We start from the raw sequence: 115,343 nt of genomic DNA, 5'->3' as shown, positions 1-115,343 counted from the left end.
CGCTCGGTCAGGTATTTGCGCGCCTCGGCGGCCTCATCCGAGGTCAGCGCCTCGGCGTAGAACTCCTGGGCGGCGGCATTGGCGGCCAGCAACCGGCTGCGGCTGCCCCGGTCGCGCTGCACATTGGTCGTCGACGAGCCGGTGTAGGTGACGGTGTAGCCGACCTTGTCGGCCAACAGCTCGACCGCCTCGACGAACGTGACGTGCTCGATCTTCTGGATGAAGGCGTAGACATCGCCGCCCTCGCCGCAGCCGAAGCAGTGGAAGTGACCGTGATTCGGCCGCACGTGGAACGACGGCGACTTCTCGTCGTGGAACGGGCAAAGACCCTTCATCGAGTCGGCCCCGGCCCGCCTCAGCTGGACGTAGTCACCGACGACATCCTCGATGCGGACCTTTTCACGGATGGCCGCGATATCGCGATCTGAAATCCGGCCGGCCACCGGCTCATTCTAGGGGTCTGGGCGAACGGGCCTCATGCACTCGCTCCAACCGGCTCTCGGTGTAGGACGCAATCTGGTCGACCACCACGCGCAACCGGGCGCCGTCGTCGGCGGCCGCGTCGAACTCTGGCGCGAACTGCGGGTCCAGGCTGCCCGGCGCCTGCGCCCACAGCGCGAGGGCGACCTCGTGGATGAGGGTGCGCTGATCAGCCTGGATCTGCAGATGCCGGTGGTCGGACATGATGAACTGCAGCGCCAGCATCTTGAGCAGGACCACCTCGGCGCGCACCAGCGGCGGAACCGTCAGCTCGGCGTCGAAACGACGTAGCGGTCTGGCCCCGGCAACGGCCCGGGTCTGGGTGATCGCCGCATTGGCAAAGCGCCCGACCAGTTCGCTGGTCAACGTCTTCAGGGCAACCGAGGACGCCAACGTTCCGTCGTAGCGCCCCACCGCGGCCACCACGGGCACGTGCGACAGTCGCTCGGCGGCGGCCAGCAGATCGTCGTGGGTGACGCTGGGAAAGTTCTTGGCCCCCAGGTCCGCCAGCGAGGACGCCGCATCGGGATCGCCGAGCACCCGCAGGTCGATGCGCCCGGAGATCACGCCGTCCTCCACGTCGTGCACCGAATAGGCGACGTCGTCGGCCCAGTCCATCACCTGGGCCTCCAGGCACGGCCGCTCGGCGGGCGCACCGGCGCGCATCCATTCGGCGGCCTCGACGTCGTCGTCGTAGAAACCGTATTTCTTACGGGTGCCGAAGCTCGGCCACGGATACTTCGCCACCGCGTCCAGCGCGGCCCTCGTCAGGTTGAGTCCGGCAGAACGTCCCTCGGCGTCAAGAACTTTGGGCTCCAACCGGGTGAGTATCCGGAAGTTCTGGGCATTACCCTCGAACCCGCCGAACGGTTTCGCGATCTCGTCGAGCGCACGCTCACCGTTGTGCCCGTAGGGCGGGTGCCCGATGTCGTGGGCCAGACCGGCCAGGTCCACCAGGTCGGGATCACAGCCCAACCCGATCGCCATTCCGCGACCGATCTGGGCCACCTCGAGTGAGTGGGTGAGCCGGGTGCGCGGGGTGTCTCCATGTCGTGGCCCGACGACCTGGGTCTTGTCGGCCAGCCGCCGCAGCGCTGCACTGTGCAACACGCGGGCCCGATCACGGGCGAAGTCGGTGCGGTGCTCGGTGTCGGTCCCGGGCAGCGCGGCACCCTTGGGCGACTCGACCACCAGACGTTGCCCGTCGAAGTCGTCATAGCAGGCCTGCGTATCCCCGTTCACCGACGCACAGTCTGCCAGGAACCGACGCGCCAACCCCGCAGCGCATTAGATTGGCGGTCATGCGTATCGCCCGTCTGCTGTCCGCGCTGCTCGCGATCCTGCTCACCGGACTGTTGGTTGCCCCCTGCGCCGCGGCCGAGCCGCCACTGCGGTTGGCCACCCAACTCACCGACCACGCCGGGGTCTTGTCGGCTCCTCAGCGCGCCAACGTGGAGCGTGCCCTCGACCAGCTCTACGACACCAAACGTATTCAGCTGTGGGTGGTTTTCGTCGACGACTTCTCCGGCCAGAACCAGTCGGGCTGGGCGCAGAGCACGATTCAGCTCAGCGATCTCGGCGACGACGATGCGCTGCTGGCGGTCGCAACCAACGCGCGGTCCTATGCCTTCCAGGTGCCGAGCACCGTCCCCGGCGGCAACGCCCGCGCCGACGACATTCGGCGCAACAGCGTCGAACCGGCCCTGCGTCGTGACGACTGGGCGGGTGCGGCCATCGCCGCCGCCAACGGTTTGAAGGCCAATCCTCCCGCCGCGGCGGCGGGAGCCGGGATCTCGTGGCCGGCCCTGCTGATCGCCCTCGGCGTGGTGCTCGTGCTGGCCGGGTTGTTGTGGTGGTGGTCGCGCCGGCGCCGGGCCAAGCGCCGCCGCGCCGAGTTCGAGGCGGCCAAGCGAGTCGATCCGACCGACCCCAACGCTTTGGCGTCGGTGCCGCTGGATGCGCTCGATGAGCTGTCCCGCTCGATCGTGGTCGACGTCGACAATGCCGTCCGCACCAGTGCCGCTGAGCTGGAACTGGCGGTCGAGGAGTTCGGCACCCACCGCACCGAACCGTTCAGCATGGCCCTGGAGAATGCGAAAAAAGCTCTGGCCCAAGCATTCACCGTGCGGCAGACACTCGATGACGACGCCCCCGAGACACCGCTGCAGCAGCGTCAGCTGTTGACGCAGGTGGTGGTGTCGGCGGCCAGGGCCGACCGCGAGTTGGACGCACAGAGCCAGGCCTTCGAGCAGTTGCGCGATCTGGTGATCAACGCCCCGACCCGGCTCGACGCCATGACCCAACAGATGGTCGGCCTGACCGCCCGCCTCGAACCGAGCGGCCAGACACTGAACACCCTGCGCACCCAATTCGACGCCACCGCATTGAGTTCGGTGTCGACCAATGTGGACACCGCCAAGGAACGCCTGGCGTTCGCCGACCGCAACATCACCACGGGCCGCAGCCTGGTATCCCGGCCTGCCACCGATCAGACCGCGCTGGTGGATGCGGTGCGCTCGGCCGAATCCGCCCTCGATCAGACCCGGACCCTGCTCGACGCCGTGGACAGCGCCGCCTCCGACATCAACCGGGCGCTGGCCGACCTGCCCGCCGCGATCACCGATATTCAGGCCGGTATCGACCAGGCGAATTCACTTCTGGCGCAATCCGGTACGCCGCAGGCCGACAAGCTGAGTACCGCCCGTGACATGGCCAGGAAGGCCGCCGACGACGCTACGACCAACGGCAAGGCCGACCCGCTGGGCACCTTCACCCGGCTGACCAAGGCCGACGCCGAACTCGATCAGCTGCTGGCCGGCGTGCACGAACAGCAAGAGGCCGCCGAGCGACTGGCCCGCGCGCTCGAGCAGGCGCTGTTCACCGCCCAGTCACGGATCAAGGCGGTGTCGGACTTCATCGAGACGCGGCGCGGCAGCATCGGACCGGAGGCCCGTACCCGGCTGGCCGAGGCGCAACGGCAACTACAGGCCGCCGCCGCCAAACGCACCGAGAATCCCGATGAAGCGGTGGCACATGCCAACGGCGCGTCGACGTTGGCCGCCCAGGCGCAAGGCCTGGCCAACGACGACGTGCGAGCGGCACAGCGGTCCTACACCTCCCAGTACGGCGGAGGCGGAGGCGGAGGCTCGGACATGGGCGCGGTGCTCGGCGGCATCCTCATCGGCAACATCCTGCGCGGAGGCGGCGGTTTCGGAGGCAGCTTCGGCGGAGGGTACGGGGGCGGCTACGGCGGTGGCCGCAGCATGGGACGCCCGACATCCTATGGCGGATCGTCGCGTTCGTCGGGCCGCAGCTACAGCGGAGGCGGCGGCCGCTTCTAGTAGCGGGGAAAGTCAGCAGCCCTTGAGCCGCACGGCCAGGTAGTCCGACACCTTGTCCAGTGCGATGCGCTCCTGGGTCATGGCGTCGCGCTCACGGATGGTGACTGCGTTGTCCTCCAGGGTGTCGAAATCGACTGTCACGCAATACGGCGTACCGATCTCGTCCTGACGGCGGTAGCGCCGGCCGATCGCACCGGCGTCGTCGAATTCGACGTTCCAGTTCTTGCGCAGCTCGGCGGCCAGATCGCGGGCCTTGGGTGACAGATCGGCATTGCGCGACAACGGCAACACCGCCGCCTTGATCGGGGCCAGGCGCGGGTCGAGCTTGAGCACGGTGCGCTTGTCCACCCCGCCCTTGGAGTTGGGGGCCTCGTCCTCGGTGTAGGAGTCGACCAGGAACGCCATCAGCGAGCGGGTCAGGCCGGCCGCGGGTTCGATCACGTACGGCACGTAGCGGGTGTCGGTCCCCTGGTCGTAGAACGACAGGTCGGCACCGGAATGCTTTGAGTGCGTAGTCAGGTCGAAGTTGGTGCGGTTGGCGATGCCTTCCAACTCACCCCAGGGATTGCCGGCGAAACCGAACTTGTACTCGATGTCGACGGTGCCGTCGGAGTAGTGCGACAGCTTCTCTTTGGGATGGTCGTACAGGCGCAGGTTGTCCCGGTCGATGCCGAGGTCGACGTACCACTGCAGCCGGGTCTCGATCCAGTACTTGTGCCATTCCGGAGCCGTGGACGGCTCGACGAAGAACTCCATCTCCATCTGCTCGAACTCGCGGGTGCGGAAGATGAAGTTGCCCGGGGTGATCTCGTTGCGGAAGCTCTTGCCGATCTGGCCGATGCCGAACGGCGGCTTGCGACGCGCGGTGGTCACCACGTTGGCGAAGTTGACGAAGATGCCCTGGGCGGTCTCCGGGCGCAGGTAGTGCAGACCCTCCTCCGACTCGATCGGACCGAGGTAGGTCTTGAGCATCATGTTGAAGTCACGGGGCTCGGTCCACTGCCCCTTGGTGCCGCAGTCGGGGCAGACGATCTCGTCCATCGACACGGTGTCTGGATCCACGGCGGTGTCGCGCGTGCTCTTCTTGGCGGCGTACGCCTCCTGCATGTGGTCCTGGCGATGACGCTTGTGGCAGCTCAGGCACTCCACCAGCGGGTCGTTGAACACGTCGACGTGACCGGAGGCCACCCACACCTGGCGCGGCAGGATGATCGCACTGTCGAGGCCGACGACGTCGTCGCGGCCGGTGACCATGGACTTCCACCACTGGCGCTTGATGTTCTCCTTGAGCTCAACGCCGAGTGGGCCGTAATCCCACGCGGACTTGGTGCCGCCGTAGATCTCTCCGGACTGGAAGACAAGGCCACGGCGTTTCGCCAGGTTCGCAACGGTGTCGATGATGGATGCCACGGTGCACAAGAGTAGCCACCGGCGTGCGGGCAACCCTAATCCGCCGCGGCGCCGAAGTCGGTTGACATGCGATATCGCGCATGTATTCTGGCCCGTAATGAAAACGATTTCCAACTTGGCGGAGAACCAGCACGACGACGCGCGCGAGCCCAACGCTGCCCCGGCACCCGAAATGCCTTCGCGCGATGTCCTCGCCACCGCGGGCGAGTTGCTGCGCGCACTCGCCGCCCCATTGCGGATCGCGATCGTCCTGCAGTTGCAGCAATCGGCGCGCTGCGTGCACGAATTGGTCGACGCACTGGACGTGCCGCAGCCGCTGGTGAGCCAGCACCTGCGGATTCTCAAGCAGGCCGGAGTCGTGGCCAGCGAGCGGGCCGGCCGCGAGGTCCTCTACCACCTGGTCGATCACCACCTGGCCCACATCGTCGCCGACGCTGTCGCCCACGCCGGTGAGGATCACCCATGACCGGGGCAGTCCGGTCCACCCGCCAGCGCGCGGCGATCGCGGACCTGCTCAACGAGACCGAAGGCTTTCGGTCAGCCCAGGAATTGCACGACGAGCTGCGCCGCCGCGGTGAGGGCATCGGTCTGACCACCGTGTACCGCACCCTGCAGACCATGGCCACCGCCGGCGTCGTCGACACGTTGCGCACCGACACCGGCGAGTCCGTCTACCGGCGCTGCTCGGAGGACCACCACCACCATCTGGTGTGCCGGGCCTGCGGGGCCACCGTCGAGATCTCCGGCGGACACGTCGAGGCCTGGGCCGCCGATGTAGCTCGCGAGCACGGTTTCTCCGACGTGAGCCACACGATCGAGATCTTCGGCATGTGCCGCGGCTGCGGCGACGGGGTCAACTGACCGACTTTCCGCCATTGCGCTTCACACGCGCGGACGCTAAGCCCGATCGCGTACCAGCGCGGACACGATGTCACGTGTGAGCGGCGCCAACTCGATGTCACCGGGCGCGTCAGGATCGATCCAGGCCATCTCGGCGATCTCGGCCTGTGGCCGCGGCTCGCCATCGAGTCTCACGAGATAGAGCCACGCGTCCACGGAGTGGCCGGGTTCATTGGCGGCGGCGGCGGTGAAACGGCCGAGCTCGTCAGCAGCCGCAGCATCGAATCCGACGCCGAGTTCCTCTCGAACCTCACGGATCAGCGCCTCGATCGGCTGCTCCCCCGGCTCGATCTTCCCGCCGGGCTGCATGAACGCCGCGGTCCCACGCTTGCGGACGAGGAGCAACCGGTTGTGCTCGCCCACCACGACGGCCGCGACGATCCGGATGACCGGAGGGGTCACGACATCAGGTCTCGACGCACATCGCCGCCGGTGGCCAGCACCATGAGGATCAGGGTGCGCAGCGCGTCGTCGGTGAGTCCGGCGGCCGGGAAGTTGTAGCGCAGCATCACATCGGCGACCTTCTTGGCCGGCCGCGTGCGCGCAGCACCTTTGGGTGTCGCGCCGTTGGTGGGTGTCTCGACCAATTTGTCCACCAAGACCACCGTGCCCAGCATGGTCTTGCCGGCATGGACGGAGACGCGTTCGCGGATCTTGTTGTTCAGCGGCAGATCCCAGGCCAACGGCTGGGTCAGCGACACCAACTCCAGGTCCTCGGCGATGGCGACCACCCGCACCGAGGCCACCGAACCGTCGACGGTCACGGTCAGCGCGTCGTCGTCTTCCTCGACGACGGACATCACCTCACCGAGTACCGAGGACAACCGCTGCAGCAGGCCGGGCATGTCAGGCTCTGCCGAAGCGACGGTTGCGGTTCACGTACTCCTCGCAGGCGTCCCACAGGTCGCGCCGGTCGTAATCGGGCCACAGCTTGTCCTGGAACACGAACTCGGCGTAGGCCGACTGCCACAGCAGGAAGTTGCTGGCGCGCTGCTCCCCTGACGTCCGGATGAACAGGTCCACGTCGGGGATGTCGGGACGGTGCAGATGCTTGGCGAAAGACGCCTCACTGATCCGGTGCGGATTGATCTTGCCCTCGACGGCCTCGGCCGCCAGTGCTTGCGCGGCCTCGACGAGTTCGGTGCGACCGCCGTAGTTGACGCAGTAGTTGACCGTGATGACGTCGTTGTCGACGGTCATCTGCTCGGCGATGTCGAACTCCTTGATGACGCTGCGCCACATCTTGGGCCGCGATCCGACCCAGCGCATGTTCACGCCCATGGCGTTCAGGTTCTCCCGGCGGCGGCGCACCACCTCCCGGTTGAACCCCATCAGGAACCGGACCTCCTCGGCGCTGCGCTTCCAGTTCTCGGTGGAGAACGCGTAGACGCTCAGGTGTTTGATACCCAATTCGATGGCGCCGCAGGTGATGTCGATCAGCACCGCCTCGCCCATCTTGTGGCCTTCGGTGCGGCCCAGGCCGCGTTGGGTGGCCCACCGACCGTTGCCGTCCATCACCACGGCGACGTGATTGGGTACCTGATCGGCAGGGATTCGGGGTGCGACCGCCTTGGACGTGTGTTGGGGCGGGCGGGCGAAGCGGCCGTTGGTGCCGGCCGGGATCTCGGGGAAGACGACGGGCCAGGTCGAGGTATCCGGGAAGACCGGATAGTCCTCAGGCGCCGGGGGCAGCTGTGGGTAGGTTGTCTTGCCCCGCTTCCCGTCCTTCGTCAATGCCATGGGTCATATCCTGCCTGACCAGCGTCGCGCGCTGTTCGGCGACTGTCCGATCGATCCGGTACGCCCGCTCGACCAGAGGCAATGTCCGCAGCTGACGCTCCAGGTGCCACTGCAGATGCGCCGCGATCAGCCCGCTGGCCTGGCTGCGATGCCCCGATGTGGATGCCTCGGCGTAGTCCCAGTCACCCTCGTGCAGCGCCGACATCAGTTCCAGTACGGGCTGGGGCGGAGTGCTGGATCCGCTGGGCCGACAGTGCACGCACACACTGCCGCCGGCGGCGACGTGAAATGCCCGATGCGGACCAGGCGCAGCGCAGCGGGCGCACTCGGTCAGCGCCGGCGCCCAACCGGCGATCGTCATCGCCCGCAGCAGGTAGGAATCCAGCACCAACTCGCGGGCCCGGCGGCCATCGGCCACCGCACGCAACGCAGCCACCGTGAGCCGGTGCAGGTCGGGCATCGGTGCCCGCTCCTCTCCGGCCAGTCGCTCGGCGGTCTCCAACATCGCGCAGGCACTGGTGTAGCGGCCGTAATCACTGACGATGTCGGCGGCGAACGCATCGATGGCCTGCACCTGGGTGACGATGTCGAGGTTGCGCCCCGGGTGCAGCTGCACGTCGATGTGGGCAAACGGTTCCAGCCGCGCGCCGAACTTGCTGCGGGTACGCCGGACTCCCTTGGCCACCGCGCGCACCAAACCATGGTCGCGGGTGAGCAGGGTGACAATCCGGTCGGCTTCGCCGAGCTTGTGCTGGCGCAGCACCACCGCCCGGTCCCGGTACAGCCGCATCGTGACAGTGTCGCACCATGGCCGGACAGGTTCCGTTACGCACCGCCGATATCCTCGAAAGTGATGGCCAAATCTGCGACTTCCGACCCTCTTTCCCCTATGCCCCCGACCCGGTTCCCCACCCTGACCAACCAGCTCTATCAGCTTGCCAGCGGCGCAGTCACTTCTGCGGAACTGGTAGCGCAGTCGCTGCAGGCCATCACAGCGAGCCAGTCCACCCTCAACGCATTCCGCGTCGTACTGACCGAGCAGGCGCTGGCCGACGCCGCCAAGGCCGACACGGCTCGCGCCACCGGCAAACAACTCCCCCTGCTGGGAATCCCGATCGCGGTCAAGGACGACGTCGACGTCGCGGGGACGCCCACGCGTTTCGGCACCAACGGCACGACGCGCATCGCCACCGACGACGCCGAGGTGGTGCGCCGCCTGAAGGCGGCCGGCGCGGTGATCGTCGGGAAGACCAATACCTGCGAGCTCGGGCAGTGGCCGTTCACCAGCGGGCCGGGGTTCGGCCACACCCGTAACCCGTGGTCGCGCGAGCACAGCCCGGGCGGATCCTCGGGCGGCAGCGCCGCCGCCGTCGCCGCGGGCCTGGTGACCGCCGCCATCGGATCCGACGGCGCGGGCAGTGTCCGCATCCCCGCCGCGTGGACGCACCTGGTCGGCATCAAACCGCAGCGCGGACGCATCTCCACCTGGCCGCTGCCCGAGGCCTTCAACGGGATCACCGTCAACGGGGTGCTGGCCCGCACCGTCACCGATGCCGCGCTGGTGCTCGACGCCGCCTCCGGAAATGCCGAGGGCGATCTGCACCAGCCGGCACCGATCCGGGCCGCCGAATATGTCGGCCGTGCCCCCGGCCCGCTGCGGATCGCCATGTCGACCAAGTTCCCGTTCACCGGTTTCCGCGCGAGGCTGCACCCCGAAATCCGCGATGCCCTGCAGGGCCTGGCCGATCAACTCGGACAGCTGGGCCACACCGTGGTGGAAAAAGACCCCAACTACAGCCTGCGGATGTCATGGGACTTCCTGGCCCGCTCCACCGCCGGCCTGCTGGACTGGACCGACCGGCTCGGCGACGTGGCCTACGACGAGCGCACCGTGGCCAACATGAGGATCGGCCGCTTGTTGTCACAGGACGTGTTGCGCAAGGCCCGGGCACACGAGGCCGCCGCGCAGCGTCGCATCTCCTGGATCTTCAACCTCGTCGACGTCATCATCGCGCCGACCACCGCCCAACCTCCGCCGCTCACACACGAATTCGACCGTCGCGGGTGGTCAGCCACCGAACGCGCCTCGATCGCCGCCTGCCCGGTGACCTGGCCGTGGAACCTGCTGGGTTGGCCGTCGATCAACGTGCCCGCCGGCTTCACCTCCGACGGACTGCCGATCGGAGTCCAGCTGATGGGGCCGGCCGACAGTGAGCCGCTGCTGATCTCGCTGGCCGCCGAGTTGGAGGCGATCACCGGGTGGGCCGCCAAGCAACCCGAGATCTGGTGGACTACCCCCCGTTAGAAACCGAGCCGCCCCAGCTGTTTCGGATCGCGCTGCCAGTTCTTGGCGATCTTCACCCGCAGGTCGAGATAAACCTTTGTGCCGAGCAGCTTTTCGATCTGAGTACGGGCGGCTGTCCCGACCTCACGCAAGCGGGCGCCGCCCTTACCGATCACGATGCCCTTCTGGCTGTCACGCTCGACATAGAGGATGGCGCGCACGTCAATAAGGTCGTCTCGGTCTGCTCTTTCCTCGACCTCCTCGATGACGACGGCCAGCGAGTGTGGCAGTTCGTCGCGCACACCTTCGAGAGCGGCCTCCCGAATGAGTTCGGCCATCAGGACTTCCTCGGGCTCATCGGTGAGCTCGCCGTCGGGGTAATAGGCAGGCCCCGGCGGCAGTTTGGAGACGAGGACATCGGTGAGCACATCGAGTTGTTCACCCGCGGTCGCCGAAACCGGAACGATGTCGGCATCCGGTCCCAGAAGTTCACTGACGGCCATCAACTGTTCGGCGACGCGATCCTTGGGCACCTTGTCGATCTTGGTGACGATGGCGATCAGCGTGGTCCTTGGTGCCACGGCCCGGATCTGCTGATAGATCCATCGGTCACCGGGGCCGATGCGCTCATCGGCTGGGAAACACATACCGATTACGTCCACCTCGGAGTACGTGTTCTTGACCAGCTCGTTGAGCCGTTGTCCGAGCAGGGTGCGCGGACGGTGCAGGCCGGGGGTGTCGACCAGGATGATCTGGAAATCCTCACGGTGCACGATGCCGCGGATGGTGTGCCGGGTGGTCTGCGGCCGGTTCGAGGTGATCGCGACCTTCTGCCCCACCAGGGCGTTGGTCAGCGTCGACTTGCCGGTGTTGGGCCGGCCGACGAAACAGACGAAGCCGGAACGGAATTCACTCATACCGGAGCTCCTGCCCGGTCGGTGACAATCACCGCGGCGTCGGCGGACAGTTCCCGCACGGCGGCGACGCCTGCGTCGTCGGCGGAGCCGCCCAACAGCACCGCGGCCTCCAACCCGGTGGCACCGCTGGACACCGCAGCGGCCACCGCCGCCTGCAACGCGGTCAACTGGAGCGCCGCCAGGGTCACCGGGGCACCCGCGTAGGTGCGGCCGTCCTGGTCACGCACCGCTGCACCGGTGGAAGCCTCGGCGCGGCCCATCGCGCCGCGGGCCAGCACCACCAGCTTGTTGTCTTCTGCGTCGAGCTCACTCATCTGTATCTCGGGTCTCCTGTTTCTCGGATTCAGCCGGGCTGACCAGAACTGTGCCGATCCGCACCCGTCCGCGGTGGTCGGAACCACCTTCAGCGCGCAACCGCAGGCCTTCCCACGTGACTTCGGCTCCGGGCAGCGGCACCCGTCCCAGCTCGAACGCGACCAGACCACCGACGGTGTCCGGTTCGAGGTCTTCGTCAGGCTCCCTCTCGTAGAGCTCGCAGAGGTCTTCGATCGGTAGCCTCGCCGACACGCGGTATTGGCGCTCACCGAGGTCCTCGACCGGAACGACCTCGCCGGCGTCGTACTCATCGACGATCTCGCCCACGATCTCCTCAAGCACATCCTCGATGGTGACCAGACCGGCGATCGCGCCGTATTCATCGACGAGCAGCGCCATGTGGTTGCGGTCGAGCTGCATCTCCTTGAGCAGCTCGTCGAGTGGCTTGGAGTCCGGGACGAAAACCGCCGGACGCATCAACTGCGCCACGTTGGTGTCGCTGCCGCCGTTGGTCGAGTAATAGGTCTGCTGGACAAGGTCTTTCAGGTAGACCACGCCGACGATGTCGTCGACGTTCTCGCCGATCACCGGGATGCGGGAATGTCCGCTGCGCACCGCCAACGACGTCGCTTGACCCGCTGATTTATCACTTTCGATCCACACCATCTCGGTGCGCGGCACCATGACCTCGCGGGCCGGGGTGTCGCCGAGTTCGAATACCGACTGGATCATCCGGCGTTCCTCGTCGGCCACCACGCCGCGCTGCTGCGCCAGGTCGACGACCTCACGCAACTCGATCTCGGAGGCGAACGGACCGTTGCGGAAACCGCGGCCGGGAGTCAGTGCGTTACCGATCAACACCAGCAGGCGGCTGATCGGCGTGAGTAGCACCGAGATCGCCTGCAGCGGCAGAGCCGAGATCAGCGCGATGGAGTAGGCGTTCTGCCTGCCGACCGTGCGGGGACCGACGCCGATGACCACGAAACTCGTCACCACCATGATCGCGGCGGACGCCACCAGGCCCCACCCGACACCGAGATGCCCGTCAAGGTAGGACGCCAGCAGCACGGTGGCGGTGATCTCGCAGGTGATGCGGAGCAGCACGACAAGATTGATGTAGCGAGGCCGCTCGGCGACTACCCGGCTGAGCCGCGCGGCACCCGGACGCTCGTCGCGGACCAGTTCCTCGATCCGGGCGATCGAGACCGTGGACAGGGCGGCGTCGATGGCGGCGAACAGGCCACCGAACCCGACCAGCACCACGGCGCCGAGTAGCGGAAGTATGCCGGTCACGATTCGTCGAAATATCGGGATTTGTCCAGCAGTCGCTGGTCTTTCTCGCTCTGTCGGTCGGTGTGATATGCCTCGACCTGATCAGCCACCCACTCCTCGAGGAGCTGACGCTGCAGCGCGAACATCTCCTTCTCCTCGTCCGGTTCGGCGTGGTCGTAGCCGAGCAGATGCAGCACGCCGTGCACCGTCAGCAGCGCCAACTCCTGACCGAGCGAGTGCCCGGCCTTGGCGGCCTGCTGCTCGGCGAACTCCGGACACAGCACGATGTCACCGAGCATCGCCGGACCCGGCTCGGGCGCATCCGGACGGCCCCCTGGCTCCAGCTCATCCATCGGGAAACTCATCACATCGGTGGGGCCGGGCAGGTCCATCCACCGCATGTGCAGGTCCGCCATCGCCGCGCTGTCCAGCAGCACCATCGACAGCTCAGCCGCCGGGTGCACGTCCATCTTTGCGATGACGAAGCGCGCGACGCTGATCAGCTCGTCCTCCGAGACATCGATGCCCGACTCGTTGGCTACCTCGATGCTCATGATCGGCGGGGCCGTCCGTTCGATGAACGGCGTTGGGAACGGTTGAGCAAGGCCGGCTCCTCATGTCGGGCGTAGGCGTCGACGATCTCGGACACCAGACGGTGCCGGACCACATCGGCGCTGGTGAGCTCGGCGAAGTGGATGTCGTCGACCTCGTCGAGGATGTCCATCGCCGCGCGCAGGCCCGATCGCGCCCCGCCGGGCAGATCGACTTGCGTGATATCGCCGGTGACAACGATTTTTGAGCCGAACCCCAGTCGGGTCAGGAACATCTTCATCTGCTCGGCAGTGGTGTTCTGCGCCTCGTCGAGGATGATGAACGCGTCATTAAGGCTTCTCCCGCGCATGAACGCCAGCGGTGCGACCTCGATCACCCCGGCGGCCAGCAGGTTCGGAATTGCGGCCGGATCCATCATGTCGTGCAGCGCGTCATAGAGCGGCCGCAGGTACGGGTCGATCTTCTCGGTCAACGTGCCGGGCAGAAAACCAAGGCGCTCACCGGCTTCCACCGCGGGCCGGGTCAGAATGATTCGGTTGACCTGCTTGGATTGCAGGGCGCTGACCGCCTTGGCCATCGCCAGGTAGGTTTTGCCGGTACCGGCCGGGCCGATGCCGAACACGATGGTGTGCGCGTCGATAGCGTCAACGTAGCGCTTCTGGTTCAGCGTCTTGGGCCGGATGGTCTTACCGCGGCGGCTCAGAATGTCGAGCGTGAGCACCTCGGCCGGCGACGCGTCCTCGGTACCGGTCAGGATCGCGACGCTGTGGCGCACCGCCTCAGGAGTCACCGCCTGCCCGCGGGAGGCGACGGCGATCAACTCGGCGACGACGCGTTCGGCGAGTGCAACGTCAGCGGGCTCGCCGGTGAGGGTGATCTGATTGCCGCGGGCGTGAATGTCGGCGGTCAGAAGTCTTTCGAGTGCCCGCAGATTCTCATCGGCGGAGCCGAGCAGGCCCACGATGATGTCGGGCGGAACAGTGATGCTGCTGCGGACCGATTCCGATGCGGTGGCCGACGAGTCAGCGGTCGTGTCGCGGGGCGTCACGTGGAGTTTGTGCCTGCTTTCGTGTTCTGGAACGGCCGGATGCCGTCGTACTGTTGTCAGTTTACCGCTGGTCAACGACACGCCCCAATGGTTGAGCAGGCCGGCGGTGATCGGTGCGGCACGGTTGCTGGGCCGGGTTCGCTGACTGGACAAACACACAGGTCAGCCTGGCGGGGGTGGGGAACTAGCCTGCGAACGCGCCCAACTTGGCCTGCACCGCATCACCGTCCGGAGCGGCATACATCTTCTTGGACCGGCGATCGTAGGAGGCGATGAACGGACAGGAATCAGCAGTACCTGACACGGTGCCCAGGTCCTGGATGACTTTGCCGGTCTTCGCTTCACGGAGTTCGATCCCGTATTCGGCGGAGTAGTAATCGACGGTGATCTGGTTCCCGTCGTCGTCATAGACACACGAAGTGGATTTCACCTCACTGCCCTGCTTTCGCTCCAGGCAGGCGACGACATTGATCTCGGAGAACTCGTCTGCCATGGCCCATTTGTCGGAGGGAACCGGCAACCACGTTTCGTCCATGATTCCGAGGCCCTTGTAGAAAGCCGCGATGTTGTAGGGCTTGCCGTATTCCGGGGCGGTGCTGATCCAGTTGTTCTCGCAGATATCGGAAAAGCTGGACGCCGAGTATGCCGTCCGGTCCTGCCCCTCACCGGACACCTTGAAGAGTCCGTAGCCAACCAAGGCGAGCACCGAGACGCTCAGGACAACCACGACGCCGACGATCACCTTGCCGAGTCCTGATTTCCTCGGCTGAAGTGGCGGTCCGGCCGGAGACCAGTTCGGAGGCTGACCGTATGAGGGCTGCCCGTATGGGCCTGGAGCACCCGGCGCCCCGGGCCACTGGTGCGGTTGCGGTGGCGGTGGCGGCCAGTGCGGGGGCTGCTGCCCGTAGGGCGACGAACCTTGGGGCGACGGGCCCTGGGGCGGCAAACTCACGATTGGAGCGTAATGCGAAGCGGGGCAGGCCGTGGGCGCTAAATCGCCCAGCGGTCCGTCAGCACACCGATCGCCCCCAGTGCGACGGCCGCGGCCGTCGACGTGCGCAGCACCGTCGGGGCCAGTCGGACCGCCTTCGCGCCGGCCCCGATCAGGGCGGCGATCTCCTCATCGGCGATCCCGCCTTCGGGCCCGACGATGAGCGTCAGTGAATCCGCTTGGGCCAGAGGCAGTTCGGCCAGTGGCTCAGTAGCCGATTCGTGCAGTGCCAGCACCACTGCCCCGGCGGCCACGGCGTCGGTCACCTGCCGGGTCAGCGCCGCCGAGGAGACCACGCCCTCGACGCCCGGAATGTAGGGACGGCGGGACTGCCGGGCCGCCGAGCGAACCACCGCTTCCCAACGCCGCAAGCCCTTGTCCACCTTCGGGCCCTCCCAGCGGGCCACGCACCGGGTCGCCTGCCAGGCGACAAACCTGTCCGCACCGGCTTCGGTCGCCAGCTCGACGGCCAGCTCTGAGCGATCCGACTTGGGCAGCGCCTGAACCACGGTGACGGTCGGACGCGGGGCCGCGATGGCGATCCGCTCGGTCACCCGCGCCGACAACCGGCCCTTGGCGGTGTCCTCGACGACACAGTGGGCCAGCGTCCCGCGACCGTCGCTCAGATCGATGTGCTCGCCGGCTCGGATGCGGCGCACATTGGACGCATGAAAGCCCTCGTCGCCGTCGACGACGGCGAGTTCGCCCGCGCCCGGCAGCGCGTCGACATAGAAAAGCGCTGTGCTCATGGGGTAACCCGCAGCGTCAGCGGCCGGAGAACGTCTCGCGCAACCGGCTGAACAAACCGCCGGAACTCGCCGAGGCCTGCGTCGAACGCACCTCCGCCGCATCGCGGCCGCGGTTCTCCTTCAGCTTGCGCAGCAGGTCGATATCGGTGTTGTCCAGCCGCGACGGCACCACCACGTCGATGTGGGCGTGCAGATCACCGCGCACCCCGGAACGCAGATGCGGCATGCCGTGGCCGCGCAATGTGGTCACCGCACCGGGTTGCGTACCCGCGGGGATGGTCAGCTCGGTGGGTCCGTCGATGATCGCGTCGACGGTGACCGCGGTGCCCAGCGCAGCGTCGACCATCGGCACCGAGACCGTGCAGTGCAGATCGTCACCGTCGCGGACGAAGAACTCGTGCTGCTTCTCATGGACCTCGACGTACAGATCGCCTGCGGGTCCGCCGCCCGGTCCGACCTCGCCCTGCGCCGCCAGCCGCACCCGCATGCCTTCGCCCACGCCGGCCGGGATCTTCACGCTGATCTCACGACGGGCGCGCACCCGGCCGTCACCACCGCACCGGTTGCACGGATCGGGGATGACTTCGCCGACTCCCCCGCAGACCGGGCACGGACGGGTCGTCATCACCTGTCCGAGTAGCGAGCGCTGCACTGTCTGGATCTCACCACGACCGTCGCAGGTGTCACAGGCGACCGGCGTGGAATTTCCGTTGGTGCCTTTGCCCTGACACAGATCGCACAGCACCGCGGTGTCCACGGCCACCTGCTTGGTGACGCCGGTGGCGCATTCGGAGAGGTCCAACCGCATGCGCAGGAGTGAATCCGCGCCGGGCCGGACCCGGCCGATCGGCCCGCGGGAAGAGGTTCCGCCACCGAAGAACGCCTCGAACACGTCGCCCAGACCACCGAACCCGCTGAATCCACCGGGCGCTCCACCGACCGATTCCATCGGGTCGCCGCCCATGTCCACGATGCGGCGCTTCTCCGGATCCGACAGCACCTCATAGGCGACCTGGATCTCGGTGAACCGGCTCTGGGCTTCCTCGTCGGGGTTGACGTCGGGATGCAACTCACGCGCCAACCGCCGATAGGCGCGTTTGATCTCTGAATCGCTCGCGCCTTTGCTCACTCCGAGCAAGCCGTAATAATCGCGTGCCACGCTGATGTGCCTGACCTTTCTATGCCGGATCGACCGGCTGCATTACCGAGTACCGAGGACTTCGCCGATATAGAGAGCAACCGCCGCAACATTGGCGATCGTTCCCGGGTAGTCCATTCGGGTGGGACCTACCACACCCATTCCGCCGTACACCTTGCCCGAGCTGCCGTATGTGGTGGACACCACCGACGTTCCCAGCATCTGCTCGGCCTCGGTCTCGTGACCGATCCGTACGGTTACCTTGCCCGCTTCCTGCCGGGCCGCCAACAGCCGCAGCACCACCACCTGTTCCTCGAGCGCCTCCAGCACCGAGCGCAGCGATCCGCCGAAATCGGCGGTGTTGCGGGTCAGGTTGGCGGTACCGCCCAGCAGCAGTCGTTCTTCGGAGTGCTCGACGAGCGTCTCGACCAGGACGGTCGCCGATCGGCCGACGGCATCGGCCAGCGCCCCGTGGCCGTTGAGGTGCGTGGCCAGATCACTCACCGCGATCGACGCTGCAGTCAGTGGCTTGCCGTCCAGGGCCTGCCCCAACATCTCGCGCAGTTTGGACAGCTCATGCTCGTCGATGGCGTCGCCGAGTTCCACGATGCGCTGATCGACCCGCCCCGAATCGGTGATGACCACCAGCAGCAACCGCGCCGGCGTCAGCGCGACCACCTCAAGGTGGCGGACCGACGAGGCGGACAGCGTCGGGTACTGCACGATCGCGACCTGCCGGGTGAGCTGCGCCAACAGCCGCACCGCGCGCCGCAGCACGTCGTCTAGGTCAACCCCGGACTCCAGGAAGGACAGAATCGCCCGGCGCTCCGACGAGGACAGCGGCTTGACGTTGTCGATCCGGTCGACGAACTCCCGGTAGCCCTTCTCGGTGGGCACCCGGCCCGAGCTCGTGTGCGGTTGGGTGATGTAGCCCTCGGCTTCCAGCACCGCCATGTCATTGCGGACGGTGGCGCTCGACACACCGAGGTTGTGACGGTCCACCAGGGTCTTGGAACCGATCGGCTCCTTGGTGGCCACGAAGTCGGCGACGATGGCGCGGAGCACCTCGAAACGACGCTCGTCGGCACTCCCCACCTGTTCACCTACCCTTCGCAGCAGCGTCTGAGTGTTTTGCTTGGTTCATTTTACTGACCAGCAGCGGGTTTACCGATTCAGCGGTGAAACGCTCCAGGCCTTCACTCCGGATGGCACCGGCGCGGGCGATTCCCCACCAGGGTATTAACCTAGGCAACTATGCCGATGGCAACACCGCGCACCACTGCGACGGAGGCGGGCCGGCGATGATCTTCAAAGGTGTCCAGGAGGGCAAGCCCTACCCGGAGCACGGCTTGTCCTATCGGGACTGGTCCCGCATCCCGCCACGTCAGCTGCGTCTCGACGAACTGGTCACCACGACCACGGTGCTCGCGCTGGACCGGTTGCTGTCCGAGGACTCGACGTTCTACGGCGACCTGTTCCCGCACGCGGTCAAGTGGCACGGCGACATCTACCTGGAAGACGGCCTACACCGTGCGGTGCGCGCGGCGCTGCGGAACCGCACCATCCTGCATGCCAGGGTATTCGACATGGACGCGCTGACGCCGAGTCCGACCTGACTCAGTTTCTCGTCGCCTCACGCAGGCTCCTGGGCCGAATATCGGTCCAGGTCTGCTCGACGTAGCTCAGGCACTCGTCCCGACTGCTCCCGCCGAAGGCCACCCGCCAGCCCGACGGAACCTCGGCGAACGCCGGCCACAGGCTGTGCTGGTCCTCATCGTTCGCCAGGACATAGAACGTGCCGTTCTCGTCATCGAACGGATTGGAACTCATCGAGTCTCCTCATCGAAGGGTGGGCCAGGTCGGCACCCAGCACCCGGTCGGACAACAGGCCGAGGCAACTCAGGTTCGGGAAGCCCGGACCCTGGGTGAGCCCGGCCAGACCAGGCAGGAACAACTTCGGGAACACGTCGGTCAGGGCCAGGTCGTGGCCGATGTGCTCCTGCAGGGTGTCCCCCGTCAGCGGACCACCCAGACCCAGCTCGAGCAGGTCCAAGGCGTCCTGGCTGAACAACGGGGCGAACCACAGGGCATCGGCCCCGGACCCGTCGATCACCAGGTCGAAACCGTGCACCGTCTCTGAAGGTTCCCCCGACGCTTCGCTCCTGGGACTGGTCGACAACGTCAACCGGATCCGTTCATCTTTGGCCACTGCGTGCGCGACCCGGCCACGAAGGTGACGGATCCGGTCGTCGGCCAGCAGCGCGTCCTGCACCCGCGCCGAGAACACCCCACGGTCAGTGCGGGCCAACGCATCCCGGCGTTCGGCCAGGGTCAGCCCGGTCCATCCGGTCGGGTCGGAGAACAGGGTGTTCTCGAAGAACCCCTCGCCGCGGGTGAACAGAGTGACGGTCGGCGAGATCACCGTGATGGTCGAAACCCGATGGCGGAAAAGCTCGTTGAGCATCGACGCGGCAGTCTCACCCCCGCCGATCACCGCTACCCGTTCGGCGGTGATCAGCTCGTGCTTACCGGCCTGATGCCAGAACTGGGCGATCGACATCACCCGGGGGTTTCCGGGTAGCACCGAACGTTCGGCCTGACCGGGTCCGGTGATCATCAGTCCGTCGGCACAGACGGTGTCCTCCGCGGTGTGCAGTAGCCACCGATGGGTGTCCGTCGAAATCCGTTCCACCTCACCGGAAACCACCTTCATCCCGATGTCATCGGCCACCCAGCCCAGATACTGGCTCCAGCGCTTGTGGGTCGGTGCGGGCCGGCCCCGGTCCACCCATTCGGCGAAACCGCCGGTGGCGATCAGGTAGGCCTGCCAGCTGTGCCGGGTCATCCGCTCGTCGAGTTCGGCGTTGCGCCGCGACACCAGCGACGACCGGTAGGGAAAGCCGACGTCCTTCTCGGGGCCGGTACCGAGGCGATGGTTGCCGTCGGTCCAACCGCCTACGGCCTGCCAGTTGGCGGCCACCCCGGCACGTTCGACGACGACGACTTCGGGGGCGGGCACACCCATCGCCCGCAACTCGGCAGCCTTGGCCGCCACTGCGATGGCTTTGGGCCCGGCACCGATGACGGCCAGGGTGGGAGCCGATGGGGCACTCATGTGATCACCTCTCGCAAAACCTCTTGCAGCGCCTCCGCCCACATCGCCTGCAGGGTGGCGACGTCCTCGGCGGAAAGAATGTCGGGCAGGGTCCGCCATTGAGTACCGAGCACGGCCGACCCGCCGCGGTCGATCACCGCGGCCATGATCGTCAGTTCATGGCGCACAGCGACATTCGGTTCCGGAATCGGGGTCACCCCGGCCTGCAACGAGCGGTCCTGCAGCAGGGCGTGATCGGCCGCATCCAGTTCGATCCGGCCCAGATAGTTGAGCAGCACCTGCGGATCCCGGTGGGCGCCGAGCCGTTCGGCGGTGTCCTCGCGCAGGTACCGCAGCAGCCCGTAGTCGATCGCGTCGCCAGGGATCGCGGCCACCTGCGCGGCAACACCACGGGCGTCGTCGGCGGTCAGCCGCAACGGGTAGATCATGCTGAGCAACCCGACGGTGTCGCCGGTATCGACCTCGTCGTCATCGGACACCACCGCATCCGAGCGGCCGTGGGTTTCCAACGCCAACAGCGGCGCCGATATCGACTGGCCGCGATGGCGACGCCAATTGCTCAGCGCACGACCCGTCGCCGCGGCCAGCACCTCGGTCACCGGTACCGCGCCGTTGAGCAATCGGGCCGTCACATCGGGATCGGTGAAAGCCATGGTGATCGTCACATCGGCCATCCGGTCAGCGGACGGATCGACCCGGCGAGCACCGATTTCCGGATCGTCACCATCGAACTGCCGTTCCCAGAAGCCGCAGGTGTCGAGTGTGGCCGCCCGCCCCGACAGCATCCGTGACCACTGCCGCAGCGAGGTGTGCTCCCGCACCGGCAGCGGTGTCCGCCCGGATGCCAGTGCATGCCAGGTATTTTCCAGCTCACCGACCAGAATCCGCCACGATGCCGGATCCAGCGCCAGCACGTGCGCGGTGAGGATCAACAGGCCGCCGTCCGTCTGCGGGTGGTGCAGCCACACCGCGTCGAGCATCGACCCGTTCTGCGGATCCAGGCGTTGCACAGAGAAGTCGGCCTGCTCGGCCACCGCGGCGTCGAGGTCACCCGACCGGTTCGCCTCCCAGAGGACATCAGCCGGCGCATGGGGGGCCAGGGTCAGGGTCTCGCGGTCCAATCGGGTGCGCAGCATCTCGTGCCCGTCGATCACGTTGCGCAGCAGGCCTTCCAACTGCGCTCGGGTGATCCCGGCGGGCAGCCGGAACACCTCCGTCTGCGCGAGCCGGCGCGGATCGCCGTACTGGTAGAGCCAGCGTCCGTTGGGCAGCAACGGGATCGGGCTGGTCTCGGGTGCGGTGTCGTCGGCCGCGTGGTGAGCATTCACGGCGGCGGCGGCATCGGCATCGATCGCGGCCGCAAGCTCACGAACGGTCGCGCAGTCCAACATCAGCCTGGCGCGCAACGCCACACCACGGCGCCGCACCGCCTGCACCACCGACAGGGCCACGATGCTGTCCAGCCCGAGATCGAGGAAATCCGCGGTGACATCCACACCCACGCCGCCGGGGGTCCCCAGTACCTCGGCCAGCACCTGGGCCAGCAACCGCTCTGTCTCGGTGCCGGGATGCTCGGCCCCCTCGGAGCGTGCGCCGGTACCCAGCGCCGCCAGTGCGGCGTCGTCGACCTTGCCGTTGGTGGTCAGCGGGATCTCGTCGACCGCCACGATGTGGTGGGGCACCAGATGCCTTGGCAGCGTGTCGGTCAGCATCCCCCGCAACTCGGTGACCGGAGCCTCGGTCACCACATACGCGATCAGGCGCGGTCCGCTGCGGTGCTGCCTTACCGCCACATGGGCGTGCCGCACCCCGGGATGGGAGTGCAGTGTCGCGGCCACTTCTCCGGGCTCCACCCGGAAGCCACGGATCTTGACCTGATCGTCGCTGCGGCCAAGAAACTCGAGAGCATTCGAGTCCGGATTCCGACGCACCACGTCACCGGTGCGGTACATGCGGGCGCCCGGGGTAAACGGATCGGCGACGAACCGTCCGGCCGTCTCCCCGGGCCGGCCGAGATAGCCACGGGTCAATTGACCACCGGCCAAATATAATTCACCGCACACACCGTCAGGCACCGGGCGCAGCCAGCTGTCGAGCACATAGGCCGCAGTCGACGCCGTGGGACGCCCGATGCACGGCTGCGCGAACTCGGTGATCGTCGCGACGACGGCTTCCACTGTGGTCTCGGTCGGGCCGTAACAGTTGTGCGCCGACATCCACATTCGCTCGCACTCGGCCTGGATCCCGCGCCAGGTGGCGGTGTCGATCGCCTCACCGCCGAGCGCCAGGACCGCCAGCGGCACCCGGGTGAGCAGGCCCGCGGCCCGCAATGAGGCGAACATCGACGGCGTGGTGTCGATCATGTCGATCGCGAAGTGCGCGATGGTCTCCACCAGCGCCTCGGCGTCGCGCTGCACCTCGTCGGACACGATGTGCACGGTATGCCCGTCGAGCAGGGCCGCCAACGGCTGCCAGGCCGCATCGAAGGTAAAGGACCACGCGTGGGCCACCCGCAACGGACGGCCCAGGCGCTTGGCCGCCGGCTGCAGCACCTGGCGGGCATGATCCGCCGCGTAGGCCAGCAGCGCCTGATGGGTTCCGATGACGCCCTTGGGTTTTCCGGTGGTCCCGGAGGTGAACACGACGTAGGCGCCCTGGCCGGGGTACACCGGCACCGACGGGTATTCCGTATCCGACTCGGTACCGGCGGAGGCCAGCAGCGCCTCGTCGACGACGACCGGTGCCGGGCCGCCCGCTCCGATCTGGCGGACGATCTCGGCCACCCGCTCCTCGGGCACGGCCGGGTCGAGCGGCACAATCATCGCGCCCGCCTTGAGCACTGCGAGCATCGCCACCACGTAGTCGGGTCCACGCCGCAGCCGGATCGGCACCGGAGTCTCGTCGCCTACGCCGCGCCGGATCAGCTCGACGGCCAGGCGACCCGCAGCATCGTCGAGTCCGCGATAGCTGAGTTCTCCCCCGTCCCAGCTCAATGCCACCGAACCGAGCCGCTCGGCGGCGATCTCACTGAAGGCGGTGTGGAAACCATGGTGGAAAGCACTGTCCTGCTGAGTAATCTGCGGTGCACCGACGGGTTGCGGCTCAGCAGCGAGGGTGACCGCGACGTCGCGCAGCGGACGCTCCCAGCTTTCCAACAGCCGTTGCACGACGGTCAGCACCCGCAGTCCCAGAGCGCGCGGATCGAGCTGTCCCAGCGCCCCGTCGAGGGTTTCGACCAGCACCGTGAGCCGGCCGTGGGTGGGATGCGCGGCGATGGTAACCGGGAAGTGCGACAGGCTCTCCAACGCCGCGGGCCGCAACACCGCCCGACCAAGAGCGAACTCGTCGCTGCCGACCAGCCCACCGGGTGGGAAGTTCTCGTAGACCAGCAGCGTGTCGTACAACTCCCCGATCCCACCGAGCGAACGCAACTCGGTGTGGCTGAGGTAGCTGTGCTCGCGCAGCTCGGCGGCCTCGCGCTGCAGAGCCAGGCACTGACTCCCCACCGGCAGCACGGGATCGACCCTGACTCGCAGCGGCACGGTGTTGATGAACAGACCCACCATCGACTCGACACCGGCCAGCTCGTCAGGGCGGCCCGACACCGTGACGCCGTACACCACGTCGGTGCGGTCGGTGAAGGCCGAAAGAATTGTCGCCCAGGCCATCTGGAACAGGGTGTTGACGGTGACGCCCCGGCGCCGGGCAGCCTCGAAGATTTCGGCGGACTGCTGCTCGTCGAGGGTCACCTCGGTGCGTGCGGGCAGACCCGGCTCGACCGCCCGTCCGGACAGCACCGGCGACAACAACGTGGGGGCATCCAGGCCGTACAGATGGGCCTGCCACCGCGCCCGGCCGACCGCCTGATCGCGTCCGGCCAGCCAGCCGATGTAGTCGCGGTACGGGCGCACCGTCGAGGACAGCGCGGCCACGTCGCCCTCGGCCCCGTAGAGCGCAATCAGCTCACCGACGAAGACGGGCAGCGACCAACCGTCGATTGCGATGTGATGGGCAACGATCACCAGACGCCAACGCTGCCCGGGCTTTTCGATGAGCAGAAACCGGATCAGCGGACCGTGTCCGAGGTCGAAGCGCCGGGCGCGTTCCTCGGCTTCGAGGGTGACGGCCTGCCCGTCATCGGCCTGCACCTGCCGCCACGGCAATTCGACGGCCGACGGGACCACCGCCACCGGGCGGCTCAGATTTCCCTGGAAGAAGCTGGCCCGCAGGTTGGGATGGCGCACCAGCATCGCCTCGGCACAGGCCCGCAGCAGCTCGGTGTCCAGTGCTCCGTCGATGTCGGCGGCCATCGCGATGACATAGGGGTCGGGCCCGTCGTCGCCCTCGGTCAGGCCGGCCAGCGAGTACAAGCCCTGTTGCAGCGGGCTCAGCGCCAATACGTCCTCGACGCCGGGTGGCGTTCCGGTGGTCGTCACGTCGAGATCCCTTGATCTTGGCCCCATCCCGCGGTCAACGCGGCCAGCTCGTCGGGTGACAGGCCCGATGCGGACATCGGCTCATGGCGGACGTCGGCGGCCACAGTGCCCGCGCGGTCTATCGCGGCAGCCAGATCGGCCAGCCCGGGATGCTCGAACACCATGCGGGCCGTCATCGCTACGCCGGTATCCCTGGCCCGTGCCGCGAGTTGCACCGCCAGGATGCTGTCGCCGCCGAGTGTGAAGAAGTCGTCATACCGTCCCACGTCGGTGACGCCGAGCAGAGCCACCAGCATCGCCGCCAGGGTCTCCTCGGTCGGGGTGGCCGGCGGCTCGGCCGGTGCCGTCGTGGTGACGCGCGGACGGGTCAGGGTGGTGGGTTCGATGCTGTCGACCAGCCTCAGCACGGCCCCGGAAAACTCATCGGGTAGCGCGACCCGCGCTGTCTCCAGAACGGATTCGGTGTCGACGATGCCTGGCTCCGGCACCAGGTAGCCGGCGAGCGTCGTGGTTCCGCGGGCCTCCCAGTGCCGGGTCGCGGCGGCGGCGACCCCGTCAAGTGCTTCCAGCAGCCCTTGCAGACGCGGCTCACCGCTGGTGATCGGCTCGAGCCGGCCGTCGGTGGTCCAGCGGGCCCGGTCCCCGGTGCGGTACAGCTGCCCGTCCCCGAACGGACTGGGCACGAAGCGATCTGCGCCGACCCCGGTGGCCGCAGCAGCGGCCTCGTCCACCGCACCACCTGCGTAGTAGGCGTCGCCCACGACACCGATACCCACCGGCTGCCGCCATTCGTCGAGCACGTAGACGCGGGTGGCGCCCTCGGTCTGCGGCAGTCCGGCCGGTGGAACCGCCTTGCGACTCCAGTCCCCGACCAGCAGGTCCTGCTCGCCTGCATCGACCACCGCGATGTCACGCACGGTCTGCTCGGCGTCGGTGGCGAATGCCGCGACGATGCGTCCCAGCCAGCCGACGAGGCGTTGCGCGGTGGCCGCCTCATAGAGCTCGGTGCGGTAGATGAGGGTGCCCCGATAGCCTGCGCCGGCTTCGGCGAAGAAGTTGAGCGACAGGTCGGCGTGAGCCACGTCGAAGGTGGGTTCCAGTGCGGTGAAGCGTGTTTCACCGTCGGCACCGGTATCGATGACCTGCTCGGCAGGTATGTCCTCACGCACGTGCACCACCACACCGAACAGTGGGTTGCGCGCCAGCGAACGCACCGGGCTGACCGCATCGACGACCCGGTCGAACGGCAGGTCCTGGTGCTTGTAGGCGGCCAGCGCCATGTCGCGCGAGCGGCGCAGCACCTCACGCAGAGTCGGATTACCGGACAGGTCGTTGCGCAGCACCACGATGTTGATGAAAAACCCGATCAGCGAGTCGAGTTCGGGCGCGGTGCGCCCGGCCACCGGGGTACCCAGCGCGATGTCGGTACCCTGGCCGGCCTTGTGCAGAGCGATCGCGACGGCTGCCTGCAACACCATGAACTCGGTGACCCCGAGCTCACGGCTGAGCTCGACGAGCTTGCCCCGCAATGCCGCGTCGATGGTGAAGTCGAGTGCCTTGCCCTCGCCCGTCGGTACCGGCGGCCTCGGGAAGTCCGGCTGCAGGCCGTTCTCGACGTCCGACTCCCCCGACAGCCCCGCCAATTGCTGTGTCCAGTAGGCGCGTTGCTCCTCGACGCGCTCGCCATCGCCCGAGAGCACCTCGGCCTGCCAGTCCGCGAAGTCGGCATACTGCACGGGCAGCGGCGCCCGGTCCGGCGCCTGTCCGGCCCGGCGGGCGTGGTAGGCGGTCAGCAGATCGGTGAACAGCACTGTGCCCGACCAGTGGTCGGCGGCGATGTGGTGCACCATCAACGACAGCACGTGCGCGCCTGGAGTGGACAGCACCGCGGCCCGGATCGGCCACTCGTTCTCCAGGTCGAAGCAGTAGCGCCGCTCGTCATCGAGTTCGCCCTGCACCCAGTCTTCGCCGGAGCCGTCGGCACGGCGGACCGTCACCGGACCCGCGGGGTGGATGACCTGGTGTGGCACACCGTCGATTTCGCGGTAAGTGGTGCGCAGGATCTCGTGGCGGGCCACCACATCGCTGACCGCGGTGGCCAGTGCCTCGACATCGCAGGGCCCGGTCAGCCGTGCCGCGAACGGCACGTTGTTGACCGGGTTGGGTCCGTCGATGCGGAACTGGAACCACTGCCGGTGCTGCGCCGCCGATATCTGCGACGGGCCTTCGTGGGCGGTGGCCACGATGGCGGGCAGGCCGGCGCCGAGGCCCGAATCGCGCAGTTCGTCGACCTTGGCGGCCAGCCCCGCCACCGTGGCATTCTCGAAGACATCGGCCACACCGAGTTCGACACCGCAGTGGGCCCGAACCGCGGCAACCAGTTTGGTGGCCAGTAGCGAGTGACCGCCGAGGTCGAAGAACGAATCGTCGGCCCCGATGCGGTCCCGCTCGAGCAATTCGGCGAACAACTCGACGATCTCATGCTCGGTGTCGGTATCCGGGGCACGGAATTCGTTGGCCGACTGGATCTCCGGCTCGGGCAGTGCTCGTCGGTCGATCTTGCCGTGGGCCGTGATCGGGATCTCCGCCAGCTCGACGAACGCGGCCGGGATCATGTATTCGGGCAGCGCAGCCGTCACCCTGGCCCGGATCCGTTCGGTCTCGACACGCGCGCTATCGGCGGCCGGCGTGATGTAGGCGACCAGGCTCTTGCCCAGCGACGGCAGGTCGCTGACCACCACCACGGCCTGTCCCACCGACGGGTCGACGGAGATGGCTGCGGAGACCTCCCCCAGTTCGATGCGGAAGCCACGGACCTTGACCTGCTCGTCGGCGCGGCCGACGAATTCGATGTCACCGTCGGCGTTACGCCGGGCCAGGTCGCCCGACCGGTACATCCGTGCACCGGGATTGAACGGATCGGCGACGAACCGTTCGGCGGTGAGTCGCGGGCGGTCGTGATAGCCGTGCGCGACATGTGTTCCGCCGATGTAGATCTCACCGATCACACCAACCGGAACCGGCTGCAGTGCGTCATCGAGCAGATGGATCGTGGTGTTGATCTTCGGCGTGCCGATCGGAACGATCCGGGCGCCCTGCTTGCCTTGGACCTTGTAGCGGGTGCAGTTGAGCACCGTCTCGGTGGGCCCGTAAAAGTTGTGCAGGAGAGAGTCGAACGTGGCGAGGAACTTGTCGGCGATCTCCCCGGGCAGCGCCTCACCACCGATCGGCACCCGCTGCAGGGTGCGCCACTCGTTGACGCCCGGCAGGGACAGGAACAGACCCAGCAACGACGGGACGAAGTGCATCGAGGTGATGCCCTCATCGCGCAGCAGATCGGTGAGATATCCGATGTCACCCAACCCGCCCGGCTTCGGGATCACCAGGCGTGCACCGGCGGCCAGCATGCCGAAGATCTCGCCGATCGACACGTCGAAGCTCTGCGAGGCCACCTGAAGCAGACGTTCGGCCTCGGTGACCTGATAATCGCCACCGAACCAGACGAAGTACTCCGCGATTGGCCGGTGCGGTACCGGCACACCTTTCGGCAGGCCGGTGGACCCCGACGTGTAGATCAGATACGCGGTGTTGTCCGGGCGGAGCGGCCGGATCCGCTCGGCATCGGTGGGGTCGGTGGCCGGATAGTCGGCCAAACCGTCGACCGGTTCGCGCAGAATGGTTTTGGGGTCGGAGTCCGAGAGAATGTAGGTGAGTCGATCTTCCGGATAGGTCGGGTCGACGGGTAGGTACACGGCGCCGGCCTTGACGATGCCCAGGGCGGTGATGACCAGTTCGGGCGATTTCTCCAGCAGTACGGCGACGCGGTCCTCGGTGCCGATACCCTGCCCGATCAGCCAGTGCGCCAACCGGTTCGCCGACTCGTTGATCTCGCGGTAGCTGTAATGGCGCCCCTGGTAAACCACCGCGATGGCATCGGGAGTGCGGGCAGCCTGCTCGGTGACCAGCTCGGCCAGGGTGGTTCCCGGCGTATCGAACTGCTCACCGGTCGATACGGCGCGCATCCACTCGGCGTCCTCGGCGGTGAACAGCTCCAGCCGCGACAGCGGTCGGTCCGGCTCGGCGAGCGCACTGTCCAGCAGTACGACGAAGTGCCGCAGCATCTGCGCGGCCAGTTCGGCGTCCATCACCTCGGTGAGATGTTCGGCCTCCACCACCGCACCCGCGGCGTCCAGCTCGACCATGAAACCCAATGGGAGCTGGGTGTGCTGGCCGCGCAGGTCGGCTCGTTCACACGTCACACCGTCCGGACGGAACCCGCCGCCGTCGGACTCGCGGAACCCGAAGCTCACCCGCGTCATCCGCTCGGCGCCGTGGCGCCGGTCCGGGTTGAGTTCGGCCACCACCCGATCGAGGTTGACGCGTTGATGCGCGAAGGCACCGATGGCGGTGTCCCGGGTGGCCGCGACCAGATCGCGGAACCCCAGTGTGCCCTGGGGCCGCAGCCGCATCGCGACCGTGTTGCCGTGATAGCCGATGGTTTCGTCGGAGTCGCGATTCAGCACCGGGGTGGCGACCAGGAAATCGTCGGCGTGCGTGTAGCGGTGGACGAGCGCGCCGAACGCTGCCAGCAGCACCATGTACGGCGTGGCGCCGGTCTCGCGGGCCAGTGCCGACACCTGCCGGACGGTCTCGGCCGGCAACCGCACGGTGCTGCGCTGAGACCGAAAACCGTTGGGGACCACCGACCCCGCCGGACCGGGCAACTCCAGCGGCTCCGGCAGGTTCGCCAGTACCTCACGCCAGTACGCCAGATCCTCGTCGCGGTCGGGAACATCGGCGACCGTCGCACGCGGACCGGCGGGAAGCTGCGCCCCGGAATAGGCCCGGGTCAGGTCGGTGAAGAACACCCGCCAGGAACCGTCATCCCAGGCGATGTGGTGCGCGACGAGCAACATCATGTGCTCGGTCGGCCCGGTCTTGATCAGGGTGATCCGCAGCGGCGAGTCGCCGGCCAGGTCGAAGGCCGTGCCGAACTCCCGCTGGGCCAGCACCTCGACGCGTAGTTTTCGCGCCCGCTCAGATTTGTCCGACAGATCGTGGACAGACCATCCGGGGACGAGGTCGTCGTGGACCTTCGCCGTCGGCTCGCCGCTCTCGTCGGCGTGGTAGGTCGTGCGCAGGATCGGATGTCGTTGCGCCACCGTATTGAGTGCGTCATGCAGTCGCTCGGCATCGATGACCCCACCCACCCGGTAGGACAGGCAGATGTTGAGCAGTACCCCGCTCGGGTCGAGGCCCTGCACGAACCACATGCGCCGCTGCCCGTCGGACAGCACGGTCGGATCGACCGGTGAGCTTTCGCCGCCTACCGCAGCGTGCCCGGGTTCCCCTGATGCTGACGTGAGGCCCCGCTCGGCAAGCCTGCGCCGCATCAGCTCCAGACGCGCATCGGAGGTGCGGGGGGCCGCCGGATCGGCACTAACCATGTCAGTCACGCGAAAATGTTTCCTTTTCAGGTCTTTCCAAATGCTCGATCAATTCGGCAGCGGTGGCGCCACCGAGGATGGTGGCCAGCGGCACAGCACGGCCGGTGGCCCTCTTGAGCTTCTTGCGCAGGTCGATCGCCAACAGGGAGTCGACGCCGAGATCCAGAAGCGACGTGTCCAGATCCAGTCCGGTGGTGTCATCGAGCTTCAGGACGGCTCCCAGTGCGATCCGCATCGCGCCGATGGCGTCGGCGGCGTCGGCCGCGTCGGCGGTGTCGACGACCGGATCGGGGTGGGCGGCCGCACGGAGGAAGGTCTGCAGCCGGTCGGCATCAGCGGTGAACGCCAACGGATCGGCCGGGTAATCGCACAGTCCGGCCTCCACCGCAAGGTCCGGTTCCATGGCTCGCAGACCGGACCGCTCGACCCGGCTGATCTCACCGGAATCGATGATGCCGTCCCCCGGCCACAGTCCCCACCGCACCGAGGCGCAACGCCGGCCCTGTTCGCGCAACTGCGCGGCCAAGGCATCGAGCAGCCGGTTGGCCGCGGAGTACGCGGCGTGACCGTATCCACCCCACAGGCCGGACACCGAGGAGCACAACACGATCCGGGTATCCGGCCGCATCGGCCAGACCGCCGTCAGGTTGGCCAGGCCGCTCACCTTGGCCGCCAAGGTATCCCGCACGGTCGCGCCGGACAGTTCCCCGCCCGGGGCGATGATGGCGGATGCGGCCGCGTGGATCACCAAGGACGCCGGGCCGACTGCCCACTCGGCAGCCGTCGCGGTGATCTGTGCCGGATCGGTGAGATCGCACCGCGGAGCGACGATCTCGGCGCCGTGAGTGGCCAGTTCGGCCAACTGTGCCTCGTCGAGGCCGCTGCGGCTGAGCAGCACGATGCGCCGGGCCCCGTGTTCGGCCAGGTGGCGGGCAAAGTGCAGGCCCACCGCCCCGGTGCCGCCGGTGATGACAACCTCGTCGAAGATCCCCGACTCGGCGGTCCAGGACCGTTCGCCGGAGGTGTCATCGCGCATTCCACGGTGCCACAGCGCGGGTCCGGAACCGTTGTCCCGCAACGCGATGTGGTCACCATCGGTCAGCATCGCCGTGATGGCCGTCGCCGCATGGGTGGGGTCGGCGGCCGAGTCGGCCAGATCCAGGTGACGGAAGTTCTGGTCGGGATGTTCATAGCCGAGGCTGCGGTGCATCGCGGCCAGTGCGGCGGCCTCGGGCCGTGACTGCTCCGTGCGGCTCACCTGTTCGGCACCGACGGTGACCAGCCACACGTCGCGGGTATCCGGCGTGACCGCCCGGACATAGCCGAGCAGGCCGTCGTCCACCCGGTGGCTCACGGCTTCTGCCGCTGCCACCGCATCGAGGTCCTCGGATACCGGCGCCACCACGATCAGCAGATCGGCATCAGCAGGCGCGACGGCCGTGGTCTGGGCGTTCTCCTCGACCGCGCGGCTCAATGCGGCCGCTGGTCCGTGCCCGGCGGCCAGGTCGAGCACCGCGACGCGACGCCGGCCCGGCAGGGTCCGCAGGTCCCGCAGGTCCCGCTGCTCCCAATGCTCGACGGCCACGGTCAGCCCGGCAACCGCAGGAAGCGGATGCGGTGTGGCCCAGAGATGTTCGGCCCGCATCGGCGCGAAGGGGAAGTCGCGCAGCGACCGGTCGCCCTGATTCGGGACGTCGTCCCAGCGGTAACCGGGGTCGGCCATCGCGACGGAGACGATGTTGGTGCTGAGACGGTCGGTGATCGGTTCGTCGCGCCGGCCCGATCCCACCATCACCGCCGGACCGCCGGTGAGTTCGGCCGCGTCGTCGAGCAGGTCGCCCAGCGCGAACAGCAGAGCCGGATGCGCCGAGAGTTCGACGAAGATTCGGGCTCCCCGGCGAACCGTCGTCTCGACGGCCTTATCGAATCGCACCGTGCTGCGCAGGTTGGTATACCAGTAGTCGGAGAAACCGGTTCCCGCCTCGACCACGTCCCCGGTGGCCGAGCCGATGAACTGCACCGGCGACTCACTGAATTGTGCTGCAGGAAGCATCGATTCGAGATCGGCACGACTCGAGTCGAGTGCGGTCGTGTGCGCCGGGAACCACATCTCGATTTCCTTGGCGAACGCGCCGCGTTCGGCCACGGTCGCCACGGCGGCAGCCACCGCGTCGGTGTCCCCCGACACCGCGACGGAGGAACGGGAGTTCACCACCGACAGTTCCAGCCAACCCGGGGTTCCGGCGATCACGGTCGATGCCTCGTCGGGCGTGATCCCGAGGACCGCGACGCGGTAGGGCCCGGTCAGCCGGTCCAGCACGGTGGCGCGGCCGATCACCACGGCCACCGCCTCGGGCAGGGTGATGCTGCCGGCCACGTAGGCCGCCCCGATCTCGCCGAGACTGTGACCGACGGTGATGTCGGGCAGCACACCACAGGACCGCCAGACCCGGGCCAGTGCCACACCGTGGACGAACTGAGCGCCCTGGATCTGCACCTGGGAGAAGTCGTTGGTGACCGTGCCCGAATCCAGTTCGGCCAGGAGGTAATCCAGCGGGGACGGGGCGTCGGCGGCCTGAAACTCCGCCGCGCACCGGTCCACCTCGGCCCGATAGGCGGGCAGCCGCTCGTAGGCCTGTACACCCATCGACGGCCATTGGCTGCCCTGGCCGGGAAACACGAACGCGATGCGGGCACCCGAACCCGATGACTGCGTTCCACCGTGTGCGCGGCTGACCAGCGGATGGTCGGCGCCCTCGGCCAACGCACGAAGGCCTGCGGCGAGCTCATCGCGGTCGACGGCCCGGACCACGGCGCGGTGGCGGCGCAGGCGCCGGGTGGACCGTAACGTGGCGGCGACATCGCCGACGCGCACGTCGGGACGTAAATCCAGATAGCGCAGGATGGCCGCGGCGTCAGGCCCGATCAGGTCCTCGGCGTGCGCGCTGAGCAGCACGGGTGTGCGCCCGTCGGGTAGGGCGTCGGCTTGACTCACGCTGCGGCCTCAGGCACCGAGATGATCGCGTGCGCATTGGTGCCGCTCATCCCGAACGCCGACACCGCACCGATCCGCTCGCCGTTGACCGCGGGCCAATGGGTCAGCTTGGTGGCCAACCGTAAACCCTGGCTTTCCCAGTCGATTTCGCGGCTGGCCTGGTCGACGTGCAAGGTGGCCGGAACGGCCGCACGCTCGGCAGCCAGGATCACCTTTGCCAGTCCGAGCCCCCCGGCGGCGGCCTGGGCGTGCCCGACGTTGGATTTCACCGAGCCCAACAGTGCGCCGGTACCCGACGGTGTGGCGCCGTATGTCTTTGCCAGCGAGCGTAATTCGGTCCGGTCGCCGAGCCGGGTTCCGGTGCCGTGTCCCTCGATCATGCCGACGCACTCCGGGCGCACGGCAGCCTGCTCGATCGCTTTGGCGAACAGGCGCTGCTGGGCGGCGCCGCTGGGCGCGGTCAGACCGGTGGTCCGGCCATCCTGGTTCACCGCGGTCGCGCGGACCTCGGCGAGAATGCGCCGACTGTCCCGGACGGCCGCTGATTTGCGCTGCAGGACGAACATCGCCGCCCCTTCGGCCCAGACCGTGCCACTGGCGTGCGCACTGTAGGGCCGGCAGTGTCCGTCGTCGGACAGCGCGTGGTGCTTGGAGAACTCCACAAAGTACCCGGGCGTACCCATCACGCACACACCACCGGCCAACGCCATGTCGCAGTCCCCCGCGCGCACGGCGGAAACGGCGGTGTGGAACGCGGTGAGCGCCGACGAGCACGAGGTGTCGACGGTCAGCGCCGGGCCGCACAGATCCAGCGTGTAGGCGATCCGGCCGGAGATGACGCCGAGGGAGGTGCCGGTGATCAGATGGCCACTGTGATGGGAGAACTCCGACAGCGCGGGCCCGTACTCCAGGCCCGACGCACCGACATAGCACCCCACATCGTGGCCGGCCAGGTCGTCGGGGTTGATGCCGCTGTTCTCCAGCGCCCGCCACGCGATCCGCAACCCGATGCGCTGCTGGGGATCCATCGCCACCGCCTCGCGCGGTGAGATGCCGAAGAATGCGGGATCGAATGTTGCTGCGCTGGAAAGGAATCCGCCCAGGTCGTGGATGCGCTTGAATCCGTCGCGGCGCGAGCCGTCGAGCAGTTCGCGAACGGACCAACCACGGTCGGCGGGAAATCGACCGAGCGCTTCGCGCTGCTCGGACAGCAGAGACCAGTAGCCGTCGGCGGTGTCGATCCCACCGGGAGCCTCCAGCGCCATCCCCACGATCACCACCGGGTCGGCGATATCGGACCCGGGAAGCTGGCGGCTATAGCTCATTGACCAGCTCCGCCACATCTTCCAGCTGGGAGTTGAGATAGAAATGCCCGCCGTCGAACATCGAGCACGTGAAGGCGCCTGCAGTGTGGGATTCCCAGCGCCGCAACATGTCCTCGCTGATGCGGTGGTCGTTGTCTCCGCCCAGGGCGTGGATGTCCGCGGCGATCGTCACCTCGGCGTCGCACGCGTAGCGGTTGAACGCCGCGTAGTCCGCCCGCACTGCCATCAGCAGCAGTTCGACGAAGTCGTCGTCGGCGAGCAGCGCAGGATCGGTGCCGCCGAGGTCGACCATCTCGGCGAGGATCTCCGACTCGGCCATCGGCAGTGCGGGCGCGGCCGCCACGGCCGACGGTGCCTCGCTGGCCGACACCCACAGGGCGTCGATCGCCACCCCTGAGCGCTCCGCGATCCGCGCAAATTCGAAGGCCACCACGGCGCCCATGCAGTGCCCGAACAGCCGTATCGATCCGACGCCGGCCCAATCAGCCGCGTCGAACAGATCTCTGGCGAGGTCACCCACCGTGGGTGCCGCCGGATGGGACAGCCGATCCCCACGCTGCGGGTACTGCATGACATAGGCATCGGACCCGGCCGCGGCCAGTGCCGTCCCGAATCCGCGGTAGGCCAACGCCGCTCCGCCGGCGTGCGGGAAAACCAGTGTGGCTGTTGAACTTTGGGACCCTGAATATCGCTTGACCCAGGGTTTGACGATGATCTGGGTATCCGGCCCGGTCACGACGGCAGGGCGGCGTCGAGAGCGGCCACCGCATCCCGGTGCCGCACCGCGAGGGCGAGGCCGTTCATCCCCCGCTCGGGGTTGCGGCGCGGCGCGTCGTCGGCGACGACGATGCCGGCACCCGCGGTCAGCGCCGCCAGCACCATGAGGATCGGGGCCGCAGCGCGGGCAGCCGAGAATGCGGCGATGCGGTCACCGCCGCGAACGTCGAGCCGGGTGCTGAGTTCCACGACGGCGTCGTGAGCGGCAGCATGGGTCACCACCGCATGCCCCGACTCGTCGACCGAGCCAAGGAACGCCGGATCACCGGGCGCCGAATGCACCGGGCTGACGCCACTCGCGCGGGCCCCGATCCGCAGCGCCTCGGAGACGGTGAGCGCGGGCAGCCAGTTGGGCGGTCCGTCTCCGGTGAACAGCGCCATCCGCACCCCGGTCCGGTCCAGCACCGGCTCGGCCGGATCGGCGGCGTCGATCGGCACGCAGACTCCGCCTGCCGCCAGGATTCCCAGCGTGGCGATCACCGTATCCAGACCTGTGGAGCCCACGACGGCCACCCGGTCGCCGACGTGCACACCGGCCACTGCGAGCGCGCCGGACACCGCCAGCACCTGCTCGCGCAGTTGACCATAGGTCCACCGGGTAGTCGGCCCGATGACCGCGATGTCGGCGGGCGCGGCCTGCGCGTGTGTGAAGAAACCCTGATGCAGCGGTGCGGTCACGGCGTCCACAACGACCTCCTGACAATAAGCAAAGCCTGCCCTAACTGAAGTTACTCTAACCTTAGTTGCCGAACGCCGGTTCTGGGGTCCCCCATGCCAACTCGGAGGCGATCTCGGCGGCATCCATGCCTGTGACCTCCAGGTACAGCTCGGACGCCAGGTGCAGACGGTCTGAACCCGCCTCCCGGCCCGCCAGCAGCGCGGCCATCGTCGCGACCGTTCGCGCCGCGAAGACATCGGCGACCATGACGGTCGAGGTGTCCAGCCAGTCCCGGATCCGGGCCACCAGCTGCGTACCCAGCACCGAATCCCCGCCGAGTGCGAAGAAATCGTCGTCGACCCCGACACCGGTCTGACCCAAGATCTCCCCGACGATCGCGCACAGGGCCGTTTCCAGCGGGCTCGACGGCGCCCGGTAGCCCCTGGTCTCGGGGGCGCCGACGGCCGAGAGCATCCGGACCACCGCGGTGCGGTCGGTCTTGCCCCGGGCATAGGGGATCTCGTCGGCGACCAGCAGCACCTGCGGGATCATCTGGGCGGGCACCAGCTCGGCCAGCGCGGTCGTCACCGCCTCAGGGTCGAGGCCGGACTCCAGGCCGGCCTGATCCGCGCGGACAACCGCGCCGAGCAGATCGTGCCCGCCGTCGACGGGCACCAGCACCGCGACGGCCGCGTCCACGCCGGGCACCCGGCACAAGGCGCCCTCGACCTCACCCAACTCGATGCGGAACCCGCTGACCTTGATCCGGTGGTCGGCCCGGCCGACGAATTCCAGCGTGCCGTCGGGCCACGACCGCACCAGATCCCCGGTGCGGTACCAACGGCTTCCGTCGTACTCGACGAACCGTTCGGCGGTCAGGTCGGGCCGGCCGCGGTACCCACGGGCGATGCCGCGACCGCCGACCCACAGCTCACCGGGAACCCAGTCCGGGCAGTCCTCGCCCCGTGCGTCGACCACCCGGCAGCAGTTGTTGGCCAGCGGCACGCCGAACGGCACCGAGGTCCAGTGCGCGGGCAGCGCGTCGTCACCGAAGCCGACTTCGAAGATGGTGTTGTGGGTCGCGGTCTCCGTGGCCCCGCCCAGCCCCGCGAAACGCACCTGGGGCGACGCGGCACGCAACGCCCGGACCAGGTCCGGACGCACCCAGTCGCCGCCGGTGGGAACCACCCGCAGGGAAGACAGGGAACCGGTGCCCGCCGCGGTGCCACCGGCGGCGACCAGCATCTCCAGCCAGCCGGTCAGGAAATGCAGGACGCTGACTCGATGCTCGTCGATCAGCGTGACCCAGGCATCCGGATCGCGGCGGTCCTCTTCGTCGACGACGACCAGCGAGCCGCCTGAGCGCAGCGTCCCGTAGACGTCGATCACCGACAGGTCGCACTCCAGGTGCGACAACGCCAGACAACGATCGGCGGGGCCGATCTCGAAGTGGTCGTTGATGAACTCGATGGTGTTCATCGCCGCGTCATGGGTGATCTCGACGCCCTTGGGCTCACCGGTGGAGCCGGACGTGAACAACACGTAGGCCAGGTCCGAGGGCACGACCTCGACCGGCTCGAAATCAGCTGGGTCACCGATGATCTCGGCGTCGGCGATGGTCAGGTGCGGCAGGTTGGGATGTTCTGACCCCGAACCGCAAATCAGGGCGAAGTCCACTCCACCGGTGTGCAGGATGCGGGTGGCCCGATCGGCGGGCTGATCCACCCCGACCGGCAGGTATGCCGCCCCGATCATCGAAATGGCCAGCAGGGCGATGACCTGCTCGACACTCTTCGGGCCCAGCACGGCGACGACCTCGCCGCGGCACACCCCACGCGACTGCAGGGCGGCCGCCACGGCCAGCACCTTGTCCTGAAGCTCGCCATAGGTGAGGTTCCCGGCGCTGCAGAACACCGCGGGCGCGTCCGGGGTTGAGGCCGCGTTCGCCAGGAAACCGGTGTGCAGCACGTCGCCACTTGGCGTCGAGGTCGACGCATTCAGCGCGGCCCGCACCCGACGCTGCGACTCGGAGACCGCGGGCGGGTCGGGCTCGTCCCAGGCCGCGTCATCGGTGGCCAGGCGGCGCAGTTCGGCCAGGTGGTAGGCGAACATGGCCTCGGCCACGCCGGGCCGGAACGCCTCGGTGCGGACGTCCCAGTTGATCATCAGGCCGTCGGCGAGCGGGGTCGCCTGGGCATCGATGAGCACCTGCGGCCCCTGCGAGATGGTCCACACCGGCGCCCCGAAGTGGTCGGTGACGTCACCGGCGAACAGGTCGCCCAGGCCCAGCGCACTGGTGTAGACGATGGTGGCCAGGGTCTGGCTGCCGCGGTGGCGGCTCATGTCGCGCAGCACATCGAGCCCGGACACCGAGGAATGCGCGGCGGTGGCGTGCAGGGTCTCCTGCACCACCCTGGCCCGGGCCATGGCGGTATCCGCCCCGGTCAGGTCGATGTCCAGGAGCAGCGAGGAGGTGAAGTCACCGACCAGCTTCTCCACGTCCGAGTGGTACGGCTCCCGCCCGAACATCGGCAGGTTCAGCAGGAACCGCGACTGCGTCGACCAGTGCGCCAGCGCATTGGCGTACGAGGCAGCGACCGCCATGGCCGGGGTGATGCCGCGCCGGTGCGCCGCGGCGAACAATGCGTCGCGGGTCGGCACGTCGAGGGTTTCCCACAGCCTGATGCTGCGGTGCGGGTTGCGCTGATCGGATAGCGGAACCAGCGGCAGCGCAGGCGGATCCGGTAGATCGGGCACCCGCTCGGCCCACCACTGCTTGTCCTGCTCCGACGGCGGCGGCGCCGTGGCGGTCAGCCGGGCGCGGTATTCGCGGTAGGTGTAGCCGAGATCAGGCAGCTCGGCGCCGCGGTAGAACGCGGCCAGATCGGCCATGAAATTGCGGTAGCTCACGGCATCGGCACACTGCATGTCCATGTCGACATGGAGACGCGTGCCTCCGCCGGGCAGCAGAGACAGGCTGAGCTGCAGCACCTCGTCGTGCAGCATCTGATGGGACTTGGATTCCCTGATCAACTCCAACTTCGCTTGTGCGGCAGCCTGATCCAGGTCGCGTAGATCGTGGATGGTGACCGGTAGCGGCCGATTTCCGATCCGCTGGGTGCCGTCGGGCAGGATCTCGACCCGCAGCATCGGATGGCGCGCCGCCAGTTTCGTCGCCGCTGCCTTCAGCCGCTGCGGATCGACTCCGGCGCCGTCGAATTCGACGTACAGATGCGCGCCGACGCCGCCGAGCTGCTGATCCTGGTTGCGGCCCACCCAGAAGGCGTGCTGGATGGGCGCCAGGGGGAAGGTGTCACCTCCCTCGCCGGGTTCGACGCTGTCCGGGGCAGGCGCTTCGGCCTGCGCATCAGGAGCGTGCCGGGCGACCAGCTCGATCCAGGCGGCGACAGTGGGATTGGCCGCCAGGGCCGCGAATCCGACATTGATGCCCTGCTTACGCCACCGGCCGGACAGCGACATCATCCGGATCGAATCGAGCCCGGAGGCGATCAGGTCGGCGTCGGGATCGACAGCGTCGGCGCTGACCCCCAGGAGTTCGGCGACCTCGTCGCGGACCGTCTGGGAACTCGTCGCCACCACGCTCATACCCTCCAGGTGATTAGTAAAGGCTGCCCTAACTTAGCGGAGGTTACCCTATATTCGATCTGCCGACATACTCACCCGACGGGAGCCAGAACAGCGATGACCACCGGTTTTGACCGTGCACAGGACGAGCTGGCGGACGGATTCACCCGGTTTCCCGACGACCGTGCCGAGGTGTACCGCCAAGCCGGCTACTGGCAGGGCAAAGCGCTGGACAGCATCCTGCGCGAGGCCGCACAGCGCTGGCCCGCCAAAGCTGCCGTAGTCGACGCCACCGGCAGCCACACCTTCGCCGAACTGGACGCCCTCGCCGACCGACTTGGCGCCGCCCTGGCCGACCGGGGCATCACTCCGGGTGACCGCATCCTGGTACAACTGCCGAACACGCGCGAATTCGCGGTCGCCGCGTTCGGACTGCTTCGCGCCGGGGCGGTACCGGTGTTGTGCCTACCCGGTCACCGCTCGGCCGAGCTGGGCCATTTCGCCGACGTCAGCGGTGCCGTCGGGCTGGTGATCCCCGACGTCATCGCCGGATTCGACTACCGCGACCTGGCTGCCCAACTCGTTGCCGAACACCCCCGACTGCGCCACATCCTCGTCGACGGCGACCCCGGTTCCTTCCAATCCTGGTCGGCCCTCAAGGATTTCAGCGACCCCGGCCCACCGAACATCTCCTTGGACACCGGTAGCCCGGCAGTGCTGCTGGTGTCCGGCGGGACCACCGGGCTGCCCAAGCTCATCCCCCGCACTCACGACGACTACCTCTACAACGCCGCGGCATGTGCCCGAGCCTGCGAAATGGTGCACGACGACGTGTATCTCGCGGTTCTGCCCGCCGGCCACAACTTCCCGTTCGCCTGTCCCGGCCTGCTCGGCTCGATGACGGTCGGGGCGACGACGGTCTACACCGACGACCCCAGTCCCGAGTCGGCCTTCGCCCTGATCGACACCCACGGCGTCACGGTGACCGGCCTCGTCAACGCTCTGGCCAAGCTCTGGACCCAGGCCTGCGACTGGGAACCGGTACTGCCCACCTCGTTGCGCGTGGTCCAGGTGGGCGGATCACGAATGTCCCCCGAGGAGGCCCGCTTCATCCGCGAGGGCCTGAGTCCGGGACTACAGCAGATCTTCGGAATGGCCGAAGGCATGCTGAATTTCACCCGTCCCGGCGATCCGGTAGACGTGGTCGAACATACCCAGGGCCGGCCGATGTCACCGCACGACGAGATGCGGGTGGTCGACGAGGACGGCCACGAGGTCACCCCCGGCCAGGAGGGCGAGCTACTGGTGCGCGGACCGTACACACTCAACGGCTACTACCGCGCCGACGAGGCCAACGTCCGCTCGTTCAGCCCCGACGGTTTCTACCGCACCGGCGACCGGGTCCGGATCTTCACCGATGGGCCGCGCGCCGGCTACGTCGAGGTGACCGGCCGTATCAAGGACGTCATCCACCGCGGCGGCGAGACGGTATCGGCCACCGATCTTGAGGACCACCTGCTGACCCACCCGGCGGTGTACGCGGCCGCCGCCGTGGCCCTTCCTGACGAATACCTCGGCGAAAAAATCTGTGCCGCAGTGGTTTTCCAGGGCGCTCCGATCAACCTGGTTCAGCTCAACGAGTTCCTCGACCAGCGGGGCGCGTCCGCTCATGCCCGGCCCGATGTGCTGGTCCCGATGCCGGCCCTACCCACCACCGCGGTGGGCAAGGTCGACAAGAAGAAGGTGATCGCCGCGATCACCGGCTAATGTCCCGCCCGCACCACTGGCTCCGCGGCGGGCTCCAGCAGTTCGACGATCCTGGCGGTGACCGCTGCCGCGGTGGGGTGCTCCCACAACAGGGTCGGCGGCAACGACAACCCGGTCTGCTTCTCCAGGTGACGGCGCAACCGCACGGTCATGATCGAGTCGACGCCCAGTTCCACCAGCGGCAGGTCGACGTTGACATCGGACTCGGCCAGCCCCAATTGGCTTGCCACTGCAGTCAATACCTGGGCGGCAAGCTGAGCCGGATCGTACTCCCCCGCTGCCGACGACGGGTCGTCGTCAGGCTCATCCTCAGGTGCGACATCGGCCAGTATCGGCACGGCCGCAGCCGCGGGCAGGACCGGCAGCACGACGACGTTGGCGGCGTCCTCCCGCATCGCCAGATCCAGCGCCAGCAGCGCATCGTCGGCGGTGACCGTGCCCATGCCGAGTGCATCCAGTTGTGCGGCCACGAACTCCGATGCCGAACCCATCCCCAGTCCGCGCCACGCTGTCCAGGCAACGGCCGTGGTGCGGTCCCCGAGGCTGCGCCGGTGCCGGGCCATCCCGTCGAGGAACGAATTGGCGCAGCCGTAGGCGCCCTGGCCCGGGAAACCGGCCAGGTAGCCGCACGAGGAGAACAGAACCATCCAGTCGAGTTGCGCGGGCGGGAACACCTCGTGCAGCACCAGCGTGCCGTTCACCTTGGGGTGCATCGCGGTGGCGAACTCGTCGGAAGTCGTATTCATCAGCAACGCACCGGCTTCCACCCCAGCTGCGTGGATGACGCCGCGTACCGGTGGTAGCGGCCGCAGCACGTCACGCAGGGCGTCGGCCGACCCGGGTGCCCCGATGTCCACCGCGGCGACCGTGACCGACACGCCACGCTCCTCCAGTGCGGTGACCGCGCGGATCGCCGCCGAATGCGTGTCGTCCGCCCAGGCCGACCGGTCGCCCAGGCCCGAGCGGGACAACAACACGAGACGACGGGCGCCGAGATCGGCCAGGCGCTGGGCCATCCGCAGACCCAATGCTCCGGTCCCGCCGGTGATCAGGTAGGTGCCCCCCGGCACACACTCCATCGGGTCGGCGGTACCCGCGCCGGATGCCGAGAGACGCGCGGCCATCGTCACCCCGTCACGGACCACCAATACGCCGTGTCCGGCCAGCGATCCCAGCGCCGCCAGCGGCAGGCATCCGTCGGCCACATCGACGACACCGCCCCACAACTGCGGATGTTCGGCCGCGGCAACCCGCCCCAGTCCCCACAACGGGGCATGGGTCACATTGCCTCCCTCATACACGCCGACGGTCAGCGCCCACAGTCGCGCCGACAGGCCCAGGTGCTGCTGCAGCGCCAACGTCGCGGTCACCAGGTCGACGGCCGCCTCCGGCGAGTCATCGGCCCGCGGCAGCACCAGCACCACCGGAAGATTACCGAGTTCGCTTGGCAACGAGCCGAACTCGATAACCGACTCCAGTTCGGCGGGGCCTTCGAGCGCCAGGTAGGGCACTGCGGCCGCGGTCAGGTCGTCGACCGCGGTCTCCAGCCGGTCGACATCCCCGCCGATCAGCACCACCCCGGTGGGCGGCCGCCCATCCCGCGCCGAGACCGGATTCCACGCCACCCGGTGCACGATCCGGCGTACGTCGGTGGCCGACCAATCGCGCCCCGGATTCTCGAGCTCCTCAAAAGTCATCCCGGTGATCGACAGCAGTATCGATCCGGATTCATCGGTGATCGCCACGTCGGTAGTGGTGGTACCGGGTCTGCGCCGCACCGACAGCAGCGCGGCAGCCGGCGGTACACCCCAGACCTGCACCCGTTCGATTCGGGCGGGCATCCGCAGTCGGGGCGGTCCGTCGAAACTGATGGAGGCGGCGGACGTGGCCGCGTCCACCAGCGAGGCCCAGGTGCCGGGCTGTGCGCCGTCGGACTCGGCGTTCACCCGCGCCAGCAGTTCGTCCTCACCACGGCGCAGATCCTTGATGTCCCAATCGAATCCCATGGCCGCGACCCCGAGCTCGGCGAGGAAGTCGATCACGTGGCGCGGTGCCAGCTGTTCGCGGCAACGTAACCGAGCCGCAGCGAGGTCGATGGACATGTCGACGGTCTCGTCTACGTCGTCACGGGCGACCACCGCACTGCTGTGGGTCAGCCATCCGCCGTCCTGATCGTCGGCGGCATCCGCCAGCCGCGAGGCCAGCGTGAGTTCGCGGTCGGCCAGCACGACCTGCAGGTCGCGGGCGCGCGCCGGTGCCACGGGGGTGCGCAGCCGCACATCGGTGAGTGCGGCGCCCGCGCCTGAACCCGATGCGGCGCCCGCGCCTGAACCCGATGCGGCGCCCGCGCCTGAACCCGATGCGGCGCCCGCGCCGGCCGCCGACAGGAACGTGTTCAACAGCACTGCGGCAGGGACGATTTCGGTACCCCCGACCGGGTGGTCACCGGGATAGGGCCGGGTGTCGAAGTCCAACCGGGTCTGCCACATGCGGGTGGCGACTGTTCCGGCCACCTCGGTGCGGCCGCCGAGCAGCGTGTGACTGGTGGTGTCGTGGACCGCCCGCCCGCCGGGTGCTGCGGTCGGAATGCGCCAGAAGTGCCGGTGCTGCCATTGGGTGACCGGCAGGTCGGCGTCCCACGAATCAGTCTCGGCGACACCATGTTCGATCTCGGCTCCGTGGCAGTACAGCGATGCGACAGCGGATCTGACGGCCGGAAGCTCGGGTGTATCACGACGCAGCAGTGGTACGACGGCGTGGTCGTCCATTCCCAGATGTAGCAGGGTCTCGACGATGGAATGCGATACAACCGGATGAGCAGAGACTTCGAGGAACAACCGGTGGCCGTCCTCGGCCGCGGCGGTGACAGCCTCGGCGAACCGGACCTGCCCGCGCAGATTCTGAACCCAGTAGGCGGCGTCGCGTGGTGCGGTGGAACGCGCATCGGCCAACGCGGTGCTGTACAACGGGATCGCCGCATCCCGCGGGGGTTGAAGCCCCGCCACGTTCGCGGCCAGCGCACCGGTCAGCTCATCCATCGCGGGGCTGTGAAATGCCACGTCGGTGTTCACCCGGCGCACCACGATGCCCTGCTCGGCCCACGATTCACAGACCTCCTCGACCGCTTCGGTGAGGCCCGAGATGACACAGGAATCGGTCGACGCGCTGATGGCCGCCACCACGTCGGTGCGGCCGCCCAACCGCTGCTGCGCCTCGGCGAACGGCAACCGGACCAATGCCATCGCGCCACAGCCCATCACGGAGCGGAAGCCGCGGGCGCGGTAGCAGGCCACGGCCGCACCCTCGCTCAGCTCGAACACGCCGGACACCACGCACGCCGCGACCTCACCGACCGAGTGCCCGATCACCGCCGCCGGCCGCGCAAGCCCCCTGCATCGCGCAGCGCGGATCCGTCGGCGAAGGTCAGCCCAGCTCGCCGGTAGCAGCGCCGGTACTCAGCGCCGCGCGGGCGGAGAATCCGAGCTCACGCCCGAACACCTCGTCAACCTCGTCGATGATGCGAGCGAAAGTGGTTTCGGCCGTGAGGAGTTCACGTCCCATTCCGGCCCAGTGCGAGCCGTGCCCGGAGAACACCCACACCGCGTCGCGGGCCTGCCCGCCCGGGAGCTCGCCGGTGACCAGGACGGCGCCGGATTCACCGCGGGCCAGCGCATCGAGGCCGGCGATCAGCTCATGCCGGTGTTCGGCGATCACCGCGGCCCGGACCGGTTCGTGCGCACGCCGCGCCCACAGCGTGGCGGACACCGGTGCGATCTCCTGGTGTCCGGCCCGCAGGTGGTCTGCGAGCGCTTCGGCCTGGCGGGCCAGCCGCTGCGCGGAACGCGCCGAGATCGGGACGATCACCGGACCGGATGAGTGCCGCGTCATGTTCTGTTGTGCCGGAGCCTCTTCGAGCAGGACGTGCGCGATCGTGCCGCCGTAGCCGTAGCTGCACACCGCGGCCCGACGCGGGGTGTCGGTGCGTGCCCAGGGTTCGACCGTCGTGGGCACCCGGAGGCCGCTGTTGGCCCAGTCCACCGCGTCGGTGAGGTGGCGCAGTCCGGCGGTGGGCGGGATCGTCTCGTGGTGCAACGCCAGCACCGTCTTGATCAGGCCCATCACTCCGGCGCCGCCCTCGAGGTGGCCGATGTTGGGTTTGACCGATCCGATGCGGCACCGGTCCTGATCGCCACGCCCGGCGCCGTACACCTCGGCGAGTGCCGCGACCTCGGTGGGATCGCCGGTGGGAGTTCCGGTTCCGTGCGCCTCGAGGTATCCGATGTCAGCCGGGTCGACACCCGACATCTGGCACGCGCGCCGGAACATGTCCGCCTGGGCAGCTCCGTTGGGCGACATGATGCCCACGGTGCGGCCGTCCTGCGCTGTGGCACCGCCTCGCACCACGGCCAGGATTCGATCACCGTCGCGCTGAGCGTCCGCGAGTCGCTTGAGCACGACCACACCGGCGCCTTCACCTCGTCCGTAGCCGTCGGCCGCGGCATCGAAGGTCTTGCAGCGACCGTCGGGGGCGGTGGCTCCGGCCTCGTCGAGCACTCGGGTGAGACCCGGACCGATCAACGCGCTGACCCCGCCGGCCAGGGCCAGCGATGTCTCGCCCGCCCGCAGCATCTGGCAGGCCTGGTGCACTGCGACCAGCGAGGCCGCGCACGCGGCGTCCAGCGCCACGCTCGGGCCGCGGAGATCGAGCAGGTGCGAGACCCGGTTGGCGATACCGCAGAGCGAGGTTCCGATGCCGGTCCAGGCGTCGATCCCGGGCAGGTCTTCCATGATCAACTTGCCGTAGTCGTCGGAGTTGACGCCCATCAGCACGGCGGTGTCACTGCCGGCGAGCGCGCGCGGCGACACTCCGGCGTGTTCGAGCGCCTCCCAGCTGACCTCGAGCGCCATCCGCTGCTGGGGATCCATCACCTCGGCCTCACGCGGCGATACACCGAAGAACTCGGCGTCGAAGCCGGCCAGATCGTCGAGGAAGGTTCCGAGTCGGGTGACCTCGCGCAGGACAGCCGCGTTGCGTGGGTCACGCCGCAGGTACGGCTCCCACCGCTCCGCCGGCACCTCGGTGACATGGCTGCGGCCCTCGAGCAGGAAATTCCAGAAGTCCGCGGGATTTGTGACGTTGCCCGCGACGCGGCAACCGATGCCGATCACGGCGATGGGTTCCGGACCAGAAGCCTCGGATGCCATGTCAGCAGGATCCCGACCGAGCATAAGTCTGGATAGCCTTGCCTAAATTGGGAGCCGACATGCGGACAATAGTGGCACATCGCCCAACCGATCAGGGGCTCTACCCCGCACCGAAACCGCGAATCTGCGGGGAGACTCCCCGCGGCCATGACGTGCACGTATACCGCTCGGCGCGGCCACGGCACCTACGTTCTTCGACTTCGCCCGTCACCGCGGTGCGGTGTTAGGTCACTCACATGGGTCCTACCCCAGCAGGTCGCGCACGACTCCGTCGGCAAGCAGGCGACCACGGTCGGTCAGCACCAGGGCATCGTCCTGCCGTACAAGTAGCCCTTCGCCACAGAGCGTCTCGGCGCGAGCCAGTTCGTCGGCATCGAGCAGGGTACGCGGGAGTCCGTCGCGCAGCCTGACCCTCAGCATCACTTCCTCCACATGCCGGTCGCGGGCACTGAGCTCCTCGAAATCGGCTATCGGCAAACGATTTTCGCCCAGCGACTGCGCATAAGCATTGGGGTGCTTGATGTTCCACCATCGGGTGGCACCCAGGAAGCCGTGCGCTCCCGGTCCGGCGCCCCACCATTCGCCACCGCCCCAGTAGCCGAGGTTGTGCCGGCACTCGCCGCCCTCGCGGCTCCAGTTCGACACCTCGTACCAGCTCAGGCCCGCCGCCGACAGCCGACTGTCGAGCAGTTCGTAGCGCTGCGCGAGCACGTCGTCGTCGGGCCGGGCGATCTCGCCCCGGCGCACGCGACGAGCCAGGGCCGTGCCGTCCTCGACGATCAGTGAATACGCGGACACGTGGTCGGCACCCGCGTCCACCGCAACGTCGATCGAACGCCGCAGATCGTCGTCGGTCTCCCCCGGCGTGCCGTAGATCAGGTCGATGTTGACGTGCTCGAACCCCGCAGCCCTGGCCTCCACGGCCGCCGCGGGCGCCCGCCCCGGGGAATGCGTGCGGTCCAGCACCGCCAGGACCTGCGGCGCAGCCGACTGCATCCCCAGCGATATCCGGGTGTAGCCGGCCTCGCGCAACGTCGCGAACAGCTCGGGCGAGGTGGATTCCGGGTTGGCCTCGGTGGTCACCTCGGCGTCGGCAACCAGTTCGAAATTGTCACGGACTGCGCCGAGTACCGCGGCCAGACCGGCGCCGCCGAGTAAGGATGGCGTGCCGCCGCCCACGAACACCGTGTGGACCGGTATGGAACCGACGGTTGCGGCGGCCAGGGCCAGTTCGACGCGCAGCGCGGCCAGCCAGCTGTCGGGGTTCGCTCCACCCGATTCGGCCGGCGTATAGGTGTTGAAGTCGCAGTATCCGCATCGCGTCGCGCAGAACGGCACGTGGATGTAGATGCCGAACACACGACCCGGCATCGGGACCAACTGGGGTTGGACGACGGGTGCCGTGCGGGTGTTCATCGTCTGATTTTCCCAGACTGTCCAGCGAAGACCTTCGCTCACCCCGAGCGCAAATATCGCCCGGTTAGGGGCTTGCCGACAATCATGGCAGAATGGCTGGCGTGACTGCCGCCCACAACAGCTCCACCCGCATTGCGCTGGTGGCACGTCGGCATGTCGATTTCAAGCGCGTATGTAGCTGTTGCTGTCTGCCCTGAATCTGCGTTGATTTCGGACCCCGCCCGCCTCATATTCTCAGCTGGCACCGGATCTGCGCTGCCGGTCAGCCACCGGTGATCTGCGCGGTCTGCATGCCAGCTCCTTTCTCCAAGGAGCACAACAGTGACAACAACCCCGGAAGCCCCTGCCAAGGCCCGTCCCGCCAAACGCCCCCGCGATGAAGGCCAGTGGGCGCTCGGCAACCGCGAGCCACTGAACCATCCTGAGACGTTCAAGCAGGAAGACGACGCACTCAACGTGCGTGATCGCATCATCAACGTCTACTCCAAGCAGGGCTTTGCCAGCATCGTCGCGGACGACCTGCGCGGCCGGTTCCGGTGGATGGGCCTCTACACCCAGCGCACCGAGGGCTACGACGGCACCTTCACCGGTGACGACAACGCCGACCTGCTCGAGGCCGAGTACTTCATGATGCGGGTGCGCACCGACGGCAAGGCGATGTCCGCCCGGGCCGTCCGCACCCTCGGACAGATCTCGACCGAGTTCGCGCGCGAGAGCGCCGACATCACCGACCGGGAGAACCTGCAATACCACTGGCTGCGCATCGAGGACATCCCCGAGATCTGGCGCCGGCTGGACGAGGTCGGGTTGCAGACGATGGAGGCGTGCGGCGACTGCCCGCGCGGCATGCTGGGCTCACCGCTGGCCGGGGATTCTCTCGACGAGGTGCTCGACCCGACGCCCGCGCTCAGGGAGATCGAACAGCGCTACATCGGCAACCCCGAGTTCTCCAACCTGCCGCGCAAGTACAAGACGGCGATCTCGGGCCTGCAGGATGTCGCCCACGAGATCAACGACGTCTCGTTCATCGGCGTCGTCCACCCCGAGCACGGTCCCGGCCTGGACGTCTGGGTCGGCGGCGGGCTGTCCACCAACCCGATGCTGGCCCAACGCCTCGGGGTGTGGGTCCCGCTGGAGGAGGTGGCCGAGGTCTGGGAAGCCGTCACGTCGACCTTCCGGGACTACGGCTACCGGCGGCTGCGTTCCAAGGCGCGGCTGAAGTTCCTGATCAAGGACTGGGGCGTAGAGAAGTTTCGGGAAGTTCTCGAGACCGAGTACCTGAAGCGCCCCCTCATCGATGGGCCGGCACCCGAGCAGGTGCCGCACACCGTGGACCACGTGGGCGTACAGAAGATCCGCAACGGCCTGAACGCCGTAGGCGCCTCGGCCATCGCCGGCCGGGTCTCGGGCACCATCCTGTCCAAGGTGGCCGACCTGATGGAGGCCGCCGGCTCGGACCGGGCGCGGTTGACCGCCTACCAGAAGCTGATCATCCTCGACGTGCCCGATGACAAGCTCGACGCGCTGCGCGACGGTCTGGACGCGCTGGGCCTGGACACCCGCCCGTCGCATTGGCGTCGCAACCTGATGGCCTGCACCGGCATCGAGTACTGCAAGTTGAGCTTCGCCGACACCCGGGGACGGGCCCAGACGCTCGTGCCCGAACTGGAGGCACGCCTGGGCGACCTCAACGCCGAACTCGATGTGCCGATCACCGTGAACCTCAACGGTTGCCCCAACTCGTGCGCCCGCATCCAGGTCGCCGACATCGGTTTCAAGGGTCAGATGGTCGACGAAGGAAACGGCCCCGAAGAGGGCTTCCAGGTCCACCTCGGCGGCAGCCTCGGTCTGGACAGCGGATTCGGCCGCAAACTGCGCCAGCACAAGGTGCTGGCCACCGAGCTCGTCGACTACGTCGATCGGGTGGTCCGCAATTTCGTGAAACAACGCGAGAACGGCGAGCGTTTCGCTCAGTGGGCCGTGCGCGCCGACGAAGACGACTTGAGGTGACCACGTTGACTGAAGCCGAACTGATCGAGTTGGCCGAGCGCGGTGCGGCCGAGCTGGCCGACGCCGGCGCCGAGGAGCTGCTGCGCTGGACCGACAAGCACTTCGGTGGCAATTACGTGGTTGCCTCCAACATGCAGGATGCGGTGCTGGTCGAGATGGCGGCCAAGGTGCGCCCCGGGGTCGACGTGCTGTTCCTGGACACCGGGTACCACTTCGCCGAGACCATCGGCACTCGTGACGCCGTGGAACAGGTGTACGGCGTGAACGTGGTCAACGTCCACCCCGAGAACTCGGTGGCCCGACAGGACGAGCTGCACGGCAAGGATCTGTTCGCCCGCGACGCCGCGTCCTGCTGCCGGATGCGCAAGGTCGAGCCGCTGGGCAAGGCCCTGGCGGGTTACACCGCCTGGGTCACCGGTATCCGCCGGGTGGAGGCGCCGACGCGCGCCAACGCCCCGTTGATCAGCTGGGACGCCGCCTTCGGCCTGGTCAAGATCAACCCGATCGCGGCCTGGTCCGACGAGGACATGCAGGCCTACATCGACGCGAACGACATTCTGGTCAATCCCCTTGTCTACGAAGGCTATCCATCCATCGGATGTGCGCCCTGCACCGCCAAACCAGTGGCCGGCGCCGACCCGCGCAGCGGCCGGTGGGCCGGTCAGTCGAAGACCGAATGCGGGCTGCACGCGTCGTGAGGTTTCCGTGACGCTCGTTCTCACCGCACACGGCAGCGCGGACCCGCGTTCGTCGGCGAACGCGCATGCCATCGGCGGCCACCTGCGCCGCCTGCTGCCTGACACCGACGTGCGGGTGGCGTTCTGCGAGCAGAACACACCCAACCTCGGCGACGTGCTGCCCGAGGTCGAGCCGGGCGCCGTGGTGGTGCCACTGCTGCTGGGCAGCGCCTATCACGCCCGGATCGACATTCCCGAGCTGATCGCGGGCTCGGGAGCCGAGGTGACCCAGGCCGACGTGCTCGGGGATGACCCCCGCCTGCTGCAGGTGGTGCGGGAGCGGCTGACCGCAGTGGGGGTGTCCCGATTCGATGCCGACCTCGGCGTGGTCCTGGTCGGAGTGGGTTCGTCCCATCCCGCCGCGAACGCGCGTACGGCCGCTCTGGCCGGAGTGCTCGCCGAGGGCACCCGCTGGGTCGGCACCGAGGTGGCGTTCGCCACAGGCCAGCCCCCGTCCCTGCCGGAGGCCGTCGAGCGCTTACGCCGAGGCGGCGCCCGCCGTCTGGTGATCGCCCCCTGGTTCCTGGCACACGGTCGCATCACCGACCGGGGCGCCGAATTCGCCTGTGCCGCAGGTATTCCGATGGCCGAACCGCTCGGTCCGCACCGCCTGGTGGCGGCCACCGTGCTGGATCGCTACGAAGAGGCGCTGGCCGCGCGCAGCGCGGACTTCGCCGCCTGACCGCTCGGCCCGGCGCGCTCTCGGACACCCCATCGAGGGCGCCTTCGGCAGCTTGACTCCTATACCCCAAGGGGTATATTGAACTTCATTGGCATACCCCCGTAGGTATACGGACCCCCCATCGAGGAGCCGAACAATGAAGTTCATCCAGTACTACCTGGACTGCCTGTCGCACGCGTCATACCTGATCGGTGACGAGTCATCCGGGCGCGCCGTCGTCGTCGACCCGCAGCGCGACGTCTCCGAGTACGTCGCCGACGCCGAGAAGTTGGGCATGCAGATCACCCACGTGATCGAGACCCACTTCCACGCCGACTTCCTGTCCGGCCACCTCGAGCTGGCCGAGGCCACCGGCGCCGAGATCGTGTACTCCTCGGTCGCGGCGCCGGAGTTCGATCACACCGGAGTCGAAGACGGTCAGCGCATCTCGCTCGGCGAGGTGATGCTGGAGTTCCGCCATACCCCCGGCCACACCCCGGAATCCATGAGCATCGTGGTCTACGAGCACGCCGATGACGAGTTGCCCTACGGCGTGCTGACCGGCGACACCCTGTTCATCGGCGATGTCGGCCGGCCGGACCTGTTGGCCTCGATCGGCTTCACCCGGGATGAACTGGCGGACAAGCTGTACGACTCGCTGCACGAGAAGCTGCTGCCGCTTCCCGATGCCACCCGGGTCTTCCCGGCCCACGGCGCGGGTTCGGCCTGCGGCAAGAACCTGTCCACCGAGCTGTCGTCCACCATGGGTGAGCAGAAGCAGACCAACTACGCCCTGCGTGCACCGGACAAGCAGACCTTCATCGAGCTGGTCACCGCCGGACAGCCGCCCGCCCCGGGATACTTTGTCTACGACGCGATCCTCAACCGCAAGGACCGCCCCCTGCTGGACGAGGACGCGACCCCGGTGGCGCTGGACTTCCGACAGGTCACCGATGCCGTCGCAGGCGGAGCCATGTTGCTCGACGGCCGCAGCCCCGAAGACTTCGCGCTGGGCCATCTGCGCGGCGCGATCAACATCGGGCTGGCCGGGCGCTACGCCGAGTTCGCCGGCTCGGTGGTCAAGCACGATGTCGACATCGTGCTGGTCACCGATCCGGGCGAGGAACGAGAGGGCAAGAACCGGCTGGGGCGCATCGGGTTCGACCGGGTGCTGGGTTACCTCGACAATCCGGAACGGACGATGTTCGAGCACTCCGATGACGTGACGGTCGCCTCACGCCTGACCGCCACCGCCTTCGGCGAGCGGGCTGCCGCGGTCGCAGACCTGCAGATCGTCGATGTGCGCAATCCCGGCGAGACCGAGGACGGCATGATCCCGGACGCGGTCAACATCCCGGTGGGTCAGCTGCCGGACCGGACCGGCGAATTGGATCCGACCCGCCCGACCGTGGTCTACTGCGCCGGCGGCTACCGCTCGTCGGTGGCGGCCAGCCTGCTGCGCCAGCGCGGCTTCACCGATGTCAGCGACATCCTGGGCGGCTACGGCGCCTGGGTGGACAGCACGCAGACCGCCTGAGACAGGCACCGTTCCCAACCCGTCTGAGAGACAGGAAAGCACCACAAATATGTCGACTCCAGTCAAGCATGAGGTCCTGATCGTCGGCGGCGGCACTGCCGGGATCACCGTGGCGGCCCGGTTGCTGCGCAAGCACTACACCGACGTGGCGATCATCGAGCCCTCCGACAAGCACTACTACCAACCATTCTGGACACTCGTCGGTGGCGGCCAGGCGACCGCCGCCGAAACCGAGCGTGCCGAAGGCTCGGTGATGCCGCGCGGCGCCACGTGGATCAAGAGTGCGGTGACCTCGGTCGATCCGGATGCCAACACGGTCACGTGTGCCGACGGGACGACGTACGGTTACGACGTGCTGGTCGTGGCCCCGGGTATCCAGCTCGACTGGGAACGCACCGAAGGCCTGACCGACACCCTCGGCAAGGACGGCGTCTCGTCGAACTACCGCTTCGATCTCGCCCCGCGCACATGGGAGTTCATCCGCAACACGCGGTCCGGCACCGCGGTGTTCACCATGCCGTCGGGGCCGATCAAGTGCGCCGGCGCACCGCAGAAGATCGCCTACCTGGCCTGCGATCACTGGCGACGTGAAGGCGTGCTCGACAACATCGACGTGCACCTGGTGGTCCCGACCCCGCGGATCTTCGGTATCCCCGCGATCGCCGACAACCTGGACAAGGTCATCGCCGACTACGGCATCACACTGCACACCGGAAGTGAGGTGCGGTCCATCGATTCGGCATCGCGCAAGGCGACGATGACGAACCTCGCCGATGGCATCGAGACAGTGCTGCCCTACGACGTACTGCACGCCGTCCCGCACCAGTCGGCACCGGACTGGATCAAGAACAGCCCGCTGTCCACCAGCCATGTCGGCGGGGACGCCAACGGCTACGTGGACATCGACAAGCACACGATGCAGCACGTGCGCTACCCGAACGTGTTCGCCCTCGGCGACGCGGGCTCGTCGCCGAACTCGAAAACCGGTGCAGCCATTCGTAAACAGGCCCCCGTCGTTGTGGAGAACATCGGCGCGGTGCGCAGCGGTCGGCCCCTGACCGGGGCCTACGACGGCTACGCCTCCTGCCCCATCGTCACCTCTTCGCGCGAGATGCTGCTGGCCGAGTTCGACTACGACTTCACCCTCAAACCGTCCTTCCCCCTGCTCGATCCGGTCAAGCCGCACCGGCCGTACTGGTTGCTGAAAAAGTACGGGCTGCCCGCGTTGTACTGGAACCTGATGTTGAAAGGTCGTGCCTGATGTCCACCTCGTCGATCATCGACGCCGGCGAACTGAACGTACTCACGCAGACCGCTAACGGCCCACGGCTCATCGACGTCCGTACCCCCGGAGAATTCGAAACCGCACATATCGCAGGCGCTTACAACGTGCCGCTGGATCTGCTGCAGGAACACCGGGATGAGATCGCCCAGCACCTCGACGAGAACGTCGTGCTGATCTGTCGTTCCGGGCAACGGGCCGGCACCGCAGGCGAGACCCTGCGCGACGCCGGTCTACCGAATGTCTCGATCCTCGACGGCGGCATGACGGCCTGGCAGGACAAGGGGTTCGAGGTGCGTCGCGGTGCGCAGCGGTGGGATCTGGAGCGCCAGGTCCGCCTGGTTGCGGGGTCGATCGTGCTGAGCAGCGTCCTGGGCAGCATCGCGGCGCCCAAGCTGAAGTGGGTCGCCGCGGCGATCGGCGCCGGGTTGTCCACCGCGGCGCTGACCAACACCTGCGCCATGGGCATGATGCTGGCGAAGCTGCCGTGCAACCGGGGCGCGTCGTGCGATGCCCAGAGCGTCGTCGAGCAGCTGATCGGTTCCAAGCAAACACCTTCGGGCATGTTGGCATGATCGCCGTCGCTGTCGTGCTGGCCGTCCTGGTCGGGGTGTCCCTCGGACTCCTCGGCGGGGGTGGCTCGATCCTGACCGTTCCACTGCTGGCCTATGTTGCCGGCATGGAGGCCAAGCAGGCGATCGCCACGTCGCTTGTCGTGGTCGGGGTCACCAGCACGTTCAGCGCCGTTTCGCATGCACGAGCGGGCCGGGTTCGGTGGCGCAGTGCCCTGCTGTTCGGGGCGGCCGGGATGGTCGGTGCCTATGCGGGCGGCGCCGCCGGCCGCTTTGTCCCGGGATCGGTCCTGCTGATCGGGCTGGCGGTCATGATGATCGCCACCGGGCTGGCAATGATCAAGGGCCGCAACACCACCACACCCGAGCCGACGGGCCGGACGTCGGTCGTCAAGACCGCCACACTGGGGCTCGGCGTGGGCCTGGCCACCGGAGCCGTCGGCGCCGGAGGCGGCTTCCTGGTGGTACCGGCCCTGGTCATGCTGGCCGGGCTGCCGATGCCCGTCGCGGTCGGCACCTCACTGGTCGTGATTGCCCTGAACTCCTTCGCCGGTCTGGCCGGTCACCTGAACAGCGTCGTCATCGACTGGCCGGTGGCCGCCATGTTCACCGCCGCCGCGGTGCTGGGCAGCCTGCTCGGCGCCCGCCTGACATCGCGGGTGAATCCCGATGCGTTGCGCCAGGGATTCGGCTGGTTCGTGTTGATCATGGCCGCGGTGATCCTGGCTGAGGAGCTGAACCCGATAGCCGGGCTGGTCACCGCCGCGCTGATCGGACTTGCCGCACTGGCCAGATTCAGCTGCCTGCGATTTCACTGGTGCCCGCTGCGGGCACTGCTCGGACCACCCACCGTCGCCATCTAGATCGAAGGGAACGACAGCATGAGTTCAATCGAGAAGACAACAACCACAACGGCTTCCACCGGGAAAGCCATGGTCTGTGACGAAGAATCGATCGCGGCCATCCTGAACCGGCTGCGCCGGGCCCAGGGCCAGCTGGCCGGGGTGATCTCGATGATCGAGCAGGGCCGCGACTGCAAGGACGTGGTCACCCAGCTCGCCGCGGTCTCCCGCGCGCTGGACCGGGCCGGATTCAAAATCGTCGCGACCAGCCTGCGCGAGTGCATGGCCGGTACCCGTCCGGATGGTGCCGCGCCGATGGACGTCGCCGATTTGGAGAAGTTGTTCCTGACCCTGGCCTGATCCCCCGGCCCGGTATTGTCGGCGCTGACCGTCTCAGCGGACGGTCAGCGCCTCGTCCTCATCGCTGCTGTTCTCGGCATCGTCGCCAGACTCCTTGTGGCTCAACAGACTCTGCATCCCCCCGGCAATCTGCGGAACCCGGGTGGCCCGCACGTAGACCGTGTCGCCCTCCCGCAACCCGAGCGCCTCGGCGTCACCGCGGGTGATCTGCGCGATGAACGGCACATGGGTTGCGGCACCAGTCAGTTCGACCCTCACCTCGAAGCCCAGCATCACGATCCGGTCGATGGTGGCCCGCAGCACCCCGGTGGCCTCGGCCGTGCCGTCACCGGCGGCAAAGGCCATCTCGGGTGTACGCCCCACCCGAATATCGTGGGGCCGCACCAGAATTCCGTTGAGCTCGGACACCGCGCCGAGGAACGACATCACGAACGCGTTGGCAGGCTCGTCATACACCTCGGTCGGCGAACCGACCTGTTCGATGCGCCCCTTGTTGAGCACCGCGATCCGGTCCGCCACATCCAGCGCCTCGGCCTGGTCGTGTGTCACCAGCACCGTGGTGACGTGCACCTCGTCGTGCAGGCGGCGCAGCCAGGTCCGGAGGTCGTCACGCACCTTGGCGTCCAGCGCCCCGAACGGCTCGTCGAGCAGCAGCACCTGCGGATCTACCGCCAGCGCCCGCGCCAGTGCCATCCGCTGGCGCTGACCACCGGAGAGCTGATTGGGGTAGCGCGTCTGAAAACCGGCCAGGCCCACCACTTCCAGCAGGTTGTCGACCTTCTCCTTGACCTCGGCCTTGGGACGCTTGCGAATCTTGAGGCCGAATGCCACGTTGTCGCGGACCGTCAGGTGTTTGAACGCCGCATAGTGTTGGAACACGAATCCGATATCGCGGCGCTGCGGCGGTATCCCGGTGACGTCGCGGCCGTTGATGGTGATGGTCCCGCTGTCGGGTTGATCCAGTCCCGCGATGGCGCGCAGCAGGGTGGACTTGCCCGAGCCGCTCGGGCCCAGCAGTGCGGTCAACGAACCCGACGGCACCTCGAAGTCGATGTTGTCGAGCGCCGCAAAATCACCGTAACGCTTGTTGGCGCCCCGAACCACGATCGCGTCGGTCATAGGTCTTGTCTCCTTCCCCGGCCTACTGCGCGGCCTTGATTCGTCGACGGTCGAGGATCACCTGAACGACCAGGACGATCACTGCCACCGCCATGAGCAAAGTCGAGATGGCGTATGCCCCGTACACCGACTCGGCGGTACCGCGGTTGTAGCGGTCGGCCACCAGCAGCGTCAGGGTCTGGGAGGTCCCCGGCAGGTTCGAGGACACCATGATCACCGCACCGAACTCCCCCAGCGTGCGGGCGACGGTGAGCACGATGCCGTAGGTCAGACCCCACCGGATCGACGGCAGGGTGATCCGCCAGAACGTCTGCCACCAGGTCGATCCCAGTGTCGCGGCGGCTTCCTCCTGGTCGGTGCCGATCTCGTGCAACACCGGTTCGACCTCACGAATCACGAACGGCACCGTGACGAAGATGCTGGCCAGCACGATGCCCGGGAGTCCGAAGATGATCTTGAATCCGAGATCGTTCTCGACGAAGCCCAGCAGCCCCGCCGATCCCCACAGCAGGATCAGCGCGACACCGACGACCACCGGTGACACGGCGAACGGCAGGTCGACGACCGCCTGCAAGGCGCTCTTGCCGCGGAACCGGTTGCGCGCCAGCACCAGAGCGGTCGGAACGCCGAACAACACATTCAGCGGCACCACGATGGCCACCACCAACAGCGACAGGTTCAGCGCCGAGATCGCCGCAGGCGTGCCCACCGATGCGAAGAACGCACCGACACCCGGCCCGAAGGTGCGCCAGAGGATCAGCCCGACCGGGACCGCGACCAGCACCGCCACATAGCCCAGCGCCAGAAAGCGCAGCAGGTAGCGCACCCGTGGCGAGAGCGTCATGCCGCAAGCTCCTCACGTTTGGCCGCGCGTGAACCCACTGCCCGCAACACGAACAGCACCGCGAACGAGATCAGCAGCAACACAATGGAGATCGCCGCGGCACCGGTTCGATCGTCGTTCTCGATCAGGGTCCGGATCCACTGTGAGGACACCTCGGTCTCGCCGGGAATCGCACCGCCGATCAGCACGACCGAACCGAATTCACCGATGGCCCGCGAGAACGCCAGGCCGGCCCCGGACAGCAGGGCGGGCAGTAGCGCCGGCAGGATCACCTTGCCGAAGATGACCCGGTTGCTGGCCCCCAGCGACGCGGCGGCCTCCTCGGTCTCCTGGTCGAGTTCGAGCAACACCGGTTGCACCGAACGCACCACGAACGGCAGCGTGACGAACAGCAGCGCGATGCCGACACCCCATTTGGTGTGCTGCAGGTGCAGCCCGACCGGGCTGGCCGGCCCGTACAGCGCCAGCATCACCAGGCTCGCCACGATCGTCGGCAGGGCAAAGGGAAGATCGATCACGGAATCGACCAGCCGCTTCCCCGGGAAGTCGTCGCGGGTCAGCACCCAGGCCACCACCAGGCCGAAGAAAAGGTTCACCACCGTCACACCGGTCGAGATGGTCAGTGTCACCCGGAACGAATCCAGCGCCGCGTTCGAGGTGACCGCCGACCAGAAGGCGTTCCATCCGCCGCCCGCCGCCTGCCACAGGATCGCCGCCAACGGCAGCAGCACGATGACGCTCAGCCAGATCGAGGCCGCGCCGACGCGCAGCGACGTGCTGCCGTAGCGGCCGGGCCGCGCGCCGCCGGTGGGATCCGCCGGCGCGGACTGGGCTGCATCGGTCTGTTTGACTACCGTCATCCAGTCGCCTGCTTGTAGATGTTGGTGATCGAACCGTTGTCCTTGTCGAACAACGACGGGTCGACTTCATTCCATCCACCCAGATCGGCGATCGTCCACAGCTTCGCCGGCGTCGGGAAGTCCTTGACGAAGTCCGCCGCCACCGCCGGGTCGACCGGACGGAATCCGGCCTCGGCCCAGAGCTTCTGGCCCTCGGGGGTGAACAGGAAGTTCTGCAGGGCCTTGGCCTTGTCGGCGTGGGCGCTGGTCTTGACGACCGCCACCGGGTTCTCGATCTTGAAGGTCTGCGGCGGATTGACGTGTTCGACGGGCTTGCCCTGCCGCTCGACGTTGATCGCCTCGTTCTCGTAGCTGATCAGTACGTCGCCGGTGCCCTGCAGGAACACATCGGTGGCCTCCCGGCCCGAACTCGGGCGGGTCTTGACGTGCTCGGTCACCAGCTTGTTGACGAAGTCGAGACCGGCCTCAGAATCCTTGCCACCGTTACTCTTTGCCGCATACGGGGCCAGCAGGTTCCACTTGGCCGAACCTGAACTCAGCGGGCTCGGGGTGACCACCTCAAGCCCGGGCTGCAGCAGATCATCCCAGTCCTTGATGCCCTTGGGGTTACCCTTGCGCACCACCAATGACACCACAGAACCGAACGGGATTCCCTTCGTATTGCCTGCGCTCCAGTCGTCGGCCACCTTGTCGGCCTTGACCAGCCGGGCCACATCGGGTTCGACCGAGAAGTTCACGATGTCGGCCGGCTTGCCGTCGGCCACAGCCCGAGACTGATCGCCCGAGGCGCCGTACGAAGTCCGCACGGCAACGCCCTTGCCTTTCTCGCTGGCGGCGAACGCCGGGATGATCTTGCTCCAACCCGGTTCGGGCACGGCATAGGCGACGAGCGTCAGCGTGGTATCGGCATTCGCAGCGCCCTGATCGCCGCCGACGACGTCACTGGCGCCGCCGGCGCAGCCGACGGCCAGAACGCCGGTGGTGGCCACGACGGTGGCGGTACGCCAGAACTTGCTGAAGTGGGGCTTGTTTGCGGGCACTGATGACCTTTCTTGCAGACTGAGGACATTACGAGGTCGGTCATGCGGAAAGGTGAAAGAAGGCGAAGGAAGCCGGAGAAGGACATCCGGGCACAGAACCGCCACCGACACCACACCGCGGACGGGTGGGAGTCAGCGACAACAGGCGACGTCAGCAACAGCGCGTGAACCCACGGCAATGAGAGCCAGGACATGACTCTCGAGGTTGCCGGACGCTGCATACATGGCGGGAAGAATAACAGAATTCCGACGTCGCGCTCGTTGAGCAATCGGGGTCCCGAGTCAGCGGGTGAACCACCACATCACGATGACCAGGACGATCAGCAAGATAAAGATCAACGTGACACGTGAGCGCGGCATACCGTTCATTCGGATTCCAATTCGTCCGCCGGGGCGTGGCGCAACCGGCGCAACCCCGTGATTCCCGAGCCCAGTGCGCCGTCGAGCACCACTGCGCTGCCAAAGGCCAACGCCAGGACCACCGGCATCACCACCGCGGTCTGCACGACGAACGGCAGCCCGGTCAGCCACAGTTCGACGCCGTCCCACCAGTTCAGGATTGCCGCCATGAGGCAAGCCTAGGCGATCGCCGACGGCGCCCGGTGTTCGTCCCGTCGCACCCGTAACGTCCGACACACGTCCCCTGGGTAGACGGCACCTGTATCCGCAGATGATGATGTGCGAATGGTTCTGCAGCAGACCGAGCCCACGGATGTCGTCGCAGCAGCTGAATCGACTCCCGGGACACCCACGTCCGTCCCGGGGCCGCTGACCGTCACCGCCCCGGTGCCCTACTCGTCGGCCGGTGCGCTGCGAAACCCGTTCCCGCCGATCGCCGACTACGGCTTCCTGTCCGACTGCGAGAACACCTGTCTGATCTCCTCGGCCGGATCGGTCGAGTGGCTGTGTGTCCCCCGGCCCGACTCCCCCAGCGTGTTCGGCGCGATCCTGGACCGCAATGCGGGGCATTTCCGGCTCGGCCCCTACGGGGTGACGGTGCCGTCGGCGCGCCGGTACCTGCCGGGCAGCCTGATCCTGGAGACCACCTGGCAGACCCACACCGGCTGGCTGATCGTGCGCGACGCGCTGGTCATGGGCCCGTGGCACGACATCGAGACCCGCTCCCGCACGCACCGGCGCACCCCGATGGATTGGGACGCCGAACACATCCTGCTGCGCACCGTCCGGTGTGTCAGCGGCACCGTCGAATTGGTGATGAACTGCGAGCCGGCCTTCGACTACCACCGCGTCAGCGCGTCGTGGGAGTACTCCGGCCCGGCCTACGGCGAGGCCATCGCGCGCGCCAGTGTCAACCCGGACTCGCACCCCACGATGCGGCTCACCACCAACCTGCGGATCGGCATCGAGGGCCGCGAGGCCCGCGCCCGCACCCGGCTCACCGAGGGCGACAACGTGTTCGTCGCACTGAGTTGGTCCAGGCATCCCGCCCCGCAGACCTTCGAAGAGGCCTCGGACAAGATGTGGACCACCAGTGAGTCGTGGCGGCAGTGGATCAACATCGGCGACTTCCCCGACCACCCGTGGCGGTCGTACCTGCAGCGCAGCGCGTTGACTCTCAAGGGCCTGACCTACTCGCCCACCGGCGCCCTGCTGGCCGCCCCCACCACGTCCCTGCCGGAAACCCCTCAGGGCGAACGTAACTGGGACTACCGCTACTCGTGGATCCGGGATTCCACGTTCGCCCTCTGGGGCTTGTACACCCTGGGCCTGGACCGGGAAGCCGACGATTTCTTCGCGTTCATCGCCGACGTGTCCGGCGCCAACAACGGCGAGCGCCATCCGCTACAGGTGATGTACGGGGTCGGCGGCGAGCGCAGCCTCGTCGAGGAGGAGCTGCACCACCTGTCGGGCTACGACGGTGCGCGGCCGGTGCGGATCGGCAACGGCGCCTACAACCAGATGCAGCACGACATCTGGGGCACCATGCTCGATTCGGTGTACCTGCATGCCAAATCCCGCGAGCAGATTCCCGAGGCACTGTGGCCGGTGCTGAAGAATCAGGTCGAGGAAGCCCTCAAGCACTGGAAGGAACCCGACCGCGGGATCTGGGAGGTGCGCGGCGAGCCGCAACACTTCACCTCCAGCAAGATCATGTGCTGGGTGGCCCTGGACCGCGGTTCCAAGCTCGCCGAACTGCAGGGCGAGAAGAGCTACGCACAGCAGTGGCGCGCGATGGCCGAGGAGATCAAGGCCGATGTCCTGGCCCGCGGGGTCGATTCCCGCGGGGTGCTGACCCAGCGCTACGGCGACGACGCACTGGACGCCTCACTGCTGCTGGCAGTGCTGACCCGGTTCCTGCCGTCGGACGACCCGCGGGTGCGGGCCACCGTGCTGGCGATCGCCGACGAACTCACCGAGGACGGCCTGGTGCTGCGGTACCGGGTCCACGAGACCGACGACGGCCTGTCCGGTGAAGAGGGCACCTTCACCATCTGCTCGTTCTGGCTGGTGTCGGCGCTCGTCGAGATCGGTGAGGTGAGCCGGGCCAAGCATCTGCTGGAGCGGCTGCTCTCGTTCGCCAGTCCGCTGCACCTGTACGCCGAGGAGATCGAGCCGCGCACCGGCCGCCACCTGGGCAACTTCCCGCAGGCGTTCACCCACCTCGCCCTGATCAACGCCGTGGTGCACGTCATCCGCGCCGAGGAGGAGTCCGACAGTTCCGGGGTCTTCCAGCCCGCCAACGCACCGATGTAGCCGCCGGCCCCGGCTATCGGACCCGGCGGTACCCGTCAACGCGCAGTAGCGGCTGCCCGGGCCACCAGCCAGGCCTGGCCGTCACCCTCGGCCGCGCCGAGGGTCTCCAGACCGGCAAAGGCCGCCGCGAGTTCACCCGGACCGGCCCGGAATCGGCCCGGCTCCGCGCCGACCTCACTGAGCACGCAGATGGCCAGCAGACCGCCCGGTCGTAGTCGGGCGGCCAGGGACGGATAGAGCCCCGGGTCACGGAAGCGATGGCACAGCACCACGTCGACCGGCGGTCCGGCCGGCAAACCCTCGTCCAGATCGGCGACATCGAAACGGCAGCGCTCTGCCACCCCGTGGCGTGCGGCGGCCTGTCTCGCCTCGTCGATCGCCACGGCGGACACATCGAGGCCCCAGACGGCCAGCCCGCGCCGAGCCAGCCACACCGAACCTTTGCCTGTGCCGCACGCGATGTCGAGGGCCGATCCGGTCACGGGAAACCGGCCGGCCTGATCACCGAACACCTGCGGCAGGGCCGGCACCGCATCCGACTCCGACTCCCCGTCGGTATAGGCCGCGTCCCACCGGCGGCGGTCCTTCTCGCTCACCTGCGCCACCCCATGCCGGGCCCGGCTACCTCTCGGGCTACTTCTTGGGCTTGTCCGAGGCGGCGTCGGTGGACAGGGCCGCCACGAACGCCTCCTGGGGAACCTCCACGCGACCGATGGTCTTCATGCGCTTCTTGCCCTCTTTCTGCTTCTCCAGCAGCTTGCGCTTACGGGTGATGTCACCGCCGTAGCACTTGGACAGCACGTCTTTACGGATCGCCCGGATGTTCTCGCGGGCAATGATTTTCGCACCGATCGCGGCCTGGACCGGAACCTCGAACTGCTGACGAGGGATGAGCTCCTTGAGCTTGGTGGTCATCTTGTTGCCGTAGGCCGCGGCCGAATCCTTGTGCACGATGGCGCTGAAGGCGTCGACTGCCTCGCCCTGCAGCAGGATGTCGACCTTGACCAGATCGGCCTGCTGCTCACCGGCCTCCTCGTAGTCGAGGCTGGCGTAGCCGCGGGTCCGGGACTTCAGCGAATCGAAGAAGTCGAAGATGATCTCGCCCAGCGGCATGGTGTAGCGCAACTCGACGCGCTCGGGCGACAGGTAGTCCATGCCGCCGAGTTCGCCGCGTCGCGACTGGCACAGCTCCATGATCGTGCCGATGAACTCGCTGGGAGCGATCACCGTGGTCTTGACCACCGGCTCGTGGACCTCCCGAACCTTGCCCTCGGGCCAGTCCGACGGGTTGGTCACGACGCTTTCTGAGCCGTCGTCTCTGATAACGCGATAGACCACGTTGGGCGCGGTGGAGATCAGGTCGAGGTTGAACTCGCGCTCCAGGCGCTCGCGGGTGATCTCCATGTGCAGCAACCCGAGGAAGCCGCAGCGGAACCCGAAGCCCAGCGCCACCGAGGTTTCCGGCTCGTAGGTCAGCGCGGCGTCGTTGAGCTGCAGCTTGTCCAGCGCCTCGCGCAGCACCGGATAGTCGGAGCCGTCCACCGGGTAGAGCCCGGAATAGACCATCGGCCGGGGCTCCCGGTAGCCGGTCAGGGCCTCGGTGGCACCCTTGCGCGCCGTCGTCACGGTGTCGCCGACCTTGGACTGCCGGACGTCCTTCACACCCGTGATGAGATAGCCCACTTCGCCAACTCCGAGACCGTCGCTGGGCTTCGGGTCGGGCGAGACGATGCCGACCTCGAGCAGTTCGTGGGTGGCGCCGGTGGACATCATCGCGATCTTCTCGCGCGGGGTGATCTTGCCGTCGACGACGCGCACGTAGGTGACCACGCCGCGGTAGATGTCGTAGACCGAGTCGAAGATCATCGCCCGCGCGGGAGCGTCGGCATCGCCGGTCGGCGCCGGCACCTGCCGGACCACCTCGTCGAGCAACTCGGCCACGCCGACACCGGTCTTACCGGACACCCGCAGCACATCCGACGGCTCACAACCGATGATGTGGGCAAGCTCGCCGGCATAACGCTCCGGGTCTGCGGCCGGCAGGTCGATCTTGTTGAGCACCGGGATGACCGTGAGATCCCGGTCGAGTGCCAGGTACAGGTTCGCCAGCGTCTGCGCCTCGATGCCCTGGGCGGCGTCGACCAGCAGCACCGCACCCTCACACGCCTCCAAGGCGCGGGACACCTCGTAGGTGAAGTCGACGTGGCCGGGGGTGTCGATCAGGTGCAGAACGAACTCTTCATCGCCGACTTTCCAAGGCAGCCGCACGTTCTGCGCCTTGATTGTGATGCCGCGCTCCCGCTCGATGTCCATCCGGTCCAGGTACTGCGCACGCATCGACCGGTCATCGACGACGCCGGTGAGCTGCAGCATCCGGTCCGCCAGCGTCGATTTGCCGTGGTCGATGTGGGCGATGATGCAGAAGTTCCTGATCTGCGCCGGCGCAGTGAACGTCTTGTCGGCGAAGCTGCTGATGGGAATCTCCTGGTGAGCGTGGGTGTCCAGCACGTGTTGTGCGTCTCCAGGGTATCGAGCAAGCACCCTTGCGACACAATCGCCGGGGGTCCGCTCGCATATGCTCGACACCATGGCGTCGCAGTGGAAGGCGTTCCAACAGGTTCTCAAGGACGTCAGGGACGGCGCCGGGCACCTGGTGTTCAACGAGGCCCCGAAGTTCGTCCGCCAGCTTCAGACCACCGACAACGTGCCGCGGACAGTGCAGCAGGGTATCCAGCAAGGCCTTCAGCAGGGCATAAGGCTGGGCCTGGGGGTGCTCGCGGGTGCGACCGCCCCGCCACCGCAGGCGATCACCGCCGGTCGTCCGGTATCGAAGAACAGTGTTCCCACCGCACACCGCGCCCGCAAAGTGGTGTACGCCCCCGATCTGGACGGGCGGGCCGATCCCGGCGAGATCGTCTGGACCTGGGTGGTCTACGAGGACGATCCAACCCAGGGCAAGGACCGCCCCGTCCTGGTGGTGGGTCGCGATCAACGCACCCTGCTGGGGCTCATGCTGTCCAGCCAGGACTACCACCGAGACGAACCGGACTGGATCGGCATCGGGACCGGTACGTGGGACTACGACGGCAGGCCGAGCTGGGTCCGGTTGGACCGGGTGCTGGACGTGCCAGAGGAAGGCATTCGCCGCGAAGGCGCGATCCTGGACCGCAGCCGGTTCGAAGCGGTCGCGGTCCGGCTGCGCGCTCAGTACTCCTGGAGCTGACCGGCGTCAGCGCGGGCGGCGCCACATCGCGGTCATGACCGGACCGCCGTCGGGAAGGGCGATCTCCCCGGTGACCTCGAACCCGAAACGCAGGTAATACGGGACGTTGTCGGGGTTGCTCGACTCCAGGTAGGCCGGTGCATGTTCGGCGTCGACGCGATCAAGACGCGATCGCATCAGGACGTGCCCGAAACCGCCGCCGCGAACCGTGGGGTCGCTCCCGATCACCGCGAGGTACCAATGCGGCTCCTCGGGATGATGCTTCTTCATCAACCCGGCGACCTGCTGGCCCCGGCCCGCCCGGCGCCCGAAGGCCCGGGCGAAGCCGGGCATCATCAGCAGCTCCTGCAAGGGGGTGTGCCGCCAGCACCCCGGTGGATCCCACAGTGCCGCCGCGCCGATGACGCCTGCCCGCACCGCCACCTCACTGCCGCCTCCGGCCAGGAAATGACGACGGGTCATGGTGGCGAACATCCGGGCCAGCGCCCGTCGCCGATGCGGGTCGTCCGGCAACATCCACGACATCACCGGGTCGTCGTAGAAGGCCCGGCCCAGGACCGCGGCGAGCGGCTTCACGTCACTTTTGCACGGCGGACGGACATCGACGGCGGCCACCCGACCACCATCGCACAACTACGAATGCCGGTGTATCAACGGCTCTGGGTGATGTAGGCCTGCAGCTGTTCCTGCTCGGCCTCGAGTTCTTCCATCCGGGTCTTGACGACGTCGCCGATGCTGACGATGCCGGCCAGCCGGCCACCGTCGAGCACCGGGATGTGGCGCACCCGGTTCTCGGTCATCAGCGCACTGAGGTGATCGACGGTGTCGCGCGGAGTGCAGGTCGCCACCACCGTGGTCATGATCTCCGACACCGGCTGCGACAACAGGCTGCTGCCCCGCTCATGCAGCTTGCGCACCACATCTCGCTCCGAGACGATGCCGGCCAGACCACCCGGCCCGATAACCACCATGGCACCGATGTTCAGCTCGGTCAGCCCGGCCAACAACTCCGTTACCGTGGTCTCCGGTGAAATCGTCACCACCGCCGTGCCCTTGGTTTTCAGCACGTCCGCGATTCGCATCGACAGCCTCCGATCGTGATCCACCTCACACCAGGCTAGGTCGCCTACCGCCAGTAAGAAAGAACCCACGCCCGATCGAGACGTAACAGGGTAGGAATGGGGCCATGATCGAGGTCACGCTGCTCGGCACCGGTAGCCCGATTCCTGATCCGGAGCGCGCCGGACCGTCCACCTTGGCGCGCGCGGGCGATCAGATTTTCCTGATCGATTGCGGACGCGGCGTCCTACAGCGTCTGGCGGCAATCGGATTGGGCGCCAACCAGCTCAGCGCGCTGCTCCTGACCCACCTGCACAGCGACCACATCGCCGACCTGGGCGATGTGATCATCACCCGCTGGGTCAGCACGTTCACTCCGGACGCTCCACCACTGCCGATCATCGGCCCGCCGGGGACTGCCGAGGTCGTGGCGGCGACGTTGAAGGCGTTCGGTTTCGACGTCGGTTACCGCATCGCCCATCATGCCGATCTCACCGGTCCGCCACCGGTGGAGGTACACGAATACACCGACGGAGCGGTGTGGGATCACGACGGGGTGCACATCCAGTGCGCGCCCACCGATCACCGGCCGGTGACACCGACCATCGGGTTCCGGGTCGAACACGCCGGGGCGTCGGTGGTGCTGGCCGGCGACACCGTGCCGTGCGAGAGCCTCGACACCTTGGCCGCTGGTGCAGGTGCCCTGGTACACACGGTGATTCGCAAAGATCTGATCGAAAAGCTTCCGATGCAACGGATCCGCGACATCTGCGACTACCACTCGTCGGTGGAGGAAGCGGCCGCCACCGCCACCCGGGCCGGCGTGGGGATCCTGGTCCTCACCCATTACGTACCGGCCATCGCTCCGGGAACCGAGGACCAGTGGCGGGCATTGGCGGCCACTGAATTCGACCGCCAGATCGAACTCGGCGGCGATCTGCACCGGGTACAGGTTCACCCGGGAGTCTGTACCGGACCGCGCGATACGGGTCCGGTCAAGCCAGCCGAGTGACCTCCACGACCACATCGAGATCGGTCGAACCCTCGCCCGAATAGATTCCCTTGAGCGGGGCCACATCCGAGTAGTCCCGGCCCACGCCGACGCTGACGTACTGTTCATTGACCTCGGAATCGTTGGTCGGGTCGTAGTGCCACCAGCCTCCGGTCCACGCCTGGATCCAGGCGTGACTCTGGCCGTCGATGGTGTCCCCCACCTCCGCCTCACTCGAAGGATGCAGATAGCCCGACACGTACCGCGCCGGAATCCCCATGGACCGCAACATGATCAACGATAGGTGGGCGAAGTCCTGACACACGCCCTTGCCCTCGCGCAAAGCATCCAGACCCGACGAGTGCACCCCGGTGGTACCAGGCACGTAGTCGAGTTCACTGCGCACCCACTGCGCCACCGCCCCGACCGCCTCGAACGGGTCGTGATCTTTGACGATCCGCTGCCCCACGCGCGCGATCCGCTTGCTGTGCGGGGTGAAGCGCGTCGGACTGAGCACCTCGTCGAACCGGTCGATGACGGCCTCGGTGTCCAGATCATCCCACCCGGCGAGCTCCTCGGGTTTCTCCGCGACGTCGGTCTCGACCACCGAGGACCCCGTGACCTCCAGCTCGGTGTGCGGAGCGTGCAGGTCGAAGGCCGTCACCGCCGTACCCCAGTAGTCGACATATCGGTAGGACCTGGTCGCCGGGACCGTCTCGACCCGGTTCAGGATGACGTTCTGGCGCGAATCCGACCGCGGGGTCAATCGGGCCTCGTTGAAGGACGCCGTCACCGCTGACTTGTAGGCATACCCCGTCGAGTGCACCACCCGTAGCCGCCACATCATGGTCTCCTCTTCGCGCAAGCGCTCATCGACTAGACCTCGCCTTCCTCGATCACAACCACATCCCCGTGCCCGGCGTCGGTCCAGGCCACCCACGGTGCGGAATGGAAGTACCTCAGCGCCAATGCTTCTCCGACATCGTGGCAGGTCTCCTGCAACCCGGCCAGCCGGGCATCCAGGGATTCGAGCACCGCGCCCGGCTGCAGGAACTCGAGCTCACTGCGCGCCCGGCCCAACAGCCGCTGAGCTTCGGCGGTGGCCCCCAGTCGGCTGTGCGGCCGGTTGAGCAGCTCGTCGAGACTGTGTTCGGCCAACCGCAGTGAATAGAAGACCGAGCGCGGGAACAGCCGGTCCAGCAACATGAACTCGACCACCCGGCCGGCGTCGAGCACGCCGCGGTAGGTACGCAGGTACGTGTCGTGAGCACCGGCCGAGCGCAGCAACGTGACCCAGGCCGGCGACGACCCGCTGTCCCCCACCCGCGACAGCAGTAGCCGCACCGTCATGTCGACGCGCTCGATCGCGCGGCCCAGCACCATGAACCGGTAGCCGTCGTCGCGGCTCAACGTCGAATCGGCCAGCCCGGCGAACATCGCCGCGCGCCCCTCCACATACGACAGAAACTCGTGGGGCCCCAGACGTCTGGCCGCGCGTTCCCGCTCGGCGAGCGCGTTGTAGGTCGTGTTGAGGCACTCCCAGATCTCGGTCGACGTGACTTCGCGTGCACCGCGGGCGTTCTCGCGTGCGGCCGAGATCGAGTCGACGATCGAGTTTCCGCCACTGTCGCGACTGAATGCCACGATGTCGGTCAACGACCACACGTCCAGGCGCTGCGTCGGTGGTTCGATTCCGAGCACCCGCAGCAAGGTCCGTGAGGCGACGTCGGGGTCGACACTGGAGTCCTCCAACAGTTGGTGCACCGTGACGTCGAGGATGCGTGCGGTGTCGTCGGCCCGTTCCACGTAACGTCCGATCCAGTACAACGACTCGGCATTGCGTGCCAGCATCTAATCCACCCCCTGTTACTACTGTTGTTGCGACGACGAACCGTCAGGCGCGCCATCGCTTTTGGCCCCGTTGGCGGCTTTCGGCAGGGACCGCACCACCTCGGCGGCGGCAAGCTCGCGATCTGCCGCCGAGGTCCGCGACGCCAACACCCAGGTGTCCTTCGACCCACCGCCCTGGCTGGAATTGACCACCAGAGACCCGTCCGGCAGCGCGACCCGAGTCAGCCCGCCGGGCAGCACCCAGACATCGTTGCCGTCGTTGACCGCGAACGGGCGCAGGTCCACATGCCGGGGCGCCAGCTTGTCGTCGATCTGGGTGGGCACCGTGGACAACTGCATCACCGGCTGTGCGATCCAGCCGCGCGGGTCGTTGCGGATCTTCCTGGCAACCGCGGTGAGCTCCTTGGCAGAGGCGTCCGGGCCGAACACGATCCCGTACCCACCCGAACCTTCCACCGGCTTGATGACCAGTTCATCGATCCGGTCGAGCACCTCTTCGCGTTCGACGTCCAGCCAGCAGCGGTAGGTGTCGACGTTGGCGAGCACCGGCTTCTCACCGAGGTAGTACTCGATGATCGTCGGGACGTAGGTGTAGACGAGCTTGTCATCGCCGACCCCGTTGCCCACCGCACTGGAGATCACGACGTTGCCGGCCCGGGCCGCGTTGAGCAGGCCGGCCACCCCGAGCACCGAGTCGGGCCGGAACTGCATGGGATCCAGGAACGCATCGTCGATGCGGCGGTAGATGACGTCGACCTGCCGCTCTCCCTCGGTGGTGCGCATGTAGACGGCGTTGTCGCGGCAGAACAGATCGCGGCCCTCGACCAACTCGACCCCCATCTGCCGGGCCAGCAGCGAGTGCTCGAAGTAGGCCGAGTTGTAGACGCCGGGCGTGAGCACCACGACGGTGGGGTCGGCGACGTTGGTGGGTGCGGCGTTGCGCAGCGCCCGCAGCAGGTGCGACGAGTAGTCACCGACCGCACGCACCCGGTGGGTGGCGAACAGATTGGGGAAGACGCGCGCCATGGTGCGCCGGTTCTCCATCACATAGGACACCCCCGACGGCGACCGCAGATTGTCCTCGAGCACCCGGAAGACACCCTTTTCGTCACGGATCAGATCGATGCCCGCGACGTGGATACGCACCCCGTTCGGCGGGACGATGCCCGCGGCTTCACGGTGGAAGTGCTCGCACGAGGTGACCAGCCGACGCGGGATCACCCCGTCACGCAGGATTTCCTGCTCGCCGTAGATGTCGTCGAGATACATCTCCAGCGCCTTGACCCGCTGGATGATGCCGCGTTCCAGCCGGGACCATTCGGCCGCCGAGATCACCCGCGGCACCAGGTCGAGCGGGAACGGCCGCTCCTGGCCGGACAGCGAGAACGTGATGCCCTGATCGATGAACGCCCGGTCCAGTGCGTCAGACCGCGACCGCAACTCGGAGGCGTCCGACGGAGCAAGCTCGGCGAAGATCCCCTTGTACGGTCCGCGGACGTTGCCAGAGCCGTCGAACATCTCGTCGAAGGCCTCGGAGTAGCGGCCCAGCCGGTCGTAGCCGTCGAAGACGCCCCGATGTTTGACGCGTCGCGCCGCAGCGCGCTGTCCGGGCGGGCGCGACCCGTTCGACCCTGCCCCCGGTGTACGGACTGCTCTCAGGCTCACCCCTGTCATGCTGCCGCACCTCACGCTGTTTCGCCGGGTCAACGGCTCAGCCCGTTTCGGCAGGCCAAAGGGCGGTTGAGGTGGTATTGGGGCGGTAAATTCGGGCGTCGGCGGCCGGCGTTCCGGCTGCACCGCTTTGGGAGTTCGGACGCCTCGCTGGTACCCTGAACAGTCGCTGCCCGCAGTGCGGGTGTGCGCACCCAGACTTCGGTAACCCCAGCTAGAGAACTACGAAGGAATTTTTACGTGGCCAACATCAAGTCGCAGGAAAAGCGCATCCTCACCAACGAGCGTCGTCGGCTGCGTAACCAGTCGGTGAAGTCGTCGCTGCGTACGGCTGTGCGCGGCTTCCGCGAGGCCGTCGAGGCGGGCGAGAAGGACAAGGCTGCCGAGTTGCTGGTGTCGACCAGCCGTCAGCTCGACAAGGCCGCCAGCAAGGGTGTCATCCACGCCAACCAGGCCGCCAACAAGAAGTCGGCCCTGGCCGTGGCGCTCAACAAGCTCTGATCCTTCCGGGCTTACCCGAACAATATCGCCGGTTCACCGGGTGGCGAGTTCCGCCACCCGGCGTACCGCTGTCTCAAGGGCGTAGTCGGCATCTGCCGCTGCGCCCTTTACGTCTGCATTGAGCGCGGCGACCACCCGCATCGCCTCGGCCACGGAATCGCGTGACCATCTGCGCGACTGTTTCTGCGCCTTCTGCACCCGCCAGGGCGGCATCCCCAGCTCGCCGGCCAGCCGGTACGGATCCCCGGAGAGCGGGCCCACCCGGGCGATCGTGTGCACCGCCTCGGCCAGCGCATCGGCCAACACCACCTGAGGTTCACCTGCCAGCATCGCCCATCGCAAGGCCTCGGCGGCCCCGGCCACATCACCGGTGACGGCCTTGTCTGCGATGTCGAAGCCCTTCACCTCCGCCTTGCCGCTGTGATAGCGGCGCACCGCTACGGCGTCGACCTGGCCGGCGGTGTCGGCCACCAGCTGTGAGCACACCGCGGCGAGCTCACGGATGTTCGATCCGACCGCGTCGAGCACGGCGGTGACCGTGTCGTCGGAGACCTTGGCCCGCAACTGGCGGAACTCGGCACGTACGAAATCCGCACGCTCCGCCGGTTTGGTGATGCGCGCACACGGATGCACCTGTGCCCCAAGCTTTTTCAATTGATCGGCCAGGGCCTTGGCCCGCCCGCCGCCGGAGTGGATGACGATCAGAACGGTGCCGGGCGGCAGATCGGCTGCGGCCGAAGCGATCAGGGCCACCGCATCCTTACCGGCCTCGGCGGCGGCCTCCAGCACCACCAGGCGCTCCTCGGCAAACAGCGACGGGCTCAGCAGTTCGGCGAGCTCGCTGGTGCTGACCTCACCGGCCCGCATCCGATCCACCGGAACGTCGTCGGATCCGGCCTGCCGGCGCAGCGCCCGCAGCACCGCCCCCACGGCTCGTTCGACCAGCAGTTCCTCATCGCCCAGAACCAGGTGCAGGCCGTCGATCTGTTGACTCACACCTATGATCGTGTCACGACGGCCCGACAGCCCCGACCACCTGGCCCGCCAGCGCCCAGGCCAGCAGGCCGAACACCCCCACGGCCAGTCCGCGACGCATCCAGCGCAGCCGCCACAGCACCGTCAGCGCCACCCCTCCCAGCGCTACCGACACCACGCCGGCCAGCCCCGAAGGTGACGGCAGGGCGGCCGCCGGAAGCGCCGAAGCCCATCGGGCCACGGACAGCAGCCACCAAAGCTCCGGTCCGGTGAACCGGATCAGCAGTTGGGCTCCGCCCGGCCAGACCACCGAGCACACGGCCGCCGCGGAACCGAGGACCGTGATCGGCGGAATCACCCCGGCCACTGCGAGATTGGCCGCGACGGCGACCAGGCTGACGGTCCCCGAGATCCCGGCCACCAGTGGGGCGGTGACCAACTGTGCGACCACCGCGACGCTGACCGCGGCCGCCACCGGACGCGGCCAGCCACGGACCTCCAGCCGGCCCGACCACACCGGGGCGAGGACGACAATGCCTGCCGTCGCACACACCGACAACGCGAACCCCACATCGACCGCGAGTTCGGGAGCGGCGATCATCAGCGCGATCACGCTGGCGGCCAGCGCGGGCACCGCCTGCCGACGCCGATGGGTCAACACCGCGAGCAGGGTCACCGCACCCATCACCGCCGCCCGCAGCACACTGGCCGACGGCTGCACGACGATGACGAGGCCGACCAGCCCGGCGCCGGCGAGCAACACAGCCGCTCTCGGCCCGACCAGCGCCGCGCTGAGCAACAGCGCGCCGCACACGATGGTCACGTTGGCGCCCGACACCGCGGTCAGATGCGTCAGACCCGACGTGCGGAACTGCGCGGTGGTCGTGCCGGTGACCATCGAGGTATCGCCCAGCACCAAGGCCGGCAGCATGGCGGCCTGATCGGCGGGCAGCACCGCCCGCGCCGCCTCCGCGAAGCCCACGCGTATCTGCTGGGCGATGCGCTGTACCGCCGAGGCCTCCCCCAGCGAGGGCTGTCCCGACGCCGCCAGCACGGCCACACTCAGGTCCCTGCGGCCCGGGCGCCCCACGGAGGCCCGGAATGTCGCCGGGTGCCCCGGACCTACGTCGCCGAAGCCCGGCGGTGCGAACACCAGGACTCGGCCTGACATCGGGGCCTGATCGACCCGGCGCAACGCGGCCCGGAACATCACCCGACCGCCCTTGATCGCCCGCGGCGTCTCGGTGGGAACGACCTCAACCGTCGCGCTTCCGCCGTAGAGACGGCTGACCGGATGATGCTCGACCTGGTGCACGCGCAGTCCGACAGCGACGGTGAATCCGGCCGCGACGGCCGCCACCGCCAGAACGGCAGCGGTGGCGCCCGTACCGTCGCCGTCTCCCCACCGTCCGGCCAGCCAGGTCAACCCCACGGCGGCCACGCCTACGACCACCGCCGCGCCCGGATGCCAGACCACTGCGGCGGCCGACACCGACCACGCGGTCAGGGCTGCCGGGACCAGGCGCAGATCCAGTGGCTGCCCCGCGGCCCACCCGTCGCCGGCCCGCCCGTCCCTGCCTGAAGCATCACGCCCGGACCAGCTCACGCAGTTTCTCCAGCCGCGCCGGACCGATGCCGTCGACGTCGCCGAGTTGATCGACGCTGTCGAACCGGCCGTGGGCGGCACGCCAGGCCACGATCGCCTCCGCGGTCACCGGGCCGACACCGGGCAGCGTGTCGAGCTCCTCGACGGTCGCCGTGTTGAGGTCCACCGGCCCCGCCGGCGCACCGGCCTTGGCTTTCGGAGCTCCGTTTTGCGACGCACCGGGTTGTATCGAAGCCGGGGCATCGCCGGCGATCGAACTGCCCATGGTCGTCGGTTGCCCCGGCGGCCCGTCGATACCGACCACGATCTGTTCACCGTCACCGACCCGGCGAGCCATGTTCAACCCGATCAGGTCGGCACCGTCCAGTGGCCCGCCGGCGGCTTCCAGCGCGTCGGCGATCCTCGCCCCGGACTGCAACGTCACCAGCCCCGGCTTGTGCACCAGGCCGACCACGCTGACCACCACCGGCCCTGCCGGGGCGTTCGCGTCCGGTGTCGGGCCTGCTGACGAAACCATTTGCACCGGTGGCAGATTCGCCGAAGCGACCGGCGGTGGTTGCTGGCGGATCAGGGTGAAAACGGTGACCAGGATCGCGAGGACCCCGACACCGGCGAGGACCAACGCACCGGCGCGGCCCGGGTCGGCGCGCACCCTGGTCAGCCAGCCCGGGCCGTCTCCCTGCGCGGTATCGGGCAGCCATCTCGACAGCGCGCTCTCCGGCGCGGTGTCCTGATCGTCGCCGCCGCCTTCCTCGGTGTCGGCATCATCCCCGCCGCCCGCACGGCCCCCACCCAGACGACGGAGCCGCTCCACCGACAATTCGGTTCCCATGCCCGCGACGGTAGGTGCGGGCCACGACGATTCCGGGCGCCCGGTCCTGCAGCACCGGCCGGCTGTGGATGAATCTCGCGTTGTGGATTACCGGGTGGTCATCCCACGGCGCGAGTGGAGGGCTGTTGGGGCGTGGCCCGTTCCAGGTATCGCAGCAGTTCCACCGGGAACGGCAGGACCACGGTGGAATTCTTCTCCGCGGCCACCTCGACGACGGTCTCCAGTAGCCGCAGCTGCAGGGCCGCCGGGTCGGCCGACATCACCTCGGCCGCCGCGGCGAGTTTCTCGGACGCCTGCAGCTCGCCGTCGGCGGTGATGACGCGGGCCCGCCGTTCCCGCTCGGCCTCGGCCTGACGCGCGATGGACCGCTTCATCGAATCCGGCAGCACGACGTCTTTGATCTCGACCCGGTCGATGTGTATCCCCCAGCCCACCGCAGGGTTGTCGATGAGCAGTTCGAGGCCCTGGTTGAGCCGCTCCCGGTTTGACAGCAGGTCGTCCAGATTGCTCTTGCCGATGATCGACCGCAGCGAGGTCTGCGCCACCTGACCGATCGCCGACATGTAGTCCTGCACGTCGACGACGGCCCGTACCGGATCGAGCACCTTGAAGTAGATGACCGCATCGACCCGCACGGTGACGTTGTCACGGGTGATGCCGTCCTGCGCGGGCACGGGCATCGTGATGATCTGCATGTTGACCTTCTGCAACCGGTCTGCGACGGGAATGAGCATCGTCAGCCCGGGTTGCCTGACGTGGTCGCGGACCCTGCCGAAGCGGAACACCACACCCCGTTCGTACTGTCTGACCACGCGGATGTTGCTCAAGCCGAGCCACACCAGAGCAATGGCGCCGGCCCCCGCCGATGCGAGCGCGTAGAGCATGTCCATGATCCGACCTCGATTCATGGCTTCGCGAGGCGAACTCGCCCCACAGTTCGATTGTGCGACGCCGGTGGGTCTCCCGCCAGGAGGGACCGGTGCGCCTGCCGCGGGTGAACAAGTCCCCGATAGTGTCTAGAGTCCGGCGCAGGGCTCAGCGAGGGAGACGATCATGACCGCAGCGGGTAAGCCGATTCGGGTCATCCAATGGACCACCGGCAACATCGGACGACGCTCGCTGCACGCGATCATCGGCCGCGACGACATGGAACTGGTCGGCGTGTACGCCTATGGCGCCGACAAGGTCGGTGTCGATGCCGCCGAGTTGGCCGGCTGGCCCGAGCCGACCGGCATCAAGGCCACCAACTCCATCGACGATCTGATCGCGCTCAAACCCGATGCCTGCTGCTACAACCCGATCTGGCCCAGCGTCGACGAACTGGTCCGCCTGCTGGAGGCCGGGATCAACGTGTGTTCCAGTGCCGCCTGGATCACCGGCGGCAAGCAGTCCCCCGAAGACCTGGAGCGAATCCAGAAGGCTTGCCAGACAGGTAGTTCCACGATCTTCGGCAGCGGAGCACACCCCGGCCTGACCAACATGATGGGCATGGTGCTTTCCAGCGCGTGCGAGAGCGTCGACGAGATCCGGATCACCGAGTCCGTCGACTGCGGCGTCTATGAATCAGCCGGAACCATGGCCGCAATGGGATTCGCGCAAGATCCCGAGACGCCCGGGCTGGCCGAGCGTGTGCGTCTGGAGAGTGAGGTGTTCGCCGAGTCGGCGGCCATGATGGCCGACGCCATCGGTGCCAAGCTCGACCGGATGACGTTCGACGTCCAATTCACCGCGGCCACCGATGATTCCGACCTCGGGTTCATGCAGATCCCCAAGGGCACGGTGGCCAGCGTGTTCGGCTACCACCGCGGCTGGGTGGGCGACAAGAACGTCGTCAGCGTCGGATTCAACTGGATCATGGGCAATCATGTCACCCCGCCGAAGCCCGTCGCGCACGGTCACGTGATCCAGGTCTTCGGCGTCCCCAACATGCGCACCGTCGTGTACTGCCTGCCCTCGAAGGACTGGAGCGAGGTCAGTCTCAACGGGCTCGGCATGATCTACACCGCGCTGCCCGTCACCAATGCAGTGCCCGCCGTGGTGGCCGCCGCACCCGGCATTCTCACACTCAAGGACCTGCCGCCGGTCACCGGCCGGTTCGCGCCCTAGCGGCGGACTCAATGCGTTGATCGCCACGGTCGCCACTGCCTACGCCGCACCAACCGGTGGCCCTCAGCTCTTCTTGTCCTTCTTGCTTCTGGTCGTCGCTCCGGCGGCGTTGTCAGTCGTCTTGCTTGCCTTTTTGGTGCTTCTGGTCGTCGCTCCGGCGGCGTTGTCAGTCGTCTTGCTTGCCTTTTTGGTGCTTCTGGTGGTGGTTCCGGCGGCGTTGTCAATTGCTTTGCTTACCTTCTTGGCGATTCCGGTGGTCACTCGGGCTGGGTTGGCCGTCTTTGTGCGATCGCCCGTCGTGTTTGTGCGCACCGCGTTCGCGACGGAATCGGTGCTGTTTTGGCCGCTAGCCGAAGTCGCCCCACCGACGCGGAAGTTGTTGATATTGATGCCGAAATCATCTTTCAGGACGGTTCGACCCTCGGTGAAGACTGCACCGGCGAGCGAGAGCGGACCGGGGCCTGCCGCGACTGTGTTGGTTCCACCGAACACGTTGAACCCGGCAGTCAAAAGCGCCCCGTCCCCGCCGGCGCTGATGGTATTGCCGCCGCTGAGCACGTTGAGGCCCAGGTTCCAGTTGCTGTTGGCACCGCCGGCGGTCAGGACATTGCCGTCGCCGACAATGTTCCTTGCCCCGTTGTAATACCCGCCCGTTGTCGTGACTTCGTTGCCGCTGCCCAAGAAGCTGGTGGCCAAGTCTGAATTACCGATCTGTGTCGTGAGCACGTTGTCGTCGCCGAGCAGGTTTCGAGCAAAGTTCCCGAAGCCGCCTGTTGCCGTGACGGTGTTGCCGCTGCCGACGATATTTCGGGCCGTGTTCGAATCGCCGCCTAGTATCTGGACGGTGTTTTCGCTGCCCAAGAAGTTTCGGGCCCAGTTTGCATTGCCACCCGTGACCGTGATGTCGGTGGTGTCGCCCAACACGTTTCGAGCCCAGTTCAAGTAGCCGCCCTGTGTCGTGACGTTGTTTCCGCTGCCCAGAATATTGGTGGCGGTGTTCGCGATGCTGCCTAGTGTCGTAACGGTGTTGGTGTTGCCGCCGATGTTTGTGGCCCAGTTCGATATGCTGCCGTCAGCAGTAACGGTGTTGCCGTCCCCGCCGAAGTTTGTGGCCAAATTCAACGTGCCGTTTTGTGCCATGACGTTGTTGCCGCTGCCAAAGAGGCTGGTCGCAAAGTTCAAGACAGACCCCTGGCTCGTGGTGGCGGTGGAACCCGCACCGATGACGAAGGCCGCGCCCAACGACCCGTTGGCGTGGGCCTGCGCTCCCTCGCCGACAGCGAGGGCACCACTGAGCAACGTGCTGGTGCAGTCGGAGCTGTTGCCGAGGCCGAAGAACGACGCACAGGTCGCGTTCGACATTGGGGCCAAACCTAATCCGACGCTTGCGAACAATCCGCCTGTCACGGCGCCGGCGACGAGGGCGCCGGTGACCTTGCGGGGTGAATTCACGATGCTCAGTAGCATCATCTGCTGCTCCATTCAGGACGAGAACGCTTCGATAGCACTAGTTAACACGCCACATTGAGGGAGCGCTGGGAATCTGCGCCAGAACGATGCCACCACCCGACCCCAAAGCGCACGACCAAAACCAACATCACGCCGAGTGCCGATCGGTGGATCGAGGCTAATCGTCCTCGACGGTGATGCAGGCACCGACCGCGCGGCCACCGACATGAACGGCGAGCACCGGACCCATGCCGGTCACCGACAGGGACCGCAGGTTCGGTAGCCGGTCGGTGAGTGCCGCCGCGATCTCCTCGGCGCCGTCCGGGTTGTCGACGTGGTGCACGACCACCCGCACGGGACGGTCGCCTGCGGCGTCGGCGATCTGGTCGACGAGTGCCGCATGTGCTTTCGATATCGTCCGGATTCGTTGTGAGAGCACCAGCCGGCCGTCCACATCGAGGCGTAGCAGTGGTTTGAGTGACAACGCGGTGCCCAGCCACGATGCTGCCGCACCGATCCGACCACTGCGTCGCAGGTTGTCGAGGCGGTGTACGACGATGAACGCCTGCCCGCGCGGTATCGCGGCACGCGCCGCCGCCTCGACCGCGTCGAGTGTTCCTCCGCCACGCGCTGATTCGGCGGCGGCGAGGGCGACGAAACCCACCCCCATCGCTGCCGCACGGGAGTTCACCACCCGTACGGCCTGCCCGATTTCACGAGCTACCGCCGCTGCCGTGCTGTACGTGCTCGACAGCGCAGCCGAAATATGGACTGCGACAACACCGTCACCGTCACTGTCGGCCAGCGCCTGCCGATAGGTGTCGGCGAGATCCACCGGGGCGGCCCCGGAGGTGGTGACCCTGGCCCGGTCATGAATGTCCGGCGGCATCGGGTCGACACCGTCGCGCAGGTCGATGCCATCGTCGAGGATGTGCAAGGGCACCTGGCGAATGCCCCACTTCTCACACAACTCGGGCCGCAACCGCGACGTGGAGTCGGTGACCACCATGACCGCCATCGTCAGTCGGTGGGATCCATTTGTGGCACACCGGCATCGGCCAGGCCCTTGAGCATCAGCTCGGCGACCGACCGGTGGGCTTCGAAATTCCAGTGGATACCGTCAGGGTTGCCCCGCCCGTTGAGCACCTCGTCGGCCACCGCGGCCTTGAGGTCCACCAACGCCACGTCATGCTCGGCCGCCCAGTCCGTGATCGCCCTGACCGTGGGCTCACGACCGTGATGGGCCTTGCCGTACGTGTCGGCGATGTGCACCGACGGCAACGACGCCACCACCGGAATGCCCGGCCGGTTGAAATCGATGGCGTTGCGCGTCATCTCGAGGTACTCGACCGTCACATGCGGTGGCAGCGCGGCGCGAGCGATCGGCGACAATCGCGGCTGGAGCCAGCCGTAGCCGTCCCGGGCCCAGCGCCGCAGCCAGGCCGGACGGAAATACCGGATCAACTCACGCAGCGCCGTCGGCAACGGCGAGGGCAGCGAATCCATGCCGCTGGTGGCGAAGACGACCGCACCGGCGCGCGGCAACGCCGCCCATGCGCGTGGATCCTGGGTCGAGGCCCACCAGACGTCGCGGCAGGTCCAACCGATCCGGCCGATGAGCTCCACGTCCCAGCCCAACTGCTCGGCCACGATGTTGGGCCAGATCCGCGGATCGTCGGATGGCAGACCGCCGGTCGGGCCGAAATAGGACAGGGAGTCGGCGAATACCAACAACACCTGCTTGTGGTCAGGCGAGCGATCAGAGGACATCGTTGGCCACCTGCGCCGAGGCATTCCAGACATCCAGCCGCCACCGGGTCGCGTCGAAATCTCCGTCATCGTCGGAGTGTCCGGACAGCTGAACCCAACTGGCGTTGCCCATACCGCCGAGCACCGGCCAGTTGTCCACCGGCAGGCCGAGCAGGCCGGCCGTCAGGGCCGCGATCAGGCCGCCATGGGCGACCAGCACGACTGGGCGGTCCGCACTTCCCCCGGCCTGATCCGAGCCCCAATCAGTTTGTCCGGCAACAAGTTCAGCGACAACCGGGACACTACGGGCGGCCACGTCGACACGGCTCTCACCGCCGTGCGGTGCCCACCGCGCATCCTCGCGCCAGGCCACGCGAGCGCCCGGAGCCATGGTGTCGACCTCCTGATGGGTCAGGCCCTGCCAGTCCCCCAGATGCGTCTCACGCAACCGCTTGTCCACCTGTACCGCGATCCCGGCGCGATCACCGAGTGTCACGGCGGTGTCGAGGGCGCGTGTGAGATCCGAGGACACGATCAACAGCGGCTGGCGTTTGGCCAGCACCTCGGCAGCCGCGGCGGCCTGGTCGCGGCCGAGATCGGACAGCTCGGTGTCGAGCTGGCCCTGCATCCGGCTGCCGGCGTTGTACTCGGTCTGCCCGTGACGCAAGAGCACCAGCCGACGGACCTTCATCGCGCCCTCATTCTGCCAACTCCGGGTCCACCGGCCCACCGAGCTCGACCGGAACTGTCGGGCAGTCGCGCCACAGCCGTTCCAGGGCGTAGAACTCCCGTTCTTCCTGATGCTGGATGTGCACGACGATGTCCACGTAGTCGAGCAGCGTCCAACGCCCCTCGCGGGTACCTTCGCGGCGCGCGGGCTTGTAGCCGGCGAGCCGCATCTTGTCCTCGACCTCGTCGACGATCGCGTTGACCTGGCGCTCGTTGGATGCCGACGCGATCACGAAGCAGTCGGTGATCACCAACTGATCCGACACGTCGATGACAACCACCTCGTCGGCCAGCTTGGCCGCGGCGGCCCGGGCGGCCACCGTCGCCATCGCCACGGCCTCGGCGGTCGCGCTCATCGAACCGGCTCCATGATGTGTTCACCCTTCCCGTCTGCGGAATACAACCCGCGTTTGGCCACGTACTGCACCACGCCGTCGGGCACCAGGTACCAGATCGGCCGGCCTTCGGAGGCCCGCTTGCGGCAGTCGCTGGACGAGATGGCCAACGCGGGCACCTCGACCAATGTCAGTGTGTCCGGCGGCAGCTCACGCAGCGCCGCCTCGATGTGTTCACCGTCCAGTTCGTAGCCCGGTCGGCTCACACCGACGAACCTCGCCATGGAGAACAGGTCCTCCCAGTTCTGCCAGGACAGAATGGAGGCCAGGGCGTCGGCTCCGGTGATGAAGTACAGGTCGTTATCGGCGTTGAGATCACGCAGATCACGCAAGGTGTCCTTGGTGTAGGTCGCCCCACCCCGGTCGATGTCGACCCGGCTGACCGAGAAACGCGGGTTGGACGCGGTGGCGATCACTGTCATCAGATAGCGGTCCTCGGGAGCACTGACGCGCCGGTCGTGCTTCTGCCACGGCTGACCGGTCGGGACGAACACCACTTCGTCCAGCTCGAACAGGTCGGCCACCTCACTGGCAGCGACCAGGTGCCCGTTGTGGATGGGATCGAACGTCCCACCCATCACACCCAGCCTGCGCCGTCTTGCCACAAAGAGGCAGCTTACGGGAGCGTTGACGCGCCCCGGCACCCGCGCGAATCCGGCCGGGCTCAGATCGGCAGCAAACCGTCGATCACCGCGGCCAGCTGCTTGGCCGAGCGGCACTCGTGCATCGGGATGGTTTCGAGGTATTTCGGCACCGCAGAGTCCCCGCTGCCCCACAGGTGCTTGGGCTCCGGGTTCAGCCAGTGTGCGTGCCGGCTGGCCGCCACCATGTGGGCGAGCAAGGCCGTCTCGGGGTTGCGGTAGTTGTTCCGACCGTCGCCCAGCACCAGCAGCGAGCTACGCGGCGACAGCACGTTGGGGTACTTGTCCAGGAACGACACGAACGCGTGACCGTAGTCGGAATGCCCGTCGCGGGTGTAAACGCCCGCTTCACGGGTGATGCGCTGCACGGCCACCGCCAAGTCGGCCTCCGGCCCGAACATATCGGTGACCTCGTCGGTGGTGTCGATGAAGGCGAAGACACGAACCCGGGAGAACTGCTGGCGCAGCGCCGAGACCAACATCAGGGTGAAGTGGCTGAACCCGGCGACCGAACCGGACACGTCGCAGAGCACCACGAGCTCGGGACGGGCCGGATGTGGCTTCTTGAGCACCACGTCGATCGGCACGCCGCCGGTGGACATCGACTTGCGCAGCGTCTTGCGCAGGTCGATCTCCCCCGAGCGGGACCGGCGGCGCCGCGCCGCCAGCCGCGTCGCCAACGTCCGCGCCAGCGGTTGCACGGTCTTGCGCATCTGGCGGAGCTGCTCACCTGACGCGCGCAGGAACTCGACGTTTTCGGCCAGCTGCGGCACCCCGTACATCTGCACGTGGTCACGGCCCAACTGCTCGGCGGTACGCCGCTTGGTCTCGGACTCGACCATCTTGCGCAGCTGGGAGATGCGCTGGGCGGCCAGGGCCTTGGCGATCTCCTCCTGGGTCGGCGTGGGCTCCTCGCCGTAGGGGGCGAGCAGCCCGGCCAGCAGCCGGCCCTCCAGATCGTCCAGACTCATGGCCTTGAGTGCCTGATACGACGAGTACGACGGGCCGCGGCTGGAGTTGTACCGGCCGTAGGCCTCGACGATCCGGGCGATCATCGCCGCCATCCGGTCGTCGAGATTGGCCAGATCCTCGTTGTCGGCCAGCATCTGCACCAACGCCTCGCGCATCGCCTCGATGTCCTCGGGCGGCAGCTGGAGGCGATCCGGATCATCGGTGTCGGACTCGTCGTCATCCGAGAGCACGGTGCGCGCGCCCAGCGCCGCCGGGAAGAACAGGTCGAACATCGCGTCGTAGGTGTCGCGGTGATCGGGGCGTCGCAGCACCGCGCAGGCAATCCCCTCGCGCAGCGCCGCACGATCGCCCAACCCGAGTACGGTGATCACCCGCCCGGCATCCACCGTCTCCGATGGACCGACCGAGATACCTTGTCCACGAAGGGCTTCGACGAACTCGACGAGATGCCCCGGCAGGCCGTGCGGGGCCAGCGGCTGGGGTGGTCGAACCCGGCGGGGGGTCACTAGTTCAGCTCCATCAGTTCAGCTTCAGTTCGCCGGCCGCTTTGACTTGGTCGGACTGATGTTTGAGCACCACACCGAGGGTGGCGGCGATCATCTCGTCGTCGATGGTGTCCATACCCAGTGCCAGCACGGTGCGACCCCAGTCGATGGTCTCGGCGACCGACGGCACCTTCTTGAGCTGCATGCCGCGCATCACGCCGATGATCCGCACCAGTTCGCCGGCGATGCGCTCGGGCAATTCGGGTACGCGGGACAGCAGGATGCGACGCTCCAGATCGGCGTCCGGGAAGTCGATGTGCAAGAACAGGCAGCGACGCTTGAGCGCCTCGGAGAGTTCACGGGTGGCGTTGGACGTCAGCAGGACGAACGGCGGCCGCTCGGCGGTGATGGTGCCCAGTTCGGGGACCGTGACCGCGAAATCGGAGAGCACCTCCAGCAGCAGGCCCTCGATCTCGATGTCGGCCTTGTCGGTCTCGTCGATCAGCAGCACGGTCGGGTCGGTGCGCTTGATCGCGGTCAGCAGCGGGCGGGTCAGCAGGAATTCCTCGCTGAACACGTCCATCTTGGTCTGGTCCCAGTCGCCGCCGTTCGCGTTCTGCCCGGCCTGGATTCGCAGGATCTGCTTGGCGTGGTTCCACTCGTAGAGCGCGCGAGCCTCGTCGACACCCTCGTAGCACTGCAACCGCACCAGTTCTGAGCCCGTAGTTGCGGCCACCGCGCGGGCCAGCTCGGTCTTGCCGACGCCCGCGGGCCCTTCCACGAGCAATGGTTTGCCCAGCCGGTCGGCGAGGAAAACCGCTGTTGCGGTGGCGGTGTCGGGCAGGTAGCCGGTCTCCGCCAAGCGTCGCGCGACATCGTCGATATCGGCGAACAACGGAGCGGGGCGAGCGGGCACGCTCATGTGGTCTCCTGGTCTCTATCTGGTCGGCGGCTAAGCCGGGCGGGTCTGACCGTCTCCCCACACGATCCATTTGGTCGAGGTCAGTTCGGGCAGGCCCATCGGTCCGCGGGCATGCAGCTTCTGGGTGGAGATACCGATCTCGGCGCCGAAACCGAACTGCTCTCCGTCGGTGAACGCAGTCGACGCGTTGACCATCACAGCAGCCGCGTCCACCTGTTCGGTGAAGCGCTGGGCCGCAGCAAGATCCGTTGTCACGATGGCCTCGGTGTGCCCGGTGCCGTACTCGTTGATGTGGGCGATCGCCCCGTCGAGACCATCCACCACCGCGACCGCGATGTCCATCGAGAGGAACTCGGCGTGCAACTCCTCGTCCGTCGGGTCGGCGTGCACGGTGACCCCCGCCTCGCGCAGCGCGGCGGTGAGCCGGGGCAGCACGGTCGCCTGCAGCGCCTTGTCCACCAGTAGGGTCTCGGCAGCATTGCAGACGCTGGGGCGCCGGGTCTTGGAATTCAGCAGGATCTTCTCGGCCAGGTCGACGTCGGCCGAGGAATGAACGTAGACATGACAATTGCCGACACCGGTCTCGATGGTCGGGACCTGCGCATCGCGCACCACGGCCTCGATCAACCCGGCTCCCCCGCGCGGGATCACCACGTCGACCAGGCCGCGGGCCTGGATCAGGTGGGTGACGCTGGCGCGGTCATGGCTGGGCAGCAACTGCACCGCGTCGGTCGGCAGCCCCACCGATTCCAGCGCCGACCGCAGGGCGGTCACCAGGGCCTGATTGGACCGGGCCGCCGACGAACTTCCGCGCAGCAGGGCCGCGTTGCCGGATTTGAGGGTCAGACCGAACGCGTCCACCGTGACGTTGGGGCGGCCCTCGTAGACCATGCCGACCACGCCCAGCGGCACCCTCTGCTGACGCAACTGCAACCCATTGGGCAGAGTGCGGCCCTGCAGCACCTCACCGACCGGATCGGGCAACCCGGCAACCTGGCGCAGCCCGGCCGCGATGCCGTCGACCCGCTGCGGGTTGAGCGCCAGCCGGTCCAGCATGGCCTCGGGGGTTCCGGCTGCACGGGCGGCCTCGACATCGGCAGCGTTGGCGGCCAGGATCACGTCGACGGCGGCCAGCACGCTGTCGGCAGCGGCATGCAGCGCACGATTCTTGGTCTCGGCACTCAGGGTGCCCAGGGTGCGGGCCGCGACGCGGGCACGACGCGCGGCCTCGTGCACCTGCTCGCGCAGGTCTGCTTGCGACACCGCCGGCGACTGCGTCTGAACGCTCATCTAGCCAGCGTATCGGACCTGTTGACGCGCTTCGACAGGTGTCAGGCGCCCTGGTACGGGCACGCCGGGTTAGCCTTTTCGGTTATGGCCGCTGCGCGGGTTTGCGTCGTCGGAAGCATCAACGCCGACCTCACCTTCACGGTCGGCGCGCTGCCACGTCCTGGACAAACCGTGCTCGCGTCGTCGCTGGCGTCCGCGCCCGGCGGCAAGGGCGGCAACCAGGCGGTGGCGGCGGCGCGGGCCGGCGCCGAGGTGGCTCTGGTGGCCGCGCTCGGTGACGATGCCGCCGCGACAAACCTGCGGCAGCATCTCCGAGCCAATGGGGTTGCCACCGATTCCGTGACATGTGTGCCCGGTCCGAGCGGATCTGCCGCGATCCTGGTCGACGGGGTTGGTGAGAACTGCATCGTGGTGGCACCGGGCGCCAACGCCCGGCTCGAGGTGGATTCCGCCGCGGCGCGCGCGGCCATCGTCTGGAGCGAGGTGGTCCTGATCCAGTTGGAGATCCCGGTGGCGACGGCGATCGCCGCGGCCCGGTTGGCAAAAGCGGCCGGGGCGGTAGTGATGCTCAACGCCTCACCCGGAGGTACCGCTGCCCATCAGCTACTGGCACTGTCGGAACTGGTCGACGTGGTGGTGGTGAACGAGACCGAGGCCGCCGAATGGCATTGGCCGGTGCGGCATCTGGTGATCACCCGGGGTGCACGAGGCGCCAGCTACCTGGGTACCGACGAGCGGTTCGACGTGCCGGCCCCCACGGTGCAGGCACTGGACACCGCCGGGGCCGGTGACGTGTTCGCCGGCGTGTTGGCCGCCGACTGGACCGGCGGCCACGAGTCGGCGCTGCGGCGCGCCTGCGCGGCCGGAGCGTTGGCCACCCTGGTGCGCGGGGCCGGGGACTGTGCGCCGGCGGCTGCCGACATCGATGCCATCCTGACGCCCTGACGCGGCCGACTGAAGCCGATACCGTTGCCGTTATAGTCGCCGACATGACCCAGGGAAACGCTCCGCGACCACCCGAAGGCGACTGGCTCGGCACGCCTTATCTCACATTCGACCGGCAGGGTCCGTTCGGCGTGGTCACCCTGGACCGGCCCGAGGCCCGCAATGCGATGACCCCGGCCATGTACTTCGGCATCCGGTACGCGGTCACCCACGTCGAGGCGGATCCCGATCTGGCCGGCCTGCTGATCACCGGAACCGGAGACGTGTTCGCCCCCGGCGGTGACCTCGGCGGCGGCAACGGCGTCGACGACTGGATGAGCTTCGGCGCGGCCCTGTCGATGGATGTCACCCCGTTCGAAACGCTGCGTCAATCGGTCAAACCCGTGGTGAGCGCGGTCAACGGGTTGTGTCAGGGCGGCGGGTTGCAGATCGCGATCTGCAGCGACATGGCGGTGGTCAGCGACCGCGCCACATTCCGGGTGCCCGAGTTGTACCGCGGCATCGCCGACACCTACTACAGCCAGACGTTGGCCCGCCTGATCGGCCCGGTCCGGACCCGCGACCTGATGTTCACCGGTCGCACGCTCAGCGCACAGGAGGCCGTCGACTGGGGCATGGTCGCCCGGACCGTGCCGCACGACGAATTACTCTCTGCTGCAACCGAAGTGCTCGCACAATGCTGCCGAACCGCACCCCGGGCCCGCGGGGTGGTCAAGTCCAGCCTGGACAGCTACCTGGGGCTCTACGACCGGATCGGCATGAAGGCCAGCTACAGCGGCGAGGAGGCCGCCGAGGGATTCCGCGCGTTCAAGGCCCGACGTTCACCGGAGTGGGTCCACCCGGACCTGCGGGCCGACGGCCGACTCTAGACGCTGACCAGGTCCTGCTCGGCAGCCGCCGCGGGCTGCACATTCGCGCCCGGGCCTGCGGTCGGCAGGGACACCTGATTCCGATGATGCGTCGCTGGAACCGGGCGATGCCGAGGCCACCGGGGTTCCCAGGGCCTGCCCACCCAGAACGACGGCCGACCCGACTCCGAGCGCAACCGCCAATCCGCCCACCCGACCGACATATTTTGCAGCGCTCAACGCGACCTCCTCGACCCGAGATTCGGCGACACCGAAGTGTGACCCGACGCACATCAACGCGCAGATGGGGTCAGGAAGGTTAGCTTGTCAATATTTTGCGTCGTCAATTAAAATCGGCCGTGGATCGACACCAAATTACCGCTCGGGGACGCTCCGCTCGATCTCGTCGAGCCAGATCCGCGCCGACATATCCGACGGTGCGCGCCAGTCCCCACGCGGCGAGAGCGCACCGCCGTGCGACACCTTGGGGCCGTTCGGCAGCGCAGAACGCTTGAACTGGGAAAACGAGAAGAACCGCTGCGCAAAGACCTGCAGCCAGTGCCGGATTTCGCTGAGCGAATATGCCGGACGCTTGTCCTCGGGGAACCCGGCGGGCCAGTCACCGTCGGTCGCGTCATGCCAGGCATGCCAGGCCAGGAAGGCCACCTTGGACGGGCGGAACCCGTAGCGCAACACCTGGAACAACGAAAAATCCTGCAGCGCATAGGGGCCGACTTTGGCCTCGCTGCTCTGGATCTCCTCATCCTCGCCGGTGGGCACCAACTCCGGGGTGATCTCGGTGTCCAGCACGGATTGGAGAACCCCGTTCACCTCGGCCCCGAACTGATCCGACGAGATCACCCACCTGATCAGGTGCTGGATCAGGGTTTTCGGCACCCCGCCGTTGACGTTGTAGTGCGACATCTGGTCGCCGACACCGTAAGTCGACCAACCCAGCGCCAGCTCCGACAGGTCGCCCGTACCCAGCACGATGCCGCCACGCTGATTGGCCAGCCGGAACAGGTAGTCGGTGCGCAGGCCGGCCTGGACGTTCTCGAACGTGACGTCGTAGACGTTCTCGCCGCGACCGAACGGATGGTCCATCTCGGTGAGCATCAGCTCGGCCGTCTTCTTGATGTCGATCTCGGCGAACGTGACGCCCAAGGCGCGGCTCAATCGGATCGCGTTGTTCTTGGTGTGCTCACCGGTGGCGAAGCCGGGCATCGTGAACGCGAGAATGTCACTGCGCGGGCGGTTCTCCCGATCCATAGCCCGCGCCGCCACGATCAGGGCGTGCGTGGAATCCAGTCCGCCGGACACCCCGATCACCACCTTGGGGTAATTCAGCGCCCGCAACCGCTGCTCCAGGCCGGAGACCTGGATGTTGTAGGCCTCGTAGCAATCCTGTTGCAGCCGTGCGGGGTCCGCCGGTACGAACGGGAACCGCTCGATCTCGCGCAGCAGCCCGATGTCACCGGTCGGCGGGTCGAGCTGGAACTCGATGCGGCGGAATGAATCCACTTGGGCGCCATGGTGTCTGGCATTGTCGTCGAACGTGCCCATCCGCAGCCGCTCGGAGCGCAGTAACTCCAGGTCCACGTCGGCCACCGAGCGTCGCTCACCACGCGGGAAACGCTCACTCTCGGCGAGCAACACCCCGTTCTCCCAGATCATGGTCTGACCGTCCCAGGCCAGGTCGGTGGTCGACTCCCCCTCGCCCGCAGCGGCGTACACATAGGCGGCCAGACACCGCGACGAGGCCGAACGTGCCAGCAGCCCACGGTCTTCGGCACGGCCGACGGTGATCGGGCTGCCGGAGAGATTGGCCAGCACCGTCGCCCCTGCCAGAGCGGCCTGCGCACTGGGCGGCACCGGCACGAACATGTCCTCACAGATCTCGACGTGCAGGACCAGTCCGGGAACGTCGGAGGCCGCGAACAGCAGGTCCGGCCCGAACGGCACCTCGGCACCGGCCACCCGGATGGTGCCGCGCACGTCGGCACCGGTGGCCATCTGCCTGCGTTCGTAGAACTCCCGGTACGTCGGCAGGTAGGACTTGGGCGCCACGCCGAGCACCGCTCCGCGGTGGATGACGACCGCGGTGTTGTAGATCCGGTGCCGGTACCGCAGCGGCGCACCGACCACCAGCACCGGTGTCAACACGACGGAGGCCGCGACGATTTCGATGAGTGCCTGCTCCACCGACTCCAGCAGGGTGTCCTGCAAGAGGATGTCGTCGATCGAGTAACCCGACAACGTCAACTCGGGAAACACCGCGACGGCCACCCCGTCGTCATGGCAATCCTGCGCCAACCGCAGCACCGATTCGGCGTTGGCCGGCGGATCCGCCAGCGCCGTGTGGTGGGTGCAGGCGGCGACCCGCACGAAACCGTGGTGGTAGGCGCTGTAGAAGTCCATCGCGCCCATTGTCACCCGAAAAGTGTCAAGATCGGACCACTGGGTACCAAATGACGCATGAGCGATACCGCACTGGTGGTTGTCGACATGCTCAACCACTACCGGCACGAGGATGCCGAACTCCTTGCCCCCAACGTGGCGCCGATCATCGACCCGCTGGTCGGGCTGATCAAGAGCGCTCGCGACCGCGACGACATCGATCTGATCTACGTCAACGACAACTACGGCGATTTCACCGCCCAGTTCAGTGACATCGTCGAGGCCGCGCTGGCCGGTGAGCACCCGGATCTGGTGCGGCCGATCGTCCCGGCGGACGACTGCCTGGTCCTGACCAAGGTGCGCCACAGTGTGTTCTATGCGACCGCGCTGGATTACCTGCTGGGCCGGTTGGGCACCCGCCGGCTGATCCTGGCCGGCCAGGTCACCGAGCAGTGCATCCTCTACAGCGCTTTGGATGCCTACGTGCGACATTTCGACGTGGTGATCCCGTCCGACGCGGTCGCCCACATCGACGCCGGCCTGGGTGAGGCGGCGCTGCAGATGATGCGCCGCAACATGAGCGCCGAGACCGTCCCCGCTACCCAATGCCTGGACTGACGGGCGGCCTATCCTGGCGAGGGTGGATGCCCCCGAACTCGTCGCCCTGCTGCAGGACCGCCGCGTCGCGGTGCTGACGGGCGCCGGGATGTCTACCGATTCCGGTATCCCCGACTACCGCGGCCCTGATTCCCCGCCCAGTAATCCGATGACCATCCGGCAGTTCACCTCTGATCCGGAGTTCCGTCAGCGGTACTGGGCCCGCAATCATGTCGGCTGGCGCCACATGGACGAGACGCTGCCCAATGCCGGGCATCGCGCCTTGGCCGCGCTGGAAGGCGCCGGGGTGGTGAGTGGACTGATCACCCAGAACGTGGATCTGCTGCACACCAAGGCCGGAAGCCGGTCGGTGGTCAACCTGCACGGCACCTATGCACAGGTGATCTGCCTGGACTGCGGCGCGACGATGGGTCGCGACGAGCTGGCCGACGCACTGGAGACGGCCAATCCGGGCTTCATCGAACGCGCCGAGGCGGTCGGCGGCATCGCGGTGGCACCCGACGCCGACGCCGTGGTCAGCGACACCGCTTCGTTCACCATCGTGGACTGCCCGGCCTGTGCAGGCATGCTCAAACCCGACATCGTCTACTTCGGCGAGAGCGTCCCCAAAGACCGTGTCGAACACGCATATTCGATGGTGGAAGATGCCGAGGCGCTGCTGGTCGCGGGATCCTCACTGACCGTTTACTCCGGCTACCGCTTCGTCCGGCACGCGATCGCGCACAACATCCCGGTGGGGATCATCAACCGCGGCCCCACCCGCGGCGACGACCACGCCACGGTCAAGGTCGAAGCGGGCTGTTCGGAGATGTTGACCCTGTTGGCCGGTGAACTCAGGAGAACGTGCACGGCATCGACCGGATAGCGTGCACGAAATTGCCTTCCAGGTAGGCCGGTTCGCCGGCGGCAATGTCGGGCAGTTGGTGCAACAGCTCACCGAAGATGGCCCGAAGTTGCGTCCGGGCGACGTGTGCACCCAGGCAGAAGTGACGACCACCGCCGCCGAACCCCAGGTGCGGGTTGGGCTTTCGGCTCAGGTCGAAAACCTCGGGCCGGTCGAACACGTCGGAGTCCCAGTTACCCGAGGCGTAGAACATCACCACCTTCTCCCCCGCCGCGATCTGCTGTCCGCCCAGTTCGACATCGACCGCGGCGGTGCGACGGAAAGTCATCACCGGGGTGGCCCAGCGCACGAACTCTTCCACGGCGCCACCGATCCGATCATCGAAATCGGCCATGAGCCAGGCGCGTTGGTCGGGGTGGTCGGTGAGTGCCTTGAGGGCGTGGCTGGTGGTCTGGCGCGTGGTGTCGTTGCCCGCCACCGCCAGCAGCACGAAGAACGCCGCGACCTCGGCGTCGGTGAGGCGGTCCCCGTCGACCTCGGCGTGGACCAGCGCGCTGAACAGATCGTCGCCCGGATCATCCCGGCGTTGTGCGGCAAGCGCATTCGCCACCTGATGCAGGTACATCTGGCTCTGCAGCAGCACCTCCAGCGGGTTGCGCCCGGCCAGGTACACCGGGTCGGCCCAGGACACCAACGCGTCCGCGGCATGTGCCACCTGCTGGCGTTCGGACTCGGGAATCCCGACCATGTCCGACAACGTGCGGATGGGCAGTTCCTTGGCGCACTGATCGACGAAGTCCACCCCGCTGCCCGCGTCCTTGAGCTCGGCCACGATCTGCCGGGCGTTGTCCTGGATCGAGGTTTCGATGCGGGCCACTTGCCGGGGCGTGAATGCCGAATGGACGAGTTTTCGGATCAGTGTGTGCCGTGGCGCGTCCATCGCCAGAAACGACTGTGACGCCTCGAGCAACTCTTCGGGAATCGTCTCGAACAACACACCTTTGCCGGACAGGAACGTCTCACTGTCGCGGCTGATGGTCACGATGTCGGCGTGCCGCGTGACGGCCCAGAATCCCCGATCGTCGGGATCCTGCATGAGCGCGTCCTCGACAGGTGGGTGCCAGCTGACGGGGCGGGAAGCACGCAGTTCGGCGAAGGTGACTTCGCGATCGGCGGCCGTGGTCGCCCAGAACGCCCGCGACGACAGGTCGATCGGGTCGTAGGGGCGCGGGGAACTCGATGTGATGGACGACACAGTCATATCGACGACAATAGGTCTAGACATTATGTCTAGTCAAGGTGTGTTGTGAGCCGATACTGTTGAGGTCATGCCATCGGTAACACGGAAGCCGCAGGCCAACCGGGAGGAACGCCGCGAGCGGATCGAACGGCAACTGCTCGACGCCACCGACCGGCTGATGGCCGACGGCGCCAGCTTCACCGAACTCAGCGTCGACAGACTGGCCACCGAGGCCGGGATCTCCCGGGCCAGCTTCTACATCTACTTTGAAGACAAGGGCCACCTGCTGCGCCGGTTGGCCACCCAGGTGTTCGGCGATCTGACCCAGGCCGCCGAGCGGTGGTGGAACGTCTCGGGACGGCGCGACCCCGCCGATGTCCATGCCGCCATGTCGGGCATCATCGCCAGCTATCGGACCCACCAGCCGGTGTTGATCGCGCTCAACGAGATGTCGGCCTATGACCCACTCGTCGGGCAAACCTACCGGGAACTGCTGACCGGGATCTCCGACCAGCTCACCAGGGTGATCGAGGGCGGCCAGTCCGTCGGGGCGATCCGGCCGCAGTTGCAGGCCGCGGCCACCGCGAGCACGCTGACCTGGATGGTGGAGCGGACCTGCCACCAGAATCTGCCGTCGCACCCGGCGTCCTACGATGCCGAACTGGCCGACACGCTTACCGAAATCATCTGGGGTGCCCTGTATCTGCAGTCCCCACCCCAGTGATTTCGGTGCATCTAGCGGCGGTGGGCGCCGGTGGGTGCACCCAAATCCCTAGGTGGCGACCAGATCGTCGGCGTGTACCGCGGGACGGCGCAGTTCGGGCGGCAGATCCGGCGTCGAACGGCCGATGATCGCAGCCAACTCCGACGCTTCGTAGGCCACCACGCCCCGCGCCACGGTCTGCCCGTCAAGCGCCCGCAGGTCCACCACGTCACCGCCGTGGAAGTAGCCGGTGACCTCGGTGATCCCGGCGGGCAGCAGCGAACGCCGCCGCTGGACGACCGCACGCACCGCACCGTCGTCGAGGGTCAGCGCGCCGTGCGATTCCGCGGCATGGCGAACCCAGAAGCGCCGCGCCGACATCCGCTCGGGACGCGGCGCGAACACGGTGCCGACCGAGGCATCGCTCAGTGCCGCAGCGGCATCCGCCGCGGCGGCCAGCAGCACCGGCACCCCGGCATCGGCAGCCAACAACGCCGAAGACAGCTTCGAGGCCATGCCGCCGGTGCCCAGGTGGCTGCCACCGCCGCCACCACCCCGTCGAGATCCCCCTGCGCACCGACCTCAGGAATGAACCGCGCCGGGTTATCCGGAGATGCTTTCCGGGGGTCACCGTCATACAGGCCGTCGATGTCGGACAGCAGGATCAGCGCGTCGGCACCGACCAACTGAGCCACCAGCGCCGACAGCCGATCGTTGTCGCCGAACCGGATCTCGTTGGTGGCCACGGTGTCGTTCTCGTTGACGATCGCCACCGCATGCAGCGCGCGCAACCGGTCCAGCGTGCGCTGGGCGTTGTTGTGCTGCACCCGCATCGCGATGTCGTGGGCGGTCAGTAGTACCTGCCCGACCGTTCGGTTGTAGACGGCGAAGGCTGAACTCCAGGCGTTGACCAGGGCGACCTGCCCGACGCTGGCGGCCGCCTGCTTGTTGGCCAGATCGGTGGGGCGCTTGGACAGCCCCAGCGGCTCGATTCCGGCAGCGATGGCACCCGAGGACACGATCACCAGATCAGAGCCGGCGCGCATCCGGCCTTCGATGGCCTCGACCAGGACCGCGAGTCGGCCGGCGTCAAACACCCCGGACGGAGTGGTCAGCGCAGTGGTGCCGATCTTGACGACGACACTGCGAGCGGTCCGAATCGCTTCCCGATGTGCGGAGGAGTGCGTCGAGCCTGCGCTGGTCACTCGTCCTCGCTCCCGGGCTGGCGCCGTTCGCGCCGCGCGGCCTTGCGTTCGGAGGCACCGATCCGGTCGCTCTGTTCGAGCCGGATGTCAGTACCTCGACCGGTCAGCGGCATGTCGATACCGGCCGGGGTCTGCGGTTCCCAGTCAAAAGTCATGTCACCGATGGTCACGGCGCAGCCGGGCTTGGCGCCATTCTTGAACAACGCATCCTCGACACCCAACCGCGCCAACCGGTCACCGAGATAGCCGACGGCCTCGTCGTTGCCGAAGTCGGTCTGGGCGATCCAGCGCTCGGGACGGGTACCGCGCACCAAAAACCCGCCGTATCCGTCCGATTCGACGGTGAAGCCGCTCTCGTCGACTGCGATCGGCCGGATCACCGGACGCCTGGGCACCACCTCAGGCTGCGCATCGCGATACGCCTTTACCATCTCCCACAGCGCAAAGATCAACGGCCGCAAACCATCACGGCTGACGGTCGAGATCTCGTACACCGGCCAGCCGAACTGGGACTGCACGTCTTCACGCACGAAGTCGGCCAGCTCCCGGGCATCGGGAACGTCGATCTTGTTGAGCACCACTGCACGTGGCCGCGATGCCAGGTCGCCCAGCGTGGAATCGCCTTGCAGGGTCGGAGTGTAGGCCGCGAGTTCGGCCTCCAAAGCCTCGATGTCGGAGATCGGGTCACGCCCGGGTTCCATGGTGGCGCAGTCCACGACATGCACGAGCACAGCGCAGCGCTCAAGGTGCCGAAGGAATTCCAGGCCGAGGCCCCGGCCCTCGGATGCGCCGGGGATCAGACCGGGAACGTCGGCGACGGTGAAGGTGTTGTCGCCTGCTGACACCACGCCCAGGTTGGGCACCAGGGTGGTGAACGGATAGTCGGCGATCTTGGGCTTGGCCGCCGAGATGGTCGACACCAGAGACGATTTGCCCGCCGACGGAAATCCGATCAGGCCGACATCGGCAACGGTCTTGAGTTCCAGCGTGAGATCTCGGGCCTGCCCCTTCTCACCGAGGAGGGCGAAGCCGGGGGCCTTGCGGGCCCGGGAAGCCAGTGCGGCGTTGCCGAGCCCACCTCGACCGCCCTGCGCAGCTTCGAACCGGGTGCCGGCACCGACCAGGTCGGCCAACATCCGGCCGTTCTCGTCGAGCACCACCGTGCCGTCCGGCACGCGCACGACCAGGTCGTCGCCGGTGGCACCGTCACGGTTGCTGCCCGCACCCGGCTTGCCGGAGGGGGCGTCGACGTGCGGGTGGAAATGGAAGTCCAGCAGGGTGTGCACCTGCGGGTCGACGACGAGCACGATGCTGCCGCCGCGACCACCGTTACCTCCGTCGGGTCCACCGAGAGGTTTGAATTTCTCTCGGTGCACCGACGCGCAGCCGTGGCCACCGTTGCCTGCACGCGCATGAATGACGACGCGGTCGACAAACCGGGGCATCGGACATCCTCTCCGTCGAATGTGAAGCTATCGCGAAAGTTCGATCGAGAACTCGCAGCTGCTTCACATTCGCGGAGAATCCTCTAAGTCTCAGGCCTCCGGGCGCGGCACGGGAACGATGTTCACGTGCTTGCGGCCGCGCTTGGAGCCGAACTCCACAGCGCCGGGGGACAGTGCGAACAGCGTGTCATCGCCACCACGACCGACATTCACGCCGGGATGGAAATGGGTGCCGCGCTGGCGGACGAGAATCTCGCCGGCCTTGACGACCTGACCACCGAAACGCTTGACGCCGAGCCGCTGGGCTGCGGAATCACGACCGTTGCGCGAGCTGGAAGCGCCCTTTTTGTGTGCCATTAGTTCGCTCCCTTGCTACTTGATACCGGTGACCTTGAGCACGGTCAGCTGCTGACGGTGCCCCTGGCGCTTGTGGTAGCCGGTCTTGTTCTTGAACTTGTGGATGCGGATCTTGGGACCCTTGGTGTGCTCCAGCACCTCGCCGGTCACGGCGACCTTGGCCAGGTCATCGGCCTTGCTGGTGACGCTGGCACCGTCGACCACCAGGGCGACGGGCAGTGATACCGACGCGCCCGGCTCGGTGTCGAGCTTCTCAACCTTCACCACGTCACCGACGGCAACCTTGTACTGCTTGCCGCCGGTCTTGACGATTGCGTATGTCGCCATCGTGTCCTCTGCTCTGCTGCTCTCTGCGGGCGCGCGCTACCGGTCGGTGCGTGCGCGGGTCTTGGGTGGCGGGCTGCCCCGCCGTCACCGGCCTGCGACTATTACAGGCACTGGAGACAACTGGTCAAGGGTACTTGACCAGCGGGTAGAGGGTCAAACCGCCCACTAGTCCCAATGCCGCGCAGTTAAGCGTGTGACTGGTGTGGCAATTGTGACACGCCGTGTGGGATGCCGGTAGGACAGCGGAACTCCCGGTATCGATGGATTGTCCGTCCAAAGACACCATCTCACCAGGGAGTTCCGCTGTCTGTTCAGTCTGTCATCTGTCCTGGGCCACCGGGTCGTCAGGGCCGGTTCGCGCCGGGCCATCTGGGCGAGTTGACCCGGATCGTGTCCGCCGATCTTGTAGATGCCGCCTTGGAGAACACCGGCCGCGTACAGCGCCGTGTTCGGGTGCTGCCCTCGCGGGTCGTGGTCTACCTGCTGCTGGCCGGGGCGTTGTTCGCCGAGATCGGATACCAGCAGGTCTGGGCGCGGCTGGTCGCCGGCCTGGATCCGGTCACCGTGGCCGCACCGGGTTCTTCGGCACTGTCACAAGCATTGCGACGTGTCGGAGTTGCCCCGCTGCGCGAATTGTTCACCCTGGTACGCGGCCCGGCTGTCGGCGCGACGCGCTGGCATGGGCTGTTGGTCTGCGCGATCGACGGCACCTCGATGTTCGTGCCCAACAGTGCAGCCAACGCCGCAGCGTTCGGCCGCCAAACCGGCCGCCCCGACGCCGAGTCCGGTATCCGATGCTGCGCATGCTGACGGTCGTGGCGTGTGGCACCCGCACCGTCGTCGATGCCGTGTTCGGCGCCTACGGAGTAGGCGAAACCACCTATGCACCAACGCTGCTGCGGTGCCTGAAACCAGACATGCTGCTGTTGGCTGACCGCAACTTCGCCGTCACAGCTCGTGGAAAGATCGCCTCGACCCATGCCGAGTTGCTGATCCGCTGCAAAGACGCCCGTGTGCTGCCCCGATCAAGACGCTGGCGGACCGGACGTGGCTGGCACGGATGGGCGCGGTGACCGTGCGGGTGATCGACGCCCGCATCAGCGTGCGGCTCGACGGCGGGGCGACCCGCTACGGTCACTACCGCCTGGTCACCACCCTGCTAGACGAAAAGCAATATCCCGCAGACGAACTGGTCGAGCTCTACCATCAACGGTGGGAGATTGAAACCAGCTACCTGGAATTGAAATCGACCATTCTGGGCGGACGAGTGCTGCGCGCGGGTACCCCCGCCGGCATCACCCAAGAGGTCTACGCACTGCTGATCACCTACCAGGCCCTGCGCACCGCCCTGGCCGATACCGCACTGGCCCGTCCCGACATCGGCCCCGACCGGCTGAGCCTCACCGTCGCCCTGAACACCGCCCGCGACCAAGTCATTCACGCCGCCGCAACGATCGCCGACGCCACCATCGACCTGATCGGCTGCATCGGAGCCGCCGCCCTCAACCAGCCGCTACCAGCGCGGCGATCACGCTCGAGTCCCCGAGTGGTCAAACGCGCCATTTCCAAGCACCGGGCTAAAGGCGCCATCGACCGCACCAACTACACAACCGCCATCACCATCGAAATCCTCGACGGTTGACAACAGGGCGCGGACCTTAACTGCGCGGCATTGCCACTAGTCCTGGCGGGGCGGCCCGGCGGGCCTGGCTGCGGCACGTCGACGAACACGGCCGCGGTTGGGTGTCACCTCTGCTACCACGGGCTCTGGAGCCTGGTAGACGTCCTTCTCGGACTCGTCATCCTCGTCATCCTCGTCAGGGTCGTCAGAGTCCTCGTCATCCAAGTCCTCGTCGTCCGGGTCGTCCTCGAGGTCCTCGTCCGAGTCGTCGTCGAGGTCCTCGTCGTCGTCATCGAGGTCCTCATCGTCGAGGTCGATCTCGTCTTCGTCTTCTTCCGAGTCCTCATCCGAGTCCTCGTCCGATTCGTCCGATTCCTCGGCGTCGTGCGCATCGAAGCCGTCGGGAGATTCGTCGGTCACGCCCGCGTCGTCAGGAGTCACCTGCTCGTCACCCTCGCCGTCATGGGCCTCGGCGGCATGCTCGTCGATGTCCTCGTGACCTTCGTGGTCTTCGTCGGGGCGGTCGTTCGCCGCAGCCATGGCCTTGAACATCGGGTGCTCACCGACCGGATGGTCAGGCACCTTGACGACCGGCGTCTCTTCGGGCTCCGGACGGGCATTGCCCCGCTTACCCCGCTTGCTTCGGCGGCTGCTGCTTCCGCCGCTGCCACTGGATTCGGTCTTGCGGCCGGAGTTGGACGACGCGGCCGTGTCGACCGGGTCACCATGCAGCACGATGCCGCGGCCGGCGCAATGGGTGCACGATGTCGAGAACGCCTCGATCAGACCGGTACCCAACTTCTTTCGGGTCAGCTGCACGAGGCCCAGCGAGGTCACCTCGGACACCTGGTGCCGCGTGCGGTCCCGGCCCAGGGCCTCGGTCAGCCTGCGCAGTACCAGATCCCGGTTCGATTCGAGGACCATGTCGATGAAGTCGATGACCACGATGCCGCCGATGTCGCGCAACCGTAGTTGCCGCACGATCTCCTCGGCGGCCTCCAGGTTGTTGCGGGTGACGGTCTGCTCGAGGTTGCCGCCGGCACCGGTGAACTTGCCGGTGTTGACGTCGACGACGGTCATCGCTTCGGTGCGGTCGATGACCAGGGTTCCGCCCGAGGGCAGCCACACCTTGCGATCGAGCGCCTTGGCCAACTGCTCGTCGATGCGGTGCACGGCGAACACGTCGGGCGCATCGGCACCACCGGCGGGTTCGTACTTGGTGAGCCGGCCCATGAGATCGGGTGCAACGGTGTTGACGTAGGAGTTGATCGTGTCCCAGGCCTCGTCGCCGGAGACGATCAGGCCGGAGAAGTCCTCGTTGAACAGGTCACGGATGACCTTGACCAGAACATCGGGCTCTTCGTAGGGGCGACGGCCGCGCCGCCGCCTTCTTCGCGGTGACCTCGGCGCCCTTGGCGTCGATCTCGGTCCAGCGCTGCTGCAACCGTTCGACGTCGGATCGGATGTCCTCGGCTTTCACGCCCTCCGACGCGGTGCGGATGATCACCCCGGCATCGGCCGGAACAACCTCTTTGAGGATCTCCTTGAGCCGCTGGCGTTCGGTGTCGGGCAGCTTGCGGCTGATGCCGGTCGACGACGCACCCGGCACGTAGACCAGGTAGCGACCGGCCAGCGACACCTGCGTGGTGAGCCGGGCGCCCTTGTGCCCCACCGGATCCTTGCTGACCTGGACGACGACATAGTCGCCCGGCTTGAGGGCCTGCTCGATCTTGCGGTTCGACCCGCCGAGGCCGGCGGCCTCCCAGTTCACCTCGCCCGCGTAGAGGACACCGTTGCGTCCGCGGCCGATGTCGACGAAGGCAGCCTCCATTGAGGGCAGCACGTTCTGCACGATGCCGAGGTAGATGTTGCCGACCAGGCTGGCGGATGCCGCTGACGTCACAAAATGCTCGACGACGACACCGTCTTCCAGCACAGCGATCTGCGTGTAGCGGGCACCTTGATGCGGCGGGTCGGAGCGGACCTTGTCGCGCACGATCATGGTGCGTTCGACGGCCTCACGGCGGGCCAGGAACTCGGCCTCGCTCAGGATGGGGGGACGACGGCGGCCTGCGTCACGGCCATCGCGGCGGCGCTGACGCTTGGCCTCCAGGCGGGTCGATCCGCTGATCCCCTGGATCTCCGAGTCATCGCTGCCCTTGCCCGATCGCTCGGGCCGGGACGGACGTTCGTGCACGACGGTGTTGGGCGGGTCATCCGGCGAGCCCGCGTCGTCACCGTCACCGGAGCCGGACTTGCGCCGACGCCGGCGGCGACGGCGACGGTTGTTGCCGTCGCCACCCGCGGTGTCGTCGTCGGTGCCCTCATCGGATTCATCGGTCTCGTCGTCGGATTCCTCATCGGAATCGCTCTCGTCATCAGCGGTGTCGGTGTCGGATTCCGGGCCCGAATCGGATCCGTTTTCGTCGGCCTGCTCACCGCGGCCACGACCGCGACCCCGACGGCCCCGACGGCGCCGGCGCGCGGCGGGGCGATCCGCCTGATCGTCGTCGGTATCCGAGTCGGCATCGGTGTCATCGTCGGTATCGGTGTCGTCTTCGTCGTCATCATCCACATCGACGAGGACCGGCACGAAGCTGACGGGCTGCGGGGCGACGAACAGCGGCAGGTAATCGGCTCGCTCGGTGTGCGCTTCCCGAACCGCGGGGATATTCGCGGTCTCCAGGATCAACCGCGACTCGGGCTCGTCGCCCACCAGGACGGGGTCCTCTTCGGAAGCCTCGGCCGAGGCTTCTACCGGGGCCTCGACGGACTCGGCCGCTACCACCGCGACTTCCTCGACCTGCACCGGCTCGGACTGAGCCGGCTCGGTCGAGTCGAGAGCGAGTGCGTCACGAACCCGCTCCGCATCGACCTTGTCGATCGTGGAATGGGCACTGCGCCGACGGCCGTCGAACTCAGCCAGGGCGTCGAGCACTCGCCTGCTGGTGGTGCCGAGCACCCGCGCCAGGGAGTGGACTCTCAGCCGCTCGGGCAGTCCCTCCTCTTGCGGAGTCTCGGTCGATAGGTCGTCATTCTGGGCATCTTCGGCCACGAATTCTCCTCAAGCCCCCGGGCGCGTCGTATCGACGCGGCCACGCGAGGGCTCCCGCTATTGGCCCGGGACACTTTCCCCGGGCTTGTTGTGGTCTCGCTCCGGGCAGTTCGCTACCGAACCCACCCGGTGCCTGGCTGAATGATGGCTGGACGGCCCGCGCCGCACCGGATTGCGGTGGTCGCGCTCGTCGAAGTCTTCATTCGGGTCTTCAGCCTCGGTTGAGACTGGCAACCCGCACCCAGTATCCCACATCACTGACGCGGTACAGACCAGACTGCGAGAAGGATTATCGGGCGGAGGCTTCGCCAGGAAACCACAGGGCGATCTCACGGGCTGCCGACTCCGGCGAATCCGACCCGTGCACGAGGTTGTCCTGGGTCACAAGCGCCAGGTCACCGCGGATGGTGCCGGGCACAGCCTTCTCCACCGGGTCGGTGCCACCGGCGATCTGACGGAACGCCGCGATAGCCCGCGGACCCTCCACGATGGCGGCGACGACGGGTCCGGAAGTGATGAACTCCAGCAGCGAATCGAAGAACGGCTTGCCGTCGTGCTCGGCGTAGTGCTGCTTGGCCAGCTCGATGCTGACGTTCTTCAGTTCGAGCGCCGCCAGGGTCAGACCCTTGCGCTCGATCCGGCCGAGGATCTCCCCGACCAGGTGGCGCTGCACGCCGTCGGGCTTAATCAAGACAAGGGTCTGCTCAGTCACGAGCAGAGAGCGTACCGGTCGGTAACCCCGGCGTGCCACCGCGGGCTCCCAACGGAGACCGCACCTGGCCGCGGCTATTCGCCGGGCGGCTGCTGACCGGGCAGCAGACCCCGATCCTGCCTGCGTTTGACCTCACCCCGCAGGTACACGATCAACAGCCAGACCACGGCGAAGATCACACCGATGAAGCCGATCGCCCCATGGATGAGCGCCCCGGCGATCACTACCAGTTGGATACCCAGGTTCGCCCAGATGGCCCAGGGCCGGCCCTGCAGCCCCGACATCAGGATCAACACGACGGCCAGACCGATCACAAATCCGCCCGACGTCCAGGTCAGCCCGGCGTTACTGACACCCACCACAGGTAGGGCCAGAAGTACCACGATGGCTTCCAGGATCAACGTGCCTGCCATCACGCCACGGAAGCTCTTCCATGGGTCAGGGGGTGCCGGCGTGTCGCCGGGCGTCTGATCACTCGGAGTCTGATCGTTCATTGCGGGTCCCGTCCGAACAGGGTCCGGGCCACGCCGGCCGTCACCACCGAACCGGTGATCACCATTCCGGACCCGGACAGGCCTTCTTCTGCGCCGGCCTCCTCGACCAACGCGGTGGCGGTTTCGATGGCATCCGACAGCGTCATGGCGGTGATCACCCGATCCTGGCCGAAACGCTCCTCGGCCAGCAACGCCAACGACTCGACATCCATCGCCCGCGGTGAACCGTTGTGGGTGACCACGATCTGGTCGAACACCGACTCGAGCGCGCTCAGGATGCCACCGGCGTCCTTGTCCCCCATCACCGACACCACCCCGACGAGGAAGCGGAAGTCGAACTCCTGCTGCAGGGTCTGCGCCAGCGCCGCAGCCCCGGCCGGATTGTGTGCCGCATCGATGAAAACTGTTGGCGCACTTCGCATGCGCTCCATCCGGCCCGGGCTGTGCACCGCCGCGAACCCGGCCCGGATCGCCTCGACATCCAGTTGACGGTCGGCACCCGCACCGAAGAACGCTTCGACCGCGGCCAGTGCGAGAACCGCGTTGTGCGCCTGATGCTCGCCGTGCAGCGGCAGGAAGATCTCGGAATACACACCGCTCAGGCCCTGTAACTCCAACACCTGACCACCGATGGCGACCTGCCTGGACAGCACAGCGAACTCGGAGTCTTCGCGGGCGACGGCCGCGTCGGCGCGCACCGCTTCGGCCAGCAGCACGTCCATCGCCTCGGGAACCTGCTTGGCGATGACCGCCACCGTGTCGGTCGGAACCAGATCGTCGGGTTGGCGGGTGATGATGCCGGCCTTCTCCCCCGCGATCTCCGCGATCGTGTCGCCCAGATAGTCGGTGTGGTCGATGCCGATCGGGGTGATCACCGCGACCGGGGCGTTGACGACGTTGGTGGCGTCCCAGCGTCCGCCCATCCCGACCTCGACGACGGCGACATCGATGGGCACGTCGGCGAATGCTGCGAAGGCCATCGCAGTGAGGACCTCGAACTTGCTCATCTTCGGCCCACCGGCAGCCTCGGACTGCTGGTCCACAAGTTGCACGAACGGTTCGACCTCGGTGTAGGCATTCACGTATTGCGCTGGCGTGATCGGCTTTCCGTCGATCGAGATGCGTTCCACCGCGGACTGCAGATGCGGGCTGGTGGTGCGCCCGTACGCCGGTGCAGTGCGGTCAGCAGCGCATCGATGAGGCGGGCGACCGACGTCTTGCCGTTCGTCCCGGCGACATGGATCGACGGGTAGGCCCGCTGCGGTGAGCCCAGCAGCTCCAGCAGGGCCGCGATGCGTGCCGTGCTGGGGTCCAGCTTGGTCTCGGGCCAGCGCTGATCGAGTAGGTGCTCGACCTGCAGCAGTGCGGCGATCTCATCCGGAGTAGGGACTGGGTCACTCACTTGAGGGCTGCCAGGCGTGCATTGATCCGCTCGACCTCTTCGCCGGCCAACTGCTGACGGTCACGGATCTTGTCGACGACGTTCTCGGGCGCCTTGGCCAGAAACGCCTCGTTGCCGAGCTTGGCCGTCGTGGTCGCGAGTTCCTTCTGCGCCGCGGCCAGGTCCTTCTCCAGCCGGCGTCGTTCGGCCGCGACATCGACGGTGCCCGAGGTGTCCACCTCGACGAGCACCGTGGCCTGCGCCAGACGCACCTCGACCGAGGCCGACGGGGTGAACCCGTCACCGGCGTCGGTCAGCCAGGCCAGCGCGGTGACCGCGGGCAGTTGCTCGGTCAGGCCGGCCTCGGCGATCGCCGTCAGCCGGGCCGGAACCCGCTGCCGGTCGGCCAGGCCCTGGTCGCTACGGAAGCGGCGCACCTCGGTGATCAGCTTCTGCATATCGGCAATGTGTTGTGCCGCAACCGGATCGAGCGCAATACCCGACGGCTCCGGCCACCGCGCGATCACGATGGATTCGCCGTCGGTGAGCGTCTTCCACAGCGTCTCGGTGACGAACGGCATGACCGGGTGCAGCAGTTTGAGCAGAGCGTCGAGCACTGCCGCCAACACCGCTGTCGTGTGAGAGACGCCTGGTTCTTTCTGGCTGCCCAACTGCACCTTGGCCAGCTCCACGTACCAGTCGCAGAACTCGTCCCAGGCGAAGTGGTACAGCGATTCGCAGGCCCGGCTGAACTCGTAGCTGTCGAGTGCCGAATCCACCTCGGCCCGGACCTCTTCCAGGCGGCCGAGGATCCAGCGGTCGGCGTCGGTCAGGTCGCTCACAGCGGGCAACGGAGCGGGTGCGGCACCGTTCATCAACGCGAAGCGGGTCGCATTGAACAGCTTGGTGGCGAAGTTGCGCGACGCACGAGCGTGGTCCTCACCGATGGACAGATCGCCGCCGGGGCTCGCCCCACGTGCCAGGGTGAATCGCAGTGCGTCGGCGCCGAACTTCTCCACCCAGTCCAGCGGGTCGATGCCGTTGCCGCGCGACTTGCTCATCTTGCGGCCGAACTCGTCGCGGATCAGCCCGTGCAGGAACACATTCTCGAACGGCACCTGCGGGGCGCGGGCACCGTCGAACGTGATCGCCGGATCGTCGGCGACGAAGGTACCGAACATCATCATCCGGGCCACCCAGAAGAACAGGATGTCGTAGCCGGTGACCAGCACCGAGGTCGGATAGAACTTGGCCAACTCGGGCGTGTGGTCGGGCCAGCCCAAGGTCGAGAACGGCCACAGCGCCGAGGAGAACCAGGTGTCGAGGACGTCGGGGTCCTGCTCCCAGCCTGCCGGCGGGGTCTCGTCGGGGCCGACGCACACGGTCTCGCCGTTCGGTCCGTGCCAGATCGGAATCCGGTGACCCCACCACAGCTGCCGGGAAATGCACCAGTCGTGCATGTTGTCCACCCAGGCGAACCACCGCGGCTCCAGGCTCGGCGGGTGAATGACGGTGTCGCCGTTGCGCACCGCATCGCCCGCCGCCTTGGCCAGACCGTCCACCTTGACCCACCACTGCAGGGACAGCCGCGGCTCGATGGGCTCGCCGCTGCGCTCGGAGTGTCCGACGCTGTGCAGGTACGGCCGCTTCTCGGCGACGATCCGGCCCTGCTCGGCCAGCACCTCGCGGATCTTGACCCGGGCCTCGAACCGGTCCATCCCGTCGAATTGTGTTCCGGTGTCGGCGATCCGGCCTTTGGCATCCATGATCGTCGGCATCGGCAGCTGGTGGCGCATGCCGATCTCGAAGTCGTTCGGATCGTGGGCTGGGGTGACTTTGACTGCGCCGGTACCGAATTCGGGATCGACGTGGGTGTCGGCGACCACGATCATCTCGTGGTCGGCAAATGGATGCGGCAGGGTCTTGCCGACCAGGTCGCGATAGCGCTCGTCGTCGGGGTGCACGGCGATCGCGGTGTCACCGAGCATCGTCTCCACCCGGGTGGTGGCCACCACGATGTGGGGCTCGTCGTCGTTCATCGAGCCGTAGCGGAACGAGACCAGCTCGCCCTCGACGTCTTCGTACTTGACCTCGGGTCGCTGATCGCCGTCTCCAGCACCGGCGACCAGTTGACCAACCGCTCGGCCTGGTAGATCAGCCCCGCATCGAAGAGCCTTTTGAAGATCGTGCGCACGGCACGCGACAGACCCTCGTCCATGGTGAAGCGGTCGCGGCTCCAGTCCACACCGTCACCGAGGCGGCGCATCTGCCCGCCGATGGTGCCGCCGGACTCGTGCTTCCAGTCCCAGACCTTCTCGACGAAGCGTTCGCGGCCCATGCCTTGCCGGCTCAGCCCTCAGCGGCGAGCTGCTTTTCCACCACGGTCTGGGTCGCGATGCCGGCGTGGTCCATGCCGGGCAGCCACAGCACCTCGAAGCCCTGCATCCGCTTGCGGCGGGTCAGGGCGTCCATCAGGGTGTGGTCGAGCGCGTGGCCCATGTGCAGGCTGCCGGTCACATTGGGCGGTGGCAGCACGATCGAGTACGGCGGCTTTTCGCTGGCCGGATCGGCGGTGAAGTATCCGGCATCCACCCAGCCCTGGTACAGGTCGGCTTCTACCGCAGCCGGATCCCAGGATTTGGGTAGGGCATCGGCACGGTTGTCAGGGGTGGGAGTCACCGAGCCATTCTAAGAAGGACGCACCCGAATACGCGAAAGCCCCCGATGCCCGGTGCGTTCGCTGGGCGTCGGGGGCTCTCGTGCAGGGGTGCGCCGGGCCTACTTCTTGCCGCCGAGCAGGCCGCCGAGGATCTCACCGATGGCATTGCCCTGGCTGCCACCGCCGCCGAGCACGCTGCCCAGGATGCTGCCCAGCGGGTTGTTGGCGGCGGCACCGCCACCGGCTGCGCCGCCGAGGATGCTGCCGAGGATGTCCCCGAGGCCGCCGCCGGAAGCCTGCGCCTCTCCGGCCGGAGCGGCGTTCTTCTGGGCGAACTGCTTGCCGATGTAGGCGAGCACGATCGGCGCCAGGATCGGCAGTAGCCTCTTGATCAGGTCGCCGCCACCGGCGCCCGTACCGGCCAACGCCGACGCGACCTGGTTGCTGTCGTTGCCGCCGAAGATCTTCGAGACGATCTGGTTGCCTTTGCCGGCGTCGACCTGGTCGACACTCACCCCACCGTCGAGCAGTCCGCTGGCGGCCTGCGCGGACACGGCCGACTCAAGATCGCTGGAGTCGATGCTGTCGGCCTGTACGTTCTCGGCCACGCCGCCGACCAGAGCCGGAATCAAGGTCTTGATGGCGTTGCTCACCTCGCCTTCATCGGCGCCGAGCTTATTGGCTATATCCGCCACGGGGATCTGCGCGAAGAGATCGTCGAGACCGGCCATTTTTCTATCCCACCTTCGTTGCTGGCGTACTGGAAGTGCTCATCCTCGACACTAGTCGACTGTGATCTTGTCCCACAGGTGTTCGACGCAGGCCGAGCTATTCGTGTTGCGCCGGCTCAACTCAGCGCGGTGGTTTCCAGCGTCACCCCGGCGGCCGGTAGCCGGGTGAGCAGCACATCTCCCATCGCTGCCACCGGTGTCAGCACACCGCGCCGGTCCGAAAGAGCGTCACGGTCGGTAGCCAGGGCGAGCCCGCACTCGCCGAGCAGCACCGCGGTCGACTTGTACCCGGATCTCCTTGCTGGGCCATGGCCGCCACGTAGCGGGCACCCGACGTCGTCGTGGTGTAGGTCTCGACGCGGTAGTGACCCTGCTCGCGAGCCCGCTCACTGGGTCCGGTTCCCGGCTTCGGAGCCAGCCGCTCGACTAGGCGGCGGGGCAACCGGTTGAAGTAGCGGCCGCCCACACCGAGGGTGAACGCGTTGGATCCGGTCATCATCGCCGCGGCCAGCGGGGCGACGGGTGACCGGCCCACACTCATCTGCTCGGCGTACTCGAACCGGCGTCCGTAGGCGTAGCCCAGTAGTGCGTTACTACGCCGCACGATTCGGGTGTTCGGCGCCGCCATCGCAAAAGCGCCGGTCCAGTAGCCGGCGAGTTCGGGTGCGATCTCGCCACCGCGGCGCCACCGTACGTCGGGCTGAGCACCGAGTTCGGGCTCCGCGCCACGGTCGGGGCTCAGGGTGTACGGATCGTTCATCAGCGCTCTGGCCTCGGGATCCGACGACAACGTGTCGAGCAACTCCAGCATCGAGGCCACGGTGCCGCCCGACACGCCGCCGGCGAAGCTGCGCACCACCAGGTTGGTGTCACCGAGTTCCCCGGCGCCATCCGCGAGGGCCCGCTGATACAGCGCATACACCGTGAGATCGGAAGGCACCGAATCGAATCCGCACGAATGCACGATCCGGGCACCGGTGTCGACCGCCTGCTTGTGGTGCAGGTCGATGCTGTCGCGGATGAACGTCGTCTCACCGGTGAGATCGGCGTAGTCGGTACCGGCGGCCGCACGCCGCAACCAACGGCATTCCGTAGCGCGCGTAGGGGCCCACCGTCGTTACCACCACCTGCGTGCGCGCAGCCATCGCATCGAGGGAGGTCTGGGAGGTGGCGTCGGCCATCACCAACGGCCACGACTGCGCGCCTGCCCCAGGCCGTCACGAATGGCGCGCAGGCGCTCCTCCGAACGTCCGGCCAGGGCGATCCGGGCCGATCCCCCGGCTCCGGCCAGGTACTCGGCGGTCAGCTTTCCGGCGAATCCCGTGGCGCCGTACAACACCAGGTCAAACTCACGCTGTGTCACGTTCCCGACGCTACCCGAGCAGTTCGGGCTGCTGCACGGGTTCGCCGCGCAGGTGCTCACCGAGGAATCCAGTCACCACCTGGTACCAGATCTTGGCGTGCTGCGGCGACAGCACCCAGTGATTCTCGCTCGGGTAGTACAGGAAGCGGTGGGGACTTTCGCCGTGCTCGTCGGCGGGCAACCCCGAATACGTGAGCAGCTCGTACCACAGCCGCAGCGCCTCGCCGATCGGCACGCGATAGTCCTTGTCTCCGTGGATGACCAGCATCGGGGTGGTGATGTCGCCGACGGACAGGTGAGGTGAATTGCGCTGGGCCATCTCGGGTGTCATCGCGTGCCCACCAGTAGGCGCCGTCGGTGGTGGGCCCGAACTGGTCCAGCGCCCACAGGCTGGCATGCGTGACGATCGCGTCGAACCGGTCGGTGTGGCGGCGATCCAGTTGGCCATGTACCCACCGAAGGATCCGCCCATCGCGGCAGTCCGTGATGCGTCGACACGCGGATGCGCTGAGGCGGCATCGGTGGCGGCCATCAGGTCGGTGTAGGGCTCGCCGCCCCAGGCGCCCCATCCGCGGGAGATGAAGTCCTGTCCGTAACCGGTGGACAGCCCCGGGTCCGGCATCAACACCGCGTATCCCTGGGCGGTGAGCAACCACGGGTTCCACCGCCAGTGCCAGCTGTTCCAACTGCCCAACGGCCCGCCGTGAATCCACAGCACCAACGGGGCCGGTTGCTCTCCGGCGGGCAGGGTGAGCCAGGATCTGATCGTTGTGCCGTCGGCCGCGGCCGCGGTGATCTCGGTCAGCGTGCCGGGCAGTTGGGGCGCGTCGAGGCACGGGATCTCGGTGACGCTGCCGTCCGCGTCGATACGGACGGGATGCGGCGGCACCGCGTACGAGCTACGCAACGCATAGATCACGCCGCCGGGTGCGGGTCTGACATCGGTGTAGGTGAAGTCGTCGTCGGTCAGCCGAGTCACCGCCCCCGAGACGGGGTCGACGGAGAAAATCGGGCCGCGGCCACCGTCGTCGGCCGTCACGATCAGCATCGAGGAATCCAGTGTCCAGGCCACCGAGGACGGCCACCGATCCCAGTCGCCCGTCAGCTCCACCAGATCTTCACCGAACCGCATGCAGCACAGCGTGATCCGCGGCGGCGCGGTGGGAGTGGAATGGGTCTCCCGGGTGAAGGCCACCGCGCTGCCATCGGGTGCGATCGCGGGGCGCTCCAGGTCGGCTCCGGATTCCTCGGCGATGGTGGTGCGTTCGCCGGTGACCCGGTCGATGCGCACCAGGACCACCCGCAGGGCCGTGCCGGGGCCAGGAGCCTGCCAGGACGTCACCACGAATCCACCGTCGGCGCTGAGATCGAACGTCGTCTCCCGCAACGCCGCGCCCGGGTCGGCGGTCAGATCCTGTGGCCCGGCCTCGTCATCCCCAGGTCGAAGAGGTGGGCTGGTCCGGCCCCAGGTCGTGATCCCAGTGCCGGACCGGGTAGCCGGTGTGCAGGATCGCCGACACCTTGGTGTCCTTGCGCGCCTCGCGCCGTGCCTTGTCGTCGTCGACCCGGTCGACGACGACAGCAGGACGTGGTCACCACGGTGGCGTCGGCGGCGCGGGCGCTCACGGCCGCGGTGACGCCGCCGGGCATCGCCAGCACCTCGAATGCCTCACCACCGGTCGCCGGCAGCCGCCACAGGGCCGCCGGCGGTGTGTCGTCCCCCTCTGCGGGACGCACCGAGAGGAACAACACGTCTGCGTCCGCGGTGAACACCGGAGCGGACTCCCCTTTGGCCCCTTGGGTCAGCCGACGCGCGGGTTCGACTCCGGCAGGATCCAATTCCCATATCGCACTGACGAATTCGGTGCGTTTGTCATTGAGTGTGCTGACCGTGGTAACCAGCCGTGAACCATCCGGCGACACCGCGAGACCTGACACCCGGGGCAGCGCGAAATAGTCGTCGAGATCGTTGAAGGCCGTCATGGCTCCCCACGGTAACGGCGCAACGGTCAGACCACCTCGGTGACCGCTCCGGTGACGTCCGCTCGAACCTGCTTGCTGCTGCGCTCGCCCTGGACGTTGATGAAGACGATCACGTTGTCGTCGAACGGGATGTTGCGCTTGATGCTGATCGTCTGCACCTTGCCGTCGGGGATCTCACTGGCCGCCACGGCGCCCTCGATCGCCGCGACGATCGCACTGGTCGGCACGTCGGAGGTGGCGAACAGGTTGTGCCGCAGCGCTTCGGTGTCGTCGTCATAGTCGATGGGGCGCGGCGGTGCGACGATGCCGGACGTGTAGCTCCATTCGTTGAGCTCGGTCGGGGCGTTGGGGTCGATGGCCTCGATCTTGAGTACGCCGGGCGTGATCACGACGTCGACCACCTGCATCGGGTTGGCGCCGACCTTTTCGCCGATCGCCGCATAGGCGTTGTCGATGCCCTCCGCGGTGAACAGGTTGCCCGACACCACTTCGGTGATCTTCTCGGTGCCCGAGGAGACAACCTTCTCGGCCGCCCGGCAGCCGCGTCCCGGATATCGGTCGCCGTCGAGCAGCCACTCAGCGCCGAGGCGGCAATCAGTGTGGCGCCGAGCGCGATACCGAAGCGGGTGAGTTTCATCTGACCTCATTCATTCGTTCCATCCCGGCAAATTCGGCGCGGGAACCGGTAGGCACACTGCGAGAACGCTGGAAGGCTACCCAGCCCCCCACCGACCGTGGTGAGTCGCCCGGACCCAGCCCGGCTAGATTCGACCGATGGCACAGTCCGTCCTGGTCGTCGGCGCAGGTATCACCGGCCTGGCCACCGCAGTCGCGTTGCAGCGTCACGGGTTTGAGGTGTCCGTCGTCGAGGCGCGTGCCGACACCACCACGGGGGCCGGCATCAGCATCTGGCCCAATGCGCTCGCTGCGCTCGACGAGATCGGACTGGGCGACCAGGTGCGCGCGTCCGGCGGGCGGGTCACCGCGGGGGCCATGCGCTGGCACGATGGCACCTGGCTGCGTCGCCCGGCGGCCGACCGGATGATTCGGGCACTCGGCGAACCGCTCGTGGTGATTCATCGAACCGCGTTGACCGAGATCCTCACCGGGGCGTTGCACCCCGACACCGTCGAATACGGGGTGGGCGCGCAGACACTCGACGCACGCGACGGTGAGGTGCGGGTGCGGTTGTCGGATGGATCGGTGCGGGCGGTGGCCGCGGTCATCGGCGCCGACGGAGTCGATTCCACGGTGGCGCGTCACCTCAACGGTCCACTGGAACGTCGCTACGCCGGGTACACGGCCTGGCGCGGGGTGGCCGACCATGCCATCGACCCCGAACTCGCGGGCGAGACGATGGCCCCCGGGATGGAGGCCGGCCACGTGCCCCTCGGCCCCGACCACACGTACTGGTTCGCCACCCAACGGGCTCCGCAGGGACACCGGAACGGCGACGGAGAGTTGAGGCACCTGCAACAGATCTTCGGCACCTGGGCCGACCCCGTCCCGACGCTGCTCGCCACTACAGATCCCGATCAGGTGCTCCGCAACGATCTATACGACCGGGCCCCGGCCCGCTACTGGGCCCGGGGGCCTGTGGTGATCGCCGGGGACGCCGCCCATCCGATGCGCCCGCATCTGGGCCAGGGCGGTTGTCAGGGGTTGGAGGATGCCGCCACGTTGGCCGGGCTCGCGGGGCCCGATCTGGCGACCGCCTTCTCCCGATTCGCGACCGTGCGACGCAGACGCGTGATGGCGATCGTGCGGGAGTCACAGTTCATCGGCCGGGTGGTGAACCTTCGTCCGCAGGTACTCAGCGCCGCTGCCACGGGCGTCGGTCCTCGTGCCTGAATATGTATTGACCCGGCATCTGGCCTCGATCGCCGCGCGCGGGGCGTTCACCCCCGTGCGCTGAGCTCAGCGCGGCACACCGAACGCGGTCAAAGGGTCCAGGAAGGTCGTGCAGATCCGCCGCAGGTCGAAGATCCCCAGCACCGCGCCGGGACGCACGGCCTGGCAGCCGGTCGACGCGGCGGGCCGCCAGCCCGCCGGCGTTCCACCGCGGGCGCCGCACTTCGGCCAGGCCCCGATCCCCTGGGTGGCCAGGACGTTCTCGGCGACGCGGATCTGCTCTTCACGCGACGCCGAGGCAGGCGATCCGATTCCGCCATTCGAGGCCCAGGTTGCCGGTTTGAACTGCAGACCGCCGTAGTGGCCGTTGCCGGTGTTGATGGACCAGTTACCGCCCGACTCGCAGTCGGCGATCGCATCCCAGTTCACCGTGTCCGCACCGGCAGTCGCCGTGGCCCCCAACAGGGGTGTGAGCATGAGCCCGGCCGACACTGCGATAAGCCAGAACGCCCTGTTCAACATCCTTCTTATGGTCATCTCACGGCCCTTCCCCGACCTTTGACACCGGGACCGCGGCAGATGCCGATCACGTTCGTGCAACTGTGCGGTCACTAATAGGTTCGTGTGACCAACGTCACGCGTTACAGGGGAGGCTGAAGTTTTATCGGAGGCTCTCGGGCTGGAGTAACCCGAGCATTCTGATGAAACAGAAGCGGTGCCGGGCAACAGCCCGGCACCGCTTCGTATCAAGTTGTTGGTAGCGCTGTCCTAGCCGCGCCGACCGCACGACGGCCAGCACCGATGCCCTGGCTGCGCAGCACGTTCTCGGCGACCCGGATCTGCTCGAGCGCGAGGCCTGATGAGGCATGCCGCCCCACCGTTGGAGCGCCAGGTGCCGAGGTTGAACTGGAGGCCACCGTAGTACCCGTTACCGGTGTTGATCGCCCAGTTGCCGCCCGACTCACAGGCAGCGACGGCGTCCCAGTTGACGCTGTCCGCATTGGCGGTGCCGGCACCCAGTGCCACAGGAGCCACAGCGAGCGCTCCGGCGATGATGCCCAGGCCAAACGTCTTGCGGATGTTCTTCACTTCGTTCCTCTCGCCAAGCGCGCGCCAAGCACACCCGCTCACGCGGATGCGGCAGCCTGTATCCAGGCCGGAAGGGTTGGTTCGCGCCGTCTCGGTCAGGCACGAAAGGGAGGCCAGTGCCCGGCCGGGATCAGACCCAGGCCCCGCGTCGGGCGTAATCGCCACCGCGGCCCCACTCACCGCAGGTTCTTGGTGTTTTGAAATTATTTGCTCCGCATTTGGAGTCGCTTTGGACCGTACAAAGGTCTCGAAGAGAAGTCATCCCGATGTAGCCACGATCGCGGAATGATCACGGATAGATAACGCGACGCTGAACGAACTGTCTGTGCAGGTCAGCCACGGACCAGCGTCGTTACCGTTTCGTGATTGGCGCAAACAAATCGTGACCGAGATCACGCATATTTTGTGAGCTGGCCCACCTGATTCGGGCGCAGCAACACCGACACCTGGGCCCATTGACGCTAAAAGCGCTGGTGGATGCCATCGGCGAGGTGTCATCGCGCATCGAATCGCGCAAATCTGTTCGCTGCAGCCCTCACCCGCCAGGCAGCCTGAATTCCACCCGAAAGCACTGGCGCACAACACTTATCGACCGGCTTGCCGACCCTCGCCACACCCTTGCGACGGCCGTTCCAGCGCGCCAGCGGTCGGCGTAGATCATCCAACTGTGTTGCCCTGCAATTGATTACACCAAGACAGCATGAAGCGCCAAGTCGCTGGGCCAACTCTGACGCCGAGCGATGAATTCCGCATGCCACGCAAAGCGTGCGGTCAGGGTGTTTTTGTCGGGAATAGCGCAGCTTCGTCGTACACCGCAACGAATTTCCCGCTGCATTCACGCCACCAGCGGTCCATCGAATGGTACTGAGCCCCAGCGGCTTCCGTGACCGACCGGCACACAATCACCGCTGGCGTTTCCCAATTCGCCCGCTTTCCGGGACCTCAAATATGGCGAAATGCAGGCTGAATTATCTCGACACGATAAATTGGGCCGAGTTTCGCGACTAATTCATAATTTGCTGCATACCATCTACCGAATAGCGGCGCTCAGGGCAGATCGGCTGCCGTGTTGACGTTGGTCAGCGCTCGCTGCGGTGGCATCACGATCCGCTGCGTATCGACGGACTCGGCCAGCGCGCGCATGCTGCGCCCGGCACCGGACCGCGATCTGCTCGGTGAGCGCGCTGCGATAGATCCCCGCCAGGTAATGGGCCCTGCCGTCCCAGGGCAGCACGATATCGGCGGGCACCCGGTCGGCCGCGGCCGCCAGGACACCGATCAGTTCGGAATTCAGATACGGCATGTCGACCGCGCAGACGAAGGCGCGCTCCAGGCCGGCTTCGGCGACGGCACGCAGCCCACGGCCGGTCGCGACCAGCGGCCCCACCCCCCGCACCTCGTCGCGCAGCACCTCAGCCCGCAGTTCAGGCAGCGGCTGGCCGGGTGCGGCGATGACAAAACCGGTGCGCACCGCGTACTCACGGCGGCGACCACATGCTCGACCATCGTCGAACCGTCAAACGGCAGCGTCGCCTTGTCGCGCCCCATACGGCGCAGCCCCCCCGCCAGAACTACCGCGGCGAGCG

At 67.4% G+C, this 115,343-nt stretch carries 92 protein-coding genes and 9 pseudogenes (1 of these 101 running past the window's edge); 29 read left to right on the top strand and 72 right to left on the bottom strand.

Annotated elements, in window-relative coordinates; genetic code table 11:
* On the bottom strand, positions 1 to 443 hold the beginning of the coding sequence (gene dnaG / locus G6N44_RS00485; RefSeq protein ID WP_163660189.1) for a DNA primase. The gene continues 1,468 nt to the left of window position 1, outside the view; the window shows 443 of its 1,911 coding nt (coding positions 1–443); the start codon lies at positions 441 to 443; its stop codon lies off the left edge, out of view.
* A gap of 4 nt (positions 444 to 447) precedes the next feature.
* A complete protein-coding gene (locus tag G6N44_RS00480; RefSeq protein ID WP_163660187.1) occupies positions 448 to 1,722 on the bottom strand; it encodes a deoxyguanosinetriphosphate triphosphohydrolase in 1,275 nt (424 codons plus the stop codon).
* Between the two features lie 59 nt (positions 1,723 to 1,781).
* On the opposite strand from G6N44_RS00480, the gene G6N44_RS00475 reads away from it, so the two are divergent.
* Complete coding sequence (locus tag G6N44_RS00475; protein WP_163660185.1) at positions 1,782 to 3,821, top strand: TPM domain-containing protein; 2,040 nt, start codon at positions 1,782 to 1,784, stop codon at positions 3,819 to 3,821.
* Between the two features lie 12 nt (positions 3,822 to 3,833).
* On the opposite strand, the gene G6N44_RS00470 is transcribed toward G6N44_RS00475, so the two are convergent.
* Positions 3,834 to 5,231 (bottom strand): glycine--tRNA ligase, encoded by a 1,398-nt coding sequence (locus G6N44_RS00470; protein WP_163660183.1) that lies wholly within the window; start codon positions 5,229 to 5,231, stop codon positions 3,834 to 3,836.
* A 97-nt stretch (positions 5,232 to 5,328) separates the two neighbouring features.
* Here G6N44_RS00470 and G6N44_RS00465 point away from each other — a divergent pair, with 97 nt between their 5' ends.
* Complete coding sequence (locus G6N44_RS00465; RefSeq protein ID WP_163660182.1) at positions 5,329 to 5,697, top strand: ArsR/SmtB family transcription factor; 369 nt, start codon at positions 5,329 to 5,331, stop codon at positions 5,695 to 5,697.
* Positions 5,694 to 6,092 carry a Fur family transcriptional regulator gene (locus G6N44_RS00460; protein WP_163660181.1) on the top strand — a complete coding sequence of 133 codons (399 nt, stop codon included), beginning with the start codon at positions 5,694 to 5,696 and terminating at the stop codon, positions 6,090 to 6,092. The genes G6N44_RS00465 and G6N44_RS00460 overlap by 4 nt, the downstream gene beginning before the upstream one ends.
* Before the next feature lie 36 nt (positions 6,093 to 6,128).
* On the opposite strand, the gene G6N44_RS00455 is transcribed toward G6N44_RS00460, so the two are convergent.
* From G6N44_RS00455 to recO, 4 genes are read right to left on the bottom strand one after another with little or no spacing between them, the layout of a single operon-like run.
* Positions 6,129 to 6,533 (bottom strand): NUDIX hydrolase, encoded by a 405-nt coding sequence (locus G6N44_RS00455; protein ID WP_163660180.1) that lies wholly within the window; start codon positions 6,531 to 6,533, stop codon positions 6,129 to 6,131.
* Positions 6,530 to 6,976, bottom strand: a complete 447-nt coding sequence (locus G6N44_RS00450; RefSeq protein WP_163660178.1) for a hypothetical protein — start codon at positions 6,974 to 6,976, stop codon at positions 6,530 to 6,532. Before G6N44_RS00450 ends, G6N44_RS00455 begins: the two co-directional genes overlap by 4 nt.
* A 1-nt stretch (position 6,977) precedes the next feature.
* Positions 6,978 to 7,871, bottom strand: a complete 894-nt coding sequence (locus G6N44_RS00445) for a decaprenyl diphosphate synthase (RefSeq protein ID WP_163660176.1) — start codon at positions 7,869 to 7,871, stop codon at positions 6,978 to 6,980.
* Positions 7,807 to 8,661, bottom strand: a complete 855-nt coding sequence (gene recO / locus G6N44_RS00440) for a DNA repair protein RecO (RefSeq protein ID WP_163660174.1) — start codon at positions 8,659 to 8,661, stop codon at positions 7,807 to 7,809. Before recO ends, G6N44_RS00445 begins: the two co-directional genes overlap by 65 nt.
* 99 nt (positions 8,662 to 8,760) lie before the next feature.
* Here recO and G6N44_RS00435 point away from each other — a divergent pair, with 99 nt between their 5' ends.
* Positions 8,761 to 10,176, top strand: coding sequence for an amidase (locus tag G6N44_RS00435; protein ID WP_372508127.1), 1,416 nt, complete (start codon positions 8,761 to 8,763; stop codon positions 10,174 to 10,176).
* Here the strand turns inward: G6N44_RS00435 and era are convergent.
* The 9 genes from era to hrcA all read right to left on the bottom strand — a co-directional run bounded on the left by era (position 10,173) and on the right by hrcA (position 18,232).
* Positions 10,173 to 11,072: a GTPase Era gene (era, locus tag G6N44_RS00430; protein WP_163660170.1), complete on the bottom strand. Its 900-nt coding sequence runs from the start codon at positions 11,070 to 11,072 to the stop codon at positions 10,173 to 10,175. The genes G6N44_RS00435 and era overlap by 4 nt on opposite strands.
* On the bottom strand, positions 11,069 to 11,386 hold the full coding sequence (locus G6N44_RS00425; protein ID WP_163660169.1) for a cytidine deaminase-like protein: 318 nt from the start codon (positions 11,384 to 11,386) through the stop codon (positions 11,069 to 11,071). Before G6N44_RS00425 ends, era begins: the two co-directional genes overlap by 4 nt.
* Entirely contained in the window at positions 11,379 to 12,680 is a 1,302-nt protein-coding gene (locus tag G6N44_RS00420) for a hemolysin family protein (protein WP_163660167.1), read from the bottom strand. Before G6N44_RS00420 ends, G6N44_RS00425 begins: the two co-directional genes overlap by 8 nt.
* On the bottom strand, positions 12,677 to 13,213 hold the full coding sequence (gene ybeY / locus G6N44_RS00415; protein ID WP_163660165.1) for an rRNA maturation RNase YbeY: 537 nt from the start codon (positions 13,211 to 13,213) through the stop codon (positions 12,677 to 12,679). The genes G6N44_RS00420 and ybeY overlap by 4 nt, the downstream gene beginning before the upstream one ends.
* Positions 13,210 to 14,259 carry a PhoH family protein gene (locus G6N44_RS00410; protein WP_163660163.1) on the bottom strand — a complete coding sequence of 350 codons (1,050 nt, stop codon included), beginning with the start codon at positions 14,257 to 14,259 and terminating at the stop codon, positions 13,210 to 13,212. The genes ybeY and G6N44_RS00410 overlap by 4 nt, the downstream gene beginning before the upstream one ends.
* Before the next feature lie 184 nt (positions 14,260 to 14,443).
* Positions 14,444 to 15,211 (bottom strand): hypothetical protein, encoded by a 768-nt coding sequence (locus G6N44_RS00405; protein WP_163660161.1) that lies wholly within the window; start codon positions 15,209 to 15,211, stop codon positions 14,444 to 14,446.
* A gap of 38 nt (positions 15,212 to 15,249) precedes the next feature.
* On the bottom strand, positions 15,250 to 15,999 hold the full coding sequence (locus tag G6N44_RS00400; protein ID WP_163660158.1) for a 16S rRNA (uracil(1498)-N(3))-methyltransferase: 750 nt from the start codon (positions 15,997 to 15,999) through the stop codon (positions 15,250 to 15,252).
* Between the two features lie 16 nt (positions 16,000 to 16,015).
* A complete protein-coding gene (gene dnaJ / locus G6N44_RS00395; RefSeq protein WP_163660157.1) occupies positions 16,016 to 17,158 on the bottom strand; it encodes a molecular chaperone DnaJ in 1,143 nt (380 codons plus the stop codon).
* 42 nt (positions 17,159 to 17,200) lie between these two features.
* On the bottom strand, positions 17,201 to 18,232 hold the full coding sequence (hrcA, locus tag G6N44_RS00390; protein ID WP_163660155.1) for a heat-inducible transcriptional repressor HrcA: 1,032 nt from the start codon (positions 18,230 to 18,232) through the stop codon (positions 17,201 to 17,203).
* Between the two features lie 206 nt (positions 18,233 to 18,438).
* Here hrcA and G6N44_RS00385 point away from each other — a divergent pair, with 206 nt between their 5' ends.
* Positions 18,439 to 18,753 (top strand): type II toxin-antitoxin system VapB family antitoxin, encoded by a 315-nt coding sequence (locus tag G6N44_RS00385; protein WP_163660152.1) that lies wholly within the window; start codon positions 18,439 to 18,441, stop codon positions 18,751 to 18,753.
* 1 nt (position 18,754) lies between these two features.
* On the opposite strand, the gene G6N44_RS00380 is transcribed toward G6N44_RS00385, so the two are convergent.
* The 9 genes from G6N44_RS00380 to G6N44_RS00340 are packed head-to-tail and all read right to left on the bottom strand — an operon-like array spanning position 18,755 to position 39,496.
* On the bottom strand, positions 18,755 to 18,967 hold the full coding sequence (locus tag G6N44_RS00380; protein WP_163660150.1) for an MbtH family protein: 213 nt from the start codon (positions 18,965 to 18,967) through the stop codon (positions 18,755 to 18,757).
* Positions 18,945 to 20,252 (bottom strand): NADPH-dependent L-lysine N(6)-monooxygenase MbtG, encoded by a 1,308-nt coding sequence (mbtG, locus tag G6N44_RS00375; RefSeq protein WP_163660148.1) that lies wholly within the window; start codon positions 20,250 to 20,252, stop codon positions 18,945 to 18,947. The genes G6N44_RS00380 and mbtG overlap by 23 nt, the downstream gene beginning before the upstream one ends.
* Positions 20,249 to 24,688 (bottom strand): non-ribosomal peptide synthetase, encoded by a 4,440-nt coding sequence (locus tag G6N44_RS00370; RefSeq protein WP_163660146.1) that lies wholly within the window; start codon positions 24,686 to 24,688, stop codon positions 20,249 to 20,251. The genes mbtG and G6N44_RS00370 overlap by 4 nt, the downstream gene beginning before the upstream one ends.
* Positions 24,685 to 30,135: a non-ribosomal peptide synthetase gene (locus G6N44_RS00365; RefSeq protein WP_235683144.1), complete on the bottom strand. Its 5,451-nt coding sequence runs from the start codon at positions 30,133 to 30,135 to the stop codon at positions 24,685 to 24,687. Before G6N44_RS00365 ends, G6N44_RS00370 begins: the two co-directional genes overlap by 4 nt.
* A gap of 1 nt (position 30,136) precedes the next feature.
* Entirely contained in the window at positions 30,137 to 33,130 is a 2,994-nt protein-coding gene (gene mbtD / locus G6N44_RS00360) for a mycobactin polyketide synthase MbtD (protein ID WP_163660143.1), read from the bottom strand.
* A complete protein-coding gene (locus tag G6N44_RS00355) occupies positions 33,127 to 34,455 on the bottom strand; it encodes a beta-ketoacyl [acyl carrier protein] synthase domain-containing protein (RefSeq protein ID WP_163660140.1) in 1,329 nt (442 codons plus the stop codon). The genes mbtD and G6N44_RS00355 overlap by 4 nt, the downstream gene beginning before the upstream one ends.
* Positions 34,445 to 35,191, bottom strand: coding sequence for a thioesterase II family protein (locus G6N44_RS00350; protein WP_163660138.1), 747 nt, complete (start codon positions 35,189 to 35,191; stop codon positions 34,445 to 34,447). The genes G6N44_RS00355 and G6N44_RS00350 overlap by 11 nt, the downstream gene beginning before the upstream one ends.
* Positions 35,188 to 35,919, bottom strand: a complete 732-nt coding sequence (locus G6N44_RS00345) for an AMP-binding protein (RefSeq protein WP_163660135.1) — start codon at positions 35,917 to 35,919, stop codon at positions 35,188 to 35,190. The genes G6N44_RS00350 and G6N44_RS00345 overlap by 4 nt, the downstream gene beginning before the upstream one ends.
* 52 nt (positions 35,920 to 35,971) lie before the next feature.
* Positions 35,972 to 39,496: a non-ribosomal peptide synthetase gene (locus G6N44_RS00340; RefSeq protein ID WP_163660133.1), complete on the bottom strand. Its 3,525-nt coding sequence runs from the start codon at positions 39,494 to 39,496 to the stop codon at positions 35,972 to 35,974.
* A gap of 96 nt (positions 39,497 to 39,592) precedes the next feature.
* Between G6N44_RS00340 and G6N44_RS00335 the strand changes: the two genes are divergently transcribed.
* Positions 39,593 to 41,242 (top strand): (2,3-dihydroxybenzoyl)adenylate synthase, encoded by a 1,650-nt coding sequence (locus G6N44_RS00335; RefSeq protein ID WP_163660131.1) that lies wholly within the window; start codon positions 39,593 to 39,595, stop codon positions 41,240 to 41,242.
* Here the strand turns inward: G6N44_RS00335 and G6N44_RS00330 are convergent.
* A pseudogene (locus tag G6N44_RS00330) lies at positions 41,239 to 46,402 on the bottom strand (type I polyketide synthase). The gene G6N44_RS00335 and the pseudogene G6N44_RS00330 sit on opposite strands and share 4 nt — an antisense overlap.
* Before the next feature lie 288 nt (positions 46,403 to 46,690).
* Positions 46,691 to 47,863 (bottom strand): radical SAM family heme chaperone HemW, encoded by a 1,173-nt coding sequence (gene hemW / locus G6N44_RS00325; protein ID WP_163660129.1) that lies wholly within the window; start codon positions 47,861 to 47,863, stop codon positions 46,691 to 46,693.
* A 92-nt stretch (positions 47,864 to 47,955) separates the two neighbouring features.
* Here hemW and G6N44_RS29805 point away from each other — a divergent pair, with 92 nt between their 5' ends.
* The 9 genes from G6N44_RS29805 to G6N44_RS00285 all read left to right on the top strand — a co-directional run bounded on the left by G6N44_RS29805 (position 47,956) and on the right by G6N44_RS00285 (position 55,864).
* Entirely contained in the window at positions 47,956 to 48,060 is a 105-nt protein-coding gene (locus G6N44_RS29805) for an Ms4527A family Cys-rich leader peptide (protein WP_372508126.1), read from the top strand.
* A 124-nt stretch (positions 48,061 to 48,184) separates the two neighbouring features.
* The gene (locus tag G6N44_RS00320; protein ID WP_163660127.1) at positions 48,185 to 49,873 is read left to right on the top strand and encodes a nitrite/sulfite reductase; all 1,689 of its coding nucleotides are present in this window, start codon (positions 48,185 to 48,187) and stop codon (positions 49,871 to 49,873) included.
* A 5-nt stretch (positions 49,874 to 49,878) separates the two neighbouring features.
* Entirely contained in the window at positions 49,879 to 50,571 is a 693-nt protein-coding gene (locus G6N44_RS00315) for a phosphoadenylyl-sulfate reductase (protein WP_276039186.1), read from the top strand.
* A 7-nt stretch (positions 50,572 to 50,578) separates the two neighbouring features.
* A complete protein-coding gene (locus tag G6N44_RS00310; RefSeq protein ID WP_163660123.1) occupies positions 50,579 to 51,292 on the top strand; it encodes a sirohydrochlorin chelatase in 714 nt (237 codons plus the stop codon).
* Between the two features lie 136 nt (positions 51,293 to 51,428).
* Positions 51,429 to 52,808 (top strand): MBL fold metallo-hydrolase, encoded by a 1,380-nt coding sequence (locus tag G6N44_RS00305; RefSeq protein WP_163660121.1) that lies wholly within the window; start codon positions 51,429 to 51,431, stop codon positions 52,806 to 52,808.
* A 49-nt stretch (positions 52,809 to 52,857) separates the two neighbouring features.
* Positions 52,858 to 54,069 (top strand): NAD(P)/FAD-dependent oxidoreductase, encoded by a 1,212-nt coding sequence (locus tag G6N44_RS00300; RefSeq protein ID WP_163660119.1) that lies wholly within the window; start codon positions 52,858 to 52,860, stop codon positions 54,067 to 54,069.
* A complete protein-coding gene (locus G6N44_RS00295; protein WP_163660117.1) occupies positions 54,069 to 54,665 on the top strand; it encodes a rhodanese-like domain-containing protein in 597 nt (198 codons plus the stop codon). The genes G6N44_RS00300 and G6N44_RS00295 overlap by 1 nt, the downstream gene beginning before the upstream one ends.
* Positions 54,662 to 55,525 (top strand): sulfite exporter TauE/SafE family protein, encoded by an 864-nt coding sequence (locus tag G6N44_RS00290; protein ID WP_163660116.1) that lies wholly within the window; start codon positions 54,662 to 54,664, stop codon positions 55,523 to 55,525. Before G6N44_RS00295 ends, G6N44_RS00290 begins: the two co-directional genes overlap by 4 nt.
* A gap of 69 nt (positions 55,526 to 55,594) precedes the next feature.
* Positions 55,595 to 55,864 carry a metal-sensitive transcriptional regulator gene (locus G6N44_RS00285; RefSeq protein WP_163669425.1) on the top strand — a complete coding sequence of 90 codons (270 nt, stop codon included), beginning with the start codon at positions 55,595 to 55,597 and terminating at the stop codon, positions 55,862 to 55,864.
* A gap of 33 nt (positions 55,865 to 55,897) precedes the next feature.
* Here the strand turns inward: G6N44_RS00285 and G6N44_RS00280 are convergent, their stop codons facing one another.
* From G6N44_RS00280 to G6N44_RS00260, 6 genes are all read right to left on the bottom strand, one after another.
* Entirely contained in the window at positions 55,898 to 56,983 is a 1,086-nt protein-coding gene (locus G6N44_RS00280) for a sulfate/molybdate ABC transporter ATP-binding protein (protein ID WP_235682901.1), read from the bottom strand.
* 22 nt (positions 56,984 to 57,005) lie between these two features.
* The gene (cysW, locus tag G6N44_RS00275) at positions 57,006 to 57,827 is read right to left on the bottom strand and encodes a sulfate ABC transporter permease subunit CysW (RefSeq protein ID WP_163660113.1); all 822 of its coding nucleotides are present in this window, start codon (positions 57,825 to 57,827) and stop codon (positions 57,006 to 57,008) included.
* A complete protein-coding gene (gene cysT / locus G6N44_RS00270; RefSeq protein WP_163660111.1) occupies positions 57,824 to 58,687 on the bottom strand; it encodes a sulfate ABC transporter permease subunit CysT in 864 nt (287 codons plus the stop codon). The genes cysW and cysT overlap by 4 nt, the downstream gene beginning before the upstream one ends.
* Positions 58,684 to 59,727, bottom strand: coding sequence for a sulfate ABC transporter substrate-binding protein (locus G6N44_RS00265; protein WP_163660109.1), 1,044 nt, complete (start codon positions 59,725 to 59,727; stop codon positions 58,684 to 58,686). Before G6N44_RS00265 ends, cysT begins: the two co-directional genes overlap by 4 nt.
* 132 nt (positions 59,728 to 59,859) lie before the next feature.
* A complete protein-coding gene (locus tag G6N44_RS29800; RefSeq protein WP_372508125.1) occupies positions 59,860 to 59,952 on the bottom strand; it encodes an Ms4533A family Cys-rich leader peptide in 93 nt (30 codons plus the stop codon).
* A gap of 140 nt (positions 59,953 to 60,092) precedes the next feature.
* The gene (locus G6N44_RS00260; protein WP_163660107.1) at positions 60,093 to 60,296 is read right to left on the bottom strand and encodes a hypothetical protein; all 204 of its coding nucleotides are present in this window, start codon (positions 60,294 to 60,296) and stop codon (positions 60,093 to 60,095) included.
* 115 nt (positions 60,297 to 60,411) lie between these two features.
* Here G6N44_RS00260 and G6N44_RS00255 point away from each other — a divergent pair, with 115 nt between their 5' ends.
* Positions 60,412 to 62,442: a glycoside hydrolase family 15 protein gene (locus G6N44_RS00255; protein WP_163660105.1), complete on the top strand. Its 2,031-nt coding sequence runs from the start codon at positions 60,412 to 60,414 to the stop codon at positions 62,440 to 62,442.
* A gap of 35 nt (positions 62,443 to 62,477) precedes the next feature.
* Here G6N44_RS00255 and G6N44_RS00250 read toward each other — a convergent pair whose 3' ends face one another.
* Both G6N44_RS00250 and lepA read right to left on the bottom strand, forming a co-directional pair.
* Entirely contained in the window at positions 62,478 to 63,038 is a 561-nt protein-coding gene (locus tag G6N44_RS00250; RefSeq protein ID WP_163660103.1) for a class I SAM-dependent methyltransferase, read from the bottom strand.
* A 37-nt stretch (positions 63,039 to 63,075) separates the two neighbouring features.
* Positions 63,076 to 64,950: a translation elongation factor 4 gene (lepA, locus tag G6N44_RS00245; RefSeq protein WP_163660101.1), complete on the bottom strand. Its 1,875-nt coding sequence runs from the start codon at positions 64,948 to 64,950 to the stop codon at positions 63,076 to 63,078.
* 79 nt (positions 64,951 to 65,029) lie between these two features.
* Here lepA and G6N44_RS00240 point away from each other — a divergent pair, with 79 nt between their 5' ends.
* On the top strand, positions 65,030 to 65,665 hold the full coding sequence (locus G6N44_RS00240) for a type II toxin-antitoxin system PemK/MazF family toxin (RefSeq protein ID WP_235682900.1): 636 nt from the start codon (positions 65,030 to 65,032) through the stop codon (positions 65,663 to 65,665).
* Positions 65,666 to 65,671: 6 nt separating this feature from the next.
* Here the strand turns inward: G6N44_RS00240 and G6N44_RS00235 are convergent, their stop codons facing one another.
* Positions 65,672 to 66,280, bottom strand: a complete 609-nt coding sequence (locus tag G6N44_RS00235; protein ID WP_163660097.1) for a GNAT family N-acetyltransferase — start codon at positions 66,278 to 66,280, stop codon at positions 65,672 to 65,674.
* A gap of 35 nt (positions 66,281 to 66,315) precedes the next feature.
* A complete protein-coding gene (locus G6N44_RS00230) occupies positions 66,316 to 66,747 on the bottom strand; it encodes a CBS domain-containing protein (RefSeq protein WP_163660095.1) in 432 nt (143 codons plus the stop codon).
* Positions 66,748 to 66,851: 104 nt separating this feature from the next.
* Here G6N44_RS00230 and G6N44_RS00225 point away from each other — a divergent pair, with 104 nt between their 5' ends.
* Complete coding sequence (locus G6N44_RS00225) at positions 66,852 to 67,736, top strand: ribonuclease Z (RefSeq protein WP_163660093.1); 885 nt, start codon at positions 66,852 to 66,854, stop codon at positions 67,734 to 67,736.
* On the opposite strand, the gene G6N44_RS00220 is transcribed toward G6N44_RS00225, so the two are convergent.
* From G6N44_RS00220 to G6N44_RS00210, 3 genes are read right to left on the bottom strand one after another with little or no spacing between them, the layout of a single operon-like run.
* Entirely contained in the window at positions 67,720 to 68,559 is an 840-nt protein-coding gene (locus tag G6N44_RS00220; protein WP_163669422.1) for a transglutaminase family protein, read from the bottom strand. The genes G6N44_RS00225 and G6N44_RS00220 overlap by 17 nt on opposite strands.
* 32 nt (positions 68,560 to 68,591) lie before the next feature.
* The gene (locus tag G6N44_RS00215; protein ID WP_163660092.1) at positions 68,592 to 69,566 is read right to left on the bottom strand and encodes an alpha-E domain-containing protein; all 975 of its coding nucleotides are present in this window, start codon (positions 69,564 to 69,566) and stop codon (positions 68,592 to 68,594) included.
* 18 nt (positions 69,567 to 69,584) lie between these two features.
* Positions 69,585 to 71,240, bottom strand: a complete 1,656-nt coding sequence (locus tag G6N44_RS00210; RefSeq protein WP_163660091.1) for a circularly permuted type 2 ATP-grasp protein — start codon at positions 71,238 to 71,240, stop codon at positions 69,585 to 69,587.
* 237 nt (positions 71,241 to 71,477) lie between these two features.
* Between G6N44_RS00210 and rpsT the strand changes: the two genes are divergently transcribed.
* The gene (gene rpsT / locus G6N44_RS00205) at positions 71,478 to 71,738 is read left to right on the top strand and encodes a 30S ribosomal protein S20 (RefSeq protein ID WP_163660090.1); all 261 of its coding nucleotides are present in this window, start codon (positions 71,478 to 71,480) and stop codon (positions 71,736 to 71,738) included.
* Between the two features lie 33 nt (positions 71,739 to 71,771).
* On the opposite strand, the gene holA is transcribed toward rpsT, so the two are convergent.
* The 4 genes from holA to G6N44_RS00185 form a co-directional block, all read right to left on the bottom strand.
* The gene (holA, locus tag G6N44_RS00200; RefSeq protein WP_163660089.1) at positions 71,772 to 72,734 is read right to left on the bottom strand and encodes a DNA polymerase III subunit delta; all 963 of its coding nucleotides are present in this window, start codon (positions 72,732 to 72,734) and stop codon (positions 71,772 to 71,774) included.
* Positions 72,735 to 72,747: 13 nt separating this feature from the next.
* A complete protein-coding gene (locus tag G6N44_RS00195; protein ID WP_163660088.1) occupies positions 72,748 to 74,319 on the bottom strand; it encodes a ComEC/Rec2 family competence protein in 1,572 nt (523 codons plus the stop codon).
* Complete coding sequence (locus G6N44_RS00190; RefSeq protein ID WP_163660087.1) at positions 74,300 to 75,151, bottom strand: ComEA family DNA-binding protein; 852 nt, start codon at positions 75,149 to 75,151, stop codon at positions 74,300 to 74,302. The genes G6N44_RS00195 and G6N44_RS00190 overlap by 20 nt, the downstream gene beginning before the upstream one ends.
* A gap of 98 nt (positions 75,152 to 75,249) precedes the next feature.
* Positions 75,250 to 76,041 (bottom strand): SPFH domain-containing protein, encoded by a 792-nt coding sequence (locus G6N44_RS00185; protein WP_163660086.1) that lies wholly within the window; start codon positions 76,039 to 76,041, stop codon positions 75,250 to 75,252.
* 163 nt (positions 76,042 to 76,204) lie between these two features.
* On the opposite strand from G6N44_RS00185, the gene G6N44_RS00180 reads away from it, so the two are divergent.
* Positions 76,205 to 77,257, top strand: a complete 1,053-nt coding sequence (locus tag G6N44_RS00180; RefSeq protein ID WP_163660084.1) for an NAD(P)H-dependent amine dehydrogenase family protein — start codon at positions 76,205 to 76,207, stop codon at positions 77,255 to 77,257.
* A 63-nt stretch (positions 77,258 to 77,320) separates the two neighbouring features.
* Here G6N44_RS00180 and G6N44_RS00175 read toward each other — a convergent pair whose 3' ends face one another.
* The 9 genes from G6N44_RS00175 to G6N44_RS00135 form a co-directional block, all read right to left on the bottom strand.
* On the bottom strand, positions 77,321 to 78,739 hold the full coding sequence (locus tag G6N44_RS00175) for a beta strand repeat-containing protein (RefSeq protein ID WP_163660083.1): 1,419 nt from the start codon (positions 78,737 to 78,739) through the stop codon (positions 77,321 to 77,323).
* 145 nt (positions 78,740 to 78,884) lie between these two features.
* Positions 78,885 to 79,724: a DegV family protein gene (locus tag G6N44_RS00170; RefSeq protein ID WP_163660081.1), complete on the bottom strand. Its 840-nt coding sequence runs from the start codon at positions 79,722 to 79,724 to the stop codon at positions 78,885 to 78,887.
* 2 nt (positions 79,725 to 79,726) lie between these two features.
* Positions 79,727 to 80,476, bottom strand: a complete 750-nt coding sequence (gene octT / locus G6N44_RS00165; RefSeq protein ID WP_163660079.1) for a diglucosylglycerate octanoyltransferase — start codon at positions 80,474 to 80,476, stop codon at positions 79,727 to 79,729.
* Positions 80,466 to 81,146, bottom strand: coding sequence for a glucosyl-3-phosphoglycerate phosphatase (gene gpgP, locus G6N44_RS00160; RefSeq protein ID WP_163660076.1), 681 nt, complete (start codon positions 81,144 to 81,146; stop codon positions 80,466 to 80,468). Before gpgP ends, octT begins: the two co-directional genes overlap by 11 nt.
* A gap of 7 nt (positions 81,147 to 81,153) precedes the next feature.
* Positions 81,154 to 81,540 carry a ribosome silencing factor gene (gene rsfS / locus G6N44_RS00155; protein WP_163660075.1) on the bottom strand — a complete coding sequence of 129 codons (387 nt, stop codon included), beginning with the start codon at positions 81,538 to 81,540 and terminating at the stop codon, positions 81,154 to 81,156.
* Entirely contained in the window at positions 81,537 to 82,157 is a 621-nt protein-coding gene (nadD, locus tag G6N44_RS00150) for a nicotinate-nucleotide adenylyltransferase (RefSeq protein ID WP_235682899.1), read from the bottom strand. Before nadD ends, rsfS begins: the two co-directional genes overlap by 4 nt.
* An 86-nt stretch (positions 82,158 to 82,243) precedes the next feature.
* Positions 82,244 to 83,698, bottom strand: a complete 1,455-nt coding sequence (locus tag G6N44_RS00145) for a vWA domain-containing protein (protein ID WP_163660070.1) — start codon at positions 83,696 to 83,698, stop codon at positions 82,244 to 82,246.
* A gap of 13 nt (positions 83,699 to 83,711) precedes the next feature.
* Positions 83,712 to 84,599: an AAA family ATPase gene (locus tag G6N44_RS00140; RefSeq protein ID WP_163660068.1), complete on the bottom strand. Its 888-nt coding sequence runs from the start codon at positions 84,597 to 84,599 to the stop codon at positions 83,712 to 83,714.
* A gap of 30 nt (positions 84,600 to 84,629) precedes the next feature.
* The gene (locus tag G6N44_RS00135; protein WP_163660065.1) at positions 84,630 to 85,889 is read right to left on the bottom strand and encodes a glutamate-5-semialdehyde dehydrogenase; all 1,260 of its coding nucleotides are present in this window, start codon (positions 85,887 to 85,889) and stop codon (positions 84,630 to 84,632) included.
* 84 nt (positions 85,890 to 85,973) lie between these two features.
* Here G6N44_RS00135 and G6N44_RS00130 point away from each other — a divergent pair, with 84 nt between their 5' ends.
* Positions 85,974 to 86,834, top strand: coding sequence for a ribokinase (locus tag G6N44_RS00130; protein ID WP_163660063.1), 861 nt, complete (start codon positions 85,974 to 85,976; stop codon positions 86,832 to 86,834).
* A gap of 44 nt (positions 86,835 to 86,878) precedes the next feature.
* On the top strand, positions 86,879 to 87,703 hold the full coding sequence (locus G6N44_RS00125; RefSeq protein ID WP_163660061.1) for an enoyl-CoA hydratase/isomerase family protein: 825 nt from the start codon (positions 86,879 to 86,881) through the stop codon (positions 87,701 to 87,703).
* Positions 87,704 to 88,057: 354 nt separating this feature from the next.
* On the opposite strand, the gene G6N44_RS00120 is transcribed toward G6N44_RS00125, so the two are convergent.
* The gene (locus G6N44_RS00120; protein ID WP_163660059.1) at positions 88,058 to 90,100 is read right to left on the bottom strand and encodes an NAD(+) synthase; all 2,043 of its coding nucleotides are present in this window, start codon (positions 90,098 to 90,100) and stop codon (positions 88,058 to 88,060) included.
* A gap of 57 nt (positions 90,101 to 90,157) precedes the next feature.
* On the opposite strand from G6N44_RS00120, the gene G6N44_RS00115 reads away from it, so the two are divergent.
* Both G6N44_RS00115 and G6N44_RS00110 read left to right on the top strand, forming a co-directional pair.
* Positions 90,158 to 90,697: a cysteine hydrolase family protein gene (locus G6N44_RS00115; protein WP_163660057.1), complete on the top strand. Its 540-nt coding sequence runs from the start codon at positions 90,158 to 90,160 to the stop codon at positions 90,695 to 90,697.
* 22 nt (positions 90,698 to 90,719) lie between these two features.
* Complete coding sequence (locus tag G6N44_RS00110; RefSeq protein ID WP_163660055.1) at positions 90,720 to 91,562, top strand: NAD-dependent protein deacetylase; 843 nt, start codon at positions 90,720 to 90,722, stop codon at positions 91,560 to 91,562.
* Here G6N44_RS00110 and G6N44_RS00105 read toward each other — a convergent pair.
* Positions 91,531 to 92,802, bottom strand: a complete 1,272-nt coding sequence (locus tag G6N44_RS00105) for a cytochrome P450 (RefSeq protein WP_163660053.1) — start codon at positions 92,800 to 92,802, stop codon at positions 91,531 to 91,533. The two genes, G6N44_RS00110 and G6N44_RS00105, sit on opposite strands and share 32 nt — an antisense overlap.
* 67 nt (positions 92,803 to 92,869) lie before the next feature.
* On the opposite strand from G6N44_RS00105, the gene G6N44_RS00100 reads away from it, so the two are divergent.
* Positions 92,870 to 93,505, top strand: a complete 636-nt coding sequence (locus tag G6N44_RS00100; RefSeq protein ID WP_163660051.1) for a TetR/AcrR family transcriptional regulator — start codon at positions 92,870 to 92,872, stop codon at positions 93,503 to 93,505.
* Between the two features lie 48 nt (positions 93,506 to 93,553).
* On the opposite strand, the pseudogene proB reads toward G6N44_RS00100, so the two are convergent.
* From proB to rplU, 4 genes and pseudogenes are all read right to left on the bottom strand, one after another.
* Positions 93,554 to 94,689 (bottom strand): annotated as a pseudogene (gene proB / locus G6N44_RS00095) (glutamate 5-kinase).
* Positions 94,686 to 96,134 (bottom strand): GTPase ObgE, encoded by a 1,449-nt coding sequence (gene obgE / locus G6N44_RS00090; RefSeq protein WP_163660049.1) that lies wholly within the window; start codon positions 96,132 to 96,134, stop codon positions 94,686 to 94,688. Before obgE ends, proB begins: the two are co-directional and overlap by 4 nt.
* A 90-nt stretch (positions 96,135 to 96,224) precedes the next feature.
* Positions 96,225 to 96,491: a 50S ribosomal protein L27 gene (gene rpmA, locus G6N44_RS00085; protein ID WP_163660047.1), complete on the bottom strand. Its 267-nt coding sequence runs from the start codon at positions 96,489 to 96,491 to the stop codon at positions 96,225 to 96,227.
* A gap of 15 nt (positions 96,492 to 96,506) precedes the next feature.
* Positions 96,507 to 96,818 carry a 50S ribosomal protein L21 gene (gene rplU / locus G6N44_RS00080; RefSeq protein ID WP_163660045.1) on the bottom strand — a complete coding sequence of 104 codons (312 nt, stop codon included), beginning with the start codon at positions 96,816 to 96,818 and terminating at the stop codon, positions 96,507 to 96,509.
* A gap of 390 nt (positions 96,819 to 97,208) precedes the next feature.
* On the opposite strand from rplU, the gene G6N44_RS29215 reads away from it, so the two are divergent.
* From G6N44_RS29215 to G6N44_RS29205, 3 genes are read left to right on the top strand one after another with little or no spacing between them, the layout of a single operon-like run.
* Positions 97,209 to 97,628, top strand: a complete 420-nt coding sequence (locus G6N44_RS29215; protein WP_197907482.1) for a transposase domain-containing protein — start codon at positions 97,209 to 97,211, stop codon at positions 97,626 to 97,628.
* Entirely contained in the window at positions 97,622 to 97,891 is a 270-nt protein-coding gene (locus G6N44_RS29210) for a hypothetical protein (RefSeq protein WP_197907481.1), read from the top strand. Before G6N44_RS29215 ends, G6N44_RS29210 begins: the two co-directional genes overlap by 7 nt.
* On the top strand, positions 97,879 to 98,460 hold the full coding sequence (locus tag G6N44_RS29205) for a transposase (protein WP_197907480.1): 582 nt from the start codon (positions 97,879 to 97,881) through the stop codon (positions 98,458 to 98,460). Before G6N44_RS29210 ends, G6N44_RS29205 begins: the two co-directional genes overlap by 13 nt.
* A gap of 36 nt (positions 98,461 to 98,496) precedes the next feature.
* Here G6N44_RS29205 and G6N44_RS00070 read toward each other — a convergent pair.
* The 10 genes and pseudogenes from G6N44_RS00070 to G6N44_RS00025 all read right to left on the bottom strand — a co-directional run bounded on the left by G6N44_RS00070 (position 98,497) and on the right by G6N44_RS00025 (position 111,464).
* Positions 98,497 to 101,494: pseudogene (locus tag G6N44_RS00070) on the bottom strand (Rne/Rng family ribonuclease).
* A gap of 289 nt (positions 101,495 to 101,783) precedes the next feature.
* On the bottom strand, positions 101,784 to 102,206 hold the full coding sequence (gene ndk / locus G6N44_RS00065) for a nucleoside-diphosphate kinase (protein WP_075922034.1): 423 nt from the start codon (positions 102,204 to 102,206) through the stop codon (positions 101,784 to 101,786).
* 74 nt (positions 102,207 to 102,280) lie between these two features.
* A complete protein-coding gene (locus tag G6N44_RS00060) occupies positions 102,281 to 102,700 on the bottom strand; it encodes a DUF4233 domain-containing protein (RefSeq protein ID WP_163660043.1) in 420 nt (139 codons plus the stop codon).
* A pseudogene (folC, locus tag G6N44_RS00055) lies at positions 102,697 to 104,102 on the bottom strand (bifunctional tetrahydrofolate synthase/dihydrofolate synthase). The gene G6N44_RS00060 and the pseudogene folC overlap by 4 nt, the downstream one beginning before the upstream one ends.
* Positions 104,099 to 106,760, bottom strand: a pseudogene (locus tag G6N44_RS00050) (valine--tRNA ligase). The pseudogenes folC and G6N44_RS00050 overlap by 4 nt, the downstream one beginning before the upstream one ends.
* Before the next feature lie 99 nt (positions 106,761 to 106,859).
* The gene (locus tag G6N44_RS00045; protein WP_163660041.1) at positions 106,860 to 107,471 is read right to left on the bottom strand and encodes a DUF937 domain-containing protein; all 612 of its coding nucleotides are present in this window, start codon (positions 107,469 to 107,471) and stop codon (positions 106,860 to 106,862) included.
* A 116-nt stretch (positions 107,472 to 107,587) separates the two neighbouring features.
* A pseudogene (locus G6N44_RS00040) lies at positions 107,588 to 108,834 on the bottom strand (saccharopine dehydrogenase family protein).
* Positions 108,835 to 108,844: 10 nt separating this feature from the next.
* Positions 108,845 to 110,221: a S9 family peptidase gene (locus G6N44_RS00035; protein ID WP_163660039.1), complete on the bottom strand. Its 1,377-nt coding sequence runs from the start codon at positions 110,219 to 110,221 to the stop codon at positions 108,845 to 108,847.
* Positions 110,222 to 110,241: 20 nt separating this feature from the next.
* A complete protein-coding gene (locus G6N44_RS29315; RefSeq protein ID WP_163660037.1) occupies positions 110,242 to 110,817 on the bottom strand; it encodes a TolB-like translocation protein in 576 nt (191 codons plus the stop codon).
* 26 nt (positions 110,818 to 110,843) lie between these two features.
* Complete coding sequence (locus tag G6N44_RS00025) at positions 110,844 to 111,464, bottom strand: hypothetical protein (protein WP_163660035.1); 621 nt, start codon at positions 111,462 to 111,464, stop codon at positions 110,844 to 110,846.
* 127 nt (positions 111,465 to 111,591) lie between these two features.
* Between G6N44_RS00025 and G6N44_RS00020 the strand changes: the two are divergent.
* A pseudogene (locus G6N44_RS00020) lies at positions 111,592 to 112,732 on the top strand (FAD-dependent oxidoreductase).
* A 2-nt stretch (positions 112,733 to 112,734) separates the two neighbouring features.
* On the opposite strand, the gene G6N44_RS00015 reads toward G6N44_RS00020, so the two are convergent.
* The 3 genes and pseudogenes from G6N44_RS00015 to mobA all read right to left on the bottom strand — a co-directional run bounded on the left by G6N44_RS00015 (position 112,735) and on the right by mobA (position 115,305).
* Positions 112,735 to 113,205 carry a transglycosylase family protein gene (locus G6N44_RS00015; protein WP_170309373.1) on the bottom strand — a complete coding sequence of 157 codons (471 nt, stop codon included), beginning with the start codon at positions 113,203 to 113,205 and terminating at the stop codon, positions 112,735 to 112,737.
* 231 nt (positions 113,206 to 113,436) lie between these two features.
* A pseudogene (locus G6N44_RS29310) lies at positions 113,437 to 113,757 on the bottom strand (transglycosylase family protein).
* A 1,047-nt stretch (positions 113,758 to 114,804) separates the two neighbouring features.
* A pseudogene (mobA, locus tag G6N44_RS00005) lies at positions 114,805 to 115,305 on the bottom strand (molybdenum cofactor guanylyltransferase).
* Between the last annotated feature and the right edge of the window lie 38 nt (positions 115,306 to 115,343).

The organism is Mycolicibacterium alvei (genome assembly GCF_010727325.1).
GTDB classification, from domain to species: domain Bacteria; phylum Actinomycetota; class Actinomycetes; order Mycobacteriales; family Mycobacteriaceae; genus Mycobacterium; species Mycobacterium alvei.
The sequence above is the reverse complement of the archived record's forward strand: the minus strand, read 5'-3'. Positions and strand labels throughout refer to the sequence as shown.

Excerpts from the sequence above, each read along its gene's own strand:
- G6N44_RS00400 (WP_163660158.1), bottom strand. The coding sequence starts at position 15,999 with ATGAGCACAGCGCTTTTCTATGTCGACGCGCTGCCGGGCGCGGGCGAA.
- G6N44_RS00105 (WP_163660053.1), bottom strand. The coding sequence starts at position 92,802 with ATGACTGTGTCGTCCATCACATCGAGTTCCCCGCGCCCCTACGACCCG.
- G6N44_RS00170 (WP_163660081.1), bottom strand. The coding sequence starts at position 79,724 with ATGGCGGTCATGGTGGTCACCGACTCCACGTCGCGGTTGCGGCCCGAG.
- G6N44_RS00180 (WP_163660084.1), top strand. The coding sequence starts at position 76,205 with ATGACCGCAGCGGGTAAGCCGATTCGGGTCATCCAATGGACCACCGGC.
- G6N44_RS00220 (WP_163669422.1), bottom strand. The coding sequence starts at position 68,559 with ATGTGGCGGCTACGGGTGGTGCACTCGACGGGGTATGCCTACAAGTCA.
- cysW (WP_163660113.1), bottom strand. The coding sequence starts at position 57,827 with ATGACGCTCTCGCCACGGGTGCGCTACCTGCTGCGCTTTCTGGCGCTG.
- G6N44_RS00365 (WP_235683144.1), bottom strand. The coding sequence starts at position 30,135 with ATGGTTAGTGCCGATCCGGCGGCCCCCCGCACCTCCGATGCGCGTCTG.
- ybeY (WP_163660165.1), bottom strand. The coding sequence starts at position 13,213 with ATGAGCATCGAGGTAGCCAACGAGTCGGGCATCGATGTCTCGGAGGAC.
- cysT (WP_163660111.1), bottom strand. The coding sequence starts at position 58,687 with ATGACGGTAGTCAAACAGACCGATGCAGCCCAGTCCGCGCCGGCGGAT.
- G6N44_RS00460 (WP_163660181.1), top strand. The coding sequence starts at position 5,694 with ATGACCGGGGCAGTCCGGTCCACCCGCCAGCGCGCGGCGATCGCGGAC.
- G6N44_RS00355 (WP_163660140.1), bottom strand. The coding sequence starts at position 34,455 with ATGAGCTATAGCCGCCAGCTTCCCGGGTCCGATATCGCCGACCCGGTG.
- G6N44_RS00210 (WP_163660091.1), bottom strand. The coding sequence starts at position 71,240 with ATGACAGGGGTGAGCCTGAGAGCAGTCCGTACACCGGGGGCAGGGTCG.
- rplU (WP_163660045.1), bottom strand. The coding sequence starts at position 96,818 with ATGGCGACATACGCAATCGTCAAGACCGGCGGCAAGCAGTACAAGGTT.
- G6N44_RS00215 (WP_163660092.1), bottom strand. The coding sequence starts at position 69,566 with ATGCTGGCACGCAATGCCGAGTCGTTGTACTGGATCGGACGTTACGTG.
- G6N44_RS00015 (WP_170309373.1), bottom strand. The coding sequence starts at position 113,205 with ATGACCATAAGAAGGATGTTGAACAGGGCGTTCTGGCTTATCGCAGTG.
- G6N44_RS00175 (WP_163660083.1), bottom strand. The coding sequence starts at position 78,739 with ATGGAGCAGCAGATGATGCTACTGAGCATCGTGAATTCACCCCGCAAG.
- nadD (WP_235682899.1), bottom strand. The coding sequence starts at position 82,157 with ATGGGTGGGACGTTCGATCCCATCCACAACGGGCACCTGGTCGCTGCC.
- mbtG (WP_163660148.1), bottom strand. The coding sequence starts at position 20,252 with ATGAGTGCCCCATCGGCTCCCACCCTGGCCGTCATCGGTGCCGGGCCC.
- G6N44_RS00185 (WP_163660086.1), bottom strand. The coding sequence starts at position 76,041 with ATGGACATGCTCTACGCGCTCGCATCGGCGGGGGCCGGCGCCATTGCT.
- G6N44_RS00380 (WP_163660150.1), bottom strand. The coding sequence starts at position 18,967 with ATGAGTTCCAATCCGTTCGATGACGAGAACGGCACGTTCTATGTCCTG.
- G6N44_RS29800 (WP_372508125.1), bottom strand. The coding sequence starts at position 59,952 with ATGTATGCAGCGTCCGGCAACCTCGAGAGTCATGTCCTGGCTCTCATT.
- G6N44_RS00225 (WP_163660093.1), top strand. The coding sequence starts at position 66,852 with ATGATCGAGGTCACGCTGCTCGGCACCGGTAGCCCGATTCCTGATCCG.
- G6N44_RS00130 (WP_163660063.1), top strand. The coding sequence starts at position 85,974 with ATGGCCGCTGCGCGGGTTTGCGTCGTCGGAAGCATCAACGCCGACCTC.
- G6N44_RS00450 (WP_163660178.1), bottom strand. The coding sequence starts at position 6,976 with ATGCCCGGCCTGCTGCAGCGGTTGTCCTCGGTACTCGGTGAGGTGATG.
- G6N44_RS00280 (WP_235682901.1), bottom strand. The coding sequence starts at position 56,983 with ATGACCGACGCGATCGTGGTTCGGGGCGCCAACAAGCGTTACGGTGAT.
- G6N44_RS00230 (WP_163660095.1), bottom strand. The coding sequence starts at position 66,747 with ATGCGAATCGCGGACGTGCTGAAAACCAAGGGCACGGCGGTGGTGACG.
- G6N44_RS00135 (WP_163660065.1), bottom strand. The coding sequence starts at position 85,889 with ATGAGCGTTCAGACGCAGTCGCCGGCGGTGTCGCAAGCAGACCTGCGC.
- G6N44_RS29805 (WP_372508126.1), top strand. The coding sequence starts at position 47,956 with ATGGCTGGCGTGACTGCCGCCCACAACAGCTCCACCCGCATTGCGCTG.
- G6N44_RS00115 (WP_163660057.1), top strand. The coding sequence starts at position 90,158 with ATGAGCGATACCGCACTGGTGGTTGTCGACATGCTCAACCACTACCGG.
- G6N44_RS00260 (WP_163660107.1), bottom strand. The coding sequence starts at position 60,296 with ATGGCGGCAATCCTGAACTGGTGGGACGGCGTCGAACTGTGGCTGACC.
- G6N44_RS00060 (WP_163660043.1), bottom strand. The coding sequence starts at position 102,700 with ATGAACGATCAGACTCCGAGTGATCAGACGCCCGGCGACACGCCGGCA.
- octT (WP_163660079.1), bottom strand. The coding sequence starts at position 80,476 with ATGTCCTCTGATCGCTCGCCTGACCACAAGCAGGTGTTGTTGGTATTC.
- G6N44_RS00445 (WP_163660176.1), bottom strand. The coding sequence starts at position 7,871 with ATGGCATTGACGAAGGACGGGAAGCGGGGCAAGACAACCTACCCACAG.
- era (WP_163660170.1), bottom strand. The coding sequence starts at position 11,072 with ATGAGTGAATTCCGTTCCGGCTTCGTCTGTTTCGTCGGCCGGCCCAAC.
- G6N44_RS00305 (WP_163660121.1), top strand. The coding sequence starts at position 51,429 with ATGAAGTTCATCCAGTACTACCTGGACTGCCTGTCGCACGCGTCATAC.
- G6N44_RS00285 (WP_163669425.1), top strand. The coding sequence starts at position 55,595 with ATGGTCTGTGACGAAGAATCGATCGCGGCCATCCTGAACCGGCTGCGC.
- hemW (WP_163660129.1), bottom strand. The coding sequence starts at position 47,863 with ATGAACACCCGCACGGCACCCGTCGTCCAACCCCAGTTGGTCCCGATG.
- G6N44_RS00255 (WP_163660105.1), top strand. The coding sequence starts at position 60,412 with ATGGTTCTGCAGCAGACCGAGCCCACGGATGTCGTCGCAGCAGCTGAA.
- G6N44_RS00025 (WP_163660035.1), bottom strand. The coding sequence starts at position 111,464 with ATGAGGTCAGATGAAACTCACCCGCTTCGGTATCGCGCTCGGCGCCAC.
- G6N44_RS29315 (WP_163660037.1), bottom strand. The coding sequence starts at position 110,817 with ATGACGGCCTTCAACGATCTCGACGACTATTTCGCGCTGCCCCGGGTG.
- recO (WP_163660174.1), bottom strand. The coding sequence starts at position 8,661 with ATGCGGCTGTACCGGGACCGGGCGGTGGTGCTGCGCCAGCACAAGCTC.
- obgE (WP_163660049.1), bottom strand. The coding sequence starts at position 96,134 with ATGCCCCGGTTTGTCGACCGCGTCGTCATTCATGCGCGTGCAGGCAAC.
- G6N44_RS00475 (WP_163660185.1), top strand. The coding sequence starts at position 1,782 with ATGCGTATCGCCCGTCTGCTGTCCGCGCTGCTCGCGATCCTGCTCACC.
- G6N44_RS00300 (WP_163660119.1), top strand. The coding sequence starts at position 52,858 with ATGTCGACTCCAGTCAAGCATGAGGTCCTGATCGTCGGCGGCGGCACT.
- G6N44_RS00435 (WP_372508127.1), top strand. The coding sequence starts at position 8,761 with ATGCCCCCGACCCGGTTCCCCACCCTGACCAACCAGCTCTATCAGCTT.
- G6N44_RS00385 (WP_163660152.1), top strand. The coding sequence starts at position 18,439 with ATGATCTTCAAAGGTGTCCAGGAGGGCAAGCCCTACCCGGAGCACGGC.
- G6N44_RS00290 (WP_163660116.1), top strand. The coding sequence starts at position 54,662 with ATGATCGCCGTCGCTGTCGTGCTGGCCGTCCTGGTCGGGGTGTCCCTC.
- G6N44_RS29205 (WP_197907480.1), top strand. The coding sequence starts at position 97,879 with ATGGGCGCGGTGACCGTGCGGGTGATCGACGCCCGCATCAGCGTGCGG.
- G6N44_RS00125 (WP_163660061.1), top strand. The coding sequence starts at position 86,879 with ATGACCCAGGGAAACGCTCCGCGACCACCCGAAGGCGACTGGCTCGGC.
- G6N44_RS00120 (WP_163660059.1), bottom strand. The coding sequence starts at position 90,100 with ATGGACTTCTACAGCGCCTACCACCACGGTTTCGTGCGGGTCGCCGCC.
- G6N44_RS00335 (WP_163660131.1), top strand. The coding sequence starts at position 39,593 with ATGACCACCGGTTTTGACCGTGCACAGGACGAGCTGGCGGACGGATTC.
- G6N44_RS00045 (WP_163660041.1), bottom strand. The coding sequence starts at position 107,471 with ATGGCCGGTCTCGACGATCTCTTCGCGCAGATCCCCGTGGCGGATATA.
- G6N44_RS00295 (WP_163660117.1), top strand. The coding sequence starts at position 54,069 with ATGTCCACCTCGTCGATCATCGACGCCGGCGAACTGAACGTACTCACG.
- G6N44_RS00425 (WP_163660169.1), bottom strand. The coding sequence starts at position 11,386 with ATGAGTGAGCTCGACGCAGAAGACAACAAGCTGGTGGTGCTGGCCCGC.
- G6N44_RS00190 (WP_163660087.1), bottom strand. The coding sequence starts at position 75,151 with ATGGGAACCGAATTGTCGGTGGAGCGGCTCCGTCGTCTGGGTGGGGGC.
- G6N44_RS00465 (WP_163660182.1), top strand. The coding sequence starts at position 5,329 with ATGAAAACGATTTCCAACTTGGCGGAGAACCAGCACGACGACGCGCGC.
- rsfS (WP_163660075.1), bottom strand. The coding sequence starts at position 81,540 with ATGAGCGCGACCGCCGAGGCCGTGGCGATGGCGACGGTGGCCGCCCGG.
- G6N44_RS00240 (WP_235682900.1), top strand. The coding sequence starts at position 65,030 with ATGGCGTCGCAGTGGAAGGCGTTCCAACAGGTTCTCAAGGACGTCAGG.
- G6N44_RS00340 (WP_163660133.1), bottom strand. The coding sequence starts at position 39,496 with ATGAGCGTGGTGGCGACGAGTTCCCAGACGGTCCGCGACGAGGTCGCC.
- G6N44_RS00140 (WP_163660068.1), bottom strand. The coding sequence starts at position 84,599 with ATGAGCGTGCCCGCTCGCCCCGCTCCGTTGTTCGCCGATATCGACGAT.
- G6N44_RS29210 (WP_197907481.1), top strand. The coding sequence starts at position 97,622 with ATGCTGACGGTCGTGGCGTGTGGCACCCGCACCGTCGTCGATGCCGTG.
- rpmA (WP_163660047.1), bottom strand. The coding sequence starts at position 96,491 with ATGGCACACAAAAAGGGCGCTTCCAGCTCGCGCAACGGTCGTGATTCC.
- gpgP (WP_163660076.1), bottom strand. The coding sequence starts at position 81,146 with ATGAAGGTCCGTCGGCTGGTGCTCTTGCGTCACGGGCAGACCGAGTAC.
- G6N44_RS00100 (WP_163660051.1), top strand. The coding sequence starts at position 92,870 with ATGCCATCGGTAACACGGAAGCCGCAGGCCAACCGGGAGGAACGCCGC.